Here is a 115343-nt window from a genome sequence, read left to right as displayed (position 1 = left end):
TGGAGCCGCTGGTTCATGGCCCGCCTGAGTAACGCGCTGCCGTTTCGGGTGACCGTCACCGGCGAGCTGCCAAAGCAGCCGATGCTGTGGGTGAGCAACCATGTGTCATGGACCGACATTGCACTGCTGGGGATGCTCGCGCCACTGTCGTTCCTGTCCAAGGCCGAAGTGCGGACCTGGCCAGTGGCCGGCTGGCTGGCCTTGAAGGCCGGTACGCTGTTCATCCGTCGTGGCTCGGGCGACAGCCGTCTGATCCAGAAGCAAATGTGCAGTCATCTGCAACAAGGCAACGCGCTGCTGATCTTCCCGGAAGGCACCACCACTGACGGCAAGGGCTTGCGTACCTTCCACGGGCGTCTGCTGTCCAGCGCCATCGACGCGGGTGTGCCGATTCAGCCGGTAGCCATTGGTTATTCGCGCGACGGCAAGCCTGACCCGATTGCTCCGTTCATTGGCGATGATGACTTGCTGTCACATTTGCGCCGACTGTTCGCCAACGAGCAAAGCGACGTGCACATACATTTGCTGACGCCGATCCAGACTGCGGATCAGGAGCGTGCGGCCTTGGCCTTCAAGGCTCAGCAGGCTGTGCAAGTGGCATTGTTTGGTGAACCCGAGATCGGCGAGCCTGCTCAGTCGGGCGAAGCGGTCTCTCGCCCGGCCAGAGCGGCCTGAGCGAAATCCTGCAACTGCGGGTAAAACTCGGCGAAGTCATCACTCAAAGGCTGGTAGAGCGCCTGCAGTTCGTGCATGCCGCCTGCCAGCCCTTCTGGTCGTGACAAACGGCTGGATATGCCCCGCAGCACCTGCTCCAGCACCTCGAACTGTCGATAAGAACCCAACCAGTCCTGCGCTGCCATGCGCGGTGCAATCAGCGCCAGGCGCTCGGGCAGTTGCGACTCGGCAGCCAGCGTGCCGTAGACCTTTCGGGTGAACACATCCAGCGGTAGATCGGCATACAGATGCCAGTCGCGCGCCAGACAGTGATCAAAAAAAACATCGAGCATGATGCCCGCGTAGCGCCGTCGCTGTGCCGGAAACCGGGCAATGGAGGCCTTGATCAGCGGGTGGCTGTCGGTGAAGGCATCGATACTCCGGTGCAGACGGATGGCGGCTTCAAGCTCCGCCGGAAAGCGCCCCGGCAGCGGACCTTTGACGAAATCGCCATACAGGCTGCCAAGCAATTGGGCGGGACGATACCCGCCGAGATGAAGATGTGCCAGATAGTTCATGGCAGCAAGCGTACGCCGCTTGCAGGCATGCAGTCCATATATCGATATAACCCGATATACCGATTTATTCACCTCTAAGCACAAAATCATATTTGTATATCGCGAAATACAGATATAAGGTTCGCCCTATCGCGATATATCGCTACACGCCTGTGAGAACGACATGCAGATCGACCTCGACGACATAATAAAAGCTCTGGCCCACCCGGTCCGCCGAGAAATCCTGACCTGGCTGAAGGACCCGCGCGCGAGTTTTCCTGCGCAGGAATATTCGATCGAACACGGCGTCTGCGCCGGGCAGATCGATCAACGTGCAGGTTTGTCCCAGTCAACGGTGTCGGCCCACCTTGCAACGCTGCAACGCGCCGGGCTGATCAGCAGCAAAAAGGTCGGCCAGTGGCACTTCTTCCGTCGTAACGAAGAGGTGATCCAGGCCTTCGTTGAGGCGCTGGTTCACGAGCTGAACAACCCGACCTGATTTTTTCCACCTTTTTCCAGGAGATGCCTTGTGCCCCTTTCGCTACTCATTCTGGCCCTGAGCGCCTTCGCCATCGGCACCACTGAATTCGTCATCATGGGCCTGTTGCCCGACGTTGCCGCCGACCTGGGTGTGTCCATTCCCGGAGCAGGCTGGCTGGTGACCGGCTATGCGCTGGGCGTGGCAGTCGGCGCGCCGTTCATGGCAATGGCCACAGCAAAACTGCCGCGCAAGGCAGCGCTGGTTACGCTGATGGGGATTTTCATCATCGGCAACCTGCTCTGTGCGCTGGCCAGTGATTACAACGTGCTGATGTTTGCCCGCGTGGTCACGGCGCTTTGCCACGGCGCATTCTTCGGTATCGGCTCGGTGGTCGCCGCAGGACTGGTGCCCGCCAATCGGCGTGCCTCGGCGGTAGCCTTGATGTTCACCGGCCTTACCCTCGCCAACGTGCTGGGTGTCCCACTGGGCACCGCGCTGGGTCAATACGCAGGCTGGCGCTCGACCTTCTGGGCCGTGACCGTCATCGGGATCATTGCACTGATTGGCCTGATCCGCTTTCTGCCGACCAATCGCAACGAAGAAAAACTCGACATGCGTGCCGAACTGGGCGCCTTGCGAGGTGCCGGCATCTGGCTGTCGCTGACCATGACCGCGTTGTTTTCAGCCTCCATGTTCACGCTGTTCACTTACATCGCACCGCTGCTCGGCGAAGTGACCGGCGTGTCACCCAATGGCGTGACCTGGACCTTGCTGCTGATCGGTCTTGGCCTGACGGCAGGCAATGTGATCGGCGGCAAAATGGCTGATCGTCGTCTTTCGTCGACGCTGATCGGGGTGTTCGCTTCGATGGCCGTGATTTCCACCGCCCTGAGCTGGACCAGCATCGCGCTGATACCAACTGAAATCACCCTGTTCCTCTGGGCGGTTGCGGCCTTTGCCGCCGTACCGGCCCTGCAGATCAACGTGGTGACCTTCGGCAAGGCCGCGCCCAATCTGGTTTCCACCCTGAACATCGGCGCCTTCAACGTCGGCAACGCGCTCGGCGCCTGGGTCGGCGGCAGTGTTATCGCCCACGGCCTGGGCCTGACCAGCGTGCCTCTGGCGGCAGCCGTCCTGGCGGTGCTCGCGCTGCTTATAACCCTGATTACATTTCGTCAGACCGGCAATCCGGATCTGGCCCACGCTACCCACTGATCAATCCCGAGGATTCGATACATGACGACTATCTTTGACCCGATCACCATTGGCGATCTGCAACTGCCCAACCGCATCATCATGGCGCCCCTGACACGCTGCCGCGCCGACGAAGGCCGCGTGCCCAATGCAATGATGTCCGAGTATTACGTGCAGCGCGCTTCGGCAGGCCTGATCCTGACTGAAGCCACCTCGGTAACGCCGATGGGCGTGGGTTACCCGGACACCCCCGGCATCTGGTCCAACGATCAGGTTCGCGGCTGGAGCAACATCACCAAAGCCGTACACAACGCTGGCGGCCGCATCGTCTTGCAGCTGTGGCACGTAGGCCGCATTTCCCACCCTTCGTACCTGAATGGCGAAACTCCGGTTGCGCCAAGTGCCATTGCTGCCGAAGGCCATGTAAGCCTGATGCGCCCTATCACTCCGCTGCCGGTACCGCGCGCACTGGAGCTGGCGGAAATCGGCGACATCGTCGAGGCCTATCGCATCGGTGCAGAAAACGCCAAAGCGGCGGGTTTCGATGGTGTCGAGGTCCACGGTGCCAACGGCTACCTGCTTGAGCAGTTCCTGCTGACGGGGTCCAATCAGCGCACAGATCAGTACGGCGGCTCGGTGGAGAATCGCGCTCGTCTGCTGCTGGAAGTGACTGATGCAGTCATTGAAGTCTGGGGCGCTGGTCGCGTCGGCGTGCATCTCTCGCCTCGCGCCGACATGCATGACATGAGCGATGAAAGCCGTGCCGAAACTTTTGGCTACGTGGCCAAAGAGCTCGGCAAGCGCGGTATCGCGTTCATCTGCGCCCGTGAGCATGATGCTGAAGACAGCCTTGGCCCGCAGTTGAAAGAAGCCTTCGGCGGTGTGTATATCGCCAACGAGAAATTCACCAAGAACACTGCCAATGCGTGGCTGGCAGAAGGCAAGGCCGATGCCATAGCGTTCGGCGTGCCTTACATTGCCAACCCGGACCTGCCAGAGCGTCTGGCCAGCGATGCGCCGCTGAACGAACCGCACCCTGACACCTTCTACGCCAAGGGGCCGGTCGGCTACATCGACTACCCGCGCCTGTAACCCGACGCTGCAACAGCAAAAACCCTGACTCGCAAGAGCCAGGGTTTTTTCGTCTGAATTTATTGCGCTTCAAACGCAATCTAGGTCGCGACTATTCCTAACACATTGCCTTCGGCATCAGTGATGGTGCCATCCGGCAACTTCCAGCGCCCGTCCGGGTAGTTGACCGAGCCATCAGCCATGACCCAAGTGCCGTCCTTGTGCAGAACCGCACCATCGGGGTGCTCGATCGAACCATCTGCATGGACGGTGGTGCCATCCAGATGCTGCGTGGTGCCGTCGGGACGAGTCACGGACTCGCCATCTGCAGCGGCAACACTTCCGTCAGGGTGACTGACCGTACCATTAGGGTTGAAAACGCTATTGAGCGGGTGGACCAGTTGTAAAACGCCAGTGACGGTATTGACGACTGCCAGTAGCTTGTCCAGACGCGAAGGCGCTTCAGGGACCGGCGGCGTTGTCTGCACAACCTTTGGGTTGGTAGAGGGTTTTACGCTTGGTGTTACCGGAGGTTTCACATGTGGCTTCTGCGGATCCACTACCTTGACCCGAGGTTTCACAGGCGGCTTCACGGGTGGCTTCAGCGGCTCAACCACCTTGGCCGGTGGCTTCACAGGCGGTGTCACGGGTGGCTTCAGCGGGCTAACCACCTTGACCTGAGGTTTCACAGGTGGCTTGACCCTTACCTGAGGTGCGTGCTGGATAGGTGTGAAGTCCGGGCTGGCAGGCGCATCCCCCTCGGGAGGTGAGCTCATCATGGCAGGTTCGTCTGCCCACTTGCCCATGTCCTCAGCCGGACTGTGTACCTGTTCGGTCGTTTGTTGTGCGGTATCGGTATCCATATCAATGATTCCATTCATTCCTGAGTATCCATTTAGTTAACAGCCAGGCAAGCGTAAGCCCTCCTCTAACCGGCAAGCACATAACTATTTAACGAGGAGAAAAATCGCGGCGGTTGCACTTGCCTGCCGCGACAAATCGCGACAGGCAATGCACGGCATCAACGGCGTGAGTTGAGCTGCTGAGACAGGTTCTGAATCTGGCTGGTAAGGGTATTTATGTTGCGGGTTACCTGAGCACGAAACGCATCGAACTCGGCGGTGTTGGTTCCTGCTGACGGTGCCGGACGATTCTCCTGCTCGCTTTTGAGCACCATCAGGTCCTGCTCGACCCGCGCAATGGCGGCCGACGGATCGCCCTGTTTCTTCAGTGTCGCCACATCAGCCGCCAGGCTTTTGATTTGCGTGTCCAGCTTGCCCTGCTCGGACTGTGCCGTTTTCAGGTCAGGCAAAGACGACTTCAGGGTTGCCAGTTCAGCCACGACGGCTTTCAGTTGCTCTTGCAGCTGTGCGCTTTCGGTCTGCTGCTGAGCGGTTTGCGCAGCCATCTGTTCCAGACGCTTGTCGAGACTGCCCTGCTGGCCCTCGACGCCCTCACGCTGCTTGTCCTGATCTTCCAGCTGCGCTTCCAACAGCTTGATACGCTGTTTGAGCGCTTCTCCGTCACTGGACAGCGCTTCGTTCGCGACCACCTTGCCGGAAATATCCTGCAAGCGTCCGGCAGCTTCTTCGCTGATGCGTGCAAAGCTCTCCTGGGTGGCGACCAGTTGCTGCTCCATCAGGGAAACCTGCTGAAAACTCCACCAGCCCAGACCGCAAAAAGCAATGAACAGCGCGCCGACCAATGCCCACAACGGGCCGGTACTCGGCCCCTTTACCTTGACCACAGGCGTGGTGCGCGAATAGACCGTGGTGCGCTCGCGCGCGCCATTGCCAGGCTCGAAGTCATCATCGTCGTCCTTGGCGCTAAGGCTGGGAACGTCATCGACGTCATCGTATGGATCGTTGCGCATGAATAACCCTTCAGGAAGCTGTTAAACCAAAGTCGGGCAGTATAACAACAGCGCCTGTTCAATCTCACTGTGCCACTACCGCATTCAGATTGCGTGCTGTGCCTGCCACCAGCCACAGAACTCATCCAGCGCCGTCCATAGACTGACCTGAGGCTGATAGTCCAGATAATGCCTGGCGCGGCTGATATCAAGCGTAAAATCCTTGTTCATGACCTGCATCCCCAGCCTCGACAGGGTAGGTTCAGGTCTGCCCGGCCAGAGCATACAGGCACCTTCGTTAATCGCCGCCGCGCTGTAGGCCAGGCCGTATGAACGATAACGGGTAACCTGAGGCAAGTGCATTTGCCGCATCACGTAGTTGATCGCGTCCCACAAAGGTACCGGCGTGCCATTGCTGATGTTGTAGGCCTTGCCCAATGCCGCTCCGGTCGCCAGCAAGCTGCTCAACAGGGCTTCGTTGAGGTTTTGCATGCTGGTGAAATCCACCACATTCAGGCCGTTGCCGACAATCGACAATCGTTTCTTGCGCTGCATGTGCAGCAGGCGCGGGAAAATGCTGTTGTCGCCTGCACCGGTGACAAAGCGCGGCCGCAAGGCAATAACTTCCAGCCCGAACTCCTCGGCGCCGAACACCTTCTGTTCCGCCAGGTATTTGGTCGCCGCGTAATGGTTGTGAAAACGCTTGGGGACCTGTTCTTCCTTGATGTCACGCCGGGAGCGCCCATCAAAATAGATTGATGGCGATGACAGATGGACCAGCCTTCTTACTCTTTGTTTCAGGCAGGCTTCGACGATGTTCTCGGTCAGTTGCACGTTACCCTGCAAGAAATCCTGACGACGCCCCCATACACCGACGGCACCTGCGCAATGCACCACTGCCTCGACGTCGTCGCACAATGCACGGACAAGATAAGGATCGGCGAGGTCGCCCTGAACGAATTCGGCGCCACGCCTGACCAGATGCTCGACACCTTCGGCACGACGGCCATTGATCCGCACGCTCATGCCCTGCTCCAGAGCGAAACGCGCGAAGCGTCCCCCGATGAAGCCGCTTGCGCCGGTGACCAGAATCTTCATTTACCGCTCCATTAACGGGTCTGCAGAAAGGCAACAGCCTGCCTGCATGAATTACACATGATCGTACTGACGATCATTCTTCGCCAAGCGGCACCAGCCAGCGCGCCGAGTGTTGCGCAAGGTGTTCGGTGAGACGCGTGAGCAACTGACCGCCGTTGCGCCAATGATGCCAGTACAACGGCACATCGATGTAGCGCTCGGGAAGCAGCTCACGCAACGTGCCGTTACGCAATTGCTCGCGCACCTGCAGCTCGGGCGCCAGCCCCCACCCCATACCGGCCTCGATCATACGGATGAACCCTTCGGATGACGGGCACAGGTGGTGTTCGAAACCGTCCTGCACCCCCAGCAGTGCCAGGTAGCGATGCTGCAGCAAATCGTCCGGTCCGTACACCAGCGCTGCCGATCTGGACAGTTTTTCAGCGCTGACACCGTCCGGGAAATGCCGCTCGATGAATGCCGGGCTGGCCAGCGCGCGATAACGCATGGCACCCAGCAACAGGCTACGCGCTCCGGCCACAGGGCGTTCGCTGCCACACAGACAGGCCGCAACTTCGCCAGCCCGCATACGTTTGAGCCCGACGTCCTGATCTTCGACGACCAGATCGAGCAACAGCCGATGTTGCGCGCAGAACGCGCCCACTGCCGATGCCCACCAGGTCGCGAGACTGTCTGCATTCAAGGCGATTCGCAAGCGCTCGGGCATGCCCTCCTCATCCAGCGACGGCACCTGGCTGAGCAAGTCACGCTCCAGCAGACGTACCTGTTGCACATGATTGAGAAGACGTCGTCCGATGTCGGTCGGGGCGGGAGGCGTCGCGCGCACCAGCACCGGCTGACCAACGCGCGCTTCGAGCAGTTTGATGCGCTGTGAAACCGCCGACTGGGACAGACCAAGCACCTGAGCAGCACGCTCGAAGCCAGCCTGTTCGATAACCGCCGCAAGCGCTGCCAACAACTTGTAATCGAACATCACTTTTCCTAATGGGCGATCAGCATTATTGGTTTTCCTTATACCGCTCAACGCAACAGAATCGCCACCTTAATCAGCTCGACGGGACATTTTCCATGTGGCAAAGCTACCTCAACGGCCTGCTGATAGCGGCAGGGCTGATCATGGCCATCGGTTCGCAAAACGCATTCGTCCTGGCTCAAGGCTTGCGTCGTGAACACGCCGCTCCCGTTGCCCTGCTGTGCATTGTCTGCGACGTGATACTGGTCGCTGCCGGGGTATTCGGCCTGGCCAGTGTGCTGGCAGCTAACCCGACCTTGCTGGGCGTGGCGCGCTGGGGCGGTGTGATTTTCCTCAGTTGGTATGGCGCGCTGGCGCTGCGTCGAGCCTGCTCTCGACAGAGCCTTGAACAGGGCGCCGCGGTGGGCGTCAGATCGCTGCGCACGGTGCTGTTGAGCGCTCTGGCCGTCACACTCCTGAACCCGCATGTTTATCTGGACACCGTGTTGCTGATTGGCTCGCTCGGTGCGCAACAAAGTGTGCCCGGCGCCTACGTGGCCGGTGCCGCCAGCGCCTCGCTGATATGGTTTTCAGCCCTTGCCGCAGGCGCGGCGTGGCTCGCGCCCTGGCTGGCACGCCCCGCTACATGGCGCCTGCTGGACGCAATGATTGCAGTGATGATGTTCAGCGTGGCGTGGCAGTTGATCGGTTCGGCCTGAAGTTTTCATACCCATTCAGGTAACAGCTGGAACCTCTATCCCACACAGTTGTTGCGTGGTTAAGCCGCAGACCCGGTGCTATGATCCGGGGTCTGCGCCGCAAAAGAGTAAAACTCCCGGTGCACGCTGTAACTGGCCGCCCGTGATCGGCCGTGCGATTACCGCAATTGACCTGTAAAGGAGATAAACCATGGCTTTTGAATTGCCACCACTGCCCTACGCCAAAGACGCTCTGGTGCCGCACATTTCTGCGGAGACTCTGGAATATCACCACGACAAGCACCACAACACCTACGTCGTGAACCTGAACAACCTGGTGCCAGGCACCGAGTTCGAAGGCAAGACCCTGGAAGAGATCATCAAGACTTCTTCGGGCGGTATCTTCAACAACGCCGCTCAGGTCTGGAACCACACGTTCTACTGGAACTGCCTGGCGCCAAACGCCGGCGGCGAGCCTACCGGCGCGCTGGCTGATGCAATCAACACTGCATTCGGCTCGTTCGAGAAGTTCAAGGAAGAGTTCAGCAAGACCTCCATCGGCACCTTCGGCTCCGGCTGGGGCTGGCTGGTGAAGAAAGCTGACGGCAGCCTGGCACTGGCCAGCACTATCGGTGCAGGCAACCCGATCACCAGCGGCGACAAGCCGTTGCTGACCTGCGATGTCTGGGAACACGCTTACTACATCGACTACCGCAACCTGCGTCCAAAGTATGTAGAAGCGTTCTGGAACCTCGTAAACTGGGACTTCGTGGCCCAGCAATACGCCGCCTGATTCCAGCGTCACAAAAAACCCGGCCCGGTGCCGGGTTTTTTTATGTTCCGCATTCGGAGATTAATACCGCCGGAACGATGAACTTGCATTGAGCGTCAGAGATAGACTTGTCGGTCACACAAATGACGAATGTTTTTTTCGCCTGCCGCACGGACTTTGTGTATTGTCGGAAAAATCCGGACTGATTTGTACCACGACGTAATTCTTGCAGTGTTCTGCTCAAGTTACGCTTACTGCCTCCCGATACACTGGGTTGGCTTTGGCCGGTGGGTGCAGGGAACGCGAAGATCGACCAGATGCACCTTTAAGTTGTCATTGCGGGTGCACCTGGTTTTTCGAGGGCCGTGAAGTTATTCGCCCTCCGACACGAACTAAGGAACGGCCATTGAAGCTGGAACTCAAGAACAGCCTGTCGGTGAAGCTGCTGCGCGTCGTGCTGCTTTCAGCACTTCTGGTGGGCGTCGTGTTGAGCTGTGCGCAAATCGTTTTCGATGCGTACAAGACTCGACAGACTGTCGCCAACGATGCCGAACGCATTCTCGGCATGTTCCGCGATCCTTCGACTCAGGCCGTCTACAGCCTCGATCGCGAGATGGGCATGCAGGTCATAGAGGGCCTGTTTCAGGATGACTCGGTGCGCATGGCGTCTATCGGCCATCCCAACGAAACCCTTCTCGCAGAAAAAGACCGTCCCCTGAAAGCCTCTTCAACCCGCTGGCTGACCGACCTGATCCTCGGTCAGGAACGCAGCTTCACCACACAACTGGTGGGCCGCAGCCCTTACAGCGAGTATTACGGCGACCTGCGTATCACCCTGGACACCGCCAACTATGGCGAAGGTTTTCTGTTCAATGCCGGGGTTATCTTCATCGCTGGCGTGCTGCGCGCCCTGGCGATGGGCTTGGTTCTGTACTTGGTCTATCACTGGTTGCTGACCAAGCCGCTGTCGAAAATCATCGAGCACCTGATCGCCATCAATCCGGACCGGCCCAGCGAGCATCAATTGCCGCTGCTCAAGGGCCACGAAAAAAACGAATTGGGGATATGGGTCAACACCGCCAATCAGTTGCTGGCCTCCATCGAGCGCCATACCTACCTGCGTCACGAGGCGGAAAACAACCTGCAGCGCATGGCGCAATACGACTTCCTGACCGGCCTGCCCAATCGGCTTCAGTTGCAGACCGGGCTGGACAGGATTCTGGAGGACGCCGGGCGTCAGCAACATCGGGTCGCGATTCTCTGCGTGGGCCTGGACGACTTCAAAGGCATCAACGAACAGTTCAGCTATCAGTCGGGTGACCAGTTATTGCTGGCCCTGGCAGACCGGCTGCGCGCTCACAGCGGACGCCTCGGCGCACTGGCGCGACTGGGGGGCGATCAGTTTGCGCTGGTTCAGGCCAACATCGAGCAACCCTATGAAGCGGCAGAGCTGGCGCAGAACATTCTGGACGAGCTGGAAGCACCTTTTGTGGTGGGTGATCAGCAGATCCAGCTGCGAGCGACCATCGGCATTACCCTCTTCCCCGAAGACGGCGACAGCACCGAGAAGTTGCTGCAGAAAGCCGAACAGACCATGACCCTGGCCAAGGCCCGTTCGCGCAATCGGTATCAGTTCTACATTGCCAGCGTGGACAGTGAAATGCGCCGTCGACGTGAACTCGAAAAAGACCTGCGCGAAGCCCTGCCACGCAATCAGCTTTATCTGGTCTATCAGCCGCAGATCAGCTACGTCGATCACCGCGTGGTCGGCGTGGAGGCGCTGATCCGCTGGCAACACCCCGAGCACGGTCTGGTGCCGCCAGACGTATTCATTCCTCTGGCCGAACAAAACGGCACTATCATCGTTCTTGGTGAATGGGTGCTCGATCAAGCGTGTCGCCAGTTGCGCGAGTGGCTCGATCAAGGCTTTACCGATCTGCGCATGGCGGTCAACCTGTCGACTGTGCAACTGCACCATGCCGAGCTGCCACGCGTGGTCAACAACCTCTTGCAGATCTATCGTCTGCCGCCTCGCAGCCTGGAACTGGAAGTCACTGAAACCGGCCTGATGGAAGACATCACCACGGCCGCCCAGCACCTCCTCAGCCTGCGGCGCTCTGGCGCGCTGATTGCCATCGATGATTTCGGCACCGGTTACTCATCACTGAGTTACCTGAAAAGCCTGCCACTGGACAAGATCAAGATCGACAAGAGCTTCGTTCAGGACCTCATTGACGACGACGATGACGCGACCATTGTGCGTGCAATCATCCAGTTGGGTAAAAGCCTGGGCATGCAAGTCATTGCCGAAGGCGTGGAGACTGTCGAGCAGGAGGCCTACGTGGTGACCGAAGGCTGCCATGAAGGCCAAGGCTACCTGTACAGCAAGCCGCTGCCCGCTCGGGAATTGCTGGCCTACCTGAAGCAGGGTCGACAGGGCAGCGCTGCGTTGCACTGAGTGAACGTGACTTGGCTTCAAGCAGACTGCCGCCGCTTCTGACACTGGCTGTTACAACCGTTTGATGGCCTGAACACGGCCACAAAGGCGTTTTGCCTTTACATCGAATGCAAATCCTTCGCATTATGTCGCAGATTTTATGGGCGTACCCCGCCATCACCTTTTTCGACTCAGGATTCCGTCATGATTCGTATGCCTCTGGCAACCGCTAGTCTGTTGGCCATCGCTATCTCTCTCGCCGGTTGTGGCGAAGGCAAGGACAAGGCTGCCGCTCCGGCTCCGGCAGCACCCGCTGCTCCGGCTGCCGCTCCTGCTGCACCCGTTGCCGCGCCCGCGCCTGCCGCCCAGACCGACGACGCGGCAGCCAAAGCCGTGGTCGCGAATTATGCCAACATGGTGTCTGCGGTATTCGACGACGCCGAGGCCGGTGCCAAAAAACTGAGCACGGCTGTCGACGCGTTTCTGGCCAAGCCCAACAACGAAACCCTGAAAGCTGCACGGGATGCGTGGGTCGCAGCACGCGTGCCGTACATGCAGAGTGAAGTATTCCGCTTCGGCAACACCATCATCGACGACTGGGAAGGACAGGTTAACGCCTGGCCCCTCGACGAAGGCCTGATCGACTACGTAGCCAAGGATTACCAGCACGCGCTGGGCAACCCGGGCGCTACTGCCAACATCATCGCCAATACCGAAATTCAGGTGGGCGAAGACAAGGTCGACGTGAAGGAAATCACGCCCGAGAAACTGGCCAGCCTGAACGAGTTGGGCGGTTCCGAAGCCAACGTTGCAACGGGCTACCACGCCATCGAATTCCTGCTTTGGGGCCAAGACCTGAATGGCACCGGCCCGGGTGCAGGCAACCGTCCAGCCAGCGATTACATTGAAGGTGCAGGCGCAACCGGCGGTCACAACGAGCGTCGTCGTGCCTACCTCAAAGCGGTCACCGACCTGCTGGTCAGCGACCTCGAAGAGATGTCCGGCAACTGGCGAGCGGGCGTCGCCGACAACTACCGCGCGTCACTGGAAGCCGAGCCAGGCGAAAGCGGCTTGCGCAAAATGCTCTTCGGCATGGGCAGCCTTTCGCTGGGAGAACTGGCTGGCGAGCGCATGAAAGTCGCACTGGAAGCCAACTCCAGTGAAGACGAACACGACTGCTTCAGCGACAACACGCACAACTCGCACTTCTACAACGGCAAGGGTATTCGCAACGTTTATCTGGGCGAATACACCCGTACCGATGGCAGCAAGGTCAGCGGCCCAAGCCTTTCGTCGCTGGTCGCCAAGGTAGACCCGGCGACCGACGCAACGCTGCGCGCCGACCTGGACGACACACAGGCCAAGCTGCAGGCTATCGTCGACCACGCCAACAAGGGCGAACACTTCGACCAGTTGATCGCCGCAGGCAATACCGCTGGCAATCAGGTTGTTCGTGACGCCATCGCTGCGTTGGTCAAACAGACCGGCGCCATCGAGCAAGCGGCTGGCAAACTGGGCATCACCGACCTGAGCCCGGACAACGCTGACCACGAGTTCTGACAGAACCCGCTTGCTGTAAAAGAATGCCGGTCAGTTCGCTGACCGGCATTCTTTTTGGGTACAGGAACCGCACCGTTCTACGTCAATACAGGGTATCGGCGATGCGGCCCGGCAAGGCTTTGTCATAGGCTTCGCCATCGATTTGCGACGCCGATACCTCTTTCAGTATCTGCCCTGCGGTGGGCAACGAACTGCGCTCCACCTGCCGGGCGACGTCCCACAAGCCAGCCCTGATAACTGCCCGGCTGCACTGGAAATACACGCTGGTTACGGTGATACGCAAAACTGATCTGGGCAACTGGCCTTTCATCTCAAAACGCGCCAGCAAATCGGGCTGTATCGATATCTGCGCCGTGCCATTAATGCGCAAGGTTTCACCCACGCCCGGGATGAGAAACAAGAGGGCTACGCGGGGGTTGTCAACGATGTTGCGAAGCGTGTCGATGCGGTTATTGCCGCGCCGGTCAGGCAGGTAAAGCGTCTTGCTGTCCTCGATATGGACGAAGCCGGCCTGATCGCCGCGCGGTGAAGCATCAAGCCCGCCAGGGCCGGAGGACGCAAGCACAACGAAGGGGGCAGACTCGATGAAGGGCCTGTAGACCGGATGAATATGATCGACCTCCTTGACCAGCGACGGCGCGGCGATTGGGCCGTACAACGCTTCCAGCGCCTCGGTGGTTGTCACGTAATCAGAGCTGTGCGTGTTTTTCATCTGTCTGGGTTCTCTGCGGGCATTTGTCGGTCAGGGGCTGTCGGCGTGATGCGTCTAAGCCTCTCATACGTAGCAAACGATAATCCCTCTTATTCAAACCGCACCAGACTGATAAGCTTGCACGCCCCGATTGGCACCTCGTTGCAGGATGAGTATGAGTACGCGGTTTCGTCTTTCCCTTGCTTTGCTCACGGCCTTGGCCCTGAGCGCGTGCGATGACGCCCCGCGCTTTACTCACGCCGAGCCGGGCGAAGCGTTGTCCGGTGGCAGCGCAACGGTCGGGAAGCGCGATCAAAACGCTTTCTCCATGCCCTCAGCCAACCTGTCCCCCGTGCGACGGCTGGATTTCAGCGTCGGTAACAGCTTTTTCCGCAGCCCGTGGGTCATCGCCCCGTCCACAACGACGGCGCGCGACGGCCTGGGTCCGCTGTTCAACACCAACGCCTGTCAGAACTGCCATATCAAGGACGGTCGCGGGCACCCGCCGGAAGATGGCGACAGCAACGCGGTGTCGATGCTGGTCAGATTATCGATTCCGGACGACCCGGCTTACGCCGATCTGATCCAGCGCAACGGTGTATTGCCCGAGCCGACCTACGGCGGACAGCTCCAGGACATGTCCAACCCCGGCGTGGCGCCAGAAGGCAAGGTACGTGTCGAATACGACGCGCTCACGGTCATGTTTCGCGACGGCACCTCGGTCGAGCTGCGCCAGCCGACCCTGCAAATCACGCAATTGGGCTATGGCCCGATGCACCCAGACACACACATCTCTGCGCGTATTGCACCGCCCATGATCGGTCTGGGACTGCTTGAGGCGATTGCCGATGACGCACTGCTCGCCAACGCCGACCCCGATGATAAAAATGCCGACGGGATTTCCGGACGCCCCAACTGGGTCTGGGATGATGCCCAGCAGAAAGTCGTCATGGGGAAGTTTGGCTGGAAAGCGGGACAGCCCACTCTGAACCAGCAGAACGCGCATGCCTTTTCCGGCGACATGGGTCTTACCACTCGTCTGCGCCCGTTCGACGATTGCACGCCGAAGCAGACCGATTGCCTGGCAGCACCCAGCGGCAAGGGCCCCGAGGGCGAGCCGGAAGTCAGCGACAACATTCTGCGCCTGGTGGAGTTCTATACCCGAAACCTCGGCGTTCCGGCACGCCGCAAAGTGGATGACCCTCAGGTGCTGGCCGGCAAGAACCTGTTTTACGAGGCTGGCTGCCAACAGTGCCATACACAGTCATTCAAGACCCGAAGCGACGCAGCCGAGCCGGAACTGGCCAATCAGGTGATTCATCCGTACAGCGATCTGCTGCTGCATGATATGGGCGAAGGGCTGGCGGACAACCGCACCGAGTTCCAGGCCACCGGAAGCGAATGGCGGACGCCGCCGCTCTGGGGCCTGGGTCTGACCGCAACAGTGAGCGGGCACACACAGTTGCTGCATGATGGTCGCGCGCGCAATGCACTTGAGGCGATACTGTGGCATGGCGGCGAAGCCCAAGCGTCACAACGAAAGGTGCTGGCGTATGACGCCGAACAGCGTACAGCGCTGTTGGCGTTTCTGAATTCGTTATGATTGCTCCCACTGCAGAACCTTCTCGTTCAACATCTTCTTTTCGAAAATAAGGAGCCGGACAATGTTCCGACCCAAGTTGTTGCTGACCAGCCTCGCGGCGCTTGCGTTGGGTGCCTGCTCGCCTTCCGACCCTCAGGCCGTCACGTCTGCGGCTATCGCCAAGCAAGTGATCCTGCCGACTTACAGCCGCTGGGTCGAGGCTGACCGCCAGCTGGCCGCCAGCGCACTGGCGTTCTGTCAGGGCAAGACCGATCTGGCCACTGCGCGCGCCGACTTCCTCAAGGCGCAAAAGACCTGGGCCGAGCTGCAACCGCTGTTGATCGGCCCGTTGGCCGAAGGCAATCGCGCCTGGCAAGTGCAGTTCTGGCCGGATAAAAAGAACCTGGTCGGCCGTCAGGTCGAACAACTGGTGAGCGCACAACCACAGGTCACCGTCGAAGAGCTGTCCAAAGCCAGCGTTGTGGTTCAAGGGCTCTCCGCTTACGAATACATTCTGTTCGATGCAGAAATCGACATGGCCAATGCCGAACAGAAAGCTCGCTATTGCCCGCTGCTGATGGCCATCGGTGAGCGTCAGAAGCAACTTGCCGAACAAATCCTCAACAGCTGGAACAGCACCGACGGCATGCTCGCGCAGCTGAGCAAATTCCCCAACCAGCGCTACGCCGACTCTCACGAGGCCATTGCCGAGTTGTTACGGGTGCAGGTCACGGCGCTGGACAGCCTGAAGAAAAAACTGGGCACGCCGCTCGGCCGCCAGAGCAAAGGTCAGCCGCAGCCCTTCCAGGCTGACTCATGGCGCAGCAAATCGTCACTCGGCAGCCTCGAGGCCAGCCTGATCAGCGCCGAAACAGTCTGGACCGGCGTCGACAATAAAGGGCTGCGCGGTTTGCTGCCTGCCGAACAGAAACCGCTGGCAGACAAAATCGACGCGGCCTACGCCAATAGCCGCAAACTGCTCTCGGAACTCAAGCCGCCGCTGGCCGATCTGCTGGCCACCGACGCCGGACGCCAGCAACTCAATGCCTTCTATGACAGCCTGAATGCAGTGCATCGCCTGCATGAAGGTGAACTGGCCAAGGCGTTGGGCATCCAGTTGGGCTTCAACGCCAACGATGGCGATTGATCATGATCAAGAGGTGCGAATGATGCTGCGACGTCAGGCCAAGGCCCTCGGCAGCCTGCTGCTCAGCGCCTGCACCCTGGGTGGCTGGACGCTGTCCGGGGAGAAAACCACAGGCCCGCTGCTGCTTTCCGCACGCGACGACGGCGAAGGCCGGCACTACGCAGTCGGTTTCCGGCTTGACGGGACCCAGGTGTTTGCCACTGAAGTGGGCCAACGCTGTCACGACATCATTGACCATCCAAGCCTGCCGCTCGCTGTTTTCATTGCGCGCAGGCCGGGCACCGAAAGCTACCTGATCGACGTGCGCGACGGCAGCCTGCTGCAAACCATCGTCTCCCGGCCGGACCGGCATTTTTATGGTCACGCGGTGATACATCGAGACGGCGAATGGTTGTATGCAACTGAAAACGACACCCGTGACCCCGGTCGCGGGTTGCTGGGCGTGTATCGATTCGTCAATGACCGGCTGGTGCATTCAGCTGAAATATCCACCCACGGCATCGGGCCTCATCAGGTTTCCTGGATGCCCGACGGCGAAACACTGGTCGTCGCCAATGGCGGGATTCGTACCGAGGCAGAAAGCCGGGTCGAGATGAATCTGAACGCCATGCAGCCCAGCCTGGTGCTCATGCAGCGCGACGGCACTCTATTGAGCAAGGAAACGCTTTCTCAGCAAATGAACAGCGTGCGCCACATGAGCATTGCCGACGATGGCACCATCCTGGCGAGCCAACAGTTCATGGGCGAAAGTCACGAATTGGCAGAGCTGTTGGCGATCAAGCGTCCGGGCCAGCCGTTTCAGGCGTTTCCGGTGGCAGAAGAGCAATTGCGCGCTATGGCTCATTACACCGCCAGCGTTGCCGTGCACAGCGAACTGCGGCTGGTCGCCCTTACGGCACCACGAGGCAACCGGTTCTTCATCTGGGATATGGACAGTGGCGCACTGAAGCTGGACGCGCCGCTACCGGACTGCGCAGGCGTGGGAGCGGTAAAGGATGGTTTCGTCGTGACCTCTGGTCAGGGGCGTTGCCGCTTCTACGATTGCCGTAAACAGCAACTGCTGGCCACGCCGCTGGACCTGCCAGCGGGGCTGTGGGACAACCATCTTCATTTGGCCTGAGGCTTTACCTGGCTGCGGCTCTAACGGGCTGCGAGCCCGTCTGCACCGCTCAGTTTCTGCTGACCGAACCCTGCGCCAGACTGTACATGAACAGCAGCAGGTCCTTGTCGGGCTGTACGTTCGCCAGATTCCTCGCCACACGCGGCAGAGGGCAAAAACCCTCGCCATGCTGTGCGCTTAGAATGCGGGTAGACGGTTGCTCGAGCGCCGCTACCGCGACAGTCGCTACCGCCAACGCACCAAACAGAAACAAACCTCGTGCCATTTCTAGTTTCATGACTCTAAACCTTTGATGGAGCTGCCAAATGCTGACTGGTAAAAATAGACCAACTTTTGCCAGTCTGCAGCGCTGAATGACGAATGGCGTCTCAGCTGCTTCATGTCGTGCTGGGCAGCGCCATGAGCCGTCAGACGGCGACGTCCTTTTTCCAGATCAAGCAAGGCCACTTCCACCTCCGCGTCAGGGCCATCCCCTGTGACACGTACAAAGATGTGCTTGACGTACAGGCAGCTGTGCTGCCAACGGCCCAGGTGCATGCGCGCCAGGGTATTGGCCACTTCCTTGAGCATCCGCTCATAAAACAGCTCACCGTGCCGCTCGCGGCCTCCAGCAGCGAGCCACTTCTCAATCTCGCCAAAACCCTCTAGCGCAACGGTCACCAGCAATGCCCGCCAGGCGTTGTCTGCGTCGCGCGTTGCACCGCAAAACACCACTTCCGGTACGACTACACCCAGCTTGCGCAGACCTTCGAGGGCTTCACGCTCACGCAGAACCGTCGGGCGGCCCAGCGGGTGCAGCAGGCTGCGATAGATATGCCCTGTCTGACGTTTGGCATAAAGGGTCTGCCCGTCGTCCGTGAGAAGCCGTTGTACGCCACTCTCTCCGCCCCTGCGCACGTTAGGCTCTTCAACCCATTCGCCACGCTGACTCCAGAAATGACTGAACTCATCCTGCATCGAGTTCACAACTGGCTTTTTCAAGGACTGCAAACCCATCTTTTTACCTTTTACGTAAGACATAGACACGCCACATGGCGTACATCGGCAGGAAGTCCATTCTCTTCTGAATGCGAAACCCTGCCTGTTCAAATTCGGTTTCTGCGGTATCTACCGGTAACACGAAACGATTCTGGTAACTTTCCTGCCCATTTTTCTGCCGACGCTGTTTCTCCAGTCGCTCGCGTTTCCAGGCTTTGAAGTTGCCATCCACCCACAGTGAAATAATCACACTGTCACGGGTAACACGTTGAAACTCCCGCAATAAGGCCATGCGGTCGCTTGACTGCCCGACATGGTGCAACAGACGCATACAGAAGATGCTGTCTACTGCGTTATCAGGCAACTTGATATCAAACGCAGATGTCTGCAAGGGTTGTACCCTTTTTACAACATCGGCCGGTTGAGAAGCACAGGCGACGCCCAGCATGTCCGCCGAGTTATCGGCACCGATGATCGAACGATTGGGCTTCTCCGCCAGCAGCGGCCAGAAGCGCCCGGCACCACACGGCAGGTCCAGCACCAGGCCCGGATCACCGGCCAGACGCAAAGCCTTTCTGGCCAACTGTTCGTCACGGTGATGTGACAGCTTGCGCCATAGCCCGTCCTGATGTTTTTCAAGGTACTGACGGGCATGCGATTTGTCGTACTTGCGGGAAAACTCGAGTTCTATGCGTTCGCTCACGTTGAGCATCTCCTGACAGGTGTGTCGGCAAAACTAAAGAACCAGCCGTCACTGTCAGGTCATCTCAATGTGAAAAAAATGTTACCTGGGGAAGTCAGTTGTTGCGAGATTTTACAGAGAGTTAGGCATGCTGTGTGACCAATCGACGAAACGCAGTCGATTTACGGTCACACGCAGCCACTTTCTATTCAAAGTGTCAGTCAGACATTGATCACGTTCAGCGTTACCTTGAAACGGCAACCGTGTGGCTCCATCGGCGTAAGATCGACGCTCCAGCCCTGATTGGTACATATACGCTGGACCAGCGACAGCCCCAGGCCCAGACCTTCGCCGCGCTGCTCATTACCCCGAACAAAAGGCTCGAACATGGCCTCGCGCTTTTCTTCGGGAATGCCGACGCCGCTGTCCTCGACGGTGAAGCTCTCGGCCTGCAGGGTCAGTGCGATGAAACCATGATCGGTGTAGTGCAACGCGTTGCGCAGCAAATTGCCCATCACCGCATGCAAAAATGTGGCGTTGTAACGGATATCGGACAGTTGGTCGTCCGACGGCGGCGTGTAGGTCAGCTGCAGGCCTTTGCTTTCTATCGGCTCACGCCATTGCGAAATCAACTGCTCGGCCACACCCACCAGCGTGGCCTTGGGCGTCATGGCCGGATCTTCACGCTGGGTGCGCGCAAGCATGAGGAACGTCTGCACCAGATCGCGCATTTCTTCACAGGCGCGACCGATTCGCTCTACCTGGCGACGTCCACGCAGATCAAGCGCCGGGTTTTCCAGCAACAACTCGCAGGAACTGGCCAACACCATCAACGGGGTGCGCAGCTCATGACTCACGTCGCTGGTGAACATACGCTCACGGATCAGCGCCTGCCTCAGACGCCCCAACGTCGCATCGAACGCGACGGCCAGCTCGCCCACTTCATCGGCGGCATAATCAGGCGCCAGCGGCGGCGCAAGGCCCAACAACTGGTCACGGTGGCGAACCTGCCTGGCCAGACGCACTACTGGCGCCATTACGCGACGGGCCAGCACCCAGCCGAGAAACACTGCCAGCGCCAGCGCCAGCACAAAACCGACGAGCACCACGGCAAACAGCACTCGTTCACGCTCCTCGAAATCGCTCTGATCCTGAAGCAAGGCGTAATGGCGGCCATCCACAACCTCGATCATCGCGTGGTAGGACAGCGGGCCGCGAAACACCTCATGAAAGCCCGGCTCCAGGTGCCGCAGATCCTTGGGCAGATCAAAATCGCCCGGCCCATTGCTGAAGTAGAACAACTGGTCGGGCTTGGGCCGGTGACTCCAGTCACTGACGCTGTCCATCAGCATCAGACGATTGAGATCCCCACCCAGGCCGGCGGAGATGAGCTTCTCTTCAACCAGATGGACGGTGGAAATGATACCGATGGCAAACGACCCGGCGACCAGTGCGCTCATCAGCGCAAAGGCAATGATGATTCGTTGGGCAAGACTCTGCTTAAACTCCATCCCGGCCCTCGGCCAACCGATATCCCACACCATGCACCGTTTGCAGCAGCGGTTTGGCGAACGGTTTGTCGATCACCTGACGCAACTGATGCACATGGCTGCGCAGACTGTCGCTGTCCGGACAGTCATCGCCCCACAGCGCTTCTTCGAGTATTTCCCGGCGCAGTACGTGCGGGCTCTTCTGCATCAGCACGGCAAGCAGCTTGAGCCCGACCGGGTTGAGCTTGAGCATTCGGCCCTCGCGCGTTACCTCAAGGGTGTCGAGGTCGTACACCAGATCCGCCACCTGTAATGTACGTCGACCGCCGCCCTGTGCGCGGCGCAGTACGGCTTCGATCCGCGCAGCCAGTTCGGACAAGGCGAAAGGCTTGAGCAGATAGTCGTCGGCGCCTGAGCGGAAGCCCTGCAGCCGGTCATCCAGCTGATCTCGCGCAGTCAGCATGATGACCGGCGTATCACGGCGGGCATCTTCACGCAGGCGCTTGCACAGCGTGTAGCCATCAATGCCCGGCAGCATGATGTCGAGAACAATAAGGTCGTAATGCTCGGTGGCTGCCAGATGCAGTCCTGAGAGGCCATCCTGGGCGCAATCGACGGTGTAGCCTTTCATGCCCAGGTAATCGGCCATGTTCGCCAGGATATCGCGGTTGTCTTCAACCAGAAGAATTCGCATAAAGCACTCTCATATGCAGTTTGGGCTGGCGCAGCTTAAGACGAAGTGGGCGTCAGGGCCAGCGCCGAAATGGCATGACGATTTTTTCACCCGAAATCAACAACGCTCATGACACACTTTCAGACAAACCGTCGCCCATACTGACAGCGGCATTTGCCCTCATGATCTGGATTCGATATGTCGAAAACCGTCGCCCCACCCTACTCCCGCCCAATCAATAAATGGATCTACCTCGGCATACCTGCCGCTGTTGCCTTGATACTCGTGCTGCTTGAACTGACCTCACTGGACATGGATATCGCCAAGATGGCCTTCGATCCGGTCAGTGGAGAGTTCATCGGCAGGCACAGCTACTTTCTGGAAGACGTGCTCCACGACCGCGCCAAACAGATGGTCATGGTATTCGGGGTGCTGGCCATGATCGGCTTTGCCGCATCCTTCAAGGTCGAGCGTTTGATACCGTGGCGCAGAGAGCTGGGTTGTCTGGTGCTGTCGATGGCCTTGTCGACTGCCTTTGTGACGCCGGTAAAAGTAGTGACTTCGGTGCAATGCCCCTGGAGCCTCAAAGAATTCGGCGGCCAGGAAACCTACAGCGAACTGCTGAGCCCGCGCCCAGCCACTGACAAGCCAGGGCGCTGCTGGCCCGGCGGACATGCCGCTACCGGTTTCACACTGTTTGCGTTGTTCTTCATGCTGCGTGATCGTCGCCCGAAGCTGGCAAAAGTGGGGCTGGCGCTGGCATTCGGCCTGGGAACGATCTTCTCCATCGGTCGCATGCTGCAAGGGGCACACTTCTTCTCTCATAACATCTGGACTGCAGTGTTTTGCTGGCTGATCTGTCTCGGGGTTTATTACTGCGTGTTGTATCGACCTGCGCCGAAGCACGCTGCCAGCGATGCCCAGCCGACACGCTAGCCCATTATCCCCCTAACGCCGGCCATAAAAAAACCCCGCACCAGGCGGGGTTCTTTATGGGTGTAGCTTAAGGGGTAAAGCTGGCTTACATCATGCCGCCCATACCACCCATGCCGCCCATGTCCGGCATGCCGCCGCCTGCTGGCTTGTCTTCAGGCACGTCAGCGATCATCGCTTCGGTGGTGATCATCAAGCTGGCGATGGAGGACGCCGCCTGCAGAGCAGAGCGAGTCACTTTGGCCGGGTCCAGGATACCCATTTCGATCATGTCGCCGTATTCGCCGGAAGCAGCGTTGTAACCGAAGTTACCCGAACCCTGCTTGACTTTGTCGACAACAACGCTTGGCTCGTCACCGGAGTTGGCAACGATCTGGCGCAGAGGAGCTTCGACTGCACGACGCAGCAGAGCGATACCGACGTCCTGATCGGCGTTGTCGCCTTTCAGACCTTCGATAGCCTGCAGGGAGCGAACCAGTGCCACGCCACCGCCAGGTACCACGCCTTCTTCAACGGCTGCACGGGTAGCATGCAGGGCGTCTTCAACGCGGGCTTTCTTCTCTTTCATTTCAACTTCGGAACCGGCACCGACCTTGATCACTGCAACGCCGCCAGACAGCTTGGCCAGACGCTCTTGCAGTTTCTCTTTGTCGTAGTCCGAGCTGGTGTCGCCGATTTGCTGGCGGATCTGGGAGATGCGCGAGTCAATGTCGGTCTTGACGCCAGCACCATCGATGATGGTGGTGTTTTCTTTGTTCAGAATGACGCGCTTGGCATTACCCAGGTGTTCCAGGGTAGTGGTTTCCAGGCTCAGACCGATCTCTTCGGAGATAACGGTACCGCCAGTCAGAACAGCGATGTCCTGCAGCATTGCCTTGCGACGATCGCCGAAACCTGGAGCCTTGACGGCTGCAACTTTCACGATACCGCGCATGTTGTTGACAACCAGAGTTGCCAGCGCTTCGCCTTCAACGTCTTCGGCAACGATCAGCAGAGGACGACCTGCCTTGGCGACTGCTTCCAGAACCGGCAGCATTTCGCGAATGTTGGAGATCTTCTTGTCGACCAGCAGCAGCAGCGGGCTGTCGAGCTCGGCCACCATGGTGTCCGGCTTGTTGATGAAGTACGGAGACAGGTAGCCACGGTCGAACTGCATGCCTTCTACAACAGACAGCTCGTTGTCCAGACCCGAACCTTCTTCAACGGTGATAACACCGTCTTTGGTCACTTTTTCCATGGCTTCGGCAATGATGTCGCCGATGGAGTGATCGGAGTTGGCCGAGATGGTGCCGACCTGGGCAATTGCCTTGGTGTCGGTGCAAGGCTTGGACAGCAGCTTCAGCTGAGCAACGATGGCGATGGTCGCCTTGTCGATGCCGCGCTTGAGGTCCATCGGGTTCATGCCGGCAGCGACAGCCTTCAGGCCCTCGTTGACGATAGCCTGAGCCAGCACGGTAGCGGTGGTGGTACCGTCACCTGCGTCATCGTTGGCACGGGAGGCAACGTCTTTGACCAGCTGCGCGCCCATGTTTTCAAAACGGTCTTTCAGCTCGATTTCCTTGGCAACCGATACACCGTCTTTGGTGATCAGCGGAGCGCCAAAGCTTTTTTCGATGATGACGTTGCGGCCTTTTGGGCCCAGGGTCGCTTTTACTGCGTCAGCCAGGACGTTTACACCGGCGAGCATTTTTTTACGGCCAGCATCGCCGAACTTAACTTCTTTAGCAGCCATGATCATTATTCCTTGAATACTTGGTATTAACGGAAATCAGCGGAAGCACTCAGCCTTCGACAACAGCAAGAATCTCGTTCTCGCTCATCACCAGCAGGTCTTCGCCGTCGACTTTCACTGTGTTGCTGCCGGAATAAGGGCCGAACACAACCTTGTCACCCACTTTTACAGCTAGAGCACGCACGTCACCGTTGTCCAGCACGCGGCCGGTACCTACAGCAACGATCTCGCCACGGTTAGGCTTTTCAGCAGCCGAACCTGGCAGAACGATACCGCCGGCAGTTTTCGTTTCTTCTTCACTGCGACGGATTACGACGCGGTCATGCAGAGGACGAAGCTTCATTGTCGATCTCCTGATTATGTTTTTTTGAGCGTCCGGCGAATGCACCAGCCGCTACGGATCCGGACTTGCCGGTTACGGTTCGACGCGCGAACCGCAGAATACGGTCTGGCGTTTTGGCCAGAAACCTTGCGGTGACCCATACATAAGGGCGGGCAAGGTGATTACAAGTCTTGGGCAAGATTTTTTTTTACGAAACAAGCGCAACCTGAAAACGAGTGCGGCACCCGAAGGTGCCGCGCTGCGGGGCCGTAGCGTTTATTTGTCGCGATGCTCGAACTCGCCCTCGATCACATCAGGATCGCGAGTCGACTGGTGAATAGCACCGGGACGATGATTGGCAGGCCCGTGATTGGCAGGCGTCTGCAAGTCGTCGGCAAAGGCCCGCTGACGCATGGCCTGATCCTCGGCACGTCGGCGCACCTTGCTGATCAGCAGACGGCGAGTGATCGGCAGCAGACAGATCACCCCCAGAATGTCGCTGATGAAACCGGGCAACAGCAACAGACCGCCACCCACGGCAACCATCAGGCCTTCGAGCATTTCCTGAGCGGGCAACTCGCCGCGCGCCAGGCTTTCGCGTGCCCGCAACGCCGTCGCGAACCCGGCCACGCGCATCACGAACAACCCCAGCATTGAGGTCGCGACGACCAGCAGGAAGGTCCAGAGAAAGCCGATGGACATCCCGACACGAACCAGCAGAAACAGCTCAAGTACCGGGAACAATAAAAACAGCAGCAAAAAAACACGCATCAAATGAGTTCCTCAAGGGAAGAATGCCTTCCGAGTAGACCGTATGTGATGTCAGAAGATCGTTAATTCAAGCACCGGGTGTGTCAGCGAACGCACAATTATGCACACACGCCAGCTGAACCTGGGCTTCACGAACGTGTATCGGTGTGTTTCAAAATCGGGCCGACGCCTTGATAGCGACTGTCGAAGCAGCATCAAAAAGGTGCTTGATGTCGAGCCTGAACGGGAAGACGAGCGAGCGAAAACAGCCTATAAAGTCGGTTGGCTATGGCATGAACACCCGCTTACAGCCGGTGACGCCATGGAAATGATCAACTGATTTGGGCACACACATGGAATTGAAAGACAAGCTGATAGTTATCACCGGCGGCGGCCAGGGACTGGGCAGAGCGATGGCCGAATACCTCGCTGGCAAAGGCGCGAATCTGGCTCTGCTGGATTTGAATCAGGAAAAGCTGGACCAGACCGTCGCAGCCTGCGAGACGCTTGGCGTCAAGGCGCGGGCCTACCAGTGCAACGTCGCCGACGAACAACAAGTCGTCGACACGATCAACAAGGTTGCCGACGACCTGGGAACCCTTCATGGCCTGATCAACAACGCGGGCATCCTGCGTGACGGCCTGCTGATCAAGGTCAAGGATGGCGAGATGACCAAACTGAGCCTCGCGCAGTGGCAAGCAGTCATCGACGTCAATCTGACCGGTGTGTTTCTTTGCACCCGCGAAGTGGCGGCCAAGATGATCGAGCAGAAAAGCCAGGGCGCGATCATCAATATTTCGTCGATTTCCCGTGCCGGGAATATCGGACAGACCAACTACTCAGCCGCCAAGGCCGGGGTTGCAGCAGCAACCGTGACATGGGCGCGGGAGCTGTCGCGCTATGGGATTCGAGTGGCAGGCGTGGCGCCGGGGTTCATCGAAACCGAGATGACCGGCAGCATGAAGCCGGAAGCCCTGGAAAAAATGACGTCGGCCATCCCGCTGAAACGCATGGGCAAGCCGGACGAGATTGCGCACTCGGTGGCCTACATCCTGGAGAACGATTACTTCAGCGGGCGCATTCTTGAACTGGATGGAGCGATGCGAATCTAGTCGTTACAGACTGGCATGCGACGCACAGAACGCGCGTCGCATGCCAACCACTTACCAGCTCACGCCGAAGCCGGCGGTGTAACGCGTCTTGTCGACATCGCCATTATCCGAGCCGCTGATGACGTTTTTCTCGGCCTTCACATTGAGCGAAGCCCAGTCGGTAACCTTGTAGCGCAGGCCTGCTTCGAAATCCAGGGAGTAATCGGCCACCGCGCTCAACGGCTTGCCCAATTCCCCGTTGGAGAAGAATTCGACCTTCTTGCCGATCAGGTAGCGGTTGTAATCCCAGGTGCCTGCAACGGAGTAGAAGTTTTCCTTCTGGCCATTGGAGAATTCGAAGTCGGTACGGTTGAGCAATGCCCCGACCTTGAACGCGCCCAGCTCGTCATCCCACAGCTGATAGCCGGGACCTGTACCCACGACGCGCTGACGAGACAAATCTTCGACCTTGTCGCGCTTGTAGCTGATGCGGCCATCCCAGAAAAATTTCTCGGTCAGGAAGCGGTCCAGCGAGTATTCGGCGCTCCAGTTGTCAGTGCCGACAACCTCGTCGGTGGTCTCACGGTTGTAATCGCCCTTGGCGTTGTGGCGCCAGTCGCCGTGACGAGCCGAGGTTTTGAAGGCAACGTTGTAATCATCGGTATCGTTTTCGGCCTGCTGGAAGTCCAGTGCGGCGTCGATATTGCCTTTCCAGACCAGATCGGTAATGACCGGCTTGGGCTTGATAATCTGATGAATGCTTGCCAGATCGACGGTCTTGGGCGCATCGCCATTGGCCAGCACGACCTTGCCGTCATCGGCAGCCTGCAGCGAGTTGGAAACTTCGCCGGTGTGTTCATCCTGCTTGACCAGCAACGGCTGATCGCTCTTCAGGGTTTTGACCTGCTTCCAGTCCAGCGCAATGGCGCCGCCGTATTCAGTCTGCAGCAGCAACTTGCCGCCATCGAACACTTTGATTGTGCCGGTCAGCCGGTCGCCGTTCTTCAACCAGACGGTGTCAGCAAGCAATGGGGCGGAAGCAGTAGTAATTGCGAGGCACAGCAGGGTTCTGGACAACATAAGCGGTAACTAGGCTCTGTTTGGCGGGAATCGGGCATTATCCTGCAGGACAACGACAAGGCGGTCATGGAGGACCAAGGCACAGGTTTCACAGACAGCTCAGGTTCATCAAAGTTCCAGAGAATAACTATCAGTACCGTAATGTTTTATACAGGAAAACCAAGTGACAGACCCGGATTTGACGCTTTCTTACCCCGACGAACAGTCGCCTGCCGAGGCACGACGCGTGGCGCTTTACATGACCCTGGCTCAAGTGCCGGAGGGCAAAGTCGTCGCCTACGGTCAACTGGCCGAAATGGCCGGGCTGGGCAGAGCTGCGCGCTGGGTGGGACGTACATTGAGTCAACTGCCGCCGGATTCTTCCTTGCCTTGGCACAGGGTATTGGGCGCTGGCGGCCGGCTCAGCCTCCCGGCGGGCAGCGCTTCGGGCGACGAACAACGGGCGCGTTTGCGCGCCGAGGGCGTCAGCATTCTAAACAATCGGATTGATATGCAGCGCCATGGCTGGCGTCCCCTATAGCACAGCGGTTAGAGTGCGCCCTTTGTTTTCGTAACCTGAGGCAGATTCCAGCCCATGCCCCGTAAAACCTGGCGCGCCGCGCTCGCCGCATATGCCAGCCCGTCGACATTAGTACTGCTGCTGCTCGGATTCGCTGCGGGCATGCCTTACATGCTGGTCTTTTCGACCTTATCCGTGTGGTTGCGCGAAGCCGGTGTCGCGCGCGAGACCATCGGCTACGCGAGCCTGATCGGTCTTGCCTACGCATTCAAATGGGTATGGTCGCCGCTGCTCGACCAATGGCGACTGCCTTTGCTCGGCAAGCTGGGGCGTCGCCGCTCCTGGCTGGTGCTTTCACAAAGCCTGGTGATTCTCGGCCTGATCGGCATGGGCTTCTGCGATCCGCAGAAACACCTGTCATGGCTGATCGCAATTGCCGTGGTGGTGGCCTTTGCGTCCGCGACGCAGGATATCGCCATCGACGCCTATCGCCTCGAAATCGCCCATGACACCCAGCAGGCTGCCCTCGCCGCCAGCTATATGTCCGGCTACCGGGTTGCGGCGCTACTGGCGACCGCTGGCGCATTGTTATTTGCGGAGGGCTTCGGCTCGACCGGTTTTGCCTACAAGCATTCGGCATGGACCGGCACGTATGTGTTGTTTGGCCTGCTGATGCTGCCAGCGCTGATTACCACACTGATCATGCGCGAGCCGCCGGTGCCGTTGCGCACGCAACTGTCGGCAGCACGCTATGGCTTCACCCACCAGCTGGCTTCGGTGTTCGTGCTGATCGTGCTGCTGGTTTCAGTGCCGGCCATGTTCACCCAGCTTTACAACACAGACTTCGCCAGCGTGCTGTTCGACGGCACCAGCTGGATGGACTTGCTGCTGGAGGACCGGGCATTCCTGCGCGCCATTCTCTACACGCTTCTGACGTTCGCCTGCCTGTCCTCGATGGGCCGTCGCGGGTTGGCACCGGTCCTTACGCCCATCAACGATTTCATCATGCGCTACCGCTGGCAGGCACTGCTGTTGCTGGGTCTGATCGCGACCTACCGGATGTCCGACACCGTGATGGGTGTGATGGCCAACGTGTTCTATATCGATCAGGGCTTCACCAAGGACCAGATCGCCAGCGTCAGCAAGGTATTCGGCCTGATCATGACCCTGCTGGGCGCTGGCGCTGGCGGTCTGTTGATCGTAAGGTTCGGCATCATGCCGATTCTGTTCATCGGTGGGTTCGCGTCGGCGTCGACCAACATCCTGTTTCTGCTGCTGGCGGACATGGGGCCCAACGTGAAAATGCTCATTCTGACCATCTCACTGGATAACCTGAGCTCCGGGCTCGCGACCTCTGCCTTCGTCGCGTACCTGTCGAGCCTCACCAACCTGAAATTCTCCGCCACCCAGTACGCACTGCTCAGCTCCATCATGCTGCTGTTGCCGCGACTACTGGGTGGCTATTCGGGCGTGGTGGTGGAGAAGTTCGGCTACCACAACTTCTTCCTGATCACTGCCCTGCTGGGTATTCCGACGCTGGTGATGATCATCCTGCAGTGGAACCGAGAGATACGCACGGCGAAAACCGAGGCGCCGAACGAGGCTACGGGTATCGAAAAGCCCTGATTGCTGGCTAGGCTCTGTACGAAAGTGGCTGCGCTCGGTGCTGCTGCGTTAAAAACAGGCTCGGATGCGAGTCCAATCGGAATGCTCATTACAAGGAACCAACGTGAACACCGAAAACAAACGAAGCCCCGTTCCACTGATTCTTATAAGCCTGGGTATCTGGCTACCGATTATTTACGCGGCGCTGACGTACTATGTATCGCAAGGTGCCTCGGACCAGACCGGAGCCGCATTTGGTGGCATGACCGTCATCCTGGCTCAGGTGGAAATCTTCGCCGTCATCTTCCTGCTGGTTTATGCGTTCGCCATAAAACCGTGGAGGCTGTCGAAAAAAGTACGTACTGCATTCTTCATCAACGTACTGGGCGCCGCCTTCGCGGCGATCACTATTATTATTACGCTGGCGAGAATGCACTGAGAAAACAAACCGCCCCGACTCGCACGAGTCGGGGCTTTTTTACGCCACTCAGCCAGCCTTCTGCTAAACATTCGACTGCTTTTGCCTGAGGCCTTATAACGCTGCTGTTTATTTGTAAGAAAGAAACTACAGGTCCCTGTGAAACAGCCGACAACCTTGTTCGGCACCCTGCACTACTTTTTGTTTCTCGCTACCCGTACCTTGTTTCGGCAATGCACCTGTGTGATTTGAAGGTGTGAGCACAGACAGAAGCGTATAGACTGCTGCCTCTCTTTGTATCAGCGCTCTTAATAGAAAAAGACGCCAGCTTTAATACCGGAGCGACAATGTTAAAGGACCTAACAGCGCTATTTGCGCCACAGAATCGTCGCCTGATCAAATTGACAACCGTCGCCCGTAACGAACAGGAACTCCTGCTCGAAAAGTTTACCGGCACCGAAGGCCTTTCCGAACTGTTCAGCTTTGAGTTGTCGATGATCAGCCGCGATGCAGGCCTGCAGCTCAAGTCGCAGATCGGCCAGCCGGCTCAACTGGCGATAGAGCTGGCAACGGGCGAGGCGCGCTACATCAACGGCTATATCAGCACGTTCAGCCTGCAGGGCAGCGACGGCGGTCTGGCACGCTACAGCGCCACACTGAGCCCCTGGCTGTGGATGCTCTCCCGGCGCATCGACTCACGGATCTTCCAGGAACAAACCATCGAAGAAGTCATCCGCACGGTATTTGCTGCCTACGGCGCCTTGCCCGACTTCGAGTTCCAGCTCAGCCAGCCACTCAAACCGCACAGTTACATCACGCAGTACCGCGAAAGCGATCTGACCTTTGTCTTGAGGCTGCTGGAACATGAAGGATTGTTTTTCTATTTCGAGCACAGCGAAGAAAAGCACACCCTGATCATTCTTGATCACTCGCGGGACCTTTCACCACTGGCCCAACAGCCACGCATCCGTTACCACAGCGCATCCATTACCGAGACAGCGGACTCGATTACAGAATGGCGTAGCCATCGCAGCCTGCAACCCGGGCGCCTGTCCATCCAGACATTCGATTACAAGCAACCGCGCAACCAGTTGCCGGTGAGCATGCCGAGCCTTAATGAACAGGGCAATGTCGACTCATACGAAGTCTATGACTTCCTTGATCATTACAGTCACGGCACGTTCGACGATGGTGAACGTCTGGTACGTCAGCGTCTCGAAGCCATCGAAGTACAGGGCAAGACCTTCACCGGCATCAGCAACTGCCGCGCCATGTATCCCGGGCATACGTTTGAACTGACCCAGCATTTCGATCACGACCAGGGCTCTGCGGAAGATCGCAGTTTTCTGCTGTTATCAGTCACGCATAACGGGCGTAATAATTACCTGTCCGATGAAAAGGCGGGTTACGCAAACGAGTTCGTGTGCATTCGCCAGAAGATTCCTTATCGTCATCCAATCACCATCCCCCGTCCAACCGTTCCCGGCCCGCTCAGCGCCATCGTGGTCGGGCCGCAAGGCGAAGAAGTGTTCACCGATGAACTGGCACGCATTCAGGTCAGGTTCCACTGGCAGCGCGGCGACAGCCTCCCCCAGGGCACCACGTGGCTGCGGGTCGCCATGCCCAGCGCGGGCAGCGGCTTTGGTCATCAGTTCATGCCGCGTATCGGTCAGGAAGTGTTGGTGACCTTTCTGGCAGGCGACATAGACCGGCCTCTGGTCACCTCGGTGCTCTACAACAACAATAACCTGCCGCCGCGCTTCAGCAAGGCATCGGGTTTGCCAGGCAATCGCACGCTGTCGGGGATCCGCACTCAGGAACACAAGGGCAGCGGTTTCAACGAATTGCTCTTCGATGACACACCCGGTTCGCTGCGCGCACGCATGGGCACCACCCATCAGGCCACTGCACTCAACCTGGGTAAGCTGACCGACCCACGCACCGACGGCACCGCTCAGCCACGTGGCAACGGTGCAGAGCTGCGTACCGATGCAGCCATTGCGCTACGTGCTGCGCAAGGCATGTTGCTGACCACCTATGCACGCACCGACGCAAAAGGCTCGCAACTGGATCGCGAGGAACTGCTCAAACTGCTGGCCGAATGCGGAGAGCTGTTCAAATCCCTCGGCGAAACTGCTGCTGCTCGCGGTGGGCAGGCGGTAGATGTAAAAGGCATCGAAGCCTTGCGTCAATCGCTGGATCAATGGCCCGCGCCAGACAACAGCGGCTTGGGCGACCCGGTTCTGGCCATGACCGCCGCAGCCGGCATCGCCAGCGCCACACCGCGCTCGCAGGTTCACTACGCCGGTGAAAACCACGACACCACCGCGCAAGACAACCTGCAATTGACCAGCGGCGCAGCCATGCACCTGCAAGCAGGCAAAGGGCTGTCGGCCTTCGCCCAGGACGCAGGCATCAGCGCCATCGCCAACCGCGGCAAAGTGCTGGTGCAGGCCCAGGAAGACGACATCGCGCTCAACGCCCAGAAAAACCTGCACGTCTCGGCCGTCGAGGGCGAAGTGGTTATCACCGCTCCGACCATTCGCCTGGTCGCCGATGATGGCAGTTACATCAAGATAGGCGGCGGCGTCGAGATCGGCTCGCAAGGCAAAGTCACCGTGCACGCCAGCGAACACGACTGGATCGGCCCAAAAACCGACAGCGCGTCGATCCCCTCGTTCGGCCGCGACCCAGCCGCCCAGCAGGTCACCTTCCACTACCCCGGCCACAGCGAAGCAAGCCCGCGGGCAGCGGCGGACCATTCTTATGAAATCAAACTGGAAGATGGCAGCCTGGTGAAAGGAATGACGAACGCAGACGGACTGACCGAGCGCGTGGAGCGCGAAATGATGCATCAGGCACAAGTATCGGCACTACGCAGCGGCGCACCCAAAGGAGGTGCGCAATGAACGGCGCCGATGAATACGCCGTTGCCCAAGGCAACACCCGGCTGATCCCCAACCTCAACACCACCTGCAAAATGGAAGTACCCGCCGACCTGCCCGGCGTGGTGATCTTTCTGCATGGTGTGAATGATCCGGGGGCTTCTTATGAGTCGGTGGAGAAGGGGTTGTGTCAGGGGGTTAATGAGCGGCTTGATCGGCCGGATTTGGTGGCGGGGCGGTATGGGGCTGAGTACTACGCAGCGAAAGACAAACTCAGAGCCAAGCAACCGCTGGGAGATCGAGAAAAACAACTACTCGACGACCCTGACACCAATCTTTACAAACGCGATACAGATGACCCGAAAACTCGCAGTCTGCTGATTCCTTTCTATTGGGGATACCGAGCCGACCCCAGCGAAATCAGTAGAGACAAGAACAACGACCCGACCAAACTGCGCGACCAGTATCAGGACATACAGGGCAATCGCCTGGATCGTCATTTTGGTAAGGCCGGTGGTTATTTTGTCAATGCCACCAATAACCTGCTGGAAATGTATGACAGGGGCCTGCCACTCACCATGCGTCTTAAGATTGCCCGAAAGACGCTGCCCAACACCCATTTTATAGGGGATAACCCGCATCGGCGTTATTACGTGCTGGCCGCTCACCGGCTCGCCATGATGGTCAAGGAGATACGACGGGTATCTCCCGACGAAACCATCACGATCATGGCGCATAGCCAAGGCACGTTAATCACACTGCTGGCGCAAGCGCTGCTGGTCGACGGAGGGCATCGTTGCGCGGACACAATCATCATGGTGGACACGCCCTACTGCCTGTTCCCGGAAGTGACCCCCAAAGATCAAGACACACTATCCACACTGACCCGCATCGTGGCGCAGGTGACTCAGGCACCCCATACCCAGCCGCCGCTGTCGGACCTGAGCAACCCTGCAACCTATCGCGGAAGAAGCGGCCCGCAGTGGTCACCAATACAAGGGACGCGCAAGAACAAGGATAAGGTAGGTGGTCTGACGGTATTTCCTGAGCGTGATAACCGCGGCAAGGTGTACCTGTATTTCTGCCCGGACGACACTACCGTCGCGCTGGATGACGTCAGAGGCATCGGCACCTACGGGGTGTGGGATACACATGGTGAGAATAGCGATCGTAACCCAATGGCTGAATTGAAAGCAGTGCGTTTCTTTCAACGCATGTGGACCAAACGGCACCGTGAAGACATGCCGGTCATGGTTGGAAAGCCGCCAGGCTATGACTTGTTGCGCGCCAAAGGCGAATCTCGTTATCCCGGTGGTGGTTTTATCACAGGGTTCATTTCGAAAGGGCCTATAGAAAAAGGGCATAAGATCCTGATCAATGCAGAACAACTGTATCCACCACACGCCCCCGCTATGTTTGGCGGAGAAGAAGTAGAGGGCACTCCAACCAAATCGGGCCTTGACAGACCGGATGATGCGAACAAAGCCTCTGCCGTGGGCAATCCTAGAGCCAAGTTCAACTGGCATTACGTTCGCAGCCAAACTGGATCGATAGATCTGGAGCGAGAGTTAGCCAAATGGAATCTGGGCAAAGCACCAAGTGAACAAACCCGCATCATGCGTAAACAACGAGTGACAGGCGACGGCGCGCCCAAACCTACGGATCGTTACGACATACTGCGAGAAGAAACCCCGGACGAAATACGTGAATCCATGGATAAAAGCACAGATGTGCTGGCCGACAATAGCTATCACTCGGGCTTGTTGCGCAGTCCGGAAAACCAACGCTGGGTAACGGCGATGGATATTGCGATTGGTCAGGCGAAATGCCTGGACGACCCAGCGATGCGTGATGTGCTGGTGGCGATAGCGGATTGGAAGATGGGCAAAAAGCAGTTTGCTCAAACGACTGATTTACCTGGCTGGGAAAGGCTTAGCGAGAAATCGCAGGAATTAGTTAGCGCAAGCCATCTTTACTATGAAGAAGGAGAGTTTCCTTCCGACGATCTAGTCCCACTGACACCGCCGCCCTTGCTCCAAGACACCCAGCAATCGAGGGGCCTCAAGTGAGTGCCCCTTTAAAGAGAAAATCACTTCGTCCGAAGCTAAAATCTTACCTATGGATCATTGGGATTTTGCTTGCTCTGTGGCTCGGATTTGTCTTTCTTGTATACCTAAAAGCACAGGAAACCAACATGGAACTTCGTGACATAAAGTCGGTAACGCGCTGGGGAATCGCAGGGATTTTAGGTGCTGTTTTGCTAGCCTATAGCGGCCATTGGTGGGGAAAAGTCCTTGCCAATGAAAAGCATGAGTTGGCAGCTTACAAATCCCAAGTGATTGCTAAAAATGCAGAGCAACAGACTTCGCTAGCACGAATATACTCACTAGAAATAAGAGGCGTAGGCATAGCAGTCAATGACTGGCATCAATCGTCTGTCTGGCGAGAAATTGTAAAGAAAAATAACAACTTCTCATCGATATTTCCGTCACAAGCCAACGCCTACGATCCATCGTTGAGCTCGCGAGAAACTACAGCGGATATCAATACTCGGGTGGCCTTTCAGCATGCAGCAAGCCCATCAGTAGCTTACTGGCCAATTCCCGTCTTTGCGCTCGGGCCTCCAAACCCTTACAACAAGCCCTACCGCGCTGCAAGTATTATCAACTCAGGCCGCAATGCAGCGACGCTAGGCGTGACACAGTTCCTCTGGCAAGAAGACGAAAATACCAACTACGCACAAGGTATGATTGAGCGGCTGTTTGGTTTTTTTGAAGATAATCCGAAAGTCCCCGAGGCACTTATCGCAAGCGAAGACGGGGACGTAACGCGGAACCTATATCGCGAACATGGAACTCCAGGCTTGCAAAAAAATACTCAAGTAGTACCAACAGTATTTGAAAGCATGACAGGCCTGCTGATTACTCGCTCGGACCGGGTGGAACGCCACATTCGTCCTTATGCGAATAACGACGCAGAAGACAACCAGAACAAAGATACCGATCTAGGCAAGCTTTGGGCTTTCTACTGGGAGCAACCGCGTAAATTCAGAAAAGTCTATCAGGACGCGCAGAAGACCAAAGGGATTAAAGATCCATTAGGCCCAGGTACCATATCGACCGCCTACTGGCAATCCCAACTTCCCACGCTCTGGAAAACCATCAGCAACCGTGGCCCCGGCAACTTCGAGCCCTCCCCTTGGCTGCCGATCCGCTGGAATCAGCATCAAATCAAGGAGTTCGACGCCGCGCCGGTTCTCGGCTATCTGCATCGTCCGATCAAGGCGCCCATGCAGGATGAAAACGGCAAACGCCTGAAACCTGCCCTGCAAGCCAAAGCCCTGCAAGCAGCCTGGATTCAAGCACTGGGCACCCTGCCCGAAGGTCAGAAACCTGTGCGGGTGTTCTACGACAGCACCAACAACCCTGAAGCCGAAATCGCCCTGAACAACGCCCTGCACGACCTGAACAAGGACGGTCACGGTCTTGAACTGGGCAATGTCGAAGAGGGTTACGACATTGGTCGCCGTCTGGGGAATACCGGGGTCAGCGGTGCGCTGGTCGAGATCAATCTGGCGACCATCGCCAGTTACAAGGACGGCGGCGTCAGTGCGGTGGTCTACGCAGGCACCGATGGCAGCCTGACCGTACAAATGGTTCGCCCGCCCGATGAAGCACGCAAGGCGAAAAACAGCCAGAATCGTGGGGCAGATCCGTTCACCTTCGGCTCGCCAACCGGCGGGGCACCTGCAGAGTGAGTTATCCGGTCTGCCTGGGCGACGCCACCAGCAGCGGTGGCCAGGTGGTGTCCTGCCAATTGGCAGGCACCCACGCTATCAACGGCAAGCCACCGGCAGTGCTGGGCGACAAGGCCACCTGCCCGCTTCACTCCGGTGAGTTCGCCTTTATCGAAGGCCACCCCACCCGAAAGCTCAACGGCATCCCGGTGGTGCTGCACGGCCATCGACTGGCGTGCGGCTGTCAGGGTGTCGCCAGCCACGCCATGAATGTGCGAGTGGTCTAGGAATTTTGTGATCAGGTCATGCAACGGAAGCACAGGAAAATCATATGGAATTTCGTGAGATACATTCGGTAGCACGCTGGGGCATTGCAGGGATTTTAGGTGCGGTTCTGCTGAGTTACAGCGGACACTGGTGGGGCAAGGCCGTTGCTGATGAAAAACACGAACAGGTAGCCTACAAGTCCAAAGTGGAAGAACAAGTATCAGAACAGCAGGCAACTCAAAAGCGAAACTATTCTCTGGAAATTAGGGGAGTAGGCATAGCTGTCAATGACTGGCATCAATCGTCTGTCTGGCGAGAAATTGTAAAGAAAAACAACAATCTCTCATCGATATTTCCGTCGGACTCTAAAGCCTACAACCCATCCTTGAGCTCGCGAGAAACTACAGCGGATATTAATACTCGGGTGGCTTTCCAGCATTCCGCAGGAGAGTCGGTGGCCTATTGGCCAATTCCAGCCTTTGCTTTAGGCCCTCCGAACCCTTACGGAAAGCCCTACCGTGCAGCGAATCTAATCAACTCCGGCCGGAATGCAGCGACCTTAGGTGTCACCCAGCTTCTCTGGCAAAACGATGAGAGCACCAACTACGCACAAAGCATGATCGAGCGACTGTTTCAGTTTTTTGAGGCTAATCCTAAAGTTCCGCAAGCACTGATCGCAAGCGAGGACGGGGACGTCACGCGGAACATATATCGCAAACGTGGCACTCCCGGACTACCCAAAAATGCTCAGGTAGTCCCCACTGTATTCGAGAGCATGACAGGCCTGCTGGTCACCCGTTCCGACAGGGTAGATCGCTATATTCGTCCCTATGCGACAAACGAGCCAGAGGACAACCAGAGCAAAGATACCGATCTAGGCAAGCTTTGGGCTTTCTACTGGGATCGGGACAAAGCATTTATGGACTGGTACGAAACTGCCGAGAAAGCGAAAGGCGTTGAAACCCCCTACGCCCCGGGCACCATGTCCACCGCCTACTGGCAATCCCAACTTCCCACGCTGTGGAAAACAATCAGCAACCGTGGCCCTGGCAACTTCGAGCCTTCCCCTTGGCTACCCATCCGCTGGGGTCAGCATCAGGTCAAGGAGTTCGATGCTGCGCCGGTGCTTGGCTATCTGCATCGTCCGATCAAGGCCTCCATGCAGGATGAAAACAGCAAGCGTCTGAAGCCGGCCTTGCAAGCCAAAGCGCTGCAAGCCGCTTGGGTGCAGGCGCTGGACACTCTGCCAGAAGGGCAGAAACCTGTGCGGGTGTTCTACGACAGCACCAACAACCCGGAAGCCGAAATCGCCCTGAACAACGCACTGCACGACCTGAACAAAGACGGCCACGGTCTTGAACTGGGCAATGTCGAAGAGGGTTACGACATTGGTCGCCGTCTGGGTAATACCGGGGTCAGCGGTGCGCTGGTCGAGATTAATCTGGCGACCATCGCCAGCTACAAGGAAGGCGGCGTCAGTGCTGTGGTCTACGCAGGCACCGACGGCAGCCTGACCGTACAAATGGTCCGCCCGCCCGATGAAGCACGCAAGGCGAAAAACAGCCAGAACCGTGGCGCAGACCCGTTCACCTTCGGCTCGCCAACCGGCGGGGCACCTGCAGAGTGAGCTATCCCGTCTGTCTGGGCGACACCACCCCACCCGAAAGCTGAACGGCATCCCGGTGGTGCTGCACGGCCATCGACTGGCGTGCGGCTGTCAGGGTGTGGCCAGCCATGCCATGAATGTGCAAGTGGTCTAGAAATTTGTGATCAGGTCATGCAACGGAAGCACAGGAAAACGATATGGAGTTGCGTGAGATAAGCTCGGTGACGCGCTGGGGTATCGTAGGAGTTTTGGGCACTGTACTTTTGACTTTTAGTGGTCACTGGTGGGGAAAGGCCATTGCCGGCGAAAGAAACGAGCTAGCTAACTATAAGACCCAAGCCATTCGTCAAAGTGAAGAAAAACAGTCTATACAAAAACGGACTTATTCATTAGAGATACGCGGGATCGGGATTGGAATACATCAAGACTACCAATCAACCATTTGGGAGTTCATCAAAAAGAAAAACAACAATTTCTCATCAATATATTCGCAAAATCCAAATGATTATAAAGCTTCACTTTCGTCTCGAGAGAGCTCAAGCGGAATTAAAATACGTGTTGCTTTTCAGCACTCAGCAGGTGAATCGGTAGCGTATTGGCCAGTTCCAGTATTCGCTCTAGGACCACCCAACCCATACAAAAAACCTTATCGAGCCGCAAACCTTATCAACTCCGGTCGTAATAAAGCGACCCTAGGAGTAACTCAACTCCTCTGGCAAGACGATGAAAGTACGACCCACGCACAAGCCATGATCGAAAGAATGTTTCTGTTTTTCGAAGATAACCCTAAGGTTCCGCAGGCGTTGATAGCTAGTCAAGACGGAGATATCACACGAGATATTTATCGTAAAAGTGGTACTCCCGGACTACCCAAAAATGCTCAGGTAGTCCCCACTGTATTCGAGAGCATGACAGGACTACTGGTCACCCGATCCGACAGGGTAGATATTTATATTCGCCCCTATGCGACAACCGAGCCAGAGGACAACCAGAACAAAGATACCGACCTAGGAAAACTTTGGGCTTTCTACTGGGATCGGGACAAGGCATTTATGGACTGGTACAGAACTACCGAGAAAGCCAAGGGCGTTGAAACCCCATATGCCCCCGGCACCATGTCCACCGCCTATTGGCAATCCCAGCTCCCCACCCTGTGGAAAACCATCAGCAACCGTGGCCCTGGCAACTTCGAGCCCTCCCCTTGGCTGCCGATCCGCTGGAATCAGCATCAGGTCAAGGAGTTCGATGCTGCGCCGGTGCTTGGCTATCTGCATCGTCCGATCAAGGCCTCCATGCAGGATGAAAACGGCAAGCGTCTGAAGCCAGCCCTGCAAGCCAAAGCCTTGCAAGCGGCTTGGGTTCAGGCGCTGGAAACTCTGCCCGACGGTCAGAAACCTGTGCGGGTGTTCTACGACAGCACCAACAATCCGGAAGCCGAAATCGCCCTGAATAAAGCACTGCACGACCTGAACAAGGACGGCCACGGCCTTGAACTGGGCAATGTCGAAGAGGGTTACGACATCGGTCGCCGTCTGGGTAATACCGGGGTCAGCGGTGCGCTGGTAGAGATCAACCTGGCGACCATCGCCAGCTACAAGGAAGGCGGCGTCAGTGCTGTGGTCTACGCAGGCACCGACGGCAGCCTGACCGTACAAATGGTCCGCCCGCCCGATGAAGCCCTCAAGGCGAAAAACAGCCAGAACCGTGGCGCAGACCCATTCACCTTCGGCTCGCCAACCGGCGGGGCACCTGCAGAGTGAGCTATCCCGTCTGTCTGGGCGACACCACCCCACCCGAAAGCTGAACGGCATCCTGGTGGTGCTGCACGGCCATCGACTGGCGTGCGGCTGTCAGGGTGTCGCCAGCCACGCCATGAATGTGCGAGTGGTCTAGGAATTTTGTGATCGGGTCATGCAACGGAAGCACAGGAAAATCATATGGAATTTCGTGAGATACATTCGGTAGCACGCTGGGGCATTGCAGGGATTTTAGGTGCGGTTCTGCTGATCTACAGTGGACACTGGTGGGGCAAGGCCGTTGCTGATGAAAAACACGAGCTGGTAGCCTACAAGTCCAAAGTGGAAGAACAAGTATCAGAACAGCAGGCAACTCAAAAGCGAAACTATTCTCTGGAAATTAGGGGAGTAGGCATAGCTGTCAATGACTGGCATCAATCGTCTGTCTGGCGAGAAGTAGTCGCTAAGAATAACAACCTTGTATCCATATACCCATCATCCCCCAAGGAATACGATTCAGGCCTGAGTTCGCGTGAGCTCACTAGAGGCATAAACACACGCGTGGCGTTCCAGCATTCAGCTGGAGAATCTGTCGCGTATTGGCCTATCCCAACATTTGCTATTGCGCCTCCCAAACAGCCTTCAGACACTGGGGCTGCAGAGAACATAATGAGTGGTCGAAATGCTGCGACTTTGGGTGTCACGCTCGTTTTGTGGCAAGACGCTGAAAACACCACACATGCTCAAAAAATGCTTGAACGTTTATTCCTTTTTTTTGACGACAACCCTCAAGTGCCTGAAGCGCTAATCGTAAGTGAAGATGGCGATGTCACGCGAAACAGTTTGCGCGTTGCCGGCACTCCAGGTCTGCAAAAAAATGCTCAGGTAGTACCCACTATATTCGAGAGCATGACAGGACTCTTGGTCACCCGTTCCGACAGGGTAGACCGTTATATTCGCCCTTATGCGACCAGCGAAACAGAAAGCAATCAGAACAAAAATACAGATATGGGCAAGCTTTGGGCTTTTTACTGGAATCGTGACGACGCATTCACGGAACAGTATGAAAACGAACAAAGCGCCAAAGGCGTTGTAATTCCCAAATCCCCAGGCACCATGTCCACCGCCTACTGGCAGTCCCAACTTCCCACGCTCTGGAAAACCATCAGCAACCGTGGCCCTGGCAACTTCGAGCCCTCCCCTTGGCTGCCGATTCGTTGGAATCAGCATCAGGTCAAGGAGTTCGATGCTGCGCCGGTGCTTGGCTATCTGCATCGTCCGATCAAGGCCTCCATGCAGGATGAAAACGGCAAACGCCTGAAGCCTGCCTTGCAAACCAAAGCGCTGCAAGCCGCCTGGACACAGGCGCTGGACACTCTGCCAGAAGGGCAAAAACCTGTGCGGGTGTTCTACGACAGCACCAACAACCCGGAAACCGAAATCGCCCTGAACAACGCCCTGCACGACCTGAACAAGGACGGCCACGGTCTCGAACTGGGCAATGTCGAAGAGGGTTACGACATCGGTCGCCGTCTGGGTAATACCGGGGTCAGCGGTGCGCTGGTAGAGATCAACCTGGCAACCATCGCCAGCTACAAGGACGGCGGCGTCAGTGCTGTGGTCTACGCGGGTACAGATGGCAGCCTGACCGTACAAATGGTCCGCCCGCCCGATGAAGCCCGCAAGGCCAAGAACAGCCAGAACCGTGGCGCAGTCCCGTTCACCTTCGGCTCACCTTAGATATCACCGCACTCTCAATCGGAACAAGGAAGAAATATGTACACGCGTTTTTGTAAGGCCGTTGTAGGTATGCATTTAGTCGCCGGGATTGTTCTGTTAGCGGGCTGTACGCAAGAGTCAGTATCCCCGTGTGACGAGCTGATTGGTGACTACGCTACAAAGCCTAAGAGTCAGCCGAAGATTCGTATCGAGAAAAGCGACGAGAAATTCTTGCTCACGAATAGCGAATCCGGCACCCAGGTCAGCGAAGCACTCACGCCGTTACCCACCGCCGAAATAGTGGAAATATTTGAAGGCAGGATAGTCCCGCCTCGCTGTATTCTCACCGCTGATGGCATCAAGATAATGAAGCTCCCCGCAGGCAGCGGCATTAATCCCACAGAGGACCCCGATCGGAAACTTTCGCATTATCCAGAGCCTACTCCCTTCCTAATGGGCATATCTGCGGGAGTCGCGGCTGTATTGGGTCTTTACCCTGTACCTCATCAAGAAAAACTCAAGGATATCGACGAGGACGATGAGGAAGACGACGGTTACATTTACAGTAAATAGCGCACAGCTCGTGCCGGTATACCGAAAGGTATGTTCGTAACCAACAGCTGACGAAACACCCGAGCGTCGATGTCGAAAATAATCATGGAGCAAAAATGAATACACTCTGTAAAGGAAGCGCTGGGCGTCACGCTCTGCTTAGCATTATGGGTTTAGTTGTCTGGCTGCCTATTATTTCTATCGCATTGCTGTTCGGTGCGGTGCGCCTGGCCACAGGGTTGGGTGAAGGGATACTGGTAGTTGCCGCTACACTCGGTTTACTAATGAATGCAGAGGTCGTCGCGACCCTTATTTTCTTCATCTACGCATGCTGTGCAAAACCATGGCGATTTTCAAAAAAATGGCGACTCCGCTTTTATACTCATGCGTTAGCCGGAGGTATGACGACACTTTTAATTGTCGCCTTGGAGATAGCGTTTTCCTGACCCGGCCACTTAAAGAAAAGCCCCGACTCTCACGAGCCAGGGCTTTGGATTTGCCAGAAAAGCTGTCGACAGTTACTCCTGAACCACCCGCACAATCCGTTGCGGCAACGGGATTTCGATGCCTGCGTCCTTCAGGCGGTCACGTGCTTCGATGTTGAACATCGACGTCACGTCGCCCATGTCGCCCGTGGTGGTCCATACGCGCAGCGATAGCGTGATCGCGTTCTCGCCCAGTGCAGCGACCACAGCCTGCGGGGCCGGATCCTTGAGTACGCGGGGGTCGTCGGCCATGTCCAGCAGGACCTGCAGTGCTTTCCTCAAATCCGCATCGTGGCTGACGCCGATATCGAAGGTGATCTTGCGGGTCGGCTGACGATTGGTGTTGGTGATGATGCCGTTCGACAGGTTGCCGTTGGGAATGATCACGGTACGGTTGTCGCCGGTACGCAGGACGGTGTGGAAGATCTGGATGTTGTCGACGGTTCCCGATACGCCCTGAGCTTCGATCCAGTCGCCGATGCGAAATGGACGGAACAGTAGAATCAGCACGCCGCCTGCAAAGTTCGCCAGGCTGCCCTGCAACGCCAGACCGATGGCCAGGCCAGCGGCACCGATAGCGGCCACGAACGAGGTGGTTTCGACGCCGATCATTGACGCGACACTGACCACCAGCAAAATTTTCAGGATGATGTTCGCCAGGTTGCTGACGAAGCCCTGCAGGGCCAGATCAGCGTGGCGCAATGCCAACAAGGCACCAAGCTTGCCGGTCAACCGGTTGATCAGCCACCAGCCCAGACACAGTGTTACCAGAGCCAGCAGCAAACGGCTGCCGTATTCCATGATCATCGGAATCCACGCCTGCGACGCTTGCCACAGATGACCGACTTCAGCATTCAAATCCATCGTTACCCCCATTATCCGTTACGAACCAACATCAAATCGCGCCCACGGCGATTCGGACCGACCGGGAAACGCAAGGGTTCCCCGCAGCCCATTACTTATGTTCAGTCACGGAAGTTGTTGAATTGCAAAGGCATGCCCGAATCGTAGGCACGCAAGACGGCAATGGCTTCTTGCAGGTCGTCGCGTTTTTTGCCGGTCACACGGACTTGTTCGCCTTGAATGGCGGCCTGCACCTTGAGCTTGGCTTCCTTGATATGGGCGACGATTTTTTTCGCCAGTTCTTTGTCGATGCCTTCGCGCAACGTGGCTTCCTGTTTCATCAGTTTGCCGGACGCATAGGCGTCTTTGACTTCAAGGCACTTCGCGTCGACCTTGCGCTTGACCAGCGCCAGCTTGAGGATTTCGATCATCGCTTCCAGCTGGAAATCGGCTTCGGCGGTCAGCGTGACGGTCAGTTCCTTGAACTCGAACGTGCCTTTGCCTTTGAGGTCATAGCGACGGTCCAGCTCTTTGATGGCGTTGTCGACGGCATTCGTGACTTCGTGTTTATCCAGTTCGGACACTACGTCGAACGAGGGCATGTATGTTCTCCAGGTAAACGGCGTGCGCACAACAATCACGCACGCATGACTTGACGGTATGAAAGAACGCTCATTATAACGAGACTTTCCCTGCGTTCACTGTGAGCCTTGCATGCACATCCCTGTTTTCATGTTCAGCAGACCGTCTCAGCCCCTGATTGTGCCGTCCTGATGGCCGTGACCTGGCATATCCTTGGCGCAGGCAGTCTGGGCAGCCTGTGGGCAGCGCGACTGACGCGGGCAGGCCTGTCGGTGCGCCTGATACTGCGTGATGAGGCGAGACTGGACGTCTATCAGGCTGCTGGCAGCTGCGTGACGCTGATCGAAGGCGACGTGGCCCAGGCTTACCCGGTCGAGGCGCAGACTGCCACGCACCGCGAGCCTGTCGAGCGTCTGCTGGTCGCCTGCAAGGCCTATGACGCTGAACAAGCCGTCGCACAGCTGGCTTCACGCCTGACGCCTTATGCCGAAGTGATCCTGCTGCAAAACGGGCTGGGCAGTCAGGACGCGGTTGCTGCGCGGGTTCCCCATGCGCGCTGCATTTTTGCCTCGAGCACCGAAGGCGCATTCATGGAATCGGACTGGCGCGTCAGGTTCGCCGGGCACGGTTTTACCTGGCTGGGCGATGTGTCGAACCCGGCTGCGCCGGCACTTCTCCAAGACATACGCGCCAGCGGCATTGCTCACGAATGGACGCCAGACATTCTCACCCGCCTGTGGCGCAAGCTGGCGCTCAATTGCGCCGTCAACCCGCTGACAGTTTTGCACGCATGCCGTAATGGCGGCCTGCTGGAGCAAGGTTGCGAGGTCATGACACTCTGCGCCGAGCTGGCCAAACTGCTGGAATGCTGCGGCCAGCCAGCCGCGGCGCAAGGGCTGCACGATGAGGTGCTGCGCGTCATCCACGCGACAGCCGCCAACTACTCGTCCATGTATCAGGATGTCGCTCATGGGCGACGAACCGAAATCAGCTATCTGTCGGGATACGCCTGTGCGGCGGCCGCTCGCCATCACTGCCCGGCACCTCACCTGCAGCAATTGCAGACGCGTCTGACAACCCATCTGGCAAGCAAGGGTTTGCGTACCGACTAGCCCGCGCTACCCTGCTCGCACCACCCGTCAATGCGACCTGCCCCATGCCTTTGCGCCAACGCCTGGAAAACCTGCCAGTAGGTCAGAAACTGCTGGCAGCTCTGCTGATCCTGATGACCACTGTGCTGCTGGTTGCCAACCTGACCTTCATCAGCGCCGCCTATTACATCTCTCAGGAAGCGATGGCTCCGCAGGCCTTGCAGACCATTGGCCGACTGATCAGCAGCGCCAACCTCAACGAGCGGGCCCTGTACTCGCCCAACGAGGCGCGCGCGCTGCTCAAGGAGCTGAGAAGCTACGGGCCTTTACGCGCTGCAGCGCTGTACGACAATGACGGCGAGCGGCTCGAACAGATGCATCAGGGTGAAAGCCTTGAGCTGCCGAAGCACTTCAACGACCTGGAAAGCTGGCGCCTGACCGAGTTTCGTAGCACGCAGGTCATCACTGTGCCCAAGGGCGACGAGCCGCCGGGGCATCTGTTGCTGGTCGCCAGCAGCGAGCTGCCACCTGCGTTCTACACCGGTACGCTGACTGCCAGCCTGGCCATTCTGGTGTTCAGCGTGTTGCTCTGGCTGGTGGTGGCACGGCAGATACGGCGCCTGATCACCGAGCCTATCGACCAACTGGAAGAGCTGTCGCGGCGCGTCACCCGTGAAGAAAACTACGCTTTGCGCGCAGCGCCCGGCAACGAGGATGAAATCGGCAGTCTGGCTGAAGCGTTCAATACCATGTTGTCGCGTATCGAGGCGCGTGAGCAGCAACTCAAGCGCGCCCGTGACGACTCTCAGGAAGCCTACGATCAGGCCCAGGGGCTGGCCGAGGAAACCCGTCACACCAATCGCAAGCTGGAGCTGGAAGTTCAGGTGCGCAGCAAGATCGAGAAAAAGCTCACCGGCTTCCAGAACTACCTCAACAGCATCATCGACTCGATGCCCTCGGCCATGATCGCGCTGGATGAGCAGCTTTACGTGACCCAGTGGAATCAGGAAGCCACGGCGCTGTCCGGCACTACGCTGGACGAGGCGCTAAACCAGCCGATCTTCTTGGCCTTCGAGCCGATGCGCGCTTTTCTGCCGCAGATCAAGCACACCGTCGAGCGGCACAGCGTGACCAAGATCGAGCGGGTCACCTGGATCAAGAATGAAGAGGCGCGCCACTACGCGTTGACGTTCTACCCGCTGACCGGTGATGCCGGGCGTGGGGTGGTGATCCGCATCGATGACATCACCCAGCGTATTTCGCTGGAAGAAATGATGGTGCAGTCGGAAAAGATGCTGTCCGTCGGCGGTCTGGCGGCGGGCATGGCACATGAGATCAACAACCCGCTGGGCGCCATCCTGCATAACGTACAGAACATCCGCCGGCGCCTGTCCCCGGAATTGCCGAAGAACATCGAGCAGGCCGAAGCGGACGGCATTGACCTGACAGTAGTCAATCATTATCTCGAAAGCCGTGAAGTGCCGAAGCTGCTCGATGGCATCCAGCAAGCCGGTGCCAGGGCGGCGAAGATCGTCAGTCACATGCTCAATTTCAGTCGTCTGAGCAGTCGTCAGCTGTCGCCCTGCGACCTGCCGGGGCTGATCGACCAGGCGGTGGAAATTGCCAGCAACGACTTCGACCTGACCATCGGTTTCGACTTCAAGGGCCAGCACATCATCCGCCAGTTCGACAAGAACCTGGGGCCGGTGCCGTGTATCGCCAACGAGCTGGAACAGGTACTGCTGAACCTGCTGAAAAACGCTGCCCAGGCCATTCACCAGCGACCGGAAAGCGAAGAGCCGGGGCGCATTATCCTGCGCACCCGCCTCAACCCGCCCTGGGCCGAAATTCAGGTTGAAGACAACGGCATCGGCATGTCGGAAAACGTTCGCAAACGCACATTCGAGCCGTTTTTCACCACCAAGGAAATTGGCCAAGGCACCGGACTGGGTCTGTCGGTGTCGTACTTCATCATCACCAACAATCACAAGGGTCAGATGGAGGTGCAGTCCTCCCTCGGCATGGGCACCTGCTTTACGCTGCGTTTGCCGCTGATAGCCAATCAGACAAACGTTCAGCAGCAGGTTATTTCGAAGTCTTGATCAGGAGCCACATCAATGGGCTTTCGTTTGTCGAAAATCTACACACGTACCGGCGACACAGGTGAAACCGGGCTTGGCGACGGTCGCCGGGTGTCCAAGGACCACCCGCGCGTCGAGGCCATCGGTGAAGTCGATACGCTCAACAGCCAGCTCGGCCTGTTGCTGGCGGGGCTGATCGATGAAGCTCAGCGTGTTCCGGCGCTCAATGAAGTGATTGAAGTGCTTGCGCCCTGCCAGCACCGCCTGTTCGATCTGGGCGGCGAGTTGGCGATGCCGACTTACAAGGCCCTGAACAGCGCAGAAGTTGACCGGCTGGAAGCGGCGATTGATGTGTGGAATGAAGAATTGGGCCCGCTGGAAAACTTTATTCTGCCCGGTGGCTCAACGCTGATCGCCCAAGCGCACATCTGCCGCAGCCTGGCGCGCAGTGCCGAGCGCCGTTGCCAGCATCTGAATGCGGTAGAACCACTTGAGGGCGCCGGGCTGGCGTACATCAACAGGCTGTCGGACCTGCTATTCGTGGCAGCGCGCCTGATCGCCAGAAGACAAGGTATCGCAGAGATACTGTGGCAGCCTGCACCCAAGCCGGTCTGAGTGGCGCCACGAGGCTTATCGTTCGATGCTCCGCGTGACAAGGCCTTTCATGATGCTCTGCGTCTGCTGTTGGGTGTGCGTTGCGGCGCGGAGCGTCACCCACGGCACTCCCGCGCTGGAGCGTGAGGAACGATAGGTGTCTGGACCGGAACACCTATCGTGCCCACGCTCCGCGTGGGCAAGTCGTTCTGGCCGCTCTGCGTGCTCTTCTGAGAATCAGAGGATCTCGTCAGGCCAGAACGCGCGGATTCCTGCCACGCCCTGTGCGCCGCTTTCCCAAGCCTGCTTCAGCTCCGCAGGGCCTACACCGCCCAGCAGAAAGACCGGCTTGTTGAAGCCAGCGATCAAGCGGGTCGCCTGATCCCAGCCCAGTGGCTGTGCATCTGGATGGGTCAGGGTTGGCTGAAGCGGTGACAACGTGACGAAGTCCACGCCCATCTGTTCGGCCAGGGCCAACTCTTCGGCGTCATGACAGGACGCAGCCAGCCAGCGGTTCTCGGGGAACGGACGGCCACGGCTGGCGTATTTACGCAGCTGCTCCGACGTGAGGTGCCAGCCAGCGGAAGGAAAGTCGCCCAGCCACTCCAGAGGGCCTTTGAGCATGAGTTGCGCCTTGCCCGCACATAAGCCTGCCGCATCAACCGCCAGATCGCGATATTTCGGGTCATAACCACCCGGCGCTCGCAACTGGACCAGCTTGATACCGCCCGCTACAGCCTTTTGCATGCCGCGCAGCAGTTCGATGTTGTCCAGACCTTCAGGTGTGATCAGATACTCGCCGGGCAAACAGGCTGCCGCCACGATGGGCTGGTTGGCTGCCGGAAACTCGTAGTCCGGCAGCTCACGCGAGGTCGCCCAGACCAGCGGCTGCCCTTCGACACCCTGCGGCTCGCCAGTGAATGCCGACACTTCCCAGACATCCAGCAACACCTGCTTGTCAGGGTAATCGTGGCTGACCTTGATCAGCGGACGCGCTGACGTCACGGCAATGCCCAGCTCTTCCTGCAGTTCACGTGCAAGCGCCGCCTCGACGGTCTCGCCCGCCTCGACCTTGCCGCCTGGGAACTCCCAGAGGCCGCCTTGATGCTGACTGTCGGCGCGTCGGGCGATCAATACTTTGCCGTCAGCGCCACGAATGACGGCGGCGGCCACATGAACTCGTTTCACGATCAGGACTCCTCCAGACCGGCCTGCTGCCAGCGTTTGAAGGCAGGCCATTGGTAGATGGTTTCGATATAGGCCAGCGCATCAGCCGGCAACTCGACGTGATAGCTGCGCAAGCGAATCGCCGCTGGCGCAAAGAACGCGTCGGCGATGCTCGGTTTACCGAACAGAAACGGTCCGCTTTCGGCTGAAGCGGCCCGGCACTCGGCCCACAGCCCGATCATGCGATCAATGTCGTGCTGAGTGTCGACCGGAATCACCTCCAGCGCCTGGTCCTGACGCAGGTCCATAGGCATATTCGAGCGCAGGCTGGCAAAACCGCTGTGCATCTGCGCACAGGCCGAGCGAGCCTGGGCGCGAGCGGCGATGTCGCGTGGCCACAGGTCGGCGTCGGGGAAGCGCTCCACCAGGTATTCACAGATGGCCAGCGAATCAATGATGGTGCCGTGCTCGCACTGCAACGCGGGCACTTTGCCGGTTGGCGAATACTTGAGAATGTTGTCACGGGTGTCAGGCTGGTTCAGGCGAATGACCTGATCGGTGAACGGCGCACCGGTCATCTCCAGCACAAGCCAAGGGCGCAGCGACCAGGAAGAATAGCGTTTGTCGCCAATAATCAGATGCAGGCTAATGGTCAAGCTCCTTTGAGTTCAGCGAAGGAAGCCCGGCGCAACGGCAAGATGACTGCGCGCCGGACAGTGGATCAGGTGCGATATTCAGCGTTGATCTTCACATATTCGTGTGAAAGGTCAGTGGTCCAGATGGTTTCGCTGCAATCGCCACGGCCCAGCTCGATACGGATAGTAATCTCCTCTTCGGCCATGACCGCAGAGCCCTGTTCTTCAGTGTAGGTGGTGGCGCGACAGCCCTGGCTGGCGATGCATACGCCACTTAGGAACACGTCGATCTTGCTCACGTCGAGGTCAGGCACACCTGCACGACCGACCGCCGCCAGGATACGACCCCAGTTGGGGTCCGATGCGAACAGCGCAGTCTTGATCAGTGGCGAATGAGCGACCGCGTAACCGACGTCCAGGCATTCCTGATGATTGCCACCGCCATTGACTTCGACAGTGACGAATTTGGTCGCGCCTTCGCCGTCGCGCACGATGGCCTGAGCCACGTCCATGCACACATCGAACACGGCTTTTTTCAACGCTTCGAACAATGGCCCCTTGGTTTCAGTGATCTCGGGCAGGTCGGCCTGACCGGTAGCGATCAGCATGCAGCAGTCATTGGTCGACGTATCACCGTCGATGGTGATGCGGTTGAACGACTTGTTGGCGCCTTCACGAATCAGGTCCTGCAACACGCTTTGCGACACTTTGGCATCGGTGGCAATGTAGCCGAGCATGGTTGCCATGTTCGGACGAATCATGCCTGCGCCCTTGCTGATGCCGGTCACGGTGATGGTCACGCCATCGTGAGTGAACTGACGGCTTGCACCCTTGGGCAGCGTGTCGGTGGTCATGATGCCTGTGGCGGCGGCGGCCCAGTTATCCACCGACAGATCATCGAGCGCGGCTTGCAGCGCGCCTTCAATCTTTTCCACAGGCAGAGGCTCGCCGATCACACCCGTCGAGTATGGCAGCACCGCCGACGCATCAACGCCGGTCAACTGCGCCAGCGCCTCACAGGTACGGCGTGCGGCCACCAGACCAGGCTCACCGGTGCCAGCGTTGGCGTTACCGGTATTGGTCAACAGGTAGCGCACGCTGCCCTGCACGCGCTGTCTGGCCAGAATGACCGGCGCGGCGCAGAACGCATTCAGGGTGAAGACACCGGCAACGCTGGAGCCTTCGGCACAGCGCATGACCACGACGTCCTTGCGCCCCGGACGCTTGATGCCGGCAGAAGAAATGCCGAGTTCAAAACCGGGAACCGGGTGCAACGCAGGCAAAGGACCAAGACCAACAGCCATCGGGGTGCTCCTCATGGAGTGTGGCGCCGTCCACAGTGGTACGGCTATCAATGAAAAAACGCCGCGACGGGCAAGCCGGTCGCGGCGCAGGTATTACATAGTCAAGGCTTAGTTGATCTGGCCGTGACAGTGCTTGAATTTCTTGCCAGAGCCACACCAGCACAGCTCGTTACGACCCAGTTTCTGATCGTTGCGCACAGGCTCGGAAACAACAGCTACTGGCGCTTCGCCGCCTTCTTCGTCCAGGAGCGGCTGATCGATACCCGGCGCAGGCGCGTGCTCGAACTGCATGCGACTGGCCAGCTCTTCGGCTTCGCGACGCTGGCGTGCCTCTTCTTCCTCTGGATCTTCGCGACGGACCTGAACGTGCGAAAGCACACGGATAGTGTCGCGCTTGATCGAGTCCAGCAATTCCTGGAACAGGGTGAAGGACTCGCGCTTGTATTCCTGCTTCGGATTCTTCTGAGCGTAGCCACGCAGGTGAATACCGTGACGCAAGTGGTCCATGGTCGACAGGTGATCTTTCCACAGGTCGTCCAGCACACGCAGGAGGATCTGCTTCTCGAAAGAACGCAGGGCTTCGGCGCTGGCCTGATCTTCCTTCTCGTTATAAGCCACCAGCAACTGCGCCATGATCTTCTCGCGCAGGCTGTCTTCATGCAGGTTGTCGTCTTCGTCCAGCCACTGCTGAATCGGCAGTTGCACGGCGAAGTCGGTGTTCAGGGAAGCTTCCAGGCCAGCGACGTTCCACTGCTCTGGCAGGGACTGTGGCGGAATGTGCTGACTGATGAGGTTGTTGAGGACTTCTTCGCGGAAGTCGGCAATGGTCTCACCGATGTTTTCAGCGGCCAGCAACGTGTTGCGCATGTGATAGATCACTTTGCGCTGCTCGTTGGCCACGTCATCGAATTCGAGCAGTTGCTTGCGGATGTCGAAGTTGCGACCTTCCACCTTGCGCTGCGCTTTTTCGATGGCGTTGGTCACCATGCGATGTTCAATGGCCTCACCGGACTGCATGCCCAGCGCCTTCATGAAGTTCTTCACCCGGTCAGACGCAAAGATGCGCATCAGGCTGTCTTCAAGCGACAGGTAGAAACGGCTGGAACCGGTGTCACCCTGACGACCGGCGCGACCGCGCAGCTGGTTGTCGATACGGCGCGATTCGTGACGCTCGGAAGCGATAACGTGCAGGCCGCCAGCTTCGATGACCTGCTGGTGGCGCTTCTGCCAGTCAGCTTTGATCTGCGCGATCTGCTCAGGGGTCGGGTCTTCCAGGTTGGCAACTTCAACTTCCCAGTTGCCGCCCAACAGGATGTCAGTACCACGACCAGCCATGTTGGTGGCGATGGTCAGCGCCCCCGGACGACCGGCCTGGGCAATGATCTCAGCTTCTTTTTCGTGGAACTTGGCGTTCAGAACCTTGTGTTCGATACCTTCCTGGTTGAGCAGACTGGACATGTGCTCGGAAGTTTCGATGGTCGCTGTACCCACCAGCACTGGACGGTTTTCCGCCAGGCAAGCCTTGATGTCGGTCACGATGGCTGCGTACTTCTCTTCCGCAGTCAGGTAAACGAGGTCGTTGAAGTCCTTGCGCGCCAAAGGCTTGTTCGGCGGAATGACCATCACAGCCAGGTTGTAGATCTGGTGGAATTCGAACGCTTCGGTGTCGGCTGTACCGGTCATGCCGGACAGCTTGTTGTACAGACGGAAGTAGTTCTGGAAAGTGGTCGACGCCAGGGTCTGGCTCTCGGCCTGAATATTCAGGCCTTCCTTGGCTTCGATGGCCTGGTGCAGGCCTTCGGACAAACGACGGCCCGGCATGGTGCGACCAGTGTGTTCGTCAACCAGCAGAACCTGACCGTCCGAGACGATGTACTCGACGTTGCGGTTGAACAGCTTGTGCGCACGCAGGCCGGCATAGACGTGAGTCAGCAGGCCAAGGTTATGCGCCGAATACAGGCTCTCGCCTTCAGCCAGCAGGCCGACTTCGGTGAGCATCTCTTCGATGAACTGGTGACCGGCTTCGTTCAGTTCGACCTGACGGGTCTTCTCGTCAACGGTGAAGTGGCCCGGTTTGGTGACCTCGCCTTCCACTTCCTCGATATGCTGCTCGAGCTTGGGGATCAGGCGGTTGATTTCGGTGTACAGCTTGGAGCTGTCTTCGGCCTGACCGGAAATGATCAGCGGCGTACGCGCTTCGTCGATCAGAATCGAGTCGACTTCGTCGATTACGGCAAAGTTGAGTTCGCGCTGGAACTTGTCGTCCATGCTGAACGCCATGTTGTCGCGCAGGTAATCGAAGCCGTATTCGTTGTTGGTGCCGTAGGTGATGTCGGCAGCGTAGGCGGCGCGCTTCTCTTCCGGTGGCTGGAATGGCGTGACGATACCTACGGTCAGACCGAGGAATTCGTACAGCGGACGCATCCAGTTGGCATCGCGACGAGCCAGATAGTCGTTCACGGTTACCACGTGGACGCCCTTGCCGGACAAGGCGTTGAGGTACACGGCCAGGGTGCCGACGAGGGTTTTACCTTCACCGGTACGCATTTCCGCGATCTGGCCTTCGTGCAAGGTCATGCCGCCGATCAACTGAACGTCGAAGTGGCGCATGCCCATCACACGCTTGCCCGCTTCACGAGCAACGGCGAACGCTTCCGGCAGCAATTGATCGAGGGTCTCGCCTTTGGCTATGCGGGCCTTGAACTCTTCGGTCTTGGCGCGCAGTTGCTCGTCCGAAAGGGCCACCATTTGCTCTTCGAAGGCATTGACGATCTGTACCGTCTTGAGCATGCGTTTGACTTCACGCTCGTTCTTGCTTCCAAAAAGTTTTTTCAACAAAGGCGCAAACATATCGACAGGATCTTCCACACATAGGAATGGAGGGCGGCCCCGTGAGTCGCCCGTGCAGCCCAGATGGCCGCATGCGAACGAGCATTCTACCCGGAAACGATGGTGAGGAAAGTGGCGTTATTCCACGATGCTGGCACAGCGCTGTGACGGGGCAGTTTTACAATGGGGCCATTTTCAAGCACTTCAACCCGCAATTCGGGGAAGTTACTCATTGATTTGCATATGAAAGCACGGAAATGCCTTCAAAAGCAGCCGCCTGAATGCTTTCTGTTAACATGTTCATCTTGTTACTCAGGCAATCCCCCATGGCCTTTCGTCCTCTGAATGCCCGCCCACCTGCCGTTTTGCTACGTGAAGCCAAGCCGCTCAAGGCCATCTTTCGTCACGCAGAACGCCTCAGCCATCTGCAGCGCCTGCTCGAAAGTCAGCTTCAGCCTGCGGCGCGGGAGCATTGTCACGTGGCCTCATGGCGGGAAGGTTCCTTGTTGCTGATCGTGACGGACGGTCATTGGGCGACGCGCTTGCGCTATCAGCAGAAACGCCTGCATCGGCAATTGATTGCCTTTGACGAGTTCATCAACCTGACTCGCATTGTCTTCAAGGTTCAACCGCCAGAAGCGCCACGCGGCGCTGCCACGCATACCATCGACCTGTCGATGGTCGCGGCTGAAAACATTCAGGCCACTGCCGACAACATCTCCGACCCCAAGCTGCGGGCCGCACTCGAGCGACTGGCCAGCCACGCCCGAGACAAGAAAAAGCCCTGAGCGCACTGAAAGAACCGGTAGTCAGCCTGACATTTTCGGAAAAAAACCATAAAAAAAGGCCACCCGAAGGCAGCCTTTAAAATACAAAAGGAAAGAGAGTAAAGCTTCCTTACACGGCCGCTACAGGGCGCATGTAAGAAATAGGTGCAGTACTGGCATCCTCGAAGGTCACCACTTCCCAGGCGTCTTTCTGCTCGATCAACGTGCGCAAAAGACGATTGTTCAGTGCATGCCCCGACTTGAAGCCCCGGAACTCCCCGATCAGGCTATTGCCGAGCAGGTAGAGGTCACCGATGGCGTCCAGGATTTTGTGTTTGACGAATTCGTCCTCGTACCGCAGGCCGTCTTCGTTCAATACGCCGTCCTTGTCGACCACAATGGCGTTTTCCACGCTGCCGCCGAGTGCGAGATTGTGCTTGCGCAGGTACTCAATATCACTCATGAACCCGAAGGTCCTGGCACGGCTGACTTCCTTCACGAAGGAAGTGCTGGAAAAGTCCACGCTTGCACTTTGAGTGCGGTCGCGGAAGACGGGGTGATCGAAATCGATCTCGAAACTGACCTTGAACCCTTCGAAAGGCACGAAAGTAGCGCGTTTACCGCCCTCTTCCACTGAGACTTCACGCAGGATCCGGATGAATTTCTTCGGCGCGTCCTGTTCTTCCAGGCCTGCCGATTGAATCAGGAATACGAAAGGGCCTGCGCTGCCGTCCATGATCGGGACTTCGGAGGCAGAGAGCTCGACGTAGGCGTTATCGATGCCAAGGCCAGCCATGGCCGAGAGCAAGTGTTCCACCGTGTCAACTTTGACATCACCATTGACCAGTGTGGTCGACAACGTGGTGTCACCGACATTTTCCGCACGTGCAGGTATCTGCACGACCGGATCAAGGTCAGCTCGGCAAAACACAATGCCGGTATTCACAGGTGCGGGCTTGAGGGTCAGGTAAACCTTCTCCCCGGAGTGCAGGCCTACACCTGTGGCACGGATAATATTTTTCAGGGTGCGTTGTTTAATCATGGCATGGGCCGCTTCAGCGCAAGTTGCGAACTGGTATCAACAAAGGCTGGCGATGATAGCAGACCATGCCTTTGCTGAACACCAATCACCCTAATACCCCTGATACATTTCATCAATCGGCCTGACGACGCAGGAAAGCCGGGATGTCCAGGTAATCGAGATCGTCGTTAGGATTCATCTTCGCGGCTGCGGTTGCGCCTGCGTGTGCCTGATTGCGCATCACGGTAGGACGGTCCAGATCACGATAATTGACCGATGGAGCTTCCTGACGGGCAGCTTGCTGGGCAGGCGCCTGCTGGGTGGTCTGCATCGTGTTGTCGATCACCTTGACTGGCTTCTCGATTTTCGCGCCCAGGCCGGTAGCAACCACAGTCACGTGCAACTCGTCACGCATGTCCGGATCGATAACGGTACCGACCTTGACCATCGCGTGCTCGGAAGCGAACGCTTCGATGATGCTGCCCACGTCGGAGTACTCACCCAGAGACAGGTCAGGACCGGCAGTGATGTTGACCAGGATGCCGCGAGCGCCTTGCAGGTTGACGTCTTCGAGCAGCGGGTTGCGGATGGCTGCCTCAGTCGCTTCACGTGCACGGTTAGGACCGCTGGCGCAGCCAGTGCCCATCATCGCCATACCCATTTCGCTCATCACGGTGCGAACGTCGGCGAAGTCGACGTTGATCATGCCCGGACGCTTGATGATGTCGGAGATACCGCGAACGGCACCGGCCAGTACATCGTCAGCCTTGGCGAAAGCCGACAGCAGGCTGGCGTCCTTACCGAGGATGGTCAGCAGCTTCTCGTTGGGAATGGTGATCAACGAGTCGACGCTTTCGGACAGCATGCGGATGCCTTCATCGGCGATCTGCATACGCTTGCGACCTTCGAACGGGAACGGACGGGTCACGACTGCGACCGTCAGAATGCCCATTTCCTTGGCCACTTCGGCAATGATCGGTGCTGCACCGGTACCGGTACCGCCGCCCATGCCAGTGGTGATGAAAACCATGTTGGTGCCCTGCAGGACTTCTGCAATGCGCTCACGGTCTTCCATGGCGGCCTGACGACCGACTTCAGGATTGGCGCCAGCGCCAAGACCTTTGGTCACGCCTGTACCGAGTTGCAGGATGGTCCGTGCGCCAATGTTTTTCAGCGCCTGAGCATCAGTGTTGGCGCAGATGAATTCCACGCCTTCGATGTTGCTCTTGACCATGTGATTGACAGCGTTTCCGCCACCACCGCCTACACCGATTACTTTAATGACCGGGCTTTGCGGGACGTTGTCTACGAGTTCGAACATTTTCTCTCTCCTTCCGCTTTCTAGTTAGTTTTGCCTACTGCCTGCCGATGTTGCTTTTGTCGCCCTGAATCTTTGAAAACCTTGAAACTCAGAAATTTCCCTGCACCCAACGCTTGATCCGCTCAAGCACCGGAGCCTTGGTCTCGTCGCTGTAACTGCTGTTGCCGACAATCCCGGACAGCGAAATGCCATCCGATTGCTTTTGCAGCCCGTACATCAACAGGCCTACGCCAGTCGAGTAGATCGGGTTGCGCACGACATCCGCGAGCCCTTTGACGCTGTGCGGTACGCCGAGGCGCACCGGCATGTGGAAGATTTCCTCAGCCAGCTCTACCGCACCTTCCATTTTTGCCGTACCACCGGTCAGCACGATGCCGGCCGGGATCAGGTCTTCGTAGCCGCTGCGACGCAACTCGGCCTGGATCAGGGTGAACAACTCGTCGTAACGAGGTTCGACCACTTCGGCCAAGGCCTGGCGCGACAGCTCGCGAGGTGGACGGTCGCCCACGCTCGGTACCTTGATGGTTTCCCCTGCACCGGCCAGTTTGGCCAGGGCGCAGGCATAACGAATCTTGATTTCTTCGGCGTACTGGGTCGGGGTACGCAGCGCCATGGCGATGTCGTTGGTGACCTGATCGCCGGCAATCGGGATGACCGCGGTGTGACGAATGGCGCCTTCGGTGAAAATCGCGATGTCGGTGGTACCGCCACCGATGTCTACCAGGCAGACGCCCAGCTCTTTCTCGTCGTCGGTCAGCACCGAATAGGCCGATGCCAGTTGCTCGAGAATGATGTCGTCGACTTCCAGGCCACAACGGCGCACGCACTTCTCGATGTTCTGCGCGGCATTCACGGCGCAGGTCACTACGTGTACCTTGGCTTCCAGTCGCACGCCGGACATGCCCAGAGGCTCGCGCACGCCTTCCTGGTTATCGATCACATAGTCCTGAGGCAAGGTGTGCAGCACGCGCTGGTCGGCAGGAATGGCCACTGCCTGGGCGGCATCAAGCACACGCTCAAGGTCGGCGGAGCTGACTTCTCGGTCACGAATCGCCACGATACCGTGGGAGTTCAGGCTGCGAATATGGCTGCCCGCAACACCGACGAACGCCGAGTGAATACGGCAGCCGGCCATCAATTGCGCCTCTTCGATTGCGCGCTGGATCGACTGCACAGTCGACTCGATATTCACCACCACGCCCTTCTTCAGGCCGCGTGAAGGATGGGTACCGATACCCACGATTTCCAGCGAACCATCGGCCGCGACTTCGCCTACCAGCGCCACCACCTTGGAGGTACCGATATCCAGCCCGACGATCATTTTGCCGCTTTGCACGTTTGCCATGGTCTTGCCTCTTATCAATTCTTCGCGACGGCGGGTTTTTCCGTCGTTGCCGCTGCCGGGTCACGCCAACCGACCGCCAGGCCGTTGGAGTAGCGCAAGTCGACACGCGCGATATTCGTGATTTGTTCTTTCAGCGTTTTGTCGTAAATCGCGATGAAACGGCGCATTTTTTCGACGAGGTGGTCGCGTCCAAGCAACAATTCGATACCCGGGCCAGCACTACCGGCGCCTGTTGTCAGGAACCAGCTGCCGCGCTCGCGCAGTTCAAGGCGCACGATGGAGAAGCCCAGAGGGCGCAACATCTGACTCAACACCTGATACTGCTGCATCACCTGCTGTTGGGCCCGCTGCGGACCGAACAACTGGGGAAGATGTTCATAGTTGGACAGTTCACGCGGCGTGAAAGCCTGCCCCTGGTTGTTCAACAACGACTCGTCGCCCCAACGGGCAACCGGCAGTTGCTCTTCAAGACGAATCACTACCTGATCCGGCCAGACACGACGCACCTCGGCGTGCGCAATCCACGGCATCTGCTCCAGCTCGGTGCGCATGGCCGTCAGGTCGATCTTGAAAAAGCTCGACGCCACGTACGGCGCAATCCGCTGCTGCACGGCCTGCTGGCTGATGTAACTCAAATCGCCCTGCACATTGATGCGGGTGATCGGCCGATCGGCATACGGCAACAGGCGCTGTGCTGCCTCATAAGTGCCGAAGCCCAGAACCACCAGCAGCACCGGCCACATCAGACGCTTTAGGAAACTGAAGTTGGCCTTGGGCAGACGCGCCGACAGAGGCTCCTTGGCCACCATCCGGCTGGCGCCACGCGGCACCGGCTTGTTGCGGCCGGGAGCGGGTGACTGAGGACGTGCCGACGGGCCGTACATGCCTTACCCTCTCGCCTGAACGCTGTCGGCCAGAATCGCCAACACCAGTTGTTGAAAATCCAGACCGGCAGCACGCGCCGCCATCGGGACCAGGCTGTGATCGGTCATGCCGGGCACGGTATTAACTTCCAGCAACCAGAACTTGCCCTGCGCGTCCTGCATGACGTCCGTGCGCGCCCATCCGGCAATGCCAATGGCATCGCAGGCGCGTGCAGCAAGTTCTTTGAGTGCCTGTTCCTGAACATCGCCAAGCCCGCACGGGATACGGTATTGCGTATCCGAAGCCAGATACTTGGCGTCGTAATCGTAAAAACTGTGAGGAGTACCAAGGCCGATGGGAGGCAGCACCTGCCCACGCAGAGAGGCCACAGTGAACTCAGGGCCCTGAATCCACTGCTCGACTAACACTTGCGAATCGTAGGTACTGGCGGCTTTCCAGGCGGCGATCAATTCATCGACGCTGTTCACCTTCGCCATACCGATACTTGAACCTTCATGGGCCGGTTTGACGATCAAAGGGAAGCCCAGTTCCGTCGCGGCGCAAATACAATCGTTCTCGTTTTCCAGCACCGCATGCAGTGGCGTCGGGAGGCCCAGACTCTGCCAGACCTGCTTGGTCCGCAGCTTGTCCATCGCCAGCGCAGAAGCCAGTACGCCACTGCCTGTGTAAGGGATTTCAAGACACTCGAGCAGCCCTTGCATGGTGCCGTCTTCGCCACCGCGTCCGTGCAGAACGATGAAGGCACGGTCGATCTTTTCACTGACCAGACGGTGCAGGAAATCATCCCCCACATCGATACCGAACGCATCGACGCCCGCATCGAGCAGCGCCTTAAGCACTGCATTGCCCGAATTCAGAGAGACTTCCCGTTCGGCACTCTTGCCACCGAAGAGCACGGCGACACGGCCGAAGCTTTTCGGCTCCAGTGTCGAGCGCAGGGAAGACAGGACGGCGGCTGTCATTTCAGCTTACCTTCGGTTGAAGCCACTTTGGCGCCGACGAACAGCGGGCTTTTGAGCAGTTGTGGCGCAAGGCCGCCGATGTCCCCGGCGCCCTGGCACAGCAGAATGTCGCCAGCGCGCAGCAATGGCTTGACCAGTGGTGCCAGCTCGACGCCACGCTCGATGTAGATCGGGTCCAGCTGGCCGCGCTGACGAATGCTGTGGCACAGGTTGCGACTGTCCGCACCCGGAATCGGTTCTTCGCCGGCCGGGTAGACTTCCATCAGCAACAGTACGTTGGCATCGGCCAGCACCTGCACGAAGTCGTCGTACAGATCGCGTGTGCGACTGAAACGGTGTGGCTGGTAGACCATCACCAGGCGACGATCCGGCCAGCCACCGCGTACTGCATTGATCACGGCAGCCACTTCCCGCGGGTGGTGACCATAGTCGTCGACCAGCATCACGTTGCCACCGTCGACAGGCAATTCGCCATATACCTGAAAGCGCCGACCGACGCCCTGAAAGCCCGACAGACCTTGAACGATGGCCTCGTCACTGACGCCTTCGTCGGTCGCAATGGCGATCGTCGCCAGCGAGTTGAGCACGTTATGGTTGCCGGGCATGTTCACCGACACGTCAAGTGGCTCGCGGTCGCGGCGCAACACGGTAAAGAAAGTCAGCATGCCGTCCTGACGCACGTTGATCGCACGTATGTCGGCAGACTCGCTGAAGCCATAGGTCAGCGTCGGGCGCTTGACCATCGGCAGGATTTCACGCACCACAGGATCGTCGATGCACATCACTGCCAGACCGTAGAACGGCAGGTTGTGCAGGAACTCGACAAAGGTCTTCTTCAGCTTGTTGAAGTCGCCTTCATAGGTCGCCATGTGATCGGCGTCGATGTTGGTGACCACTGCAACCAGTGGCTGCAGGTGCAGGAAGCTTGCATCGCTTTCATCGGCTTCGGCGATCAGATAACGGCTGGTGCCCAATTGCGCGTTAGTGCCGGCAGCATTCAGCCGGCCGCCAATCACGAACGTCGGGTCCAGGCCACCGGCAGCGAACACAGAAGCGATCAGGCTGGTGGTGGTGGTTTTACCATGTGTGCCAGCAACCGCGATGCCGTGGCGATAGCGCATCAGCTCGGCGAGCATCTCGGCGCGTGGCACGACGGGAATACGGCGTTCCAGAGCCGTAGCCACTTCCGGGTTGGAGGTGTTCACGGCGCTGGACACCACGAGTACGTCGGCACCCACGGTGTTTTCGGCACGGTGACCGACAAAAATCTGCGCACCGAACGATTCGAGACGATCGGTAACCGGGGAGCTCTTGAGGTCAGAGCCAGAAACTTCGTAACCCAGGTTCAGCAGCACTTCGGCAATGCCGCACATGCCTACGCCGCCGATACCGACGAAGTGGATGCGACGGATACGGCGCATTTCAGGTTGTGGCATGGCGCGTTGATTCTCAACCATGAGCCACCTCCACACAGATATCCACAACAGCGTTGGTGGCATCGGGCCTGGCCAGGCGACGTGCAGTGCGGGCCATGCTGTTCAATTGTTCGGGTTGCATCAAAACCTCTTTCAGGCGTGCGGCCATCTCGGCGGCGCCAGTTGTCGCTTGTGGCATGACGAAGGCTGCGCCTTCTCGGGCCAGATAGTCAGCGTTACGAGACTGATGGTCATCAATCGCGTGGGGCAGTGGTATCAGCAACGACGGCAGACCGGCGGCGGCCAGTTCACTGATGGTCAATGCGCCTGCGCGGCAGACCACCAGGTCGGCCCAGCCATAGGCTTGGGCCATGTTCTGGATAAATGGCGCGACTTGCGCCTCGACGCCTGCGGTGCGATAGCGCTCTGCAGTAACGGCGTCATGATTCTTGCCCGACTGATGAAACACGTCGGGCTGGATGTCCTGAGGCAGCCGGGCCAGCGCCTCGGGCAGCAGTTTGTTCAAGGGTTCCGCGCCCAGGCTGCCGCCCAGTACCAACAGACGAGCCTTGCGTCCGGCCAGCGCCTGACGCGGAGTTTCCAGAAACAGCTCGACCCGCACCGGGTTGCCCGTGGTGCGACGCTTGGCAGATGCAGCGAACGTGTTCGGGAATGCTTCGCACACGCGGCTGGCAAACGACGCCAGGCTGCGATTGGCAGTTCCTGCAACGGCGTTCTGCTCATGAATGATCAACGGTACGCCCGCCAGCTTCGCCGCCAGACCGCCTGGGCCTGTGACGTAGCCACCAAAACCGACCACGCAGACCGGCTTTAACTGGCGCACGACCTTGCGGGCCTGCATCAGGGCCTTGAGCAACATCAAAGGGGCCTTGAGCAACGACAAGCGACCCTTGCCACGCAGACCGGTGACGTTGATCAGGTGCAGCTTCAGACCGGCCTGGGGCACCAGCTCGTTTTCGATGCCGCGTGGCGTGCCCAGCCAGTGGACGTTGTAGCCACGTGCCTGGAACTCGCGTGCGCAGGCAAGCGCCGGGAACACATGCCCGCCGGTACCACCCGCCATGATCAGCACGTTAGCGTCCATTGGGCGTGTCCTCGGCGAAATCGCTTTCCTGGAACTCGGCTTCTTCGCTGCCCATGTTGTTGCGCGATTCCCATTCGATGCGCAGCAGCAGGCCCAGGCTTGCACAGCAGATAACCAGCGAGCTGCCGCCATAACTGAGGAAAGGCAGCGTCAGACCCTTGGTCGGCAGCAGACCGACGTTCACGCCGATGTTGATCAGGAACTGACCGATCCACAGGAACGACAGGCCGTAAGCCACATAAGCGCCGAAAAACTGCTTGGCTCTTTCTGCCCACATGCCGATGTACATGCCCCGAATACTGACAAACAGGAACAGCGCGACAGTCAGCAGCGAGCCGACAACGCCCAGCTCTTCGGCGAGTACCGAGAACACGAAGTCGGTGTGCGCTTCTGGCAGGTAGAACTGCTTCTGTACGCTGTTGCCCAGACCGACGCCGATCCACTCACCGCGCCCAAAGGCGATCAGCGCCTGGGTCAATTGGTAGCCGGAGCCGAACTGGTCAGCCCACGGGTCAGTAAAGTTGGTCAGGCGCGCCATGCGGTATGGCTGTGCCTGAACCAGCACCACCACCGACGCCACTGCCAGCACCACCATCAGCGAGAAGCGGAACAGGCCGACGCCACCGAGAAACAGCATCGCGGCTGCCGCGCCCATCATTACGACAGTCGCACCGAAGTCTGGCTCCATCAACAACAGGCCAGCCATCGGCAAAAGCACGATGAACGGTTTGAAGAAGCCCATCCAGCTTTCACGCACTTCCTGCTGCTGACGAATCAGGTAGCCAGCGAGGAAGATCACCACAAATACCTTAGCGATTTCGGATGGCTGCACGTTGAACGCGCCGAAGCCGATCCAGCGCATAGAACCGTTCACCTCGCGCCCGATTCCCGGCACCAGCACCAGCAGCAAAAGGCCGAACGCACCGAGCAGCATCAGCCAGCCCAGACGTTGCCAGGTGGCGACCGGAATCATCATGGTCACGCCGCAGGCGCCCAGACCGATCAGCAGGTACACCAGGTGGCGGGTCATCATGTACAGCGTATTGCCGGACTGCACGGCAGCCACTTCCGACGAGGCAGAAGTAATCATCACCAGGCCAAGGCCCAGCAGAGCCAGACAGCCGACCAGCATCGGGAAGTCGAGGTCGATGCCGCGGCCGCTGATCAGCGGCGATGGATAAGGCTTGATCACACCGAAGATCATGACAAGCACTCCACTGCCTGCGCGAACACACGTCCGCGCTCTTCATAATTCTTGAACATGTCCAGGCTGGCGCATGCGGGGGAAAGCAATACAGCGTCGCCGCCTTGAGCCAGCGATGCGCTGCGCTCTACTGCGGCCTGCAACGTGTCGACGCGGATCAGCGGAACTGCATCCCCCAACACCTGGGCAATCAGTTCGGCGTCGCGACCCAGCAAGACGACCGCGCGGCAATGTTCTGTCACTGGTGCGCGCAAACCGCTGAAGTCAGCACCCTTGCCATCGCCACCAGCGATCAGGACCAGCTTGCCATCGATGTCCGAACCCAACCCCTTGATGGCAGCCAGCGCAGCGCCAACGTTGGTGGCCTTGGAATCGTTGTAGTAATCCACACCGTCATGCTCGCGCAGCCATTGGCAGCGATGTTCCAGCCCGGTGAACTCGCGCAGGCTGGCAAGCATGGCCTCGAATGGCAGGCCCACAGCGTGCCCCAGCGCCAGCGCAGCGAGTGCATTGGCCTGATTGTGCGCACCGCGCACTTTCAGATCACGCACCGGCATCAGGTTTTCGAACTGGAACGCCAAGTACTTTTCGCCGTTCTCTTCGCGCAGACCGAAACCGTGAAAATCAGGCTTGTTGAGGCCAAACGTCCAGCAAGGCAGACCTTCGCCGATCAGCGGGCGGGACAGCGCGTCCTGACGATTGACCACCACTTGCCGGGCACCGCGGAATATCCGGTGCTTAGCCTGATGGTAAGCAGGCAGACCGGTATAACGGTCCATGTGGTCTTCGCTAATATTCAGCACGGTCGCCACTTCAGCATTGAGCTGGTCGGTGGTTTCGAGCTGAAAGCTGGACAGCTCCATCACATACAAATCGATGTCATCACTGAGCAGGTCGAGCGCCGGAGTGCCAAGGTTGCCGCCCACCGCGACGCGCTTACCTGCGGCCTTGGCCATGTCGCCGACTAGCGTGGTGACTGTGCTTTTCGCATTCGAACCCGTGATGGCGATAATCGGTGCCTTCGCGTAACGCGCGAACAGCTCGATATCGCCAGACAGCTTCACGCCGCGTGCATGGGCCTGCTGCAGCGCCGGGGTACCTAGCGCCAGACCGGGGCTGACATACAGCTCGTCGGCACGGCAGAGGAAATCGACGTCCAGCTCGCCACAACGCACTTCCACCTGCGGATACTCACGACGCAAGGTCGCCAGCTCAGGAGGATTCTCCCGCGTGTCGGCCACAGCAAAGGACACGCCCCGGTTCGCCAGGAAGCGAACCAGTGACATGCCACTTTTGCCAAGCCCCACAACAATGCGGAAGCGGTCGGAAACGATCAGGGACACTCGTTTTACCTCAGTTTCAGTGTGGCAAGGCCGATGAGCACCAGAATCACGGTGATGATCCAGAAACGGACGATCACGCGTGGCTCGGGCCAGCCTTTGAGTTCAAAGTGGTGGTGAATCGGCGCCATGCGAAACACCCGGCGGCCGGTAAGTTTGAAAGACGCAACCTGAATGACCACTGAAAGTGTTTCCATCACGAACACGCCGCCCATGATGAACAGGACCATTTCCTGACGCACGATAACGGCCATGGTGCCCAACGCCGCGCCGAGCGCCAGCGCACCGACGTCGCCCATGAAAACCTGTGCCGGATAGGTGTTGAACCACAGGAACCCGAGCCCCGCACCAATCAGCGCCCCGGAGAACACGATCAGTTCACCCGCCCCCGGAACATAAGGAATCAGCAGGTACTCAGCGAACTTCACGTTACCCGACAGGTAGCAGAAGATGCCCAGAGCGCCGCCGACCATCACGGTCGGCATGATTGCCAGGCCGTCCAGACCATCAGTCAGGTTGACGGCGTTACTGGAGCCCACGATCACGAAATAGGTCAGCACGATGAAGCCGATGCCCAGCGGAATACGAACATCCTTGAGCATTGGCACGATCAGCGTGGTTTCAGTTGCTGAAGGCGCAGTCGTATAAAGAAAGATGGCTGCGCCAAGGCCGAACACCGACTGCCAGAAGTACTTCCAGCGGCTCGGCAAGCCCCGAGAATTCTTTTCGATCACTTTGCGGTAGTCATCGACCCAGCCGATGGCGCCGAACAGGAAGGTCACCAGCAACACAACCCACACATAGCGGTTGCTGAGGTCAGCCCACAGCAAGGTGCTGATGCCGATGGACGACAGGATCAGCGCCCCGCCCATGGTCGGCGTGCCGGATTTCGACAAGTGCGACTGCGGGCCGTCATTGCGGACCGACTGGCCGATCTGGCGCATCTGCAAAGTGCGGATCATCCATGGACCCAGGCACAGCGACAGCGTCAGTGCGGTAAGCACGCCAAGGATCCCGCGCAGAGACAGGTACTGAAAGACCGCAAAGCCTTTGTAGAACTGTTGTAGAAACTCGGCCAACAGCAGCAGCATTAATGTTTCTCCAGGCTAGAACCGCACAAGGCAGCTACGACGTTTTCCATCGCAGCGCTACGCGAGCCCTTGATCAATAAAGTGGTATTAGGGTCCTGCTCGGCGCCCAGCGCTGCGATCAACTCTGCCTGACTGGCAAAGTGATAGGCATGTTCACCAAAGGCGCTGACGGCATGAGTCATCAGCGGGCCGACGGCATACAGGGCCGACACTTTGCCAGCGGCGTAGGCACCCACTTCGCGGTGCCCCTGCTCGGCCCAGTCGCCCAGTTCGCCGATATCGCCCAGCACCAGTACGGTACGGCCGGTGAAACCGGTTAGAACATCGACGGCAGCGTTGATCGACGCAGGGTTGGCGTTGTAGGTGTCATCAATGACGCGAACGCCATTGCTGGCGATCTGCGCGACCGCCCGGCCCTTGACCGGTTGCACGTTGTTCAGACCGGTGACGATGCCTTCCAGCGACACGCCCAGGGCACACGCAGCAGCCGCAGCGGTCAGGGCGTTAGTGACGTTATGCGCACCCAACAGGTTGAGTTGCACCTGTGCTTTGCCCAATGGGCTGTTGAGCGTGAAACCCGGGCAGCCTCTGGCATCGCGGCTGAGGTCACTGGCGTACAGATCGGCGGCCGTGTCAGCCAGTGCGAAGGTCAGCACAGCACGGTTGCCTGCACGCTTGCGCCAGATCGGAAACGCCTTGTCTTCCAGGTTCAGCACAGCCGTGCCGGTAGCGTCCAGACCTTCAAGGATCTCGCCCTTGGCCTCGACGATTTTGTCCGGACCGCCGAACTCGCCCACATGGGCAGACCCGGCGTTGGTGATCATGGCCACATGCGGCTTGGTGAGGCTGACTGTGTAAGCGATTTCACCGACGCGCGAGGCGCCCAGCTCAATTACAGCCGAGGTGTATTCGGGAGCCAGCTCCAGCAGGGTGAGCGGCACACCGAGCTCATTGTTCAGGTTGCCACGCGTCGCCAGCACAGGCCCGCGCGTGCGCAGGATGCTTGCGAGCATCTCCTTGACCGTGGTTTTGCCACTGGAACCGGTGACTGCAGCAACAGGCTTGTCGACAAACGCATTGCGATTCATCGCGCCCAGCTGGGCAAGGGCCTTGCGGGTGTCGAGCACAACCAGTTGCGGCAGCGTTGCGCCTTCAACCTCGCGCTCGACCAACGCGCCGACTGCACCTTTGGCCGCTACTTGTTCAAGGTATTCGTGACCGTCGAAACGCGGACCGGTCAGGGCGACAAACAGTTGCCCCGCCTGAATACCACGGCTGTCGGTGCTCACGCCGTCGAAACGGCAATCGCCACCTACCCTGCGGGCATCAAGCGGCACGAGCAACTCAGCGAATGTCATGGGCTTAAGCATTGGCAGCCTCCCACGCGGCAAGCGCTCGGGCAGCTTCTTCAAGATCAGAAAACGGCTGACGCTGGCCGCTGATTTCCTGGTAGTCCTCGTGCCCTTTGCCAGCAAGCACTACAACATCATCAGCGCTGGCACCGGCAATCAACTCGGCAATGGCCTGGGCGCGCCCCTCGATGAAGCTCACCTTGTCGGCGGCCGTAAAGCCCGGACGGATGTCGGCGAATATCTGAGAAGATGATTCGTTGCGAGGGTTGTCGTCAGTGACGCAGATACCGTCGGCCAGTCGCTCGACCACTTCCGCCATCAGCGGACGCTTGCCGCGATCGCGGTCGCCACCGCAACCGAACAGGCACAGCAAGCGACCTTTGGCATGAGGGCGCAGTGCTTCGAGCACTTTTTCCAGCGCGTCCGGGGTGTGCGCATAGTCAACGACCACCAGCGGCTTGTCAGCACCACCCAGACGCTGCATGCGTCCGACCGGGCCTTCGAGTTTTGGCAGTACCTTGAGGATTTCGTCCAGCGCGTAATCCAGCCCCAGCAAAGCGCCGACCGCAGCCAGCACATTGCTCAGGTTGAACCGGCCCAACAGGCTGCTGCGCAGAAAATGCTCGCCTTGCGGCGTAACCAGCGTGGCGCGCACGCCATCGTCATCGAATTTGGCTTCGCGACAATACAGATACGCCGAGCTGTCCAGCTGGCTGTAGGTGATCAGACGCGATTCCTGCTTGAGACCAGCCATCTGACGGCCAAAATCGTCGTCAAGGTTGATCACCCGGCAGTTCAGATTTGGCCATGCGAACAATTTGGCCTTGGCAGCGCCATAGGCTTCCATAGTGCCGTGATAATCCAGATGATCACGAGACAGGTTGGTCAGCACTGCCACGTCGAACGCCAGCGCGGTCGCCCGTCCCTGATCCAGACCGTGGGACGACACTTCCATCGCCACAGCTCGCGCGCCGGCCTTTTTCAGGTCAGTCAGCGTCGCCTGAACCGCAATAGGGTCAGGCGTGGTGTGGCGACCGCTTTGCAGCGAACCATAGAAACCGGTGCCCAGCGTGCCGACGATGCCGCAGCGCTGACCCAGTGCGTCAAGCGCCTGGGCAACCAGCTGAGTGACACTGGTCTTGCCATTGGTGCCGGTGACGCCAACCAGGTTCAGCCTGCGGCTTGGATCGCCGTAAAAACGACCTGCGATGTCAGAAAGCTGCGCAGCAAGCCCCTTGACCGGAATCAGCGGCACGTCAGTGAGCGGCAGGACGTTGGAGCCTTCTACCTCATACGCCACTGCCGCCGCGCCGCGCTTGAGCGCATCGGCAATGTGCGCGCGACCATCAGCCTTGATGCCCGGCACAGCCAGAAACAGATCGCCCGGACGCACGTTACGGCTGTCCAGGGTCAACTCGCGGATCAGTGGATCGCGGTCGGTATGATTAGCGAAAATTTTGCTCAGACTCAAGGTCATCAACCACGCCCTCCTTTGGCTGCGGGTGCTGCATTGACTTGCTCCGGTGGCGCAAGGTTGTCAGGCGTCACGTTCATCAGACGCAACGTGCCGGACATGACCTTGCTGAACACTGGCGCAGAAACCAGACCGCCGTAGTAGCCGCCCTTGCTCGGTTCGTCGATGACGACCACGATGGCGTAACGCGGGTTACTCATCGGTCCGAAACCGGCGAACAGCGAGCGATAGGAGTTTTCCGCGTAGCCCTTGGTGCCGATGGACGTCTTGCGTGCGGTACCGCTCTTGCCACCAACGTGATAGGACGGCACACGGGCGCGATACACGCCGCGCGGGTCTTCGATCACCTGCTGGAGCATGCCCTGCAGTGTCTTGGCGGTTTTCTCTGGAATGGCCTGAGTCGACTCTGGCTCTTTGTCTGTCTTCAAGATGGTCAGCGGTACGATCCGGCCGTTGTTGGCCAGCGCGCCATAGGCGTGTACCAGTTGCAACGCGGTGACCGACAGGCCGTAGCCATAGGACAGCGTGGCGGTTTCTGCTTTGCGCCATTCACGGTAGTTGGGCAGGTTGCCAACGCGCTCGCCAGGGAAGCCCAGACCGGTGTACTGACCGAAACCGACACGCTGCATGGCGCGGAAAATCGCTTCGCCGCCCACATCGAACGCGACTTTACTCATGCCGACGTTACTGGAGTTGATCAGAATGCCGGTCAGGTCGAGGATCGGCCCTTCGGTCTTGGTCACGTCACGAATGGTGTATTTGCCGATCTGCAAAGTGCCCGGATAAACCTCGACCTTGTCGGTCGGCTTCCAGCGACCGCTGTCCAGCGCTGCAGTCATGGAAATCGGCTTCATGGTCGAACCCGGTTCGAACACGTCAATTATTGCCCGGTTGCGCATGGCGGCGGGCACCATCGTGCGACGGTTGTTCGGGTTGTAGGTCGGCTGGTTGACCATCGCCAGGACTTCACCGGTCTTGACGTCCATGATCACCATGCTGCCGGCCTTGGCCTCGTTCTCTACGATCGCGTTGCGCAGCTCACGGGTTGCCAGATACTGCAGACGCAGGTCAATGGACAACGCCAAGGTCTTTCCGGCCTTGGCATTCTTGGTCACCTGAACGTCCTTGATCAGCCGTCCACGCCGGTCCTTGATGACCTGACGCTTGCCGGGCACGCCGGCAAGCCAGTCGTCATAGGCCAGCTCTACACCTTCACGACCGTGGTCGTCGAGGTCGGTAAAGCCGACCATGTGTGCGGTCACGTCGCCTGCCGGGTAGAAACGGCGGAATTCTTCGATGCCATAGACACCTGGCACTTTCAGATCCAGCGCAGCCTGACCCTGCTCAGGCGTCATGCCGCGAACCAGATAGATGAACTCCTTGGTGGACTGCGCTTCAAGACGCTCGGTCAGGGCTTTAAGGTCCTGCCCTGTCGCCGCTGCAAGCATTGGCCACTTGGACTTGTCCTGCTGCATTTCGCGCGGGTTGGCCCACAGCGTGGTTACCGGCGTACTCACGGCAAGCGGCTCGCCGTTGCGATCGGTAATCAGACCGCGGTGAGCAGGAATAGGGATATGCCGAAGACTGCGCGCGTCGCCCTGCTCCTTGAGGAAGGTATGGTCGATGACTTGCAGGTCGACGATGCGCCAGCAAATGGCAAGCACCAGCGAGACAAGAAGCCCTACGACTACGCGGAAACGCCACGGATAGAGTGCGCCCTCAAGCTTCATCATGGCGCCACCATCCGTACTTCAGCGGCGCTTGGAATGCGCATCTTCAGTTGCTCGGTGGCCAGTGTCTCGATGCGGCTGTGCGCGGTCCAGGTACTTTGTTCAAGGATCAGACGCCCCCATTCTGCCTGCGCCTTGTCGCGCACGCTCATCTCCGAATACAGCGAGTTGAGCAGTTGGCGGTTCCAATGGGCACTATAGGAAACGCCGATGGCCGAAATCAGGACAGCAATAAACAGCAGCAGCATAATGAAGCTGCCGCCGGGCAGAGGTTTCAGGAACAGCCGGCTCACCTGAGCTTCTCCGCTACACGCATGACAGCACTGCGCGAGCGTGGGTTGGCCTTGGTTTCGGTATCGGAAGCGAATTGAGCCTTGCCGTGAATCTTGATTTTCGGCTCGAATGCCTTGTATTGAATAGGCAGGTTGCGCGGCATGTTGTCAGCTTCGCCCTTGGCGAGCTTACGCATGAACAATTTGACGATGCGGTCTTCAAGCGAATGAAAGCTGATGACCACCAGACGTCCACCCACTTCCAGAGCTTCCATTGCCGCTTCGAGGCCAGCTTCCAGATCGCCCAGCTCGTTGTTGACGTGAATGCGCAAGCCTTGAAAGGCTCGCGTTGCAGGATTTTTGCCTTTTTCCCAGGCAGGGTTGGCCACCTTGAGAACTTCAGCCAAGTCGGCCGTGCGCTCGAAAGGCTGGATTTCACGGCGCTGGACTACGGCGTTGGCCATGCGTTTTGCAAAGCGCTCTTCACCGTATTCCTTGAACACGCGGGCGATTTCTTCGGCGGGGGCACTGGCAATGAACTCGGCAGCACTGACGCCACGAGTCGGGTCCATACGCATGTCCAGAGGGCCGTCATTCATGAAGCTGAAGCCGCGCTCCGGGTCATCCAGCTGCGGGGACGACACACCCAGATCCAGCAGAATACCGCTGACCTTGCCTGCCAGGTCACGCTCCAGAGCTTCCGAACCCAGCTCGGCGAAGCTGCGCTGCACAATGACAAAGCGGCCGTCTTCGGCCGCTAGCGCTTGCCCGGTGGCAATCGCTTGAGGGTCCTTGTCGAAACCCAGCAGCCTTCCGTCAGGACCGAGATGGCTCAGAATAAGGCGGCTATGCCCGCCACGCCCGAACGTGCCGTCCAGATAGCAGCCATCAGCGCGCACCGCGAGAGCCTCCACGGCTTCTTCGAGCAGCACGGTAATGTGAGTAAAGCCGCTATTCATAGTCACAGGATCAAGTCACGTAATTCGTCGGGCATCGCGCCAGGTTTTTGAATGGCAGCCAGGTCAGCATCAGCAAGAGCGTTCCAGGCGTCCTCGTCCCACAGTTGAAACTTGTTGAGTTGGCCTACCAACATCACGCGCTTGTCCAGCCGCGCGTACTCGCGCAAGCGCGGAGGCACCAGAAAACGCCCGCTGCCGTCCAGCTCCAGGTCGACAGCATTACCAATCAAAAGCCGCTGCAGCCGACGGTTCTCTTCACGAAACGTCGCCAGATCACGAAGTTTTGCCTCTATCAGCTCCCATTCGGACAGCGGATAGAGGCACAGGCATGGGTCTACAGCATCGATGGTCACGATCATTTGCCCCGCGCTACGCGAATCCAACTCGTCACGGTACCGACTCGGCATAGCGAGACGGCCCTTGGCATCGAGATTGATTGCGTTGGCACCACGGAACACAGGCGCATTCTCCGAATATTAGCTTTTTGCGCTAAAAAAACCCACTTCGTGCCACTTTCTGCCACTTGCGCACACTATAGGAACCCGCCTGCCACACCGTCAAGGCACGGTCTTAAGGAAAACCCTTACATTTCGGAGATTTAGAAGCGGTATCGGACGAGAAAGGGTAATTTCACGAAGGTTCTGACGGATTAATCCCACACAGCTCAAACCATTGCGGCTCGAAGTTAATGTGATTTATGAGCTGTAAGATTTTTTTGGTATTACGAAGGGGATTTGCTGCTGAAAAGCGGAGGGTATGAAAAAGGTGGAGAGTCGATCTGTAAGCCGGGTTCTGTCGAGGACAGTCATTCCTCTACGACGGCCATCACTGGACGTCTTTAGCAACCTACCCGGTTCCAGCGCGGGCCACGCCTAGGAACCCTATTTGGTCTTGCTCCGAGTGGGGTTTACCTTGCCACGAACTGTTGCCAGACGTGCGGTGCGCTCTTACCGCACCTTTTCACCCTTACCGGCACCGAAGTGCTTAGGCGGTTATTTTCTGTGGCACTTTCCGTAGGCTCGCGCCTCCCAGGTGTTACCTGGCACTCCGCCCTATGGAGCCCGGACTTTCCTCCCCCCCTTGTTGCGGAACAACAAGAGGCAGCGACTGTCCAATCGACTCTCCGCCGACAAGGTTAGCGGCACACGCCTTCGAGAACAAGCTTTAATAGTACCTCCAGCCCTTCCAGGAACAGCTCGTCAGCCCTTTTGAGCCTCCAGCGCCACCTGATAGAGCAGGTTCTTGCGCACACCGGTGATCTCGGCAGCCAACGCGGCAGCCCGCTTCAGCGGCATCTCTTCGAGCAATAAACCCAGAACCCGGCGGGCCTCCGCCCCTACCACATCGTCTTCTTCCGGCTGCGTCCAGCCAGCCACCAGAACAACGCATTCGCCGCGCTGCTGATTGCTGTCGCCCTCGACGAACGCGCGCAGCTCACCCAAAGGCAGACCCTTGAGTGTTTCGAAAGTTTTGGTTATTTCACGAGCCAGCAGTGCATGACGGTCGGCGCCGAAGACCAGCTCCATATCCTGCAGGCATTCCAGGATCCGGTGCGGCGCTTCGTAATAAATAAGTGTACGCGGCTCTTCCTTCACCTTCTCGAGCTTTGCCCTGCGACCCACGGCCTTGGCTGGAAGAAAGCCTTCGAATATGAAGCGATCAGAAGGCAGACCAGCCGCCGAAAGCGCTGCAATCAGGGCACAGGCACCCGGCACCGGAACCACCGGCACGCCCGCGGCACGTGCCTGGCGCACAAGGTGATACCCGGGATCAGAGATCAGGGGCGTTCCGGCATCGGAAATCAGCGCGATATCGTCGCCCGCCAGCAGGCGAGTGATGAACCGGCTACCCTCATCCCGTTCGTTATGCTCGTGGCAGGCAGCCAAAGGCGTTGATATCCCGAAGTGCTGCATCAGACGCGCAGAGTGACGCGTGTCTTCTGCCGCGATCAGCGCAACTTCACGCAACACCTTCAGCGCTCGCACACTCATATCGTCCAGATTGCCGATAGGAGTCGCCACAACATAAAGCGAACCCGGAGTGGAATTCGAAACAACCGGAACAGTCAAAACGCAAACCTCATATGTTAAAGCTGGGTGCCTGGAAAAACGCATTGTACAGGCTGCGACCCATATCAACGGTTCGCGCACCTGGGATGCCGATAAAAAGGGAATGAAAACATGATTACGTCCAACCGTGGAGTACGGCATCCCTCTCGAATTGAACGATTTGGCCGACAGATGACCTTAACGCGGCCAATATCATGGCTTTAAACACCTTCGACGTCGCACCCCGGCCAGCGCTTGGGTACAATTCTCCGTTAATTCGCTCGAGTCTCAGGAACATACCAATGATCGCTTGTCTGCGGCTGCTCTCTGCCCTCTGCCTCGCTGCCCTCCTAGCAGCGTGTGCCAGCTCGCCCTCGTCCAGCCTTGGCGAGCTGCCTCGTACCCCTGACGCCAGCATCGAGCAATTGCTCGATCAGGCCGCCAGCGCCAAAACACCCGAGCAGGCCGCAACGCTGCGCTTGAGTGCCGCCGACCTGGCCAGCCGCCAGAATGACGCAGGACGCGCTGCGCAAATCCTCGGACAGGTACAACTCGATCAGCTCAAACCCGGCCTTCAGGTGTATGCCAGCACGCTGTCCGCCGAACTGGCGATGGGCCGCAATCAACCCAAAGCGGCACTGACAGCGCTAAATCACCCAAGCATGCAGCGCTTGGGTGAACTGTCGGTCGAGCAGCAGGTTCGCACACACATGGTCAAAGCCCGCGCACTGGAAGCCGATAACCAGATGCTGGCGGCCGTTCATGAGCGGGTCTATGCAGGCCCGCTACTGCAAGGCGCGGACGCCAGCGCGAACAACGACGCGATCTGGACACTGGTCTCCGCCCTTCCAGCCGACCAGCTGCAAAGCACAGCAACCGACGACCTGGGCGGCTGGCTGAACCTTGCACGCTCGATCAAAGGCGCTGGCACGCTGGAGCAACAGCAAACCGCCATCGACAACTGGAAAGCGCAAAACCCGAAACACCCCGCCGCACTGCAATTGCCCACCGCACTTGCGAAACTGCGCGCTCTGACCAGCGAGCCAATTACTAAGATAGCGTTGCTGCTGCCGCAGGATGGCCAACTGGCAGCGGTTGCCAAGGCGCTTCGTGAAGGCTTCATGGCGGCGCACTTCCAGGCGCAGCAGGCCGGAGAGAATCCGCCCGCCATCCAGGTCTTTGACAGCTCGCGCGTCACGTCCATGGATGAGTTCTACCGCCAGGCTCAGGCCGCAGGCGCGCAACTGGTCGTCGGCCCGCTGGAAAAGAATCTCGTCAAACAACTGAACAGCCGCCAGCAACTGCCGATTACCACCCTCGCCCTGAATTACAGCGACACCAGCACCGAAGGCCCTGCGCAGCTGTATCAGTTCGGCCTCGCCGCCGAAGACGAAGCACGCGAAGTGGCCCGTCGCGCCTGGGCTGATGGCAAGCGCAGCGCCGTTGCGATGGTGCCGAAGGGTGAATGGGGCGACCGCGTTCTGGATGCGTTCCGCAAGAGCTGGCAGGCCAAAGGCGGCACCCTGATCGCTGCCGAGCACGTTGATCAGCCTGTAGAACTGGCCCAACAGGTTGCCGACCTGTTCCAGCTGCGCAACAGCGAAGGCCGTGCCCAGCGCCTGCAAAGCACAGTTGGCACTCAGGTTGCCGCTCAGCCAAGCCGTCGCCAGGACATCGACTTCATGTTCCTTGCCGCAACACCCCAGCAAGCGCAACAGATCAAACCGACCATGGTCTTCCAGTACGCCGGTGACGTTCCGGTCTACGCCACTTCGCACCTGTTCACCAACAGCAATGATCACGCGCAGTACATGGACCTCAACGGTGTGCGCTTCTGCGAAACGCCCTGGTTGCTCAATGCCGATGACCCGCTGCGCCAGCAGGTCACCGCTCAATGGCCACAAGCAGCGGGCAGCCTCGGTCGCCTCTATGCAATGGGCATCGACGCCTATCGTCTGGCTCCGCGCCTTGGCCAGCTCAAGGCAATGCCAGAGAGCCGCATCGACGGCCTGTCCGGCAGCCTGAGCATGAACCCGGATCGCCGCATCGAACGCCAACTGCCTTGGGCAGAGTTCGTGGACGGCAAAATCCAGCGCCTGCCGGACACAGCCCCTTGATGCAACGCGGCACCCGCCAGCAAGCAGGGCGCGAGGCAGAAGCCTACGCCCTGCAGTATCTGCAACAGCAGGGTCTGCGCCTCATCGAACAAAACTGGTTGTGCACACGCGGCGAGCTTGATCTGGTCATGCTTGATGGCGATACAGTAGTATTCGTCGAAGTTCGCTACCGCCGCCATTCCGGATGGGGCGGCGCGACGGAAAGCGTCGATTTTCGCAAGCAAGGTAAACTCGTCATCGCCGCGCAGCTTTTTCTGCAACATGCACCAGGCTGGGCCAGCCATCCCTGTCGTTTCGATGTGATCGCCATTGAGGGCGACCCTGGCAATGCTGCACCGTTGAACTGGATCAAAAGCGCGTTCGACAGCTGACATGCTCGACGCACGACAGCCTGAGCGCGCTGACGACATGTGCCAGGCTTTTACCTTCATTGATTTCGCTATTTGTTTTGCCGGCTGCACACCGTGTGTGCCGGATAGCGTCCGGGAGAGCCCGGCGCGTCCGCCCCGCCGCCGTACGCTCTAATAAGGTCACATTGATGGACATGCAATCCCGAATTCGCCGGCTGTTTCAGGCCAGCATCGAAACCAAGCAACAGTCGATGGAAGTCCTTGCACCCTTTATCGAGCAAGCCAGCCAGGTGATGGTCAATGCCCTGCTCAATGAAGGCAAGATGCTCGCGTGCGGCAACGGCGGCTCGGCGGGCGATGCGCAGCATTTTTCCTCGGAACTGCTCAACCGCTTCGAGCGCGAACGGCCCAGCCTGCCTGCCATCGCACTGACCACCGACAGCTCGACGATCACCTCGATCGCCAACGATTACAGCTACAACGAAATCTTCTCCAAACAGATTCGCGCACTGGGTCAGCCGGGCGATGTGTTGCTGGCGATTTCCACCAGCGGCAATTCGGCGAATATTATTCAGGCCATCCAGGCCGCACATGATCGTGAAATGATTGTCGTAGCATTGACGGGACGCGACGGCGGCGGAATGGCCTCGCTGCTGCTGCCCGAGGATGTAGAAATACGCGTACCGGCCAACGTCACAGCACGTATACAAGAAGTCCATCTGCTGGCGATCCATTGCCTCTGCGATTTGATCGACAGCCAACTGTTCGGGAGTGAAGAATGACCCCTAATCGTCTCAGCCTACTGGTTCTGACACTGTGCCTCAGCATCACCGGATGCAGTTCGGTGATCACGGCCTCACGCGACAAACCGATCGAAGACGATCGCGGCACGCGTACCTTTGGCAGCAAGATCGATGACTCACTGATCGAAACCAAAGCAGCAGTCAACATCTCCAAGGCCAACCCGGACCTGGCCGAAGGCTCGCACATCGTCGTGACCAGCTTCAACGGCATCGTGCTGCTCGCCGGCCAGACACCGCGAGCCGACCTCAAGGCCATGGCCGAACAGGCCGCCAGCTCGGTCCAGCGCGTCAAGAAGGTCAACAACGAACTTCAGGTCATGGCGCCATCGTCCTTGCTGGCACGTAACAACGATGCCTGGCTGACCACCAAGATCAAAGCCGAGATGATCGCCGATGCATCGATCCCCGGCTCACGCATCAAAGTGGTGACCGAGAACGGTATCGTATTCCTGCTGGGCCTGGTGACCCAGGACGAAGCCAATCGCGCCGCCAACCTTGTACAGGGCGTTTCCGGCGTGCAAAAGATCGTCAAACTGTTCGAGTACATCGACTGACGCCCAAAAGGCAGACGTGAAAAAGGCGATCCGAGGATCGCCTTTTTTTATTTCACCACTTTCAGACTCGGCCTGCCGCTTGGACGCGGCGGCTCGCTGTCTGGCGGCGTATCGTCTTCGATCTCGACATCATCAGCCTCTTCCATGGAAGGCTCCAGATCGAAAACCATGCCCTGCCCATTCTCCCGGGCATAAATACCCAGAATGGCGGCAACCGGCACGAAAAGCGTATGCGGCACGCCGCCGAAGCGGCCTTCAAAGCTGACAGCTTCGTTATCCATGTGCAGATGACGCACTGCACTGGGCGACACGTTCAGGACAATCTGACCATCATTGGCAAACCCCTGCGGGACCTGCACAGCGGGATACTCCGCATTGACCAGCACATGCGGGGTGCAATCGTTATCGACGATCCACTCATAGAGAGCGCGAACAAGATAAGGGCGACTGGAGTTCATTAACGGCTCCTTAAGCCTTAGCGCATTTCACGTTCGGCAGCAGACAGACTCGCCTGAAAAGCCTCACGCGCAAATTGGCGCTCCATGTAATCAAGCAACGGCTTGGCAGGCCGCGGCAGTTCAATACCCAAAATCGGCAAACGCCAGAGTATGGGGAGTAGACAGCAGTCAACAAGACTTAGCTCGTCGCTCATGAAAAAAGCTTTTTCCGCAAACAGCGGGGAAACCCCCGCCAGACTTTCACGCAGCTCCTTGCGCGCCTGAACACGGGCCGGCTCTTTGCTGCGCGAGTCGAGAATCAGATCGACAAGACCGCACCAGTCACGCTGAATGCGATGAATCAGCAGACGGCTGTTGGCACGAGTGACAGGATAGACAGGCAATAAGGGTGGATGCGGATAACGCTCATCCAGGTATTCCATCACCACCGTCGACTCGTACAACGCCAGGTCACGATCGACCAGGGTAGGTACGCTGCCGTACGGATTGACTTCAATGAGCTGCGGCGGGTGACGACCTGCAACAACCTCAATGATTTCGGCGCTGACACCTTTCTCCGCGAGCACGATGCGCACGCGATGGGAATAGTGGTCGGCGGGGTCGGAGTAACAGGCCAACCGGTTGGTCACGCCCATGGCGATCCTCCTCGCTTGTTAAAATTTATCGGACAGACGAACGAACGCGCCTCATGGGCGCCTCCGATAATGAACGCAACAGGACAGGTGTTCGTCGCGGGCGACAAGATAGCTCATTTAGCGAAGTAAATTCTGTAATCTTCGTCGACAGGCGCATAAACATCGCAATATCCACGTTGAACGCCCACCTTGGAAATACCTGACCAGTAAAAACCACACCCATAAAAAAACGCCCAGCCCCGCGAAGGGCTGGACGTTCTTTCTTGAACGAAGAGCGAATTAACGCTTCGAGTACTGCGGACGCTTACGCGCCTTACGCAGACCGACTTTCTTACGTTCAACTTCACGAGCATCGCGAGTCACGAAGCCTGCTTTACGCAGAGCACCGCGCAACGTCTCGTCGTACTGCATCAGAGCGCGAGTTATACCGTGGCGGATTGCGCCAGCCTGACCACTTACGCCGCCACCGATAACGGTGACGTAGATGTCGAACTTTTCAACGGTCTCGGTCAATTCCAGCGGCTGACGAACTACCATGCGGGCAGTTTCGCGGCCGAAGAAATTGTCCAGGGAGCGGTTGTTGATCGAGATGTTACCAGTACCCGGACGCAGGAAAACGCGAGCGGTTGCGGTCTTGCGACGGCCAGTGCCGTAATTTTGAGTCGCCGACATAATGAACTATTCCGTTAAAACTTCAGTTCTTGGGGCTGCTGAGCAGTATGAGGGTGTACAGCGCCCGCATAGACTTTCAGCTTACGATACATGTCGCGACCCAGCGGGTTTTTAGGCAGCATGCCTTTGACCGCGGTCTCGATCACGCGCTCAGGAGCTTTGGCGATCAGCTTTTCGAAGTTGATCGACTTGATCCCGCCCGGAAAACCGGAGTGTGAGTAGTAGATCTTGTCGGTGGTCTTGGCACCAGTAACGCGGATCTGCTCGGCATTGATCACGACGATGTAGTCGCCGGTGTCAACGTGCGGAGTGTATTCCGGTTTGTGCTTGCCACGCAGACGGCTCGCGATTTCGGTGGCCAGACGACCCAGGGTCTGACCAGCAGCGTCGACGACGAACCAGTCGCGCTTAACTGTTTCCGGTTTAGCAGTAAAAGTTTTCATTCTTTATAGCCTCAGGGGCCGCCCTGAAAATTAGACGGCGGATCTTACTGAATAGTGCGTACTTTGACAAGTCAAAGGCAGCCGGAAACAGACGCTATCGGGGGCTCGGGTCAGCGCGTCCGTTATACGGCAAGATTCTTCGGCAGACGGCGCATCACTTCCACTGCAAAGAGCTGGCGAATTATACAGACTGGGCAAATAACCTCAACCGGATTTTTTGTTCACACTCTGTTTATTGCCCGCGAGGTGGTTATTGGCGGATATTCACCGGATTAGCACAAGGCCATCATCGCAGGTCCGCAAGGGCCGCACCGTGAGGCCACTGGACACGCCTGGCAAAAAATAAGACGATCCAGCCGCTGCTTGACCATTTACCCATATAAGAATAACGATTATGCCGATCCGACACGCCACCCCTCTGCGCCGCGTCAGCATCCTGACCACCGACAAGATGTTCGCGTCGACTGTCATGCAGGCCAAGGACTTCTTCCATCTGGCCAGCCTGCGCTACAGCAAGCAATTGGGCCATGGCCTGATACCCGCCTTTGAAACGCGCCTGATCAGCCCGGACGGCCAGCCCGTCAACAGTTTCAGCGACGTAACGCTGCCGGTCGACGGCGCGCTTTGCCAGAGCGACATAATCGTCATCCCGGCGTTCTGGGACGACTTCGACACGCTTTGCCAGCGCTATCCGCAGGTACTGCCCTGGCTGCGCGAACAGCACGCCAATGGTGCTGTGATATGCGGCGAGGCCACGGGGGTCTACTGGCTCGCCGAGGCCGGGCTGCTGGATGGCAAGGAAGCCACGACCTATTGGCGCTTCTTCAGTGCATTCGCCGAGCGCTACCCCAACGTGCTGCTCAATCAGGATAAACACCTGACTGACGCAGACAACGTGTACTGCGCAGGCGGAACCACATCAGCCTGCGATCTGTATATTTACCTGATCGAGCGATTCTGCGGTGCCAACGTCGCTCAGGCTGTAGCCCGGGATATTCTTTATGAAGTGCGCCGCACCTACTCGCCCGGCCGGATCGGCTTTGGCGGGCAGAAGCTGCATCAGGATGTCGTGATTCTGCAGATCCAGCACTGGCTCGAAGACCACTTCGCCGACAAGTTCCGCTTTGAAGACGTGGCCCGCGAGCACGGCATGAGCATTCGCAATTTCATGCGCCGCTTCCAGACTGCAACAGGTGACAAGCCGCTGCATTACCTGCAAAGACTGAGAATAGAAACGGCAAAAGGGTTGTTGTCAGGCACTCGAAAGAGCATCAAGACCATCAGCTATGAGGTGGGCTATGACGACGCCAGCTTCTTCGCGCGCCTGTTCCGCCAGCACACCGGGCTGTCACCCAATCAGTACCGGCAGCAGTTCGAGAGCCCCAGGCTTAACGCTGTCAGCGAAAAGCCTTAGCCAGATCTCTTAAGGCGATTCAGGCCCTGTGCGCCCGCGAGAGGAACTCGTGGGACTGCATTTCCAGCAGACGGCTGAGCGTGCGCTGGAACTCGAACATCAATCGACCGCCGGTGTACAGGTCCTTCAGCTCGACTTCAGCCGAGATGATCAGCTTGACGTTGCGATCGTAGAACTCGTCGACCATGTTGATGAAGCGTCGGGCGATGTCATCGGTGGCAACGTCCATCTGCTCGACACCGCTGAGCAGCACGGCGTGGAATATCTTGCCCAGCTCGATGTAATCGTTCTGGCTACGAGGGCCGTCGCACAGCTCGCGAAAATCGAACCACGCAACGTCGTCACAAGTGCGCAGGGCGCGAATCTCGCGATTTTCGATCATCAGCACATCGTTTTCGATGGTCTCGGCGCAATCCGGCGTCAGCGCCTTGAAGCTCTTGCGCATGCTTTCCTGCGCGGCCTCATTGAGCGGGAAGTGGAACAGCTCGGCCTGCTCGAGGTGACGCAGACGATAGTCGACACCGCTGTCGACGTTGACGATATCGGTGTTCTGCTTGATCAGCGCAATGGCCGGCAGAAAACGCGCACGTTGCAGGCCGTCCTTGTACAGACCATCGGGAACGATGTTGGACGTTGCCACCAGCGTCACGCCATTTTTGAACAGCTCTTCCATCAGCGTGCCGAGAATCATGGCGTCAGTGATGTCGGAGACAAAGAACTCGTCAAAGCAGATGACTCGCGCCTCGTCGGAAAAACGCCTGGCGATGATCGTCAGCGGGTTTTTCTCGCCCTTGAGGGTCTTCATCTCTTCGTGTACGCGCTTCATGAAACGGTGGAAGTGGGTACGGACCTTCTCCTTGAATGGCAGCGCTTCGAAGAACGTATCAACCAGATACGTCTTGCCGCGACCCACGCCACCCCAGAAATACAGGCCTTTGACCAGAGTCGGCTCTTTCTTGCCGAACAGCTTGCCGAACAGGCCAGGCTTGCTGTCGTGAGCGGCGACCAGATCGTCGTACAGGCGCTGCAGATGACGCACGGCGTTTTCCTGCGCGGCATCATGGAAGAAGTCCGGGCGTTTCAGATCAGCTTGATATCGTTCTAGGGGCGTCATATTCGTTAGCAGGGCAACAAAAACGGGTCGTCACTGTAGCGACGACCCCAGGGATTGGCAATCAGTCCTGTTGAGGAGCGAGTGCCAGCTTGAGGGTCTGAATGGCGTTGTCACGCGCAGCAGCATCGGCGAATACCGGGCTATCGGCCACACATTCGCCATCCAGCCACAGGGTAAAACGGTCGTTTTCACTGCGCAGGTCGAGCTCGGCTCCCTGCTGCAGTTGCTTGCTGACAAGGCCGGCAGCCTTGCCGTCTGCGAAATTGCGCGACAACAGCAACTGCTCGCCATCAGCCGCCAACAGGCGAAAACGGAAGCTGCCGTCGTCTTCACGGAAGCTGACGAAACGAGCGCCCCTGGCGGTTTTTTTCTTGCCGGTGTCGGCGTTCTGCACGACGGTACGAAACGAGCGCAGGCCAACGGCCTCACGCAACTCCTCAAGGAACGGGGTAGCAACGCGACGGGCTTTCTGGGCACCGGCGAGCAGGATGTCTTCGAGGTCAGCCGGGCGTTCGATCAGCCCCAAGTAGTTCTCACGCGCTTCGCTCAACTGCGCATCGAGCAGGGTGAACAGGCGATTCTTCGCCTCACCCCACCCCAGGCCCTGCAACAGGTCGGAACGGAACCCGGCGCACTGCTCGGGCGTCGAGAACGCCTCATACAGGGTGAACAGGTGGGAGTTGTCCGGGTCCTTCGCTTCGCCGGGCGCGCGCGAGTCAGTGACGATGCGCGAGATAGCGTTTTTCATCTCCTTGGCGCTGCTGAACAACGGAATGGTGTTGTCGTAGCTCTTGGACATCTTGCGCCCGTCCAGCCCCGGCAGCGTGGCAACGCTCTCCTCGATCAGCGCTTCGGGCATGACGAAGAACTCTTTGCCATTGCCGAACAGGTGGTTGAAGCGCTGACCGATGTCACGGGCCATTTCCACATGCTGGATCTGGTCGCGACCCACCGGAACCTGATGCGCATTGAACATCAGAATGTCGGCCGCCATCAGCACCGGATAGCTGTAAAGGCCCATGGTGATGCCCGCGTCCGGGTCTTCGCCGCCCTCCACGTTCTTGTCTACCGAGGCCTTGTAAGCATGGGCGCGGTTGAGCAGGCCCTTGGCCGCCACACAGGTGAGCAGCCAGGTCAGTTCCGGAATTTCCGGAATGTCCGACTGGCGATAGAAGGTCACGCGATCAACATCAAGACCGGCTGCCAGCCAGGTCGCTGCGATTTCCAGACGCGAACGCTGAATGCGCAACGGGTCATCGCACTTGATCAGCGCGTGGTAATCGGCCAGGAAATAGAACGAATCGAAATCACTCTGGCGACTGGCAACGATAGCCGGGCGAATCGCGCCCGCGTAGTTGCCCAGATGGGGAGTGCCGGTGGTCGTGATACCGGTCAGGATACGAGTGGTCATGGCAAGTCGCTTATCTAAAGGATGCAATACGGGCTGCAATCAGTTGGGAAGTCGCGGCAAGAGCAGATCTTTCAGATCAGTCAGCTTGCCGTGAAAAAAGTGTCCGCATTCTGCCACTTTCAGCAGCTCATGGGGGCGCTGCAACGCGGCAGACCACGCATAAACCGTTTCAGGGTCAATGACTTCATCAGCCTCTGGCTGAATGATCGTCAGCGGGCAGGTCTGTGGCAGCACACTTTGATCCTCGAGCCGTGAGGCCGCTGCCGCAATCAGAAACAGGTGCGTCAGTTTTTCACCCTGCGCCTCGAGCCTTCCGCCCAGATTTGCGGCAACATAACCGCCGAACGAAAAGCCGAACAGCGTCATTGGCAGATCAGGGTGTTGCGCTCTTAACCATTGAGCTGCGGCCTGAGCATCATCGATCTCGCCAGGCCCGGCAACCGAGGTACCGGCACTGGCACCCACGCCGCGATAATTGAAGCGTAACGTGATAAGGCCCTGGTCCCGTGCGGTACGCTGCAACGTCGACACGACTTTATTGAGCATCGTTCCGCCCTGGATCGGGTTAGGATGACAGATCAGCGCAACGCCTCGAGCGTCGGGCACATCCTGATACAGCGCTTCGAGCTGGCCTTCTGGGCCATCGATAAATAATGGGGTTTCACGCATGAGCAAAACAGAACTCCGTGACCTCGAAATGGGTCGACTCGTCTAGCTGATTGTCTGCGACTTGCATATCAACGACACGTCGCGGGTATACAGCGCAGGTTCGAGCCGTTAACGTAAAGCAAAGCCGTTTATAGAGGAAGGACTCGTGGAACACTCGCTCTTAGTCTGGTTGTTGCCGACACTCGCCCTGGTGGCAGGTGTCGTCATTGGTTTCCTGGTGGCACGCCTGCTGCCCAACACCGTTCCGAACAGCACCCAGCGCCAGCTGGACAACATTCAGGAACGTTTCGATACCTATCAGAACGAGGTAGTCACGCATTTCAACAGCACGGCCAACCTGGTGCAAAAGCTTTCGCAGAGCTATCAGGATGTTCAGGAACACCTTGCCGAGGGCGCCAACCGCCTGGCGCTTGACGAGCTGACACGCCAGCGCCTGCTCGCAGCCCTGCACCCTGAGGCCAATCATGCGCACCGCGATCATCGCGACCGCCTGACCCCTCCGCGCGATACCGAAACGCCGAAGGATTACGCGCCCAAGTCGCCTAATTCTCCTGGCATGCTCGACGAGCATTACGGTTTGAAAAAGTAAGCGTTACCGCAACGCAAAAGCCCGCCGCAGAGAACACCTGCGACGGGCTTTTTTGTGGAAGTAAAAACTGCATCGGCTGCTGTACGCAGGGCGTGGGAACTTCAGGAGGTTACGACGGCTGCGATGGGCTGCGAAGCGGCCCTGAAACGAGCCACCTTGGTTGTGCCTGATGTGCCGTAGACACCGATGTTGCTGCCGATTCCCGGCAATTCGCGGACAAGTCCGCTCCTACAGCAGTTCGTCGCCAAACCCACTCCCACAAGATTGTGTGTAGGAGTGAGCTTGCTCGCCAAGGCGCCAGTACAGACGCTAGAGACTACCGGCCTGTCAACCGGCAGAACTAGATCGCGCCGCGGCTACGCAGCAGGTCCAGCACCTGCCTGACGCTTTCTTCCACGCTGAGTGTCTGCGTATCGACCACCAGATCGGCATTCAGTGGCACGTCATACGGGAAGGACTCACCAGGAATGTTGTCGCCATCAGCAGCGTACAGGCCTTGCGGGTCACGTTCACGGCAGACAGTCGGGGATGCCTGAACATAAACGGTGATCAGACGATCCTTGCCGATCAGCGCCTTGGCACGCTCGCGCCCCTCGGCATCCGGCGCGACAAAGGCAGCCAGTGTCAGCAGCCCCGCTTCATTGAACTGACGCGCCACGTGGGCGGCACGGCTCCAGTTTTCGGTACGACCGGCGCGATCCTGCGGCAAGCCCTTGTTCAGGTCATGACGCAGGTTCTGGCCGTCCAGCACGAACACCGCACGGCCCATGTCGAACAGCTTGCGCTCGACCGCGTACGCCAGCGTGCTTTTGCCCGCGCCAGACAAGCCACTGAACAGCACGGTGGCTGGCTGCTGACCGAAACGCTGTGCACGCTCCTCGGTAGAAACGTGAGCCAGCTCGCCATGATGCTGCGAACCGCCGCCCGACACAGGCTTGGCGATGATCATGCCTGCCGCGACAGTGCCATTGGTCAGGCGATCGATAACGATAAACGAGCCCGTGGTGCGGTTGCTGCTGTAACCATCCAGCGCGATAGGCGCGTCCAGGCTGACTTTGACACGACCGATCTCGTTCAACTGCAACGAGCTGGCAGGGCCTTCTGCCAGCGTGTTCACATCGACCCGATGGGTGATGCTGGCAATCGAGCCCGGCACATAGCTGGTAGCGCGCTTGATGTCGTATTTCTTGCCCGGCAGCATCGGTTCTTCAGCCATCCATACCAGCATGGCGTCGAACGCATCGCTGACCTGCGGGACATTGTCGGCATGCACCAACAGGTCGCCGCGAGAAATATCGATTTCGTCTTCCATGGTCAGCGTCACGGCTTGACCCGGCCCCGCCTGTTCCAGCTCGCCTTCGAACGTGACAATGGACTTCACGCGGCTGCTTTTGCCTGAAGGCAGCACCACGATCTCGTCGCCCTTGTGCACGATGCCGCTGGCGAGCGTGCCGGCGAAACCACGGAAATTGAGGTTCGGGCGGTTGACGTACTGCACCGGGAAGCGCAGGTCGGTGTAGTTACGGTCGTTGGCGATTTCGACGGTTTCTAGGATTTCCATCAGCGACTGACCGGTATACCAAGGCGACCGTTCGCTCTTGTTCACCACGTTGTCGCCTTTAAGCGCCGACATCGGCACAAAGGCCATCGTGGTCGGCTTGAAGGCGATGCCTTCAGCGAACTTCAGGTAATCAGCCTTGATCGACTCGAACACGCTTTCATCGAAGCCGTTGAGGTCCATCTTGTTGATGGCCACGACGATGTGCTTGATGCCCAGCAGCGACGCGATATAGCTGTGACGACGCGTCTGGGTCTGCACGCCATAGCGCGCATCCACGAGGATGATCGCCAAGTCGCAGGTCGACGCGCCGGTGGCCATGTTACGGGTGTATTGCTCGTGGCCGGGCGTGTCGGCAATGATGAACTTGCGCTTCGCCGTGGAGAAATAGCGATAAGCCACATCGATAGTGATGCCCTGCTCCCGCTCGGCCTGAAGGCCATCCACCAACAACGCCAGATCGACATCGTCGCCGGTAGTGCCGGACTTCTTCGAGTCACGGGTAATGGCTTCCAGGTGATCTTCGTAGATCATCTTCGAGTCGTGCAGCAGACGCCCGATCAGCGTGCTCTTGCCGTCATCGACGTTGCCACAGGTTAGAAAGCGCAGCATTTCCTTGCGTTCGTGCTGGCCCAGATAGGCGAGGATGTCCTCGCTGATCAAATCAGATTGATGCGACATGTGACATCCTCCTTAGAAATAACCCTGACGTTTCTTTTCTTCCATCGAGCCGGCGCCGTCATGGTCAATGACCCGGCCCTGGCGTTCGGAAGTTCGCGTCAGCAGCATTTCCTGGATGATATCGGTCAGGCTGGTCGCATCGGACTCGACTGCACCGGTCAGCGGGTAGCAGCCCAGCGTACGGAAGCGGACCTTTTTCTTGACGATGCGCGACTTCTCTTCATCGGTCAGATGCTCGAGGATCCGATCGTCGTCGATCATGATCAGCGTGCCGTTCTTCTCGATCACATCGCGTTCGGCGGCGAAATACAGCGGCACGATCGGGATGCCTTCGAGGTAGATGTACTGCCAGATGTCCAGCTCGGTCCAGTTGGACAGCGGGAACACGCGGATCGACTCGCCCTTGTTGACGTTGCCGTTATAAACATTCCACAGCTCGGGACGCTGGTTTTTAGGGTCCCAACGGTGCTTGCTGTCACGGAACGAATAAACGCGCTCTTTGGCCCGGGACTTCTCTTCGTCGCGACGGGCACCGCCGAATGCGGCGTCGAAACCATGCTTGTCCAGCGCCTGCTTGAGGCCCTCGGTCTTCATGATGTCGGTGTGCTTGGCACTGCCGTGGGTGAACGGGTTGATACCCTGCGCCACGCCGTCGGGGTTGATATGGGTGATCAGGTCCAGGCCCATCTCTTCGACCATCTGGTCACGGAAGCGATACATCTCCTGGAATTTCCAGCGTGTATCGACGTGCATGACCGGAAACGGCAGTTTGCCCGGGAAGAATGCTTTGCGCGCCAAGTGCAGCATCACGGCCGAATCCTTGCCGATCGAGTACAGCATCACCGGGTTATCGAACTCGGCGGCGACCTCGCGGATGATGTGGATGCTTTCCGCCTCCAGCTGTTTCAGATGCGTCAGTTTGTCAACCATGGCTACTCACGTTCGTTATGGGCCGGAAAACCGGGGCGGCCTGCGGGCCGTATTCGAGCCGGGCACTTTAACATGCGTGATATCGCTATTCAGCGATGCATCTAGATCGAAACGATCTATGCATATGCCCCGCTGATTGATCAGTCAGATCGGGTTCGGGCAGTCGATGAAGATATGCTCCAGGGCGAAACGGCGGGCCAGATAATCCCCCAGCGCCTGAACACCATAGCGCTCAGTAGCGTGATGACCGGCGGCGATAAAACTGATGTCGTTTTCCCGAGCACTGTGAAAGGTCTGCTCCGACGCTTCGCCACTGAGAAAAAGGTCCACGCCCTCAAGCACAGCCTGATCGATATAGCCCTGCCCGCCTCCGGTGCACCAGCCGACACGACGAACCATCGGGCTGCCCTCCACAAGCAACGGCTCGCGCCCCAGCGCATCCTGTACACGACGGGCGAAATCACGCGGGGTCATGGGCTCTGCCAAGGAACCGACCAGTCCGACAACGCGCGCGTTTTCCGGATCAAGCGGCCCTTCGACCGTAATGTCCAGCTGACGGGCGAGTTGCACGTTATTGCCCACCTCAGGATGCACATCCAGCGGCAGGTGATAGGCCAGCAGACTGATGTCGTGCTTGAGCAAGGTCTTCAGGCGACGCTGTTTCATGCCGACGACACAGGGGTTTTCGCCCTTCCAGAAATAACCGTGATGGACCAGGATCAGATCCGCCTGGGCGTCGACCGCGGCGTCCAGCAATGCCTGGCTGGCCGTCACGCCACTGACGATGCGCATGACCTGCGGGCGCCCCTCGACCTGAAGACCGTTGGGGCAGTAATCCTGAATCCGGGCGCTGTTCAGATAGCGGTCGGCTTCTTCGACCAGAGTGCTGAGAGCAACAGCCATAAAAGACTCCTAAATATGCAGTTCAGAGCTGCGTTGTACTCGTATAATGCCCGCCATTATGGCGCACCCGTGGCTAAACTTTCTGCGCCCGCAACCATCAGGACTTGTTCAATGCTCAAGGCACTGCGCTTTTTCGGCTGGCCATTGCTGGCCGGCGTGCTTATCGCCCTGCTGATTATTCAGCGCTATCCTCAATGGGTCGGCCTGCCGAGCCTGGACGTCAATCTTCAGCAGGCGCCACAGACCACCAATGTCATGCAAGGTCCGTCTTCATATGCCGATGCGGTAATCGCCGCAGCACCGGCAGTGGTCAACCTCTATACCACCAAGATGGTGAACAAAGGCAATAACCCTCTGTTCGAAGACCCACAGTTCCGGCGCTTCTTCGGCGATAACACGCCCAAGCAGAAACGTATGGAGTCAAGCCTCGGCTCTGGCGTGATGATGAGTCCCGAAGGCTATATCCTGACCAACAACCATGTGACCACCGGTGCCGACCAGATTGTGGTGGCGCTCAAGGATGGCCGCGAAACCGTCGGCAGGGTGATCGGCAGCGATCCGGAAACCGATCTGGCGGTACTGAAGATTGACCTGAAAAACCTGCCAGCGATCACCATCGCACGCTCCGACGGCATTCGCATCGGTGATGTCGCTCTGGCCATCGGCAACCCGTTCGGCGTCGGCCAGACCGTGACCATGGGCATCATCAGCGCTACCGGGCGCAATCAACTGGGCCTCAACACTTACGAAGACTTCATTCAGACCGACGCCGCCATCAACCCCGGCAACTCGGGCGGCGCCCTGGTAGACGCCAGCGGCAACCTGATCGGCATCAACACTGCGATCTTTTCCAAATCGGGTGGTTCTCAGGGTATCGGCTTTGCCATTCCGACCAAGCTTGCGATGGATGTCATGAAGTCGATCATCGAACACGGCCAGGTCATTCGTGGCTGGCTGGGCATCGAAGTTCAACCACTGACGCCGGAGCTGGCCGAGTCGTTCGGATTGAAAGATCGCCCCGGGATCGTAGTGGCGGGCATCTTCCGCGACGGACCGGCGCAGAAGGCCGGGCTGCAGCTGGGTGACGTGATCCTGAGCATCAACGGCCAACCCGCCGGTGACGGCCGCCGCTCCATGAACCAGGTGGCGCGCACCAAGCCCAAGGACAAGATTGCCATCGACGTGATGCGCAACGGCAAGGAAATGCGCCTGAGCGCCGAAGTCGGCCTGCGTCCACCGCCTGCGCCTACCCCTGCAGAAGCGCCGGAGTAATGCGCTAGCGGCTGAAGCCCATGCTCCGCGCTTGGTGTTGTGCACAAACCCGCTTTTGATTCTGCCCGCTAACCAGCGGGCAGAAGCCTGAAGGCCCCGTTTCAGGGCTGATCGGCGCTACCCCTTAAATCCCGCTCAGGCCCTCCAGCAAAGCCTGATGCTGCTCTGGCGTACCAATGCTGATACGCAGGAACTGGGCAATACGTTGCTGCTTGAAGTGGCGCACGATCACGCCCTGCTCGCGCAGCTTTGCAGCCAGCGCAGCAGCGTCGTGTTGCGGATGGCGGGCGAAGATGAAGTTGGCAGCCGAGGGCAGCACTTCAAAGCCTTTGTCCTGCAACTGCTCGACCAGCGCTTCACGACTTTCGATGACCTTGTCGCGCGTTGACTCGAAATGCTCGCGGTCGTCGAAAGCTGCCGCGCCACCTGCGTTGGCCATACGGTCCAGCGGGTACGAGTTGAAGCTGTTCTTGACCCGCTCCAGCGCCTCTATCAGGTCGGGATGCCCTACCGCGAGACCTACGCGCAGACCGGCCAGCGAGCGCGATTTGGACAAGGTCTGGGTGACCAGCAAATTGGGATAACGATCGACCAGCGTGATCGCAGTCTCGCCACCGAAGTCTATATACGCTTCGTCAACGACGACCACGGAGTCCGGGCTGGCCTTGATGATCTGCTCGACCTTGTCCAGACCCAGCAGGCAACCGGTGGGTGCATTCGGGTTGGGGAAGATGATCCCGGCGTTCGGCCGGGCGTAGTCTTCGGCACGGATCTGAAACTGCTCGTCCAGCGCCACCGTTTCGTAACCAATGCCATACAGGCCGCAATAAACCGGATAGAAGCTGTAGCTGATGTCCGGAAACAGCAGCGGCGCGTCGTGCTGAAACAACGCATGAAAGATGTGCGCCAGCACCTCATCGGAGCCGTTGCCGAGAAATACCTGATTGGGCTGAACGCCGTAATAACCGGCAACAGCGTGCTTGAGCAGGTCGCTATTGGGGTCGGGATACAGACGCAAGTCGTCGGTCAGCACCGCACGCATGGCCTCGATAGCCTTGGGCGACGGACCGTAGGGGTTCTCGTTGGTGTTGAGCTTGACCAGCTTGCTCAGCTTCGGTTGCTCGCCCGGCACGTAAGGCACGAGACTGCTGACGAAAGGGCTCCAGAATTTGCTCATTATTTGCCGTCCTCGATGTTGCCAGCTTTCCAGTCAGGGTCAGTGATTCGGTATTCTGCGCTGCGGGCGTGGCCGCTCAATGACTCACCACGCGCCAGTACGGACGCTGTCTTGCCCAGCTCGGAGGCGCCCTGCGGCGAGCAATAGATGATCGACGAGCGCTTCTGGAAATCATACACACCCAGTGGCGATGAGAAGCGTGCCGTGCCGGAAGTCGGCAACACGTGGTTGGGGCCTGCGCAATAGTCACCCAGCGCCTCGGAGGTGTGTCGCCCCATGAAGATCGCACCCGCGTGGCGAATATACGGCAGCCAGGCTTCAGGGTCGGCGACGGACAACTCCAGGTGTTCAGGCGCGATACGGTTTGCCACTTCGATGGCTTGCGCCATGTCCGCCACCTTGATCAGCGCGCCACGGCCATTGATCGAGGTTTCGACAATCGCCGCCCGGTCCATCGTCGGCAACAGCCGGGTGATGCTGGCGGCTACCTTGTCGAGGAACTCTGCATCCGGGCTGACCAGAATGGCCTGGGCGTCTTCGTCGTGCTCGGCCTGGGAAAACAGGTCCATGGCGATCCAGTCAGGGTCGGTCTGACCGTCACACACCACTAGAATCTCGGACGGACCCGCGATCATGTCGATACCGACCTGACCGAATACATGACGCTTGGCCGTGGCGACATAGATATTGCCAGGGCCGACGACCTTGTCGACTTTCGGCACGCTTTCAGTACCGTAGGCCAACGCCGCAACGGCCTGCGCACCACCAATGGTGAATACGCGATCCACACCGGCGATGCACGCTGCCGCCAGCACCAACTCGTTGATTTCACCACGCGGTGTCGGCACGACCATCACTACTTCGGTCACACCGGCAACTTTCGCCGGGATGGCATTCATCAGCACTGACGAGGGGTAAGAGGCCTTGCCTCCCGGTACATAAAGACCTGCACGATCGAGCGGCGTGACCTTCTGGCCCAGCACCGTGCCATCGGCCTCGGTGTAGCTCCAGGAGTCCTGCTTTTGCTTCTCGTGGTAGCTGCGCACGCGCTCCGCAGCCTTTTCAAGAGCTTCGCGCTGCACCGGTGTGATGCGGGTCAATGCCAGTTCCAGACGTTCGCGCGGCAAAATCAGGTCGGCCATCGACGCAACCTGCAGCCCGTCGAACTTCTGGGTGAATTCGACCAGCGCAGCATCGCCCCGCTCACGCACAGCCTTGATGATATCGAGCACGCGCTGGTTAACCGAGTCGTCAGACACACTCTCCCAGCTCAGCAGATGATCCAGATGTCGTGCGAAATCCGGGTCAGCAGCATCGAGTCGGCGAATTGCAGTGGGAGTGGTCATAACAGGGCCTCAATAATTGGCGGATGCTCAGGAGCCTAAAGCTACCAAGCTATCCGCGCAGGCACCTGAGAAATTTGGCTATGACACGGATCGCTGGACGCAACTCGAAGTTGCGTGGAGGGATCAGCTGCGGTGTCGAGACTCGACAGCCTTGCGCAAGGTGTCGATAAGGGCCTGGATGCGGGCGTGCTGCATTTTCATGGAAGCCTTGTTCACGACCAGCCGCGAGCTGATGTGAGCGATCAGCTCCTGCGGCTCTAGACCGTTGGCCCGCAAGGTATTGCCGGTGTCGACCACGTCGATGATCTTGTCTGCAAGACCGATCAACGGTGCCAGCTCCATGGAGCCGTAAAGCTTGATGATATCGACCTGACGCCCTTGCTCGGCATAGTAACGCTTGGCGACATTGACGAACTTGGTGGCCACGCGCAGGCGCCCCTTGGGCTCCACCGCGCCGATGGCACCGGCAGTCATGAGCCTGCACTTGGCGATCTGCAGGTCCAGCGGCTCATACAGGCCCTGGCCGGTGTATTCCATCAACACATCCTTGCCCGCGACGCCCAGGTCGGCGGCACCATGCTCGACATACGTCGGCACATCGGTGGCACGCACGATCAGCAGACGCACGTCAGCCTGAGTCGTGGGGATGATGAGCTTGCGACTCTTGTCCGGATTCTCGGTCGGCACGATGCCAGCTTCGGCGAGAAGCGGCAGGGTGTCGTCAAGAATGCGGCCCTTGGACAGTGCGATGGTCAACATGGGAAACGTCAGTCCTTATCAGGAAACCTTTGTCACGACGCAAACGGCGTGTGACAACCCTCGGCCCGAGGTCCGAGGTGAAACGAATCAGAAATCACACCCGCGACAGAACAGGCGGCCCCATGCCTTTGGCATCAGGGCCGCAGGTTGCTAGCCCGGAACGCGGCGGATCTTGGCGCCCAGCATTTGCAGCTTCTCTTCGATGCACTCGTAACCACGGTCTATGTGGTAAATGCGATCGATCAACGTGTCGCCCTGAGCGACCAGCGCAGAAATCACCAGACTGGCCGATGCACGCAAGTCGGTCGCCATGACTGGCGCGCCCTTGAGCACTTCGGTACCGGTCACGATTGCAGTGTTGCCTTCGACCTGGATCTGGGCGCCCATACGGTGCATTTCATACACGTGCATGAAGCGGTTTTCGAAAATGGTCTCGATAACCGCGCCTGTGCCTTCGGCAATGGCATTGAGCGAGATGAACTGCGCCTGCATGTCGGTAGGGAACGCCGGATAAGGCGCAGTGCGCACGTTGACGGCCTTCGGACGCTTGCCGTGCATGTTCAGCTCGATCCAGTCTTCACCGGTCGTGACTTCGGCACCGGCTTCCTGAAGCTTGAGCAGCACTGCTTCGAGGATGGTCGGATCGGTGTCCTTGACCTTGACGCGACCACCGGTAACGGCAGCGGCCACCAGGTAGGTGCCGGTCTCGATACGGTCAGGCATGACCTTGTAGGTGGCTGACCCCAGACGCTTGACGCCATCGATAGTGATGGTGTCGGTGCCTGCGCCGTGAATTTTTGCACCCATGGCGATCAGGAAGTTCGCCAGATCGACAACCTCAGGCTCGCGAGCGGCGTTCTGAAGTACGCTACGGCCGTTGGCGAGGCTGGCAGCCATCATGATGTTTTCGGTACCGGTCACACTCACGGTGTCGAAGAAGAAGTGCGCACCGCGCAGACCGCCCTCTGGGGCCTTGGCCTTGATGTAACCACCTTCGACATCAATGATCGCGCCCATGGCCTCGAGGCCACGGATGTGCAGGTCGACCGGTCGCGAGCCAATGGCACAGCCGCCTGGCAGGGCCACTTCGGCCTCGCCAAAGCGGGCGACCATAGGCCCAAGCACCAGAATCGACGCACGCATGGTTTTCACCAGTTCGTACGGAGCCACCAGGGTCTTGATGGTACGAGCATCGATCTCGACGCTGAGTTTCTCGTCGATCACCGGCTCGATACCCATGCGACCGAACAGCTCGATCATAGTGGTGATGTCGTGCAGGTGGGGCAAGTTTTGAACGGTGACTGGCCCATCAGCCAGCAACGTGGCGGCAAGGATCGGCAGGGCAGAGTTCTTTGCCCCGGAAATGCGAATTTCGCCATCAAGACGAACGCCGCCGGTAATAATCAATTTATCCATTAGAGTCTCGACACCAATTGGCTCAGGTACGCTCGGCCCACGCAGCGCGGCTGAAAAATTTCATGGTCACCGCGTGGATGCTGCCATCGGCAATCCAGGGGTTCAGATGGGTGTAAATCTGCTGCTGACGCTTGACCGGGCTCAGGCCGGCCAACTCGTCACTGATGATATTCAGCTGGAAGTTACAGCCTTCGCCTTCGACTTCCACCTTGATTTCCGGCAGCTTTCCTTCAAGGAAGCTTTTAACTTCTACAGCCTGCATGCTTAACCTCGATCGGCGCTGTACGCGCGCGGCTCGGCCATCATACAAAAAAGCCCATGTTATGCGAAGCCCGACGAACGGGTCCCGGATAAAGGGCTTTCTCGATGATGCCTGTCAGTGGGTATCCAGTAGCTCGGTAAGACCTGAAACACGGGCTATCTGGCGCATGTCTTCAGGCAGCGAGCGGACTGTAATCGACTTGCCTGCATCTCGTGCATCGCGCATGAAAGCAAGCAGCAATGCCAATCCTACACTGCTGGACTTCTCGACACCGGAACAATCAAGCGTCAGCTCGGGCAGGTCACCGGATTTGATCAGTGCCGCACCCTGCTTGCGCAATTGCGGTCCGGTACGATAATCCAGCACCCCGATCAGCTTCAACTCGCCCGGGCCGGCCAGACGAACAGCGGCCTCGCTCATTGTGCCGGCTTCTGCGATGCGTCAACGGTGGACTTGGTCTTGGCAACCTCGCCCGCCCAGTTGTTGATCGTGGTGTCCAGATTATTGCCATTACGCTGCATGGCGTCGGCGAACTGATCACGGAACAGCTTGCCGATGTTGATACCGTTGATCACAACGTTACGGACTTTCCACTCGCCGTTCAGCTTCACCAGCGTGTAGGAAACCGGGTAAACGGCACCGTTGGAGCCCTTCACCTGCATGTCCACGCTGGTACGGTCGTCGCCTTCATCCTTGGCTGGCGCAACGGTGATGCCCTGATTGTTGAATTCAAGCAGTGCGTTTCCGTAGAACTGCATCAGGCTGCGCTTGAAGTTCTCTTCGAAGCGCTTTACTTGCTCAGGCGATGCCTTGCGCGAGTACTTGACGGTCATGATGCTTTTGGAAATGCCATCCGCATCCACCACCGGGCCCACAATGCGGTTCAGCGCATCGTAGAACGCGCTCGGGTTGGACTTGTACTCTTCACGATTGGTCGCGAGATCACTCAGCAGTTCCTTGGTGGTGCGTTCCACCAGATCATGGGCCGAGGGGGTCGCCGCAGCGTTGGCCAGCATAGGCAAAGCGGCCAGCAACACCAGCAGACCACGGCGCAGAATAGAGATCATTTGAAGCTCCTCACTTGGCGTCTTTACTTACTGTATTGAGCAGGAATTTTCCGATCAGGTCTTCAAGTACCAGAGACGATTGCGTGTCATGGATGGTCCCGCCATCCTTGAGAAGCTTGTCATCGCCGCCAACACTGATGCCTATGTACTTTTCACCCAGCAGCCCGGCGGTCAGAATCGACGCGGTCGAGTCCGAAGGCAGGTTGTCGACCTTTTTCTGTATTTCCAGAGTGACGCGACCGGTAAAGGTGTCGCGATCCAGATCGATCGCGGTCACCTTGCCGACAGTCACGCCAGCCATGCTGACCTTGGCTCTGACAGTCAAACCGGCCAGATTGTCGAAGTAGGCATAAAGTTTATAGGTGTCGGTGCTCGCGCTTGTGCTCAGACCACTGACTCGCAGGGCCAGCAGCAGCAGAGCCAGTATCCCGGCCAGCAGGAAAAGGCCGACACCGGTTTCGATGGCACGGTTTTGCATCAGAAATCTCCAAACATCAAGGCGGTCAAAATAAAGTCCAGTCCCAGCACGGCCAAGGAGGCATATACAACCGTCCTGGTTGTCGCGCGGCTGATCCCCTCGGAAGTAGGGTCGCAGTCATACCCTTGGAAAACGGCAATCCATGTCACCACGAAGGCAAATACGACGCTTTTGATCACCCCATTGAGCACATCGTTCGTGAAAGAAACGCTGTTCTGCATGTTCGACCAGAAAGAACCGTCATAGACTCCCAGCCAATCTATCGCTACCCAGGAAGCGCCCCAGATACCCACCACGCTGAAAATCATCGCCAGAATCGGCAACGAGATAAAACCGGCCCACAAGCGCGGCGCAACGATGTATTTGAGCGGATCGACGCCGATCATCTCAAGGCTCGACAATTGCTCGGTGGACTTCATGTTGCCGATCTCGGCGGTCAGTGCAGACCCTGCGCGACCGGCAAAGAGCAAGGCTGTGACCACCGGTCCCAGTTCGCGCAGCAACGTCAGGGCGACCATCTGACCGACGGCCTGCTCGGAACCGTATTTGGCAAGAATGCTGAAGCCCTGCAGCGCCAGCACCATCCCGATGAATACGCCGGAGACCACGATGATGACCAGAGACATCACACCGACGGAATACAGCTGCTTGATCAACAGCTGAAAACTGCTGCCAGCACCACCACGCCCCAGCAGGGCATGCACCAGAAAAAGGCCGGAGCGGCCCAGAACAGCAACGATATCGATGGCCGAACGTCCAAGCAGACGAACCCGGTCCATCAGTGACTTATTGCGCATCAGCGCTTCCCCAAAAGATCTTCGCGAAAATCCGGCGCCGGATAATGGAACGGCACAGGGCCATCGGGCTCGCCGGTCATGAATTGACGAATACGCGGATTGTCCGAGGACATCAGTTCCTGTGGCGTACCCTGCCCCAGCACTTGTCCATCGCCCACAACATAGAGATAGTCGGCGATGCTCGCCGTCTCGCTGAGGTCGTGAGACACCACGATACTGGTGATCCCCAACGCATCATTGAGCAGGCGGATCAGGCGCACCAGCACCCCCATTGCAATCGGGTCCTGCCCGACGAAAGGCTCGTCGTACATCAGGATCTGCGGGTCAAGGGCAATCGCACGAGCCAGCGCCACACGACGTTTCATGCCACCCGACAGCTCATCGGGCATCAGCTCTACCGCGCCGCGCAGGCCTACGGCCTGAAGCTTGAGCAGAACGATGTCGCGGATCATCTCTTCCGGCAGTTCGGTGTGCACACGCAATGGAAAGGCGACGTTTTCAAAAACGTCGAGATCGGTAAACAGCGCGCCGCTCTGGAACAGCACGCCCATCTGCTTGCGCGCGTCGAACAGGTCGCTGCGCGAAAGATCGGGCAGGTTCTGGCCGTTCACCCACACCTGGCCGGCGCTCGGGCGCAACTGAGCGCCCATCAGGCGCAGCAAGGTAGTCTTGCCACAGCCAGACGGCCCCATTATTCCCGTGACCTTGCCGCGTGGAATACGAATATCGACGTCATTAAAAATGGTGCGCGTACCGCGTTTGAAAGACACACCTTTCAACTCGACCGCATAGGCGTCATCAGAACTCATCTAAACTCCTTGCGATACAGCATCCGCCCTCGGCCACTGAACAGTGGCGGCAGACAAGCTGCCCAGGCAGTCCGAACAAGCCGCGAACTATATCACCGCAGCCAACCGCCCCCAAGAAGAGAACCGACCGGTTCAGGTATTCGCTAAAATATTCTGTACCACAATGTTATGGCCACAGGCTTGAATACAGACCCGCAGTCGCGTAGGAAATTCGTTTAAAAACAACACAACGACGATCAGACGTGAGGGAATCGTTCATTACCGCTATAATCGCCGCCTTTCAGCAGGCTGACCCTTTCCAGACATGAACCAATCCAGTGATCTGATCCACTCGGCGCAACGCACCATTCGTCTCGAGATAGAAGCCATGCAAGGCTTGCTTGAGCGCCTGGACGGGGATTTCGTGCGAGCGTGCGAAATGATCCTGGCCAGCAAAGGGCGGGTTGTGGTGGTCGGCATGGGCAAGTCCGGACACGTTGGCAACAAGATCGCAGCCACACTGGCAAGCACCGGCACCACGTCTTTTTTCGTGCATCCGGCCGAAGCCAGTCACGGCGACATGGGCATGATCACCCGCGATGACATCATTCTGGCGCTGTCCAACTCCGGCAGCACCAACGAGATCGTAACCCTGCTGCCTCTTATCAAACGGTTGGGCATCAAGATGATCAGCCTGACCGGCGACCCCGACTCGATTCTGGCCAAGGCCGCAGACATCAACCTGAATGCCCACGTGGCGCATGAGGCCTGCCCGCTGAACCTTGCGCCGACTTCTTCTACCACCGCCGCACTGGTCATGGGCGACGCCCTGGCTGTGGCGCTGCTCGACGCACGAGGCTTTACTGCCGAAGACTTCGCGTTCTCTCATCCGGGTGGCGCACTTGGCCGACGCCTGCTGCTCAAGGTCGAGAACGTCATGCACTCCGGTGACGCGCTGCCCAGCGTCCAGCGCGGCACCCTGCTCAGGGACGCGCTGCTGGAAATGACCCGCAAGGGCCTGGGCATGACTGCCATTCTGGAAGCCGACGGCACCCTCGCTGGCATATTCACGGACGGCGACCTGCGCAGAACGCTGGACCGCCCTGTCGATATCCGCCAGACCACCATCGATGACGTCATGACTGTTCACGGCAAGACCGTGCACGCAGAGATGCTTGCCGCCGAAGCACTTAAAATCATGGAAGACCACAAGATCGGCGCTCTGGTTGTCGTAGACCGGAACGACCGGCCTGTGGGCGCATTCAACCTGCAGGATCTCTTGCGCGCAGGCGTCATGTAATGGATACCGAAACGATGACACAGGATCTCATGCAACGCGGCAAGGCTATCAAGCTGGCCGTTTTCGACGTCGACGGCGTACTGACTGACGGTCGTCTTTACTTCCTGGAAGATGGCAGCGAAATAAAGACTTTCAGCACACTGGACGGCCAGGGCATAAAAATGCTGATAGCCTCGGGCGTTACTACTGCCATTATCAGCGGCCGTAAAACGTCGATCGTCGAGCGCCGGGCGAAGAGCCTGGGCATCGCGCACCTGTTTCAAGGGCGTGAAGACAAGCTGGTGGTACTGGATCAATTGCTGGCCGAGTTGAAACTTGATTACGAACAAGTCGCCTATCTGGGCGATGATCTGCCAGACTTGCCAGTCATTCGACGCGTCGGTCTGGGCATGGCCGTCGCCAACGCGGCAGGTTTTGTACGCGAGCATGCACACGGGATAACCAAAGCGCGAGGCGGCGAAGGCGCTGCACGCGAATTCTGCGAACTGATTCTGAGTGCGCAAGGCAACCTTGAAGCGGCTCACTCCGCCTATTTATAGAAGCCATTATGTTCACTAAAAAAATTCGGAAGTTCCTGCTTTTCGGGGTACTGGCAGTACTGCTGGCAGCTGTCGGCTATTGGAACGTCAGCCCGGAAAGCTTCATGGATCAACCTGCAGGGTCGGCTGACGACACCGCCATCGACTACTATGCAATCAATACACGCAGCGTGCAGTACTTGCCCGACGGCACACTTCAGTACGACATGACCTCCGACAAGGTAGAGCATGTAAAGGCCACGGACGTGAGCCTGCTGACAATGCCGAATCTGCATATGTACCGTGGTGGCGAGTTCCCTTGGCACGTGCAGAGCAAAAGAGGCGAAGTTTCATCGGCCGGCGATCAGGTCGAACTGATGGACGCCGTTCGTGTGGAGCGCACCGATGAGAAACAACGTACGACCATTATCACCAGTAGTCGCATGACCGTATTCCCTCAGAAGCAATATGCGGAGACCGACCAAGACGTTAGAATCGACGGCGCGGGCGGTGTCACTACGGCCAAGGGAATGAAAGCGTATTTGAAAGACAGCAGGATGGACCTGCTCTCCAACGTAAGAGGACAGTATGAGTCTCGTTAAAACTCTTCCTTTATTGCTCGGCCTGGGCGCAGCACTGGGAAGCGCGAGCGCCTGGTCCCTGCCAACTGACCGCGATCAGCCGATCCACATCCAGTCGGACGATGCCCAGCTCGATGACAAGAAAGGCGTTGCGACCTACAAGGGCAATGTCATCATCACCCAGGGCTCGATGAAAGTGACCGGCAACACGGTAACGATCACACGTAATGCCCAAGGGGAAGTCGACGTTTTCACCTCGGTCGGCAACCTGGCCTATTACGAGCAGAAGCCTGCGCCGGACAAGCCGATCGTGCAGGCGTATGCCGTCACTATTCAGTATTACGCCGGGCAGGACCGCATTGTCCTGATCGACAAGGCCAAGGTTATCAATGACGGCAATACCTCCGAAGGCGAGAAGATCGTCTATGACACGGTCAGGCAGGTTGTCACTGCTGGCCGCGCCAATGGTGGCACCAAGCTGACCACACCACGTCCGCGTATCGACATGGTCATCCAGCCCAAAAAGAAAACCGATCAACCTCAGAAGGCCCAGTAATGGCGACGCTCAAAGCCCAGCATCTGGCTAAAAGCTATAAGGGCCGACAGGTCGTGCGCGATGTGAGCATCTCCATCGACAGCGGCCAGATCGTCGGTCTGCTAGGCCCCAACGGCGCCGGCAAGACCACCTGCTTCTATATGATCGTCGGCCTGGTGCGGGCTGATCAGGGTCGAGTACTTATTGATGATCTGGATGTCAGCCATCAACCCATGCACGGTCGCGCCCGCGCAGGTATCGGCTACTTACCCCAGGAAGCATCGATCTTCCGCAAGCTGTCCGTGTCCGACAACATCATGGCGATCCTCGAGACCCGCAAGGAACTCGATGCCGGAGCCCGCCGCAAGGAGCTGGAAAGCCTATTGCAAGAGTTCCACATTACCCACATCCGCGACAATCTGGGCATGAGCCTTTCGGGTGGCGAGCGTCGCCGCGTCGAAATCGCCCGCGCTCTGGCCACTGCGCCGAAATTCATCCTGCTGGATGAACCGTTTGCAGGCGTCGACCCGATTTCGGTGGGCGACATCAAGCAGATCATTCACCACCTCAAGGCCAAGGGTATCGGCGTACTGATCACTGACCACAACGTTCGGGAAACCCTGGACATCTGCGAAACTGCCTACATCGTCAATGACGGACAGCTGATTGCAGAAGGTGATTCAGAGACCATTCTCGCGAATCAGCTGGTGAAGGAAGTCTACCTCGGTCACGAATTCCGCCTCTGATCGACTGCCGCCGCACATCGCGGCAGTGGAAGCCCGGGCAGCGTATTGACATTATTTTATTTGTCATAACGCTCTAGGCAAAGGTACAGGTTTCAGGCATATAATTTGCTTAATGATGGCGCTCCGGCGCCTGTAGTAGATGGCGCGTGTGCGCCGGCGAATAAGGTGTTTAGCCCCTGCCATGAAACCATCGCTAGTCTTGAGAATGGGCCAGCAGCTGACGATGACACCGCAGCTGCAACAGGCAATCCGCTTACTTCAGCTTTCCACTCTGGACCTCCAGCAGGAGATTCAAGAGGCGCTGGAGTCAAACCCTATGCTTGAGCGGCAGGAAGAAGGCGACGACTTCGACAACTCCGACCCGCTTGCCGACAACATCGAACAAAAGCCCAACCCAGACGTTCAAGAACCCACCTATCAGGAATCCGCGCCTACCGTGGACAACCTGGAGGACGGCGAGTGGAGCGAGCGCATACCGAACGAACTGCCGGTCGATACGGCATGGGAAGACGTTTACCAGACCAGTGCCAGCAGCTTGCCAAGCAATGACGATGACGAGTGGGACTTCACCACCCGGACCTCGGTAGGCGAAAGCCTGCAAAGCCACCTGCTATGGCAACTGAACGTTGCGCCGATGTCCGACAAGGACCGCCTGGTAGCCGTTACGCTGATCGACTGCATTAACAACCAGGGTTATCTGGACGAGACACTCGAAGAAATCCTCGAGTCCTTCGATCCTGAGCTGGATATCGAACTCGACGAAATAGAAGCCGTTCTGCATCGCATCCAGCAGTTCGAGCCGGCAGGCATAGGGGCGCGCAACCTGAGCGAATGCCTGCTGCTGCAGCTGCGCCAGCTTCCGGCCAAAACCCCGTGGCTGACCGAAGCGCAACGTCTGGTTACCGACTACATCGACCTGCTCGGGAGCCGCGACTACGGGCAGTTGATGCGCCGCATGAAGCTCAAGGAAGATGAACTGCGTCAGGTCATCGAATTGATCCAGAGCCTCAATCCACGCCCTGGTTCGCAAATCGAGTCTACGGAAGCCGAATACGTCATTCCCGATGTAATCGTGCGAAAAGACAACGAGCGCTGGCTGGTCGAACTCAATCAGGAATCCGTACCGCGCCTGCGCGTCAACCCGCAATACGCCGGCTTCGTGCGTCGCGCCGATACCAGCGCCGACAACACCTTCATGCGCAACCAGTTGCAGGAAGCCCGCTGGTTCATCAAGAGCCTGCAAAGCCGCAACGAAACCCTGATGAAAGTGGCCACCCAGATCGTCGAGCATCAGCGAGGCTTTCTCGAGTACGGCGACGAGGCCATGAAACCGCTGGTCCTGCATGACATTGCCGAGGCAGTGGGCATGCACGAGTCGACCATCTCGCGGGTGACGACGCAAAAGTTCATGCACACCCCACGCGGTATTTACGAGCTGAAATACTTCTTCTCGAGCCATGTGAGCACCTCCGAAGGCGGCGAATGCTCGTCTACGGCGATCCGCGCGATCATCAAAAAACTGGTCGCTGCGGAAAATCAGAAAAAGCCGTTGAGTGATAGCAAGATCGCTGGTTTACTGGAGGCACAAGGCATTCAAGTAGCCCGTCGCACAGTCGCCAAATACCGCGAGTCACTCGGGATAGCGCCTTCCAGTGAGCGTAAGCGATTGATGTGATGCAGGCCGAGCCACAGCGTCCCGGTGACAGGCATCACGCCTGTCGCTTTATGCACTGGCAAAGGAGAAACTGTATGCAAGTCAACATCAGTGGACACCAACTGGAAGTGACCAAACCCCTTCGCGAATACATTGAGCTCAAGCTCAGGAAGCTCGAGGGGCATTTTGACAAGATTACGAACGTGCAGGTCACGATGGCGGTCGAGAAGCTAAAGCAAAAGATCGAAGCCACGCTGCATATCCACGGTGGAGAGGTCGTTGCCAATGCTCAACATGACGATATGTATGCAGCTATCGACCTGCTCACTGACAAGCTCGACAGACAATTGCTCAAGCATAAGGAAAAGCAGCAAAGCATCCTCAAAGGTGCGGCCGCTCGCTAACGCCCATTTAAATGATCCGAATTGAAAATATCCTGACCGCCGGCCGTTCACTTGTGAACGCGCCGGGCGGCAGTAAAAAGTCTGTACTCCAGGAAATCGCCAACCTGATCGGTCGCGAAGTCCCGACTATAGATACGGACACCGTATTTACCAGTCTCGTGGCTCGCGAAAAGTTGGGATCGACCGGTTTCGGCAATGGCATAGCCATCCCTCATTGCCGCCTTGCCGCCTGCGAGCAGCCTGTAAGTGCCGTGATTCACCTCGCCAACCCGATTGATTTTGACGCCATCGATGGTGCGCCGGTAGACCTGCTGTTTGTATTGCTGGTGCCACAAGCCGCTACCGATGAGCACCTGGAGTTGCTGCGCCAGATCGCCAGCATGCTCGACGATAAAGATGTGCGTAAGCGCTTGCGCAGTGCCACCAGTAACGAAGCGCTTTATCAAGTGGTGCTGGACGTGCAGAACGGAAAGACCTGACCATGCGCATGATCATCGTCAGTGGCCGCTCGGGCTCGGGCAAAAGTACCGCGCTGGATGTTCTTGAAGACAGTGGCTTCTACTGCGTCGACAACCTTCCGGCCGGCCTGCTGCCAGAGCTGGCAGAGCGCGCGCTGATCAATACCGAGCTGGCCGAGCCGTTGCTGGCGGTTTCAATTGATGCACGCAACCTGCCAAGCCACCTGACCCGCTTTCCGCAAATGCTCGATGAAGTGCGCGCGCGCAATATCCAGTGTGACGTGCTGTACCTCGATGCGGACGAAGCAACGCTGCTCAAGCGCTTTTCGGAAACCCGTCGTCGCCATCCGCTGAGTACGGCAGATCGTTCACTGGCCGAAGCAATACGCGACGAGACCACCCTGCTCGGCCCGATCATCGACCTGGCCGACCTGAAGATCAACACCACTCACCTGAACCTCTACCAGCTGCGCGATGCGCTCAAACTGCGCTTGCTGAACAAGCCTGAGCCAGGCACCGCCTTCCTGATCGAGTCTTTCGGGTTCAAGCGTGGCATGCCTGTTGACGCAGATCTAGTTTTCGACGTGCGCTGCCTGCCCAACCCCTACTGGAAGCCCGAGCTACGCGACCATTCAGGCCTTGAGCAGCCGGTCATCGACTATTTGTCAGTGCAGCCCGATGTAGAAGAAATGTTTCAGGATATCTTCTCCTACCTCAATAAATGGTTGCCACGGTTCGCTGCCAGTAATCGTTCATACGTTACTATTGCCATCGGCTGCACCGGCGGGCATCACCGCTCCGTCTACCTGACAGAAAGGCTTGGTCAGGTCTTGCAACAATCACTCAAGAATGTTCAGGTTCGCCACCGCGACCTTAGCTGAAAGGATTTTCTCTGCGATGCCCGCCCGTCAAATCACAATTATCAACAAACTGGGTCTGCACGCCCGTGCCGCCGCCAAATTCGTAGGTGTCGCAGGCAAGTTTCCCTGCAAGATAAGAGTCGGCCGCGCGCCGGAAAGCATGGTCGACGGGAAAAGCATCATGGCGGTGATGATGCTCGCAGCTGGCAAAGGCACCGAGATCCATCTGCACACCGAAGGCGAGTTCGAACAGGAAGCGCTGGACGGGCTGGTAGAGCTGATTGATAACAAGTTCGACGAGGGCGAATAAGCCCTCGTACCAGGTACGTCACGCGGATGCTCGATGCATCACCCGCAACACTGCACCTGCAACCAGCTCAGGCCCTGCCCTGCCAACAGCGCCATTCCCGCCATAAACAGAAGCGCCCCGACAACAAGACGCAACCGCCTCACACGGCTGATAGTAAGCACTTCAGAGCGCACGTGCAGACTCGCCTGATTTGACAGTCAGGCCAGTGCGGCTTCATAGCGTCGGGCAACTTCGTTCCAGTTGATCACGTTGTAAAACGCGTTGATGTATTCGGGCCGACGGTTCTGATACCGCAGGTAGTAGGCATGCTCCCATACATCCAGGCCTAGAATCGGCGTATTGCCGTTCATCAACGGGCTGTCCTGATTGCCGCTGCTTTCAACGACCAGCTTTTTGTCCGGGGTGACACTCAGCCAGGCCCAGCCGCGGCCAAAACGCGTCAATGCCGCTTTGGTGAAAGCTTCCTTGAAACGCTCGAAGCCGCCCAGCTGCTCATCGATTGCAGCCGCGATAGCGCCTTGGGGCAAGCCACCGCCGCCGGGCACCATCACTTCCCAGAACAGCGAATGGTTGGCATGGCCGCCGCCCTGATTAATAACCGCAGGGCGCAGGTTCTCAGGCAGTTGGCTGACGCTGGCCACCAGCTTTTCGACGGACCAGTCGGCAAACTCGGTTCCTTCGACCGCTGCGTTGAGGTTGGTGATGTAGGTCTGGTGATGCTTGGTGTAGTGAATTTCCATGGTTTGCGCATCGATATGCGGCTCGAGTGCATCGTAGGCGTAAGGCAGTGCTGGCAAGGTGTAGGACATATCAATGTGCTCCGTGGAAAAGGCCTGAGGAGGCAGTGGAATCGTGCTGTAGCGACGACCTGAGGCGCTCGCCGTTGCAGTTCAGCAGTCGATGGGTACGCGGATATTCGCCATGTTCACTGATGAAGCTCAGCAGCTCTGCATAGGTTTTGCTGCTGTGGCGCAGTGCAGCCTGGCGCAGGGACGGTGGCAGGCGCGGGTTCTGCATGGTCTGCAATAAATGCTGATGGATCGCACAGAGGTACTCCGCGCTCTCCTCCGGCTGACCGAGACTGAGGTGCAGGTCCGCCAGGTTGTGATGGGAGATCACGCAGGCGGCAACGGCTTCGTCGACATCCTTCCAGCGTTCGAACAGCACTTGCGCCAGGGCCAGCGCCTGAAGGTACAACTCACGCGCCTCGACCCACTCACCAAGACTGAAACAGCGATTGGCCTGTTCAATGGTGCGTTTCCAATGCTGCATGACATACCTCCAGAGGCGCTGGCTGAGCGGATCAAATGACACAGGCAGCCAAAATACACCTTCAAATGATACTCATTATTAAATGAGATTCTGACTCAACACAAGCCTGCCGATGAGATTGATTCTTGAAAGGGGTAACACAAGAGCGATCAGTCACTCATGAGTTCTGATCATGGAAGGGTGATGCGAAGGGAGTGCGGCGGGGATCGTTCAAAAACTGCATGCCAATGCAGCGCATTGGCATGAGGAGTCGCTCAAGTGGTGCCGGGGGTTCAGCTTCCCGCCACCATCATCCGTTCGATCAGTACCGAGCCTGTACGGATGTTGCTGCGTAATTCAAGGTCGCTGCCGACGGCGACGATCTGCTTGAACATGTCACGCATATTGCCAGCAATGGTCACTTCCTGAACCGGGAACTGGATCTCGCCGTTTTCGACCCAGAAACCTGCAGCCCCGCGAGAATAGTCACCAGTCACCATGTTCAGGCCACTGCCCATCAGCTCGGTGACCAGCAGGCCACGCCCCATGCGTCGGATCAGCGCGTCCTGATCTTCTGTGCCGTGAGTGACGAACAAGTTGTGGACGCCCCCCGCATTGGCGGTACTCGGCATGCCCAGCTTGCGGCCGGAATAGGTGCTCAATATGTAGGAAACCAGGTCGCCGTTCTCGACAAACGGCTTGGCATAGGTCGCCAGACCGTCGCTGTCGAACGCCGAGCTGCCCATGGCGTGCATCAGGTGCGGACGCTCGTCGATGGTCATCCACTCCGGGAAAAGCCGTTGGCCCAGCGAACCTTCGAGGAACGATGATTTACGGTACAGGTTGCCGCCGGAAATCGCGCCGAGAAAACTGCCGAACAGGCCACCCGCCAGCTCGGCAGCGAACAGCACTGGCACTTCGCAGGTTGGCACAGGACGCGCGCCCAGACGGCTCGCCGCACGCAATGCAGCCTTGCGACCGATGCTCTGCGCGTCGGCCAATAACTGGCCCTTGCGATTGACGTCATACCAGTAGTCGCGCTGCATCTGGCCGTCGCCCTCGGCGATCATCACGCAACTGAGGCTGTGCCGGGTCGACGCATAGCCGCCAACAAAGCCATTGCTGTTGCCGTATACACGACAGCCCTGATGCGTGTTGAGCGTGGTGCCGTCCGCATTCTTGATGCGGCTGTCGGCGTCGAACGCAGCCGCTTCACAGGTCAGCGCCTGTTCGATGGCCTGTTCGGGGGTGATGTCCCAGGCATGATACAAATCGAAATCCATGACTTCCTTGGCCATCAACGCCGCATCGGCCAGACCGGAGCTTTCGTCCTCGGATGTATGCTCGGCGATCGCCAGTGCGGCAGCGACCGTTTCGCGGATGGCATCGGCGCCTGTTGCCGACGTACTGGCAGAGCCTTTGCGCTGCCCTACGTACAAGGTGATACCGAAGCCCTGATCGCGATTGAATTCGACTGTCTCGACTTCACGCTGACGGACCGATGTCGACAGCCCCTGATCCACCGACACAGCGACTTCGCAGGCACTGGCGCCCTGACGCCTGGCTTCAGCGATGATCTGCTCGACCTGTTCCTGCAGCTCGGGCAAGGCCTGTGGGCCGACGCTTTGGGTTGCACTCATGACTTTCTCCATCAAATTCTTCTTTCAGCACAGGCCGAATACCGACCGGGCCGGACAAGCGGCCCTCGACTGGTTATCATGGCGGCGTTTATTTGCGGACTGCCCCCATGGTTGATTCTTACGACGACTCCCTCGACGGGGAGAAAAGCAAAACCCAGGTCAAACGAGAGCTGCATGCTCTGGTTGATCTCGGCGAGCGACTGACAACACTCAAAGCCGATGTACTGGCCAAGCTGCCTCTGACCGACGCCTTGCGCAAGGCTCTGGCTGAAGCGCCCAAACACACGGCCAATATCGCCCGAAAACGGCATATTCTGTTCATTGGCAAGCTGATGCGCGATCAGGACCAGGAAGCCATTCTGGTGCTTCTGGATCAACTCGACGCATCCACTCGCCAGTACAACGAACGTTTTCATAATCTGGAGCGCTGGCGAGATCGCCTGATCGCAGGTGATGACGCCGACCTCGAGAAATTCGTTGTCGAATACCCCGACGCCGACCGTCAGCAACTGCGTTCGCTGATCCGTCAGGCGCAACACGAAGTTGCACGCAACAAACCGCCGGCCACCAGCCGCAAAATCTTCAAATACATCCGTGAGCTGGACGAACTTCAACGCGGACTGCGTTGATGTCGACCTCGGGGCCGGCAACAACCGGCCCCGACTCACACTCAGTTACCCGTACCGCCAACCGTGATCGCGTCAATTTTCAGCGTAGGCTGCCCCACACCAACCGGCAATGACTGACCATCCTTACCGCATGTACCGACGCCGCTGTCCAGCGATAGATCGTTGCCGACCATCGAAACCCGGCTCATCGCTTCTGGCCCATTACCGATCAAGGTCGCTCCTTTGACCGGCGCAGTGATCTTGCCGTCTTCGATCAGGTAAGCCTCACTGGTCGAAAACACGAACTTGCCGCTGGTGATATCAACCTGACCGCCGCCGAGGCTGGCGCAATAGATGCCTCGCTTCACCGACGCGATGATTTCCTGCGGATCGCTCTGCCCGCCCAGCATGTAGGTGTTGGTCATGCGCGGCATTGGCAGATGCGCATAAGACTCGCGACGACCGTTGCCGGTGCTCGCCACGCCCATCAACCGGGCATTGAGCTTGTCCTGCATGTAGCCCTTGAGCACGCCGTTCTCGATCAGCGTGGTGCATTCGGTTGGCGTGCCTTCGTCATCGACGCTCAGCGAACCTCGACGCCCGACCAATGTGCCGTCGTCAACGATGGTGCAGAGTTTCGACGCGACCATCTCGCACATGCGTCCGCTATAGGCCGAACTGCCTTTGCGGTTGAAATCGCCTTCCAGACCGTGACCCACCGCCTCATGCAGCAAAACACCGGACCAGCCGGAACCGAGCACTACAGGCAAGGTGCCTGCCGGCGCCGGGATAGCTTCGAGATTGACCAGCGCCTGACGTAACGCTTCGCGGGCGTAGCCCATCGCACGATCGTCAGCGAGGAAATAACGGTAGTCGGTACGCCCGCCTCCGCCATGCCCGCCACGCTCGCGACGGCCGTTCTGCTCGACGATAACGCTGACGTTGAAGCGCACCAGCGGGCGCACATCGGCAGCCAGGCTGCCATCAGCGGCCGCGACCAGAATGCGTTCCCATACCCCGGCCATGCTCACCGACACCTGCTGGATACGCGAGTCCAGCGCGCGCGTCGCGACGTCGATACGCTTGAGCAACTCGACCTTCTCGGCTCGGCTCAGCACTTCCAGCGGGTTATCCGGGGCGTACAACTGGGCGACGTCCTGCGACGTGAACGCCTGTACCCGGCCATTCTGACCAGCGCGGGAGATCGAGCGCGCAGCGCGGGCAGCCGTGAGCAGAGCGTCATGGGTGATGGCGTTGCTGTACGCGAAACCGGTCTTTTCTCCCGACTGGGCACGTACGCCCACCCCTTGATCAAGGTTGAAGCTGCCTTCCTTGACGATGCCGTCTTCGAGTGACCAGGACTCGGAAATCATGCCCTGAAAATACAGATCAGCCGCGTCGATACCAGGACCGGCAAGCTCGCAGAGCACCGATTGCAGGCTGTCGAGGGTCAGGCCGCCAGGTGCCAGAAGGTGTTCGCTGACTGAGGACAGATCACTCATATTTACTCCGAAGCAGGCCGCATGGCGTCCTGCGAAAAAAAGCGCCGGTGACTGGACACCGGCATCCGCGCCCGTATGGACGCTTGTTCTTCACTGTCGCGTGTGGCCAGCAGCACGGCTTCACCCTGCGCGTGCTGAGCCAGTACGCGGCCCCATGGATCAACGATGGCCGCGTGTCCGTAAGTCTCGCGAGGCCCCGAATGGACCCCGCCTTGTGCCGCCGCCAGCACGTAGCACTGGGTTTCGATGGCCCGCGCCCGGATCAGGATGTCCCAATGCGCAGCCCCCGTAACCGCCGTAAATGCCGACGGCGCAGTAATCAGTTCAGCGCCCGCTTCACGCAGCGCGGTATACAGCTCGGGAAAACGCAGGTCGTAACAGACCGTCAACCCCAGACGACCGACAGGTGTGTCGGCTACCACCACATTGTTGCCATGCGCGTAGTCGTCCGATTCACGGTAACGGCCTCGATGGTCGGCAACGACTACGTCGAACAGGTGCATTTTGTCATAACGGGCTACCTGCTCGCCGTGCTCATCGATCAGCAATGAGCACGCCATCACCTTGCCATCAGGTTGACCATCAGGCGGCAGCGGCAATGTCCCGGCAACAATCCATAACTTGAGGTCGCGAGCGGCAAGTTTCAACCATGGCAGGATCGGCCCTTGCCCATCAGCTTCTGCGCGACCGATATCTGCTACATCGCGACGCCCGATGGCCGCGAAGTTTTCAGGCAGCACAGCAAGCCGGGCACCGCCCTCGGCGGCCTGCTCCAGCAAGCCACGTGCCTCGGCCAGGTTGGCTTCGACGTCGCTCTGGCTGACCATCTGAATCACGGCAAAAGACATTGCGCCCCGCTCCTTGATGACATGGCCACCACTGTACTCCATGAGGCGCTACTGGGGTTTCTCAAATGGCTTGTCGAAGGTGATCCTCGGTTCTTTCCACGGCCCTTCAACCTTGTACTGAACGCTGGCGAAGCGGGCAACCCGGTCGCCCAGCAGCTTGTCGACCAGAAACAGCGCTCCGCCAATGGCCGGCGCGCCGACGATAAGGGCGGCAATCGGCAGGTTGTTGGTCACTGGCAAGGTCACCAACAGCTTGGCATCCACCCGGTCGCGAACCATGTCCAGCGTACCGTTGAGTTCCAGGTTGCTGGACGGTCCGGTCAGGGTAATCGGATTGCGTGTCACGTAAACCCCATCGCTGGCCACCAACAAGCCCTTGACCCGGTCATAGCTCAAACCCTTACCGAGCAGGTCAGAGAAGTCCAGACGCAAGCGACGACCAATGGAATTGAAGTTCAACAGACCGAACACGCGCAACGCCTGGGCACCACCTTCGACCTCGACAAACTGGCCTCTGTTCAACGTGGCATCCAGGCTACCGGAATAACGCTTGAGGCCTACCCAGGCAGGCGAACCGGGCCAGCGTCCGTCAACATTCAGTTCGAAACGTTCACTGGTAACGGTCGGCGCAAAATTCCAGGCCTTCAGCACATCTGCCAGGTTCTTGCCGGCCAGATGGCCCTTGAACCAACTGCTGCTGGCACCCGGAGCGCCCTCCCAGGCACCGTCGCCCTCAAGCAGGATGCCTTTGAGCCCCAGACTCAGGTCCGACATACGCATGCCAGTGGGCGTCGGACGAATCTTCAGCGCCCAGGCGCCCAGCAGTTGATCGCCTTGAAACAGCTGGGCGATCTTGACGTCCAGCGCCGGAATATTGCGCGGGTCTATGTCCGCCAGCGGATCAGGCGCGTTCTCGATTACGGTGGCATTCGGGTCAGAGGCTGGCAGGCGCACATACAGCATGTCGATGCCGATGGGCGCAGACTTGGCGTCCGGCAGCAGCGCCGTACCTTTGACCAGCGCACTGTCCAGCGACAAGGCCCATGCTGCGGCGTTGCGCTGCAATTGAACACGTACGTCATTCAGCGTGGTGCCCATCGCCGTCAGCTTGCCGATCTGCAGGTCTACGCTGTTGAGCAGCTGTTTGGCGCTACCACCCGCATCACCGCCGGAATAACGTGCTGCCAATTCCTGCCAGGGGGCAACGTCCAGCTCGGACAGTTCACCACGAACTCTCACCCCTTTGGCATCAGGCACGATTGCGCCGCCCCGGCCCAGATAAAGCTCGCCACGCCCGTCGGCGAATTTGCCGCCTGGTGCTGCGAAAGCAAAGTTGGCCAGATTGTCATAGGCGGCCCCCAACCGACGCTCGGCTCCTTGAAGGGTCATGCGGAATTCGCTCGGGCGCTCTTCATCTGCCGTCTTGCCGAACGGCGCCGGCAGATCGATCGCCACCCCTTTGAGGGTGGAACTGATCAGCATCGGGCTGTCCTTGCTGTCCAGTGTCAACTGCAACTGATAGGGCAGATCGCCAGACACCGGTAACGGTTGCGTAACGTTCAGCCAGTCAGTCAGTTTCTTCACGGTGACCTGACCGTTAGCCATAATGCGCGTCACATTGGCGCCTGGCTTGCCCTCGGCAGCGATTTCCGCTGTCACCGGACGATCAAATGCCTGTGCCTTGATGCCCTTGCCACTCAGGCCGCTGTTGCTGTCGAACCGGAAGTCGCCCTTGAGTCGGGTCAGCTCCAGCACCGGATCGGCCAGCTTCAAGCGTGCATTGTCCGTGCTGAAATCCACCAGGACTTTGGGCTCGACGCCCTTGGCCAGCGGAATATCCAGCTTCAGCTTGCCATCCAGCGGGCCTTCGCCCTGCCATCCGGCAAACGTGCTGCCGGTGCCGATCGGTGCTTGCTGAAGGATTTTCAGGCCATCGCCCAGGCCTCCGGAAAAATTGCCATCGACCAACAAGTGGCTGTCCTGACCTGACGGGACATGCGGGATATTCACCAGCACATTGCTGACTTTGGTGTTCAGCAATTGCCCCTTGCTCGCCTTGACACGTACACCGCTGTTTTCAACATACACCTTGCCATCCACACCGCTCAGCGAAGGCCAGCCCGGCTGGAACGCCAGCGTTGCATTGCTGACATCAAAAAACAGGCTGATCACACGGGCTGTGTCAGGAGAGTTCTTGTTAAGCGAGCCTTGGTACTGGAAAAAACCTTGCTTGACCACACCACTCACCACCGCAGTGCGCAGCCAGTGATCGAGTTCCGGGCTGAGCGCGGTCGGCAGGTATTTGCTGGTATAGCGACCGTCGCCATCGACCATGCCGACGCGCAAGTCCATGTAGTCTTCCTGATCGTGACTGAGGTGGATCTTGATCAGGAAGTCCGCAGCTATCTTGCCCTCATCACCCAGCACCTTGATGTAGGGGGCGATCAGGGTGAACGCCTGATCGTCCAGCTTCCAGGTCAGGCGAGCATTGGCCTTCCGGTAAAACCACGGTTTGGCGAAAATAGGGTCCAGGTGCAGCATGAAATCATCGGTATCGAGCCGCAGCTCACCTTGTCCCAGATCGCCGCTGATTGCACCGCTGACATTGCCGGCAGCCGGCGCGCCGCGATAAGCGTTGAAACCGACGTTGTCCAGATTGGCTGCAAACCCGAGCCGCTGGTCGCCCGTGGCTTGCGGACGATAGTCGAGCAACACGTTGCGCAGCCCGCCTGTGACCTTGAGGCCATCAACCACGGCCATGACTTTTTCCGGCAATGGCGCAAAGGAGTCGATCAACGGTGTGAGCGGCGTAAGGTCGAGGCGGTCAGCCTGTACGTGCCAGAGTTCTTCGCTGTCAGGTGTCGCAGCAGCCTGGGTCAGCTGCAGGCGGCTTTCCCAACGATCGCTGCCGAGGCTCATCGCCAGTGAATCAAGATTAACGTC

Annotated in this window: 111 protein-coding genes, 1 other RNA gene and 2 pseudogenes (2 of these 114 only partly in view); 49 read left to right on the top strand and 65 right to left on the bottom strand. The window is 58.4% G+C overall.

What is annotated here, in order from left to right:
* Nucleotides 1-675, top strand: the 3' portion of a protein-coding gene (locus POR16_RS05150; RefSeq protein ID WP_005889098.1) for a lysophospholipid acyltransferase family protein. Its footprint begins 132 nt before the window's first position; only the last 675 of its 807 coding nucleotides appear in the window; its start codon lies beyond the left edge, outside the window; it ends in the stop codon at nt 673-675.
* On the opposite strand, the gene POR16_RS05145 is transcribed toward POR16_RS05150, so the two are convergent.
* Nucleotides 633-1232 (bottom strand): acyl carrier protein phosphodiesterase, encoded by a 600-nt coding sequence (locus tag POR16_RS05145; protein ID WP_005889096.1) that lies wholly within the window; start codon nt 1230-1232, stop codon nt 633-635. The genes POR16_RS05150 and POR16_RS05145 overlap by 43 nt on opposite strands.
* Nucleotides 1233-1395: 163 nt before the next feature.
* Between POR16_RS05145 and POR16_RS05140 the strand changes: the two genes are divergently transcribed.
* From POR16_RS05140 to POR16_RS05130, 3 genes are read left to right on the top strand one after another with little or no spacing between them, the layout of a single operon-like run.
* Nucleotides 1396-1710 (top strand): ArsR/SmtB family transcription factor, encoded by a 315-nt coding sequence (locus POR16_RS05140; RefSeq protein ID WP_005889094.1) that lies wholly within the window; start codon nt 1396-1398, stop codon nt 1708-1710.
* A 30-nt stretch (nt 1711-1740) separates the two neighbouring features.
* Entirely contained in the window at nt 1741-2907 is a 1167-nt protein-coding gene (locus POR16_RS05135; RefSeq protein ID WP_024691522.1) for an MFS transporter, read from the top strand.
* A gap of 21 nt (nt 2908-2928) precedes the next feature.
* Entirely contained in the window at nt 2929-3978 is a 1050-nt protein-coding gene (locus tag POR16_RS05130; protein ID WP_005890759.1) for an alkene reductase, read from the top strand.
* An 80-nt stretch (nt 3979-4058) separates the two neighbouring features.
* Here POR16_RS05130 and POR16_RS05125 read toward each other — a convergent pair whose 3' ends face one another.
* The 4 genes from POR16_RS05125 to POR16_RS05110 all read right to left on the bottom strand — a co-directional run bounded on the left by POR16_RS05125 (nt 4059) and on the right by POR16_RS05110 (nt 7880).
* On the bottom strand, nt 4059-4820 hold the full coding sequence (locus POR16_RS05125; RefSeq protein ID WP_042932326.1) for a hypothetical protein: 762 nt from the start codon (nt 4818-4820) through the stop codon (nt 4059-4061).
* A 158-nt stretch (nt 4821-4978) separates the two neighbouring features.
* Nucleotides 4979-5830 (bottom strand): ATPase, encoded by an 852-nt coding sequence (locus tag POR16_RS05120; protein ID WP_005890764.1) that lies wholly within the window; start codon nt 5828-5830, stop codon nt 4979-4981.
* 84 nt (nt 5831-5914) lie between these two features.
* Nucleotides 5915-6907, bottom strand: coding sequence for an NAD-dependent epimerase/dehydratase family protein (locus POR16_RS05115; protein WP_005890766.1), 993 nt, complete (start codon nt 6905-6907; stop codon nt 5915-5917).
* Nucleotides 6908-6980: 73 nt separating this feature from the next.
* A complete protein-coding gene (locus POR16_RS05110) occupies nt 6981-7880 on the bottom strand; it encodes a LysR family transcriptional regulator ArgP (protein ID WP_005890769.1) in 900 nt (299 codons plus the stop codon).
* Nucleotides 7881-7975: 95 nt separating this feature from the next.
* Here POR16_RS05110 and POR16_RS05105 point away from each other — a divergent pair, with 95 nt between their 5' ends.
* The 4 genes from POR16_RS05105 to POR16_RS05090 all read left to right on the top strand — a co-directional run bounded on the left by POR16_RS05105 (nt 7976) and on the right by POR16_RS05090 (nt 13326).
* Nucleotides 7976-8578, top strand: coding sequence for a LysE/ArgO family amino acid transporter (locus POR16_RS05105; RefSeq protein WP_005890771.1), 603 nt, complete (start codon nt 7976-7978; stop codon nt 8576-8578).
* Between the two features lie 190 nt (nt 8579-8768).
* A complete protein-coding gene (locus POR16_RS05100) occupies nt 8769-9350 on the top strand; it encodes a superoxide dismutase (RefSeq protein ID WP_005890774.1) in 582 nt (193 codons plus the stop codon).
* A 385-nt stretch (nt 9351-9735) separates the two neighbouring features.
* Complete coding sequence (locus POR16_RS05095; protein WP_005890776.1) at nt 9736-11787, top strand: putative bifunctional diguanylate cyclase/phosphodiesterase; 2052 nt, start codon at nt 9736-9738, stop codon at nt 11785-11787.
* 183 nt (nt 11788-11970) lie between these two features.
* A complete protein-coding gene (locus POR16_RS05090) occupies nt 11971-13326 on the top strand; it encodes an imelysin family protein (protein ID WP_024670859.1) in 1356 nt (451 codons plus the stop codon).
* 82 nt (nt 13327-13408) lie between these two features.
* Here the strand turns inward: POR16_RS05090 and POR16_RS05085 are convergent, their stop codons facing one another.
* On the bottom strand, nt 13409-14038 hold the full coding sequence (locus POR16_RS05085; protein ID WP_005890781.1) for a pyridoxamine 5'-phosphate oxidase family protein: 630 nt from the start codon (nt 14036-14038) through the stop codon (nt 13409-13411).
* A 154-nt stretch (nt 14039-14192) separates the two neighbouring features.
* Between POR16_RS05085 and POR16_RS05080 the strand changes: the two genes are divergently transcribed.
* The 3 genes from POR16_RS05080 (at nt 14193) to POR16_RS05070 (ending at nt 17866) form a co-directional block, all read left to right on the top strand.
* Complete coding sequence (locus POR16_RS05080; protein WP_005890785.1) at nt 14193-15620, top strand: di-heme oxidoreductase family protein; 1428 nt, start codon at nt 14193-14195, stop codon at nt 15618-15620.
* A 61-nt stretch (nt 15621-15681) separates the two neighbouring features.
* Nucleotides 15682-16746 (top strand): imelysin family protein, encoded by a 1065-nt coding sequence (locus tag POR16_RS05075; RefSeq protein WP_005890788.1) that lies wholly within the window; start codon nt 15682-15684, stop codon nt 16744-16746.
* 22 nt (nt 16747-16768) lie between these two features.
* The gene (locus POR16_RS05070; RefSeq protein ID WP_005890792.1) at nt 16769-17866 is read left to right on the top strand and encodes a DUF1513 domain-containing protein; all 1098 of its coding nucleotides are present in this window, start codon (nt 16769-16771) and stop codon (nt 17864-17866) included.
* 49 nt (nt 17867-17915) lie between these two features.
* Here POR16_RS05070 and POR16_RS05065 read toward each other — a convergent pair whose 3' ends face one another.
* The 5 genes from POR16_RS05065 to colR all read right to left on the bottom strand — a co-directional run bounded on the left by POR16_RS05065 (nt 17916) and on the right by colR (nt 21710).
* Complete coding sequence (locus tag POR16_RS05065) at nt 17916-18143, bottom strand: hypothetical protein (protein WP_005890795.1); 228 nt, start codon at nt 18141-18143, stop codon at nt 17916-17918.
* Nucleotides 18140-18862: a lipopolysaccharide kinase InaA family protein gene (locus POR16_RS05060; protein WP_005890797.1), complete on the bottom strand. Its 723-nt coding sequence runs from the start codon at nt 18860-18862 to the stop codon at nt 18140-18142. Before POR16_RS05060 ends, POR16_RS05065 begins: the two co-directional genes overlap by 4 nt.
* Nucleotides 18863-18866: 4 nt before the next feature.
* On the bottom strand, nt 18867-19547 hold the full coding sequence (locus tag POR16_RS05055; protein WP_005890800.1) for a class I SAM-dependent methyltransferase: 681 nt from the start codon (nt 19545-19547) through the stop codon (nt 18867-18869).
* Nucleotides 19548-19747: 200 nt separating this feature from the next.
* Nucleotides 19748-21037, bottom strand: coding sequence for a sensor histidine kinase (locus POR16_RS05050; RefSeq protein WP_055003849.1), 1290 nt, complete (start codon nt 21035-21037; stop codon nt 19748-19750).
* On the bottom strand, nt 21027-21710 hold the full coding sequence (gene colR / locus POR16_RS05045) for a two-component system response regulator ColR (RefSeq protein ID WP_005890808.1): 684 nt from the start codon (nt 21708-21710) through the stop codon (nt 21027-21029). Before colR ends, POR16_RS05050 begins: the two co-directional genes overlap by 11 nt.
* A gap of 177 nt (nt 21711-21887) precedes the next feature.
* On the opposite strand from colR, the gene POR16_RS05040 reads away from it, so the two are divergent.
* Nucleotides 21888-22625, top strand: a complete 738-nt coding sequence (locus POR16_RS05040) for a phosphatase PAP2 family protein (protein WP_005890809.1) — start codon at nt 21888-21890, stop codon at nt 22623-22625.
* Nucleotides 22626-22710: 85 nt separating this feature from the next.
* On the opposite strand, the gene groL is transcribed toward POR16_RS05040, so the two are convergent.
* The 3 genes from groL to POR16_RS05020 all read right to left on the bottom strand — a co-directional run bounded on the left by groL (nt 22711) and on the right by POR16_RS05020 (nt 25447).
* A complete protein-coding gene (groL, locus tag POR16_RS05035) occupies nt 22711-24354 on the bottom strand; it encodes a chaperonin GroEL (protein WP_007248922.1) in 1644 nt (547 codons plus the stop codon).
* A 49-nt stretch (nt 24355-24403) separates the two neighbouring features.
* Nucleotides 24404-24697, bottom strand: a complete 294-nt coding sequence (locus POR16_RS05030; protein ID WP_024670865.1) for a co-chaperone GroES — start codon at nt 24695-24697, stop codon at nt 24404-24406.
* 255 nt (nt 24698-24952) lie between these two features.
* The gene (locus POR16_RS05020; protein ID WP_005890815.1) at nt 24953-25447 is read right to left on the bottom strand and encodes an FxsA family protein; all 495 of its coding nucleotides are present in this window, start codon (nt 25445-25447) and stop codon (nt 24953-24955) included.
* Between the two features lie 332 nt (nt 25448-25779).
* Here POR16_RS05020 and POR16_RS05015 point away from each other — a divergent pair, with 332 nt between their 5' ends.
* Entirely contained in the window at nt 25780-26538 is a 759-nt protein-coding gene (locus tag POR16_RS05015) for an SDR family oxidoreductase (protein WP_005890817.1), read from the top strand.
* A 51-nt stretch (nt 26539-26589) separates the two neighbouring features.
* Here POR16_RS05015 and POR16_RS05010 read toward each other — a convergent pair whose 3' ends face one another.
* The gene (locus POR16_RS05010; RefSeq protein WP_005890820.1) at nt 26590-27597 is read right to left on the bottom strand and encodes a DUF481 domain-containing protein; all 1008 of its coding nucleotides are present in this window, start codon (nt 27595-27597) and stop codon (nt 26590-26592) included.
* Nucleotides 27598-27835: 238 nt separating this feature from the next.
* On the opposite strand from POR16_RS05010, the gene POR16_RS05005 reads away from it, so the two are divergent.
* The 14 genes and pseudogenes from POR16_RS05005 (at nt 27836) to POR16_RS04940 (ending at nt 43066) form a co-directional block, all read left to right on the top strand.
* On the top strand, nt 27836-28117 hold the full coding sequence (locus tag POR16_RS05005; protein ID WP_162010124.1) for an MGMT family protein: 282 nt from the start codon (nt 27836-27838) through the stop codon (nt 28115-28117).
* A gap of 54 nt (nt 28118-28171) precedes the next feature.
* Complete coding sequence (locus POR16_RS05000; RefSeq protein ID WP_005890826.1) at nt 28172-29722, top strand: AmpG family muropeptide MFS transporter; 1551 nt, start codon at nt 28172-28174, stop codon at nt 29720-29722.
* Between the two features lie 103 nt (nt 29723-29825).
* On the top strand, nt 29826-30140 hold the full coding sequence (locus tag POR16_RS04995; RefSeq protein ID WP_005890830.1) for a hypothetical protein: 315 nt from the start codon (nt 29826-29828) through the stop codon (nt 30138-30140).
* A 326-nt stretch (nt 30141-30466) separates the two neighbouring features.
* Nucleotides 30467-33028 carry a type VI secretion system Vgr family protein gene (locus POR16_RS04990; protein WP_122311443.1) on the top strand — a complete coding sequence of 854 codons (2562 nt, stop codon included), beginning with the start codon at nt 30467-30469 and terminating at the stop codon, nt 33026-33028.
* Complete coding sequence (locus tag POR16_RS04985) at nt 33025-35073, top strand: T6SS effector phospholipase Tle3 domain-containing protein (RefSeq protein WP_005890839.1); 2049 nt, start codon at nt 33025-33027, stop codon at nt 35071-35073. Before POR16_RS04990 ends, POR16_RS04985 begins: the two co-directional genes overlap by 4 nt.
* Nucleotides 35070-36761 carry a type VI lipase adapter Tla3 domain-containing protein gene (locus POR16_RS04980; RefSeq protein ID WP_183132237.1) on the top strand — a complete coding sequence of 564 codons (1692 nt, stop codon included), beginning with the start codon at nt 35070-35072 and terminating at the stop codon, nt 36759-36761. The genes POR16_RS04985 and POR16_RS04980 overlap by 4 nt, the downstream gene beginning before the upstream one ends.
* Nucleotides 36758-37027, top strand: a complete 270-nt coding sequence (locus POR16_RS04975) for a PAAR domain-containing protein (protein ID WP_024689623.1) — start codon at nt 36758-36760, stop codon at nt 37025-37027. Before POR16_RS04980 ends, POR16_RS04975 begins: the two co-directional genes overlap by 4 nt.
* Nucleotides 37028-37071: 44 nt before the next feature.
* Entirely contained in the window at nt 37072-38634 is a 1563-nt protein-coding gene (locus POR16_RS04970) for a type VI lipase adapter Tla3 domain-containing protein (protein WP_154897048.1), read from the top strand.
* 25 nt (nt 38635-38659) lie between these two features.
* Nucleotides 38660-38767: pseudogene (locus tag POR16_RS04965) on the top strand (PAAR domain-containing protein); the annotation flags it as partial.
* 43 nt (nt 38768-38810) lie between these two features.
* Nucleotides 38811-40373: a type VI lipase adapter Tla3 domain-containing protein gene (locus POR16_RS04960; protein ID WP_154897047.1), complete on the top strand. Its 1563-nt coding sequence runs from the start codon at nt 38811-38813 to the stop codon at nt 40371-40373.
* A gap of 25 nt (nt 40374-40398) precedes the next feature.
* Nucleotides 40399-40506: pseudogene (locus POR16_RS04955) on the top strand (PAAR domain-containing protein); the annotation flags it as partial.
* Between the two features lie 44 nt (nt 40507-40550).
* Nucleotides 40551-42089, top strand: a complete 1539-nt coding sequence (locus tag POR16_RS04950; RefSeq protein ID WP_154897046.1) for a type VI lipase adapter Tla3 domain-containing protein — start codon at nt 40551-40553, stop codon at nt 42087-42089.
* 36 nt (nt 42090-42125) lie between these two features.
* A complete protein-coding gene (locus POR16_RS04945) occupies nt 42126-42641 on the top strand; it encodes a hypothetical protein (RefSeq protein ID WP_005890206.1) in 516 nt (171 codons plus the stop codon).
* A 95-nt stretch (nt 42642-42736) separates the two neighbouring features.
* A complete protein-coding gene (locus POR16_RS04940; RefSeq protein WP_005890205.1) occupies nt 42737-43066 on the top strand; it encodes a hypothetical protein in 330 nt (109 codons plus the stop codon).
* Nucleotides 43067-43138: 72 nt separating this feature from the next.
* Here POR16_RS04940 and POR16_RS04935 read toward each other — a convergent pair whose 3' ends face one another.
* Both POR16_RS04935 and POR16_RS04930 read right to left on the bottom strand, forming a co-directional pair.
* Nucleotides 43139-43969, bottom strand: coding sequence for a mechanosensitive ion channel family protein (locus POR16_RS04935; protein WP_005890204.1), 831 nt, complete (start codon nt 43967-43969; stop codon nt 43139-43141).
* Between the two features lie 101 nt (nt 43970-44070).
* Nucleotides 44071-44550, bottom strand: a complete 480-nt coding sequence (locus tag POR16_RS04930; protein WP_005890203.1) for a YajQ family cyclic di-GMP-binding protein — start codon at nt 44548-44550, stop codon at nt 44071-44073.
* 171 nt (nt 44551-44721) lie between these two features.
* Here POR16_RS04930 and POR16_RS04925 point away from each other — a divergent pair, with 171 nt between their 5' ends.
* The 3 genes from POR16_RS04925 to POR16_RS04915 are packed head-to-tail and all read left to right on the top strand — an operon-like array spanning nt 44722 to nt 48317.
* Nucleotides 44722-45642 carry a putative 2-dehydropantoate 2-reductase gene (locus POR16_RS04925; protein ID WP_005890202.1) on the top strand — a complete coding sequence of 307 codons (921 nt, stop codon included), beginning with the start codon at nt 44722-44724 and terminating at the stop codon, nt 45640-45642.
* A gap of 44 nt (nt 45643-45686) precedes the next feature.
* Nucleotides 45687-47723 (top strand): sensor histidine kinase, encoded by a 2037-nt coding sequence (locus POR16_RS04920; RefSeq protein WP_005890200.1) that lies wholly within the window; start codon nt 45687-45689, stop codon nt 47721-47723.
* 15 nt (nt 47724-47738) lie between these two features.
* Nucleotides 47739-48317: a cob(I)yrinic acid a,c-diamide adenosyltransferase gene (locus POR16_RS04915; RefSeq protein WP_005890198.1), complete on the top strand. Its 579-nt coding sequence runs from the start codon at nt 47739-47741 to the stop codon at nt 48315-48317.
* Nucleotides 48318-48533: 216 nt separating this feature from the next.
* On the opposite strand, the gene POR16_RS04905 is transcribed toward POR16_RS04915, so the two are convergent.
* The 4 genes from POR16_RS04905 to secA form a co-directional block, all read right to left on the bottom strand.
* Complete coding sequence (locus POR16_RS04905; RefSeq protein ID WP_024668822.1) at nt 48534-49484, bottom strand: Nudix family hydrolase; 951 nt, start codon at nt 49482-49484, stop codon at nt 48534-48536.
* 2 nt (nt 49485-49486) lie between these two features.
* Nucleotides 49487-50113, bottom strand: a complete 627-nt coding sequence (locus tag POR16_RS04900; RefSeq protein ID WP_024668821.1) for a glutathione S-transferase family protein — start codon at nt 50111-50113, stop codon at nt 49487-49489.
* A gap of 71 nt (nt 50114-50184) precedes the next feature.
* A complete protein-coding gene (argJ, locus tag POR16_RS04895; RefSeq protein ID WP_005890188.1) occupies nt 50185-51402 on the bottom strand; it encodes a bifunctional glutamate N-acetyltransferase/amino-acid acetyltransferase ArgJ in 1218 nt (405 codons plus the stop codon).
* A gap of 108 nt (nt 51403-51510) precedes the next feature.
* Nucleotides 51511-54252 (bottom strand): preprotein translocase subunit SecA, encoded by a 2742-nt coding sequence (secA, locus tag POR16_RS04890; RefSeq protein ID WP_005890186.1) that lies wholly within the window; start codon nt 54250-54252, stop codon nt 51511-51513.
* A gap of 305 nt (nt 54253-54557) precedes the next feature.
* On the opposite strand from secA, the gene POR16_RS04885 reads away from it, so the two are divergent.
* Complete coding sequence (locus POR16_RS04885) at nt 54558-55019, top strand: DUF721 domain-containing protein (RefSeq protein ID WP_005890184.1); 462 nt, start codon at nt 54558-54560, stop codon at nt 55017-55019.
* Between the two features lie 109 nt (nt 55020-55128).
* Here POR16_RS04885 and lpxC read toward each other — a convergent pair whose 3' ends face one another.
* The 18 genes from lpxC to rsmI all read right to left on the bottom strand — a co-directional run bounded on the left by lpxC (nt 55129) and on the right by rsmI (nt 74543).
* On the bottom strand, nt 55129-56040 hold the full coding sequence (lpxC, locus tag POR16_RS04880; protein ID WP_005890181.1) for a UDP-3-O-acyl-N-acetylglucosamine deacetylase: 912 nt from the start codon (nt 56038-56040) through the stop codon (nt 55129-55131).
* Between the two features lie 112 nt (nt 56041-56152).
* Complete coding sequence (gene ftsZ / locus POR16_RS04875; RefSeq protein WP_005890179.1) at nt 56153-57340, bottom strand: cell division protein FtsZ; 1188 nt, start codon at nt 57338-57340, stop codon at nt 56153-56155.
* 88 nt (nt 57341-57428) lie between these two features.
* Entirely contained in the window at nt 57429-58685 is a 1257-nt protein-coding gene (gene ftsA, locus POR16_RS04870) for a cell division protein FtsA (RefSeq protein WP_003364017.1), read from the bottom strand.
* A gap of 14 nt (nt 58686-58699) precedes the next feature.
* Complete coding sequence (locus POR16_RS04865) at nt 58700-59569, bottom strand: cell division protein FtsQ/DivIB (protein WP_005890178.1); 870 nt, start codon at nt 59567-59569, stop codon at nt 58700-58702.
* Between the two features lie 3 nt (nt 59570-59572).
* On the bottom strand, nt 59573-60532 hold the full coding sequence (locus POR16_RS04860; RefSeq protein WP_005890177.1) for a D-alanine--D-alanine ligase: 960 nt from the start codon (nt 60530-60532) through the stop codon (nt 59573-59575).
* Complete coding sequence (gene murC, locus POR16_RS04855; protein ID WP_005890176.1) at nt 60529-61989, bottom strand: UDP-N-acetylmuramate--L-alanine ligase; 1461 nt, start codon at nt 61987-61989, stop codon at nt 60529-60531. The genes POR16_RS04860 and murC overlap by 4 nt, the downstream gene beginning before the upstream one ends.
* Nucleotides 61982-63052 carry an undecaprenyldiphospho-muramoylpentapeptide beta-N-acetylglucosaminyltransferase gene (gene murG / locus POR16_RS04850; protein WP_024668816.1) on the bottom strand — a complete coding sequence of 357 codons (1071 nt, stop codon included), beginning with the start codon at nt 63050-63052 and terminating at the stop codon, nt 61982-61984. The genes murC and murG overlap by 8 nt, the downstream gene beginning before the upstream one ends.
* A complete protein-coding gene (ftsW, locus tag POR16_RS04845; RefSeq protein ID WP_005890173.1) occupies nt 63042-64256 on the bottom strand; it encodes a putative lipid II flippase FtsW in 1215 nt (404 codons plus the stop codon). Before ftsW ends, murG begins: the two co-directional genes overlap by 11 nt.
* The gene (gene murD, locus POR16_RS04840; protein ID WP_005890171.1) at nt 64253-65599 is read right to left on the bottom strand and encodes a UDP-N-acetylmuramoyl-L-alanine--D-glutamate ligase; all 1347 of its coding nucleotides are present in this window, start codon (nt 65597-65599) and stop codon (nt 64253-64255) included. Before murD ends, ftsW begins: the two co-directional genes overlap by 4 nt.
* A 5-nt stretch (nt 65600-65604) precedes the next feature.
* Nucleotides 65605-66687, bottom strand: a complete 1083-nt coding sequence (mraY, locus tag POR16_RS04835) for a phospho-N-acetylmuramoyl-pentapeptide-transferase (RefSeq protein WP_005890169.1) — start codon at nt 66685-66687, stop codon at nt 65605-65607.
* A complete protein-coding gene (locus POR16_RS04830) occupies nt 66687-68057 on the bottom strand; it encodes a UDP-N-acetylmuramoyl-tripeptide--D-alanyl-D-alanine ligase (RefSeq protein ID WP_005890167.1) in 1371 nt (456 codons plus the stop codon). The genes mraY and POR16_RS04830 overlap by 1 nt, the downstream gene beginning before the upstream one ends.
* Entirely contained in the window at nt 68050-69516 is a 1467-nt protein-coding gene (locus POR16_RS04825) for a UDP-N-acetylmuramoyl-L-alanyl-D-glutamate--2,6-diaminopimelate ligase (protein WP_005890165.1), read from the bottom strand. Before POR16_RS04825 ends, POR16_RS04830 begins: the two co-directional genes overlap by 8 nt.
* Complete coding sequence (locus POR16_RS04820) at nt 69516-71246, bottom strand: peptidoglycan D,D-transpeptidase FtsI family protein (RefSeq protein ID WP_005890163.1); 1731 nt, start codon at nt 71244-71246, stop codon at nt 69516-69518. Before POR16_RS04820 ends, POR16_RS04825 begins: the two co-directional genes overlap by 1 nt.
* A complete protein-coding gene (gene ftsL / locus POR16_RS04815) occupies nt 71243-71536 on the bottom strand; it encodes a cell division protein FtsL (protein WP_003340690.1) in 294 nt (97 codons plus the stop codon). Before ftsL ends, POR16_RS04820 begins: the two co-directional genes overlap by 4 nt.
* Nucleotides 71533-72474: a 16S rRNA (cytosine(1402)-N(4))-methyltransferase RsmH gene (gene rsmH, locus POR16_RS04810; RefSeq protein ID WP_005890159.1), complete on the bottom strand. Its 942-nt coding sequence runs from the start codon at nt 72472-72474 to the stop codon at nt 71533-71535. The genes ftsL and rsmH overlap by 4 nt, the downstream gene beginning before the upstream one ends.
* A gap of 2 nt (nt 72475-72476) precedes the next feature.
* Nucleotides 72477-72932 carry a division/cell wall cluster transcriptional repressor MraZ gene (gene mraZ / locus POR16_RS04805; RefSeq protein WP_005620303.1) on the bottom strand — a complete coding sequence of 152 codons (456 nt, stop codon included), beginning with the start codon at nt 72930-72932 and terminating at the stop codon, nt 72477-72479.
* 307 nt (nt 72933-73239) lie between these two features.
* An RNA gene (gene rnpB / locus POR16_RS04800) (RNase P RNA component class A) lies at nt 73240-73597 on the bottom strand.
* 76 nt (nt 73598-73673) lie between these two features.
* Complete coding sequence (gene rsmI, locus POR16_RS04795; RefSeq protein ID WP_024691041.1) at nt 73674-74543, bottom strand: 16S rRNA (cytidine(1402)-2'-O)-methyltransferase; 870 nt, start codon at nt 74541-74543, stop codon at nt 73674-73676.
* A 281-nt stretch (nt 74544-74824) separates the two neighbouring features.
* On the opposite strand from rsmI, the gene POR16_RS04790 reads away from it, so the two are divergent.
* The 4 genes from POR16_RS04790 to POR16_RS04775 all read left to right on the top strand — a co-directional run bounded on the left by POR16_RS04790 (nt 74825) and on the right by POR16_RS04775 (nt 78346).
* A complete protein-coding gene (locus POR16_RS04790; RefSeq protein ID WP_053480847.1) occupies nt 74825-76639 on the top strand; it encodes a penicillin-binding protein activator in 1815 nt (604 codons plus the stop codon).
* A complete protein-coding gene (locus POR16_RS04785) occupies nt 76639-77010 on the top strand; it encodes a YraN family protein (RefSeq protein WP_005890153.1) in 372 nt (123 codons plus the stop codon). Before POR16_RS04790 ends, POR16_RS04785 begins: the two co-directional genes overlap by 1 nt.
* A gap of 167 nt (nt 77011-77177) precedes the next feature.
* A complete protein-coding gene (locus POR16_RS04780) occupies nt 77178-77771 on the top strand; it encodes a phosphoheptose isomerase (RefSeq protein ID WP_024668808.1) in 594 nt (197 codons plus the stop codon).
* Nucleotides 77768-78346 carry a BON domain-containing protein gene (locus POR16_RS04775; protein WP_005890149.1) on the top strand — a complete coding sequence of 193 codons (579 nt, stop codon included), beginning with the start codon at nt 77768-77770 and terminating at the stop codon, nt 78344-78346. Before POR16_RS04780 ends, POR16_RS04775 begins: the two co-directional genes overlap by 4 nt.
* Nucleotides 78347-78393: 47 nt before the next feature.
* On the opposite strand, the gene POR16_RS04770 is transcribed toward POR16_RS04775, so the two are convergent.
* The 4 genes from POR16_RS04770 to rplM form a co-directional block, all read right to left on the bottom strand.
* On the bottom strand, nt 78394-78804 hold the full coding sequence (locus POR16_RS04770) for a ClpXP protease specificity-enhancing factor (RefSeq protein ID WP_005890148.1): 411 nt from the start codon (nt 78802-78804) through the stop codon (nt 78394-78396).
* Between the two features lie 17 nt (nt 78805-78821).
* Entirely contained in the window at nt 78822-79439 is a 618-nt protein-coding gene (locus POR16_RS04765) for a glutathione S-transferase N-terminal domain-containing protein (RefSeq protein ID WP_005890147.1), read from the bottom strand.
* Between the two features lie 279 nt (nt 79440-79718).
* Nucleotides 79719-80111: a 30S ribosomal protein S9 gene (gene rpsI, locus POR16_RS04760; RefSeq protein WP_002555064.1), complete on the bottom strand. Its 393-nt coding sequence runs from the start codon at nt 80109-80111 to the stop codon at nt 79719-79721.
* Nucleotides 80112-80125: 14 nt separating this feature from the next.
* Nucleotides 80126-80554, bottom strand: a complete 429-nt coding sequence (rplM, locus tag POR16_RS04755; RefSeq protein WP_002555065.1) for a 50S ribosomal protein L13 — start codon at nt 80552-80554, stop codon at nt 80126-80128.
* Between the two features lie 493 nt (nt 80555-81047).
* On the opposite strand from rplM, the gene POR16_RS04750 reads away from it, so the two are divergent.
* A complete protein-coding gene (locus tag POR16_RS04750; RefSeq protein ID WP_162010123.1) occupies nt 81048-81968 on the top strand; it encodes a GlxA family transcriptional regulator in 921 nt (306 codons plus the stop codon).
* Between the two features lie 19 nt (nt 81969-81987).
* Here POR16_RS04750 and zapE read toward each other — a convergent pair whose 3' ends face one another.
* From zapE to POR16_RS04735, 3 genes are all read right to left on the bottom strand, one after another.
* Nucleotides 81988-83082, bottom strand: a complete 1095-nt coding sequence (zapE, locus tag POR16_RS04745) for a cell division protein ZapE (RefSeq protein ID WP_005890143.1) — start codon at nt 83080-83082, stop codon at nt 81988-81990.
* Between the two features lie 61 nt (nt 83083-83143).
* On the bottom strand, nt 83144-84493 hold the full coding sequence (locus POR16_RS04740; protein WP_005890142.1) for a tryptophan--tRNA ligase: 1350 nt from the start codon (nt 84491-84493) through the stop codon (nt 83144-83146).
* Nucleotides 84494-84532: 39 nt separating this feature from the next.
* The gene (locus POR16_RS04735; protein ID WP_005890141.1) at nt 84533-85162 is read right to left on the bottom strand and encodes an alpha/beta hydrolase; all 630 of its coding nucleotides are present in this window, start codon (nt 85160-85162) and stop codon (nt 84533-84535) included.
* A 145-nt stretch (nt 85163-85307) separates the two neighbouring features.
* Here POR16_RS04735 and POR16_RS04730 point away from each other — a divergent pair, with 145 nt between their 5' ends.
* Entirely contained in the window at nt 85308-85751 is a 444-nt protein-coding gene (locus POR16_RS04730; RefSeq protein WP_005890140.1) for a Z-ring associated ZapG family protein, read from the top strand.
* A 340-nt stretch (nt 85752-86091) separates the two neighbouring features.
* Here the strand turns inward: POR16_RS04730 and cysN are convergent, their stop codons facing one another.
* The 3 genes from cysN to POR16_RS04715 form a co-directional block, all read right to left on the bottom strand.
* Complete coding sequence (cysN, locus tag POR16_RS04725) at nt 86092-87990, bottom strand: sulfate adenylyltransferase subunit CysN (RefSeq protein ID WP_005889075.1); 1899 nt, start codon at nt 87988-87990, stop codon at nt 86092-86094.
* A 12-nt stretch (nt 87991-88002) separates the two neighbouring features.
* Nucleotides 88003-88920, bottom strand: a complete 918-nt coding sequence (gene cysD, locus POR16_RS04720; RefSeq protein WP_005889074.1) for a sulfate adenylyltransferase subunit CysD — start codon at nt 88918-88920, stop codon at nt 88003-88005.
* 144 nt (nt 88921-89064) lie between these two features.
* On the bottom strand, nt 89065-89823 hold the full coding sequence (locus tag POR16_RS04715; protein WP_005889073.1) for a Nif3-like dinuclear metal center hexameric protein: 759 nt from the start codon (nt 89821-89823) through the stop codon (nt 89065-89067).
* A 111-nt stretch (nt 89824-89934) separates the two neighbouring features.
* On the opposite strand from POR16_RS04715, the gene algW reads away from it, so the two are divergent.
* Nucleotides 89935-91095 carry a Do family serine endopeptidase AlgW gene (algW, locus tag POR16_RS04710; RefSeq protein ID WP_005889072.1) on the top strand — a complete coding sequence of 387 codons (1161 nt, stop codon included), beginning with the start codon at nt 89935-89937 and terminating at the stop codon, nt 91093-91095.
* 124 nt (nt 91096-91219) lie between these two features.
* On the opposite strand, the gene hisC is transcribed toward algW, so the two are convergent.
* The 10 genes from hisC to POR16_RS04655 all read right to left on the bottom strand — a co-directional run bounded on the left by hisC (nt 91220) and on the right by POR16_RS04655 (nt 99206).
* Complete coding sequence (gene hisC, locus POR16_RS04705; protein ID WP_005889071.1) at nt 91220-92272, bottom strand: histidinol-phosphate transaminase; 1053 nt, start codon at nt 92270-92272, stop codon at nt 91220-91222.
* Nucleotides 92272-93618 carry a histidinol dehydrogenase gene (gene hisD, locus POR16_RS04700; RefSeq protein WP_005889070.1) on the bottom strand — a complete coding sequence of 449 codons (1347 nt, stop codon included), beginning with the start codon at nt 93616-93618 and terminating at the stop codon, nt 92272-92274. The genes hisC and hisD overlap by 1 nt, the downstream gene beginning before the upstream one ends.
* Nucleotides 93619-93741: 123 nt before the next feature.
* Nucleotides 93742-94377 carry an ATP phosphoribosyltransferase gene (gene hisG / locus POR16_RS04695; protein ID WP_005889068.1) on the bottom strand — a complete coding sequence of 212 codons (636 nt, stop codon included), beginning with the start codon at nt 94375-94377 and terminating at the stop codon, nt 93742-93744.
* 150 nt (nt 94378-94527) lie between these two features.
* On the bottom strand, nt 94528-95793 hold the full coding sequence (gene murA / locus POR16_RS04685; protein WP_005889067.1) for a UDP-N-acetylglucosamine 1-carboxyvinyltransferase: 1266 nt from the start codon (nt 95791-95793) through the stop codon (nt 94528-94530).
* 22 nt (nt 95794-95815) lie between these two features.
* Nucleotides 95816-96055, bottom strand: a complete 240-nt coding sequence (locus POR16_RS04680; RefSeq protein ID WP_005889065.1) for a BolA family protein — start codon at nt 96053-96055, stop codon at nt 95816-95818.
* Nucleotides 96056-96169: 114 nt separating this feature from the next.
* Nucleotides 96170-96475 (bottom strand): STAS domain-containing protein, encoded by a 306-nt coding sequence (locus POR16_RS04675; protein ID WP_005889063.1) that lies wholly within the window; start codon nt 96473-96475, stop codon nt 96170-96172.
* Complete coding sequence (locus POR16_RS04670; protein ID WP_005889061.1) at nt 96472-97122, bottom strand: MlaC/ttg2D family ABC transporter substrate-binding protein; 651 nt, start codon at nt 97120-97122, stop codon at nt 96472-96474. Before POR16_RS04670 ends, POR16_RS04675 begins: the two co-directional genes overlap by 4 nt.
* 10 nt (nt 97123-97132) lie before the next feature.
* Nucleotides 97133-97600, bottom strand: a complete 468-nt coding sequence (gene mlaD, locus POR16_RS04665; RefSeq protein ID WP_005889059.1) for an outer membrane lipid asymmetry maintenance protein MlaD — start codon at nt 97598-97600, stop codon at nt 97133-97135.
* On the bottom strand, nt 97600-98397 hold the full coding sequence (gene mlaE / locus POR16_RS04660) for a lipid asymmetry maintenance ABC transporter permease subunit MlaE (protein ID WP_005889057.1): 798 nt from the start codon (nt 98395-98397) through the stop codon (nt 97600-97602). The genes mlaD and mlaE overlap by 1 nt, the downstream gene beginning before the upstream one ends.
* A complete protein-coding gene (locus POR16_RS04655; RefSeq protein ID WP_005889055.1) occupies nt 98397-99206 on the bottom strand; it encodes an ATP-binding cassette domain-containing protein in 810 nt (269 codons plus the stop codon). The genes mlaE and POR16_RS04655 overlap by 1 nt, the downstream gene beginning before the upstream one ends.
* 304 nt (nt 99207-99510) lie before the next feature.
* On the opposite strand from POR16_RS04655, the gene POR16_RS04650 reads away from it, so the two are divergent.
* From POR16_RS04650 to POR16_RS04605, 10 genes are all read left to right on the top strand, one after another.
* Nucleotides 99511-100485 carry a KpsF/GutQ family sugar-phosphate isomerase gene (locus POR16_RS04650; RefSeq protein WP_024668801.1) on the top strand — a complete coding sequence of 325 codons (975 nt, stop codon included), beginning with the start codon at nt 99511-99513 and terminating at the stop codon, nt 100483-100485.
* Nucleotides 100485-101024 (top strand): KdsC family phosphatase, encoded by a 540-nt coding sequence (locus POR16_RS04645; RefSeq protein WP_024668800.1) that lies wholly within the window; start codon nt 100485-100487, stop codon nt 101022-101024. Before POR16_RS04650 ends, POR16_RS04645 begins: the two co-directional genes overlap by 1 nt.
* A gap of 8 nt (nt 101025-101032) precedes the next feature.
* On the top strand, nt 101033-101605 hold the full coding sequence (lptC, locus tag POR16_RS04640; protein WP_005889048.1) for an LPS export ABC transporter periplasmic protein LptC: 573 nt from the start codon (nt 101033-101035) through the stop codon (nt 101603-101605).
* A complete protein-coding gene (gene lptA, locus POR16_RS04635; RefSeq protein WP_005889046.1) occupies nt 101592-102140 on the top strand; it encodes a lipopolysaccharide transport periplasmic protein LptA in 549 nt (182 codons plus the stop codon). Before lptC ends, lptA begins: the two co-directional genes overlap by 14 nt.
* Entirely contained in the window at nt 102140-102865 is a 726-nt protein-coding gene (gene lptB / locus POR16_RS04630) for an LPS export ABC transporter ATP-binding protein (protein WP_005889045.1), read from the top strand. Before lptA ends, lptB begins: the two co-directional genes overlap by 1 nt.
* 181 nt (nt 102866-103046) lie before the next feature.
* A complete protein-coding gene (locus POR16_RS04625) occupies nt 103047-104540 on the top strand; it encodes an RNA polymerase factor sigma-54 (protein ID WP_005889042.1) in 1494 nt (497 codons plus the stop codon).
* A gap of 74 nt (nt 104541-104614) precedes the next feature.
* Nucleotides 104615-104923: a ribosome hibernation-promoting factor, HPF/YfiA family gene (gene hpf / locus POR16_RS04620; protein WP_005889040.1), complete on the top strand. Its 309-nt coding sequence runs from the start codon at nt 104615-104617 to the stop codon at nt 104921-104923.
* Between the two features lie 11 nt (nt 104924-104934).
* Nucleotides 104935-105402 (top strand): PTS IIA-like nitrogen regulatory protein PtsN, encoded by a 468-nt coding sequence (gene ptsN / locus POR16_RS04615; RefSeq protein ID WP_005889038.1) that lies wholly within the window; start codon nt 104935-104937, stop codon nt 105400-105402.
* A 2-nt stretch (nt 105403-105404) separates the two neighbouring features.
* A complete protein-coding gene (gene rapZ, locus POR16_RS04610; protein WP_005889037.1) occupies nt 105405-106262 on the top strand; it encodes an RNase adapter RapZ in 858 nt (285 codons plus the stop codon).
* Between the two features lie 16 nt (nt 106263-106278).
* A complete protein-coding gene (locus POR16_RS04605) occupies nt 106279-106551 on the top strand; it encodes an HPr family phosphocarrier protein (protein ID WP_005889036.1) in 273 nt (90 codons plus the stop codon).
* A gap of 197 nt (nt 106552-106748) precedes the next feature.
* On the opposite strand, the gene POR16_RS04600 is transcribed toward POR16_RS04605, so the two are convergent.
* From POR16_RS04600 to pmbA, 3 genes are all read right to left on the bottom strand, one after another.
* Nucleotides 106749-107360 carry a superoxide dismutase gene (locus tag POR16_RS04600; protein ID WP_005889035.1) on the bottom strand — a complete coding sequence of 204 codons (612 nt, stop codon included), beginning with the start codon at nt 107358-107360 and terminating at the stop codon, nt 106749-106751.
* A gap of 1 nt (nt 107361) precedes the next feature.
* Nucleotides 107362-107823: a tetratricopeptide repeat protein gene (locus POR16_RS04595; RefSeq protein WP_005889034.1), complete on the bottom strand. Its 462-nt coding sequence runs from the start codon at nt 107821-107823 to the stop codon at nt 107362-107364.
* 272 nt (nt 107824-108095) lie between these two features.
* A complete protein-coding gene (pmbA, locus tag POR16_RS04590) occupies nt 108096-109442 on the bottom strand; it encodes a metalloprotease PmbA (protein ID WP_005889033.1) in 1347 nt (448 codons plus the stop codon).
* Between the two features lie 107 nt (nt 109443-109549).
* Between pmbA and yjgA the strand changes: the two genes are divergently transcribed.
* Nucleotides 109550-110071 carry a ribosome biogenesis factor YjgA gene (yjgA, locus tag POR16_RS04585; RefSeq protein WP_003364101.1) on the top strand — a complete coding sequence of 174 codons (522 nt, stop codon included), beginning with the start codon at nt 109550-109552 and terminating at the stop codon, nt 110069-110071.
* A gap of 41 nt (nt 110072-110112) precedes the next feature.
* Here yjgA and tldD read toward each other — a convergent pair whose 3' ends face one another.
* The 3 genes in view from tldD to POR16_RS04570 are tightly spaced (at most 48 nt apart) and all read right to left on the bottom strand, a layout consistent with a single transcriptional unit that may run on beyond the window.
* Complete coding sequence (gene tldD / locus POR16_RS04580) at nt 110113-111552, bottom strand: metalloprotease TldD (protein WP_005889032.1); 1440 nt, start codon at nt 111550-111552, stop codon at nt 110113-110115.
* Nucleotides 111553-111554: 2 nt separating this feature from the next.
* Nucleotides 111555-112400 (bottom strand): carbon-nitrogen hydrolase family protein, encoded by an 846-nt coding sequence (locus POR16_RS04575; RefSeq protein ID WP_005889031.1) that lies wholly within the window; start codon nt 112398-112400, stop codon nt 111555-111557.
* 48 nt (nt 112401-112448) lie between these two features.
* Nucleotides 112449-115343: the 3' portion of a YhdP family protein gene (locus tag POR16_RS04570; RefSeq protein ID WP_005889030.1), read on the bottom strand. It continues 921 nt past the right edge of the window; only the last 2895 of its 3816 coding nucleotides appear in the window; its start codon lies beyond the right edge, outside the window; the stop codon is at nt 112449-112451.

The organism is Pseudomonas coronafaciens pv. oryzae str. 1_6 (genome assembly GCF_000156995.2).
Taxonomy (GTDB): Bacteria; Pseudomonadota; Gammaproteobacteria; order Pseudomonadales; family Pseudomonadaceae; genus Aquipseudomonas; species Aquipseudomonas tremae.
The sequence above is the reverse complement of the archived record's forward strand: the minus strand, read 5'-3'. Positions and strand labels throughout refer to the sequence as shown.

Bases quoted from the DNA above. Each gene is read 5' to 3' on its own strand.
- POR16_RS05145 (WP_005889096.1), bottom strand. From the start codon at position 1,232: ATGAACTATCTGGCACATCTTCATCTCGGCGGGTATCGTCCCGCCCAA.
- POR16_RS05140 (WP_005889094.1), top strand. From the start codon at position 1,396: ATGCAGATCGACCTCGACGACATAATAAAAGCTCTGGCCCACCCGGTC.
- POR16_RS05130 (WP_005890759.1), top strand. From the start codon at position 2,929: ATGACGACTATCTTTGACCCGATCACCATTGGCGATCTGCAACTGCCC.
- POR16_RS05125 (WP_042932326.1), bottom strand. From the start codon at position 4,820: ATGGATACCGATACCGCACAACAAACGACCGAACAGGTACACAGTCCG.
- POR16_RS05120 (WP_005890764.1), bottom strand. From the start codon at position 5,830: ATGCGCAACGATCCATACGATGACGTCGATGACGTTCCCAGCCTTAGC.
- POR16_RS05115 (WP_005890766.1), bottom strand. From the start codon at position 6,907: ATGAAGATTCTGGTCACCGGCGCAAGCGGCTTCATCGGGGGACGCTTC.
- POR16_RS05110 (WP_005890769.1), bottom strand. From the start codon at position 7,880: ATGTTCGATTACAAGTTGTTGGCAGCGCTTGCGGCGGTTATCGAACAG.
- POR16_RS05105 (WP_005890771.1), top strand. From the start codon at position 7,976: ATGTGGCAAAGCTACCTCAACGGCCTGCTGATAGCGGCAGGGCTGATC.
- POR16_RS05100 (WP_005890774.1), top strand. From the start codon at position 8,769: ATGGCTTTTGAATTGCCACCACTGCCCTACGCCAAAGACGCTCTGGTG.
- POR16_RS05090 (WP_024670859.1), top strand. From the start codon at position 11,971: ATGATTCGTATGCCTCTGGCAACCGCTAGTCTGTTGGCCATCGCTATC.
- POR16_RS05085 (WP_005890781.1), bottom strand. From the start codon at position 14,038: ATGAAAAACACGCACAGCTCTGATTACGTGACAACCACCGAGGCGCTG.
- POR16_RS05080 (WP_005890785.1), top strand. From the start codon at position 14,193: ATGAGTACGCGGTTTCGTCTTTCCCTTGCTTTGCTCACGGCCTTGGCC.
- POR16_RS05075 (WP_005890788.1), top strand. From the start codon at position 15,682: ATGTTCCGACCCAAGTTGTTGCTGACCAGCCTCGCGGCGCTTGCGTTG.
- POR16_RS05070 (WP_005890792.1), top strand. From the start codon at position 16,769: ATGCTGCGACGTCAGGCCAAGGCCCTCGGCAGCCTGCTGCTCAGCGCC.
- POR16_RS05065 (WP_005890795.1), bottom strand. From the start codon at position 18,143: ATGAAACTAGAAATGGCACGAGGTTTGTTTCTGTTTGGTGCGTTGGCG.
- POR16_RS05060 (WP_005890797.1), bottom strand. From the start codon at position 18,862: ATGGGTTTGCAGTCCTTGAAAAAGCCAGTTGTGAACTCGATGCAGGAT.
- POR16_RS05050 (WP_055003849.1), bottom strand. From the start codon at position 21,037: ATGGAGTTTAAGCAGAGTCTTGCCCAACGAATCATCATTGCCTTTGCG.
- colR (WP_005890808.1), bottom strand. From the start codon at position 21,710: ATGCGAATTCTTCTGGTTGAAGACAACCGCGATATCCTGGCGAACATG.
- POR16_RS05040 (WP_005890809.1), top strand. From the start codon at position 21,888: ATGTCGAAAACCGTCGCCCCACCCTACTCCCGCCCAATCAATAAATGG.
- groL (WP_007248922.1), bottom strand. From the start codon at position 24,354: ATGGCTGCTAAAGAAGTTAAGTTCGGCGATGCTGGCCGTAAAAAAATG.
- POR16_RS05030 (WP_024670865.1), bottom strand. From the start codon at position 24,697: ATGAAGCTTCGTCCTCTGCATGACCGCGTCGTAATCCGTCGCAGTGAA.
- POR16_RS05020 (WP_005890815.1), bottom strand. From the start codon at position 25,447: ATGCGTGTTTTTTTGCTGCTGTTTTTATTGTTCCCGGTACTTGAGCTG.
- POR16_RS05015 (WP_005890817.1), top strand. From the start codon at position 25,780: ATGGAATTGAAAGACAAGCTGATAGTTATCACCGGCGGCGGCCAGGGA.
- POR16_RS05010 (WP_005890820.1), bottom strand. From the start codon at position 27,597: ATGTTGTCCAGAACCCTGCTGTGCCTCGCAATTACTACTGCTTCCGCC.
- POR16_RS05005 (WP_162010124.1), top strand. From the start codon at position 27,836: ATGACCCTGGCTCAAGTGCCGGAGGGCAAAGTCGTCGCCTACGGTCAA.
- POR16_RS05000 (WP_005890826.1), top strand. From the start codon at position 28,172: ATGCCCCGTAAAACCTGGCGCGCCGCGCTCGCCGCATATGCCAGCCCG.
- POR16_RS04990 (WP_122311443.1), top strand. From the start codon at position 30,467: ATGTTAAAGGACCTAACAGCGCTATTTGCGCCACAGAATCGTCGCCTG.
- POR16_RS04985 (WP_005890839.1), top strand. From the start codon at position 33,025: ATGAACGGCGCCGATGAATACGCCGTTGCCCAAGGCAACACCCGGCTG.
- POR16_RS04970 (WP_154897048.1), top strand. From the start codon at position 37,072: ATGGAATTTCGTGAGATACATTCGGTAGCACGCTGGGGCATTGCAGGG.
- POR16_RS04960 (WP_154897047.1), top strand. From the start codon at position 38,811: ATGGAGTTGCGTGAGATAAGCTCGGTGACGCGCTGGGGTATCGTAGGA.
- POR16_RS04950 (WP_154897046.1), top strand. From the start codon at position 40,551: ATGGAATTTCGTGAGATACATTCGGTAGCACGCTGGGGCATTGCAGGG.
- POR16_RS04945 (WP_005890206.1), top strand. From the start codon at position 42,126: ATGTACACGCGTTTTTGTAAGGCCGTTGTAGGTATGCATTTAGTCGCC.
- POR16_RS04940 (WP_005890205.1), top strand. From the start codon at position 42,737: ATGAATACACTCTGTAAAGGAAGCGCTGGGCGTCACGCTCTGCTTAGC.
- POR16_RS04935 (WP_005890204.1), bottom strand. From the start codon at position 43,969: ATGGATTTGAATGCTGAAGTCGGTCATCTGTGGCAAGCGTCGCAGGCG.
- POR16_RS04930 (WP_005890203.1), bottom strand. From the start codon at position 44,550: ATGCCCTCGTTCGACGTAGTGTCCGAACTGGATAAACACGAAGTCACG.
- POR16_RS04925 (WP_005890202.1), top strand. From the start codon at position 44,722: ATGGCCGTGACCTGGCATATCCTTGGCGCAGGCAGTCTGGGCAGCCTG.
- POR16_RS04920 (WP_005890200.1), top strand. From the start codon at position 45,687: ATGCCTTTGCGCCAACGCCTGGAAAACCTGCCAGTAGGTCAGAAACTG.
- POR16_RS04915 (WP_005890198.1), top strand. From the start codon at position 47,739: ATGGGCTTTCGTTTGTCGAAAATCTACACACGTACCGGCGACACAGGT.
- argJ (WP_005890188.1), bottom strand. From the start codon at position 51,402: ATGGCTGTTGGTCTTGGTCCTTTGCCTGCGTTGCACCCGGTTCCCGGT.
- secA (WP_005890186.1), bottom strand. From the start codon at position 54,252: ATGTTTGCGCCTTTGTTGAAAAAACTTTTTGGAAGCAAGAACGAGCGT.
- POR16_RS04885 (WP_005890184.1), top strand. From the start codon at position 54,558: ATGGCCTTTCGTCCTCTGAATGCCCGCCCACCTGCCGTTTTGCTACGT.
- lpxC (WP_005890181.1), bottom strand. From the start codon at position 56,040: ATGATTAAACAACGCACCCTGAAAAATATTATCCGTGCCACAGGTGTA.
- ftsZ (WP_005890179.1), bottom strand. From the start codon at position 57,340: ATGTTCGAACTCGTAGACAACGTCCCGCAAAGCCCGGTCATTAAAGTA.
- ftsA (WP_003364017.1), bottom strand. From the start codon at position 58,685: ATGGCAAACGTGCAAAGCGGCAAAATGATCGTCGGGCTGGATATCGGT.
- POR16_RS04865 (WP_005890178.1), bottom strand. From the start codon at position 59,569: ATGTACGGCCCGTCGGCACGTCCTCAGTCACCCGCTCCCGGCCGCAAC.
- POR16_RS04860 (WP_005890177.1), bottom strand. From the start codon at position 60,532: ATGACAGCCGCCGTCCTGTCTTCCCTGCGCTCGACACTGGAGCCGAAA.
- murC (WP_005890176.1), bottom strand. From the start codon at position 61,989: ATGGTTGAGAATCAACGCGCCATGCCACAACCTGAAATGCGCCGTATC.
- murG (WP_024668816.1), bottom strand. From the start codon at position 63,052: ATGGACGCTAACGTGCTGATCATGGCGGGTGGTACCGGCGGGCATGTG.
- ftsW (WP_005890173.1), bottom strand. From the start codon at position 64,256: ATGATCTTCGGTGTGATCAAGCCTTATCCATCGCCGCTGATCAGCGGC.
- mraY (WP_005890169.1), bottom strand. From the start codon at position 66,687: ATGCTGCTGCTGTTGGCCGAGTTTCTACAACAGTTCTACAAAGGCTTT.
- POR16_RS04830 (WP_005890167.1), bottom strand. From the start codon at position 68,057: ATGCTTAAGCCCATGACATTCGCTGAGTTGCTCGTGCCGCTTGATGCC.
- POR16_RS04825 (WP_005890165.1), bottom strand. From the start codon at position 69,516: ATGACCTTGAGTCTGAGCAAAATTTTCGCTAATCATACCGACCGCGAT.
- POR16_RS04820 (WP_005890163.1), bottom strand. From the start codon at position 71,246: ATGATGAAGCTTGAGGGCGCACTCTATCCGTGGCGTTTCCGCGTAGTC.
- rsmH (WP_005890159.1), bottom strand. From the start codon at position 72,474: ATGAATAGCGGCTTTACTCACATTACCGTGCTGCTCGAAGAAGCCGTG.
- POR16_RS04790 (WP_053480847.1), top strand. From the start codon at position 74,825: ATGATCGCTTGTCTGCGGCTGCTCTCTGCCCTCTGCCTCGCTGCCCTC.
- POR16_RS04785 (WP_005890153.1), top strand. From the start codon at position 76,639: ATGCAACGCGGCACCCGCCAGCAAGCAGGGCGCGAGGCAGAAGCCTAC.
- POR16_RS04780 (WP_024668808.1), top strand. From the start codon at position 77,178: ATGGACATGCAATCCCGAATTCGCCGGCTGTTTCAGGCCAGCATCGAA.
- POR16_RS04775 (WP_005890149.1), top strand. From the start codon at position 77,768: ATGACCCCTAATCGTCTCAGCCTACTGGTTCTGACACTGTGCCTCAGC.
- POR16_RS04770 (WP_005890148.1), bottom strand. From the start codon at position 78,804: ATGAACTCCAGTCGCCCTTATCTTGTTCGCGCTCTCTATGAGTGGATC.
- POR16_RS04765 (WP_005890147.1), bottom strand. From the start codon at position 79,439: ATGGGCGTGACCAACCGGTTGGCCTGTTACTCCGACCCCGCCGACCAC.
- rpsI (WP_002555064.1), bottom strand. From the start codon at position 80,111: ATGTCGGCGACTCAAAATTACGGCACTGGCCGTCGCAAGACCGCAACC.
- rplM (WP_002555065.1), bottom strand. From the start codon at position 80,554: ATGAAAACTTTTACTGCTAAACCGGAAACAGTTAAGCGCGACTGGTTC.
- zapE (WP_005890143.1), bottom strand. From the start codon at position 83,082: ATGACGCCCCTAGAACGATATCAAGCTGATCTGAAACGCCCGGACTTC.
- POR16_RS04740 (WP_005890142.1), bottom strand. From the start codon at position 84,493: ATGACCACTCGTATCCTGACCGGTATCACGACCACCGGCACTCCCCAT.
- POR16_RS04735 (WP_005890141.1), bottom strand. From the start codon at position 85,162: ATGCGTGAAACCCCATTATTTATCGATGGCCCAGAAGGCCAGCTCGAA.
- cysN (WP_005889075.1), bottom strand. From the start codon at position 87,990: ATGTCGCATCAATCTGATTTGATCAGCGAGGACATCCTCGCCTATCTG.
- cysD (WP_005889074.1), bottom strand. From the start codon at position 88,920: ATGGTTGACAAACTGACGCATCTGAAACAGCTGGAGGCGGAAAGCATC.
- POR16_RS04715 (WP_005889073.1), bottom strand. From the start codon at position 89,823: ATGGCTGTTGCTCTCAGCACTCTGGTCGAAGAAGCCGACCGCTATCTG.
- algW (WP_005889072.1), top strand. From the start codon at position 89,935: ATGCTCAAGGCACTGCGCTTTTTCGGCTGGCCATTGCTGGCCGGCGTG.
- hisC (WP_005889071.1), bottom strand. From the start codon at position 92,272: ATGAGCAAATTCTGGAGCCCTTTCGTCAGCAGTCTCGTGCCTTACGTG.
- hisD (WP_005889070.1), bottom strand. From the start codon at position 93,618: ATGACCACTCCCACTGCAATTCGCCGACTCGATGCTGCTGACCCGGAT.
- hisG (WP_005889068.1), bottom strand. From the start codon at position 94,377: ATGTTGACCATCGCACTGTCCAAGGGCCGCATTCTTGACGACACCCTG.
- murA (WP_005889067.1), bottom strand. From the start codon at position 95,793: ATGGATAAATTGATTATTACCGGCGGCGTTCGTCTTGATGGCGAAATT.
- POR16_RS04680 (WP_005889065.1), bottom strand. From the start codon at position 96,055: ATGCAGGCTGTAGAAGTTAAAAGCTTCCTTGAAGGAAAGCTGCCGGAA.
- POR16_RS04675 (WP_005889063.1), bottom strand. From the start codon at position 96,475: ATGAGCGAGGCCGCTGTTCGTCTGGCCGGCCCGGGCGAGTTGAAGCTG.
- POR16_RS04670 (WP_005889061.1), bottom strand. From the start codon at position 97,122: ATGATCTCTATTCTGCGCCGTGGTCTGCTGGTGTTGCTGGCCGCTTTG.
- mlaD (WP_005889059.1), bottom strand. From the start codon at position 97,600: ATGCAAAACCGTGCCATCGAAACCGGTGTCGGCCTTTTCCTGCTGGCC.
- mlaE (WP_005889057.1), bottom strand. From the start codon at position 98,397: ATGCGCAATAAGTCACTGATGGACCGGGTTCGTCTGCTTGGACGTTCG.
- POR16_RS04655 (WP_005889055.1), bottom strand. From the start codon at position 99,206: ATGAGTTCTGATGACGCCTATGCGGTCGAGTTGAAAGGTGTGTCTTTC.
- POR16_RS04650 (WP_024668801.1), top strand. From the start codon at position 99,511: ATGAACCAATCCAGTGATCTGATCCACTCGGCGCAACGCACCATTCGT.
- POR16_RS04645 (WP_024668800.1), top strand. From the start codon at position 100,485: ATGGATACCGAAACGATGACACAGGATCTCATGCAACGCGGCAAGGCT.
- lptC (WP_005889048.1), top strand. From the start codon at position 101,033: ATGTTCACTAAAAAAATTCGGAAGTTCCTGCTTTTCGGGGTACTGGCA.
- lptA (WP_005889046.1), top strand. From the start codon at position 101,592: ATGAGTCTCGTTAAAACTCTTCCTTTATTGCTCGGCCTGGGCGCAGCA.
- lptB (WP_005889045.1), top strand. From the start codon at position 102,140: ATGGCGACGCTCAAAGCCCAGCATCTGGCTAAAAGCTATAAGGGCCGA.
- POR16_RS04625 (WP_005889042.1), top strand. From the start codon at position 103,047: ATGAAACCATCGCTAGTCTTGAGAATGGGCCAGCAGCTGACGATGACA.
- hpf (WP_005889040.1), top strand. From the start codon at position 104,615: ATGCAAGTCAACATCAGTGGACACCAACTGGAAGTGACCAAACCCCTT.
- ptsN (WP_005889038.1), top strand. From the start codon at position 104,935: ATGATCCGAATTGAAAATATCCTGACCGCCGGCCGTTCACTTGTGAAC.
- rapZ (WP_005889037.1), top strand. From the start codon at position 105,405: ATGCGCATGATCATCGTCAGTGGCCGCTCGGGCTCGGGCAAAAGTACC.
- POR16_RS04605 (WP_005889036.1), top strand. From the start codon at position 106,279: ATGCCCGCCCGTCAAATCACAATTATCAACAAACTGGGTCTGCACGCC.
- POR16_RS04600 (WP_005889035.1), bottom strand. From the start codon at position 107,360: ATGTCCTACACCTTGCCAGCACTGCCTTACGCCTACGATGCACTCGAG.
- POR16_RS04595 (WP_005889034.1), bottom strand. From the start codon at position 107,823: ATGCAGCATTGGAAACGCACCATTGAACAGGCCAATCGCTGTTTCAGT.
- pmbA (WP_005889033.1), bottom strand. From the start codon at position 109,442: ATGAGTGCAACCCAAAGCGTCGGCCCACAGGCCTTGCCCGAGCTGCAG.
- yjgA (WP_003364101.1), top strand. From the start codon at position 109,550: ATGGTTGATTCTTACGACGACTCCCTCGACGGGGAGAAAAGCAAAACC.
- tldD (WP_005889032.1), bottom strand. From the start codon at position 111,552: ATGAGTGATCTGTCCTCAGTCAGCGAACACCTTCTGGCACCTGGCGGC.
- POR16_RS04575 (WP_005889031.1), bottom strand. From the start codon at position 112,400: ATGTCTTTTGCCGTGATTCAGATGGTCAGCCAGAGCGACGTCGAAGCC.